The following is a 110,740-nucleotide window of genomic DNA, read 5'->3' as shown; positions in this document are numbered from 1 at the left end:
CGGAGGCCAGGAACTTCCCCCGCTCGTCCGGCAGCAGATTGCCGATCGTGCCGCCGAGGAACGCCAGCAGCCGGGGTCCCGGAGTGGCCGGCAGGGTGAGCGGGGCGGTGAAGTCGGCGATCAGTGCGTGGACTTCGAGGCCGGGGCGCTCCTCGACGAGCGCCTGCCCGGCCTGGGTGAGGGCGCTCTCGCTGACGTCGACCGGGACGTACGCCGCGGGCGTGAGCGCGTCGAGCAGATGGCGGGTCTTCTCCGAGGAGCCCGAGCCCAGCTCGACCAGGGTGCGGGCGCCGCTCGCCGCGGCGATCTCGCCGGACCGGGCGAGCAGGATCTCCCGCTCGGCCCGCGTCGGGTAGTACTCGGGCAACTCGGTGATCTGCTCGAACAGTTCACTGCCCCGGGCGTCGTAGAACCACTTCGGCGGCAGCCACTTGGGGTGATCGGTGAGGCCGTGCAGGACGTCGGCGCGCAGCGCGGCGTCCGTCGCGTCCTCGGGGAGGGTGCGGGTGACGTGCAGGGGGCTCACGTACAAGGCTCCTTCGATGATGGGGGTCCCCCCGCCCGAGCGGAGTCGAGAGTGGGGGAGGACGCCGGATCCGCCGGCGGGGCGAGCAGCACGCCGGCGCGGCTCGCGGTGAGCACGGTGCGGTCGGGGACCTCCTGCCAGAGCGGGTCGTCGTCGTAGGGCTCGGAGGCGACGACCGTGCTCCGGCCGGGCTCCGTGCGGTACCAGAGGCTGTCGCCCCAGGCGGTGGCGGCGATCGTGACGCCGTCGGTCAGCAGCAGATTGAGCCGGGAGGCGGGGGCCGCCCCGGCCAGCTGGCGAACCGTTTCGCCCAAGGCCTGGCCGGGGTCGTCGCCCGCGCGTAGCCGGTGCAGGACCAGCGCCCACACGAACGCCGAGTCGGTACGGGCCTCCAGCGTCAGCAGCTCGACCGGGGGCAGGGCGGACATCAGCGGGGCGGCCGAGTCCGGCCAGCCCGCGACGGCCCCGTTGTGACTGAACAGCCACCGCCCGGCGGTGAAGGGCGCCGCGGCGGCCTCGGCGTCCGCGCCCGCGAGCGTCGCGTCCCGTACGGCGGCGAGCACGGCGCCGGAGCGCACCACCCGGGCCAGATCGGCGAAGGACAGGTCCGCCCAGATGGGCCCGGCCCGCCGGTAGCGCGCCGGGACGGGATCCCCCGGGGCGTACCAACCCACCCCGAAACCATCGGCGTTGACCGTCCCGGACGCCTGCCGCTCGGGCGACCACGACTGGTGCACCAGGCTGTGCGCAGGCTCCATGAGGATCCGGCCCAGCGGTGTCTCCGGCCCCAGATAGGCGATGTGACGGCACATCAGACGGCCGCCGTGCGGGCCGTGCGGAATCCGGAGAAGATCTGCCGCCGGATCGGATAGTCCCAGTTGCGGAACGTGCCCCGGCAGGCCACCGGGTCCACCGCGAACGAACCGCCGCGCAGGACCTTGTACTCGGGGCCGAAGAACACCTCCGAGTACTCCTTGTACGGGAACGCCTGGAACCCGGGGTACGGCAGGAAGTCGCTCGCCGTCCACTCCCACACGTCCCCGATCAACTGCCGTACGCCAAGCGGGGATTCACCGGCCGGGTAGCTGCCGGCGGGTGCGGGACCGAGGTGCCGCTGGCCCAGGTTGGCGTGGTGCGGCGCCGGGTCCGCGTCGCCCCAGGGGTAGCGCCGGGAGCGGCCGGTGGCCGGGTCGTGGCGGGCGGCCTTCTCCCACTCCGTCTCGGTGGGCAGCCGCCGTCCGGCCCAGCGGGCGTAGGCGTCGGCCTCGTACCAGCACACGTGCAGCACCGGCTCGTCCGGTACGACCGGCTCGGTGACCCCGAACCGGCGGCGCAGCCACTGCCCGCCCTCCCGGTGCCAGAACAGCGGGGCCGTGAGGGAGTGCTGCCGGATGTGCGCCCAGCCCTCCGGCGTCCACCAGCGTTCGGTGTCGTACCCGCCGTCCTCGATGAACGCCAGGTACGCCGCGTTCGTCACCGGGGTGGTGTCGATCCAGAACGGTGCCACCTCTCGGACATGTGCGGGGCGTTCGTTGTCCAGCGCCCACGGCTCGCCGGAGGTGCCCATCGTGAACGGGCCGCCGGGCACCAGGACTTCGGCCGGACCGGTGTACGGTGGCGCCGGCTCGGGATCGGGGGCGGTCAGCGCCCGCGGTCCCTTTCTGAGCTGATGGGTGATCAGCATCGTCTCGTCGTGCTGCTGCTCGTGCTGGGCGATCATTCCGAAGGCGAAGGCGGCCTCGGTCAGCCGTGAGCCGTGGAAGTCGGCGCCCGCCAGCAGGTCCAGCACCCGGCCGCGCACCTCGGCCGCGTACTGCCGGGCCTTGGCGGGCGGCAGCAGCGGCAGCGAGGGACGCGCGGAGCGCGGGTGCTCGAAGGCGTCGTACAGGCCGTCGATCTCGGGCCGCATCGCCTCCCGGCCGCCGACCGCCCGCAGCAGCCACAGCTCCTCCTGGTTGCCGATGTGTGCGAGGTCCCACACGAGCGGCGACATCAGCGGGGAGTGCTGGGCGGTGAGGTCCGGGTCCTCGACGCAGCTGGTCAGCAGCGTGGTGCGGTCACGGGCGGTGAGCAGCGAGGTGAGCGCGCGCTCGCGCAGCGCCTCGGTGTCCCACTCGCTCACCGCGGTCTCGGTCTCGGGGGCGGTCATGTGCGGATGTCCTTCCTCCGACGGTCGGCGGGGGTGCCCCCGGTGCGGCCGGACCGGGACGCGCCCATGTCGCGCCGCAGGTCCAGCAGGTCGTCGGCCGGGCAGCGGCCCCGGGCGACGTAACGGTCGAGGTATGCGGCCACCGCGTCGGTGACCTCGGTGGTGGCCCCGAGCCGGGGCAGCGCCCCGAGCGCCGCCGCGAAACACACGGCGGCGGCCTCGCGCAGTTCCGGATCGGCGAGCCCGTGCCGCGCCGCGTCGGTCCAGAGGGGGTTGTGGGGGGCCGGCCGGTCCAGGGCGCGTTCCGCGAGCGGTTTCACGGTCCGGTACGCCGTCTCGGCGGCCTCCAGGTCGTCGAACAGCGCTGCCGTCACCGCGAGCGGCACGATCCAGCCGTCCTCGCCGGGCTGCGCGTCGATCATGCGCAGCTCCAGATGGCCGCGCGGCCGGACCGGCGGGAACAGCGTGGTCAGGTGATAGTCCAGGTCCGCCCGGGTGGGCGGCCGGGGCGACCCGGAGCGGGTCCACTCCCGGAAGGTGAGCCCTTCGGGCACCTCCCACGGCCCGCCGTCCTGGCGGACGCACATCACCGGTGAGTCCAGCACATGCCGGGCCCAGGCGGTCCGCGGACCGTCGTCCAGCGGGGGAGCGCCCGCCCGGTCGGCGCCGATCTCCGTCCACAGCAGTTGCCGGGTGGACAGCCAGCCCGTGGGCTCCTGGCCGATCAGCGGGGAGTTGGCGAACGCGGCCACCAGGACCGCGCCCAGGTGATGCGCCAGCCACCAGCGCCGCACATGCCCGAGCGGGCCGGGCTCCTCGTGCCCGGCGTCCACGCAGACCTGCACGGAGGCGGAGGCGCACATCATGCGGCGGCCGGCCGGACCGGTGCGGTCCAGGCAGATCTCCATGGCGTCGTAGCGCGGCTCGTGCAGGAACCGGCGCGGGGTGTGCCAGGGATCGTGGCCGATGCCGACGAGGGTGAGCCCGTCCTCGGCGAGGGCGCCGCGCACGGTGTCCAGGTCGGCCGAGACGGTGCGGATGCACTCCATCAGGGAGGCGGCGGGCGGCGAACTGAGCTCCAGCTGGCCGCCGGGCTCGACGGTGAGCGGCGAGCGCAGGGGTACGGCCCGCAGGGCGGCGTAGGCCGCTTCGAGCCGTTCGGGTGTCACGGGGACCTGGGGGGCGTCCACATCGTGGACCAGCCACTCCAGTTCGACACCGAGCGCGCGGGGCGGCCCGGTCTTGAAGCAGATGCCCTTGACCAGGGCCTCCACCTCGGCCTCGGTGACGGCGGTGCGGTGGTCGGTACAGTCGCCGCCGTCGCTCTTCGAGTCGGACATGTCGGGATCCTCCTGAGATTCCACCATGCCAGCGGCCCGGTTTGTCAGGGGGCCGGGTCGGCATCCGTTCCACCCAAGACCCTTGAGCCGGTTCGCACAAGGGCGCCCCACCGGACGTTCCGGTTCGGTCACCTCCGTTTCCGTACGCGTTCTCCGGGGCGTAGCGAGCCGGGAAACTCCGTTGCGGCGTAAGCCCAGCATCACCCACGATGCGTACATGAGCACGACGGGGGAGACCGCACGGGCGGTGACCAGGGCGTCCACGGGGGTGGCGCCGTGAGCGCACGCCTGCCGGCGAGTGAGCCGAAGGGGCGCGCCGGCGGTGAGAGACCGAACGCGCGGAGGCCCGAAGGGTCGAGCACGATCGGGCTCTCACCACCGGCTGAGGCGCCCCGTAGGCGAACGGAAAGATGCCGCATCGCCGCGGAGACCGAAAGGATCGTGGCCGCGGGCCGGTACCGGGCGCCGGGCGGCCGGGAAGTCTCGCTGGCGGCGCAGATCGAGGCCGCGCGAGCGGGGACGCGGATGTTCGGACCGGAACCGGTTCCCGTACCGGAACCGGTTTCCGTACGGCAATCGGGTGGGGTCGATGGTTCCGTCGCCGAGGGCACTGTTGTCGAGGTCACCGGCGAGAGCAGCCTGGAGGCCGCCCGCCGGCTGGCCGGCGCACCCGTCGCCGTACTGAACTTCGCCTCGGCCCGGAATCCGGGCGGCGGCTACCTCAACGGCGCGCAGGCCCAGGAGGAGGCCCTGTGCCGCGCCTCCGCGCTGTACACCTGCCTGCTCACGACCCGCGCCTTCTACGACCACCACCGCGCCGACCGCGACGCGTTCTACACGGACCGGGTCATCCACTCACCGGCCGTCCCGGTCTTCCGCGACGACCGCGGCCTGCTGCTGGCCGAGCCGTACGCGGCGGGCTTCCTGACCGCGGCCGCCCCCAACGCGGGCGTCGTGCGGCGTACGGCGCCGGAGCGCGCCGCCGGCCTGCCGGAAGCCCTGGCGCTCCGTGCCGAGCGGGTGCTGGAGACGGCCGCCGTGCACGGCTACCGCCACCTGGTGCTCGGCGCCTGGGGATGCGGGGTGTTCCAGAACGACCCGGCACAGGTCGCGGGCGCCTTCCGGGCACTGCTCGGCCCCGGCGGCCGGTTCGCCCGGACCTTCGACCACGTCGTGTTCGGGGTGCTGGACCGGACGCCGGGAGCGGTGGTGCGGGAGGCGTTCGCACGGGCGTTTCCCGAGGCGAGCGGGGCTCAGGTCCAGCCGTAGCGCTCGTGCAGGCGCCGGCGGACCAGGTCGAACCGCATCCGGTCCAGCGCGCAGGCCTCGCGGCGCATGCCCTCCTCGTGCAGGCGCAGCACGCGGTCCACGTCCACCCAGGAGTCCCGGTCGGAGCGGTCCCACGGCCCGCTGCCGATCGCCACGTAGTCCCGGTCGCCGTCGTGCCGCTTGCTGGTCAGCTGTACGGCGAGGAAGGTGCCGGCCGTCTCGCGGGCGACGACCAGCACCGGGCGGTCCTTGCCCCGGCCGTCGTTCTCCTCGAAGGGCACCCAGGTCCACACGATCTCGCCGGGGTCGGGGTCGCCGTCGTGGGCCGGGGAGTACTCGGTGCGCACCCGGCCGACCTCGCGCGGGTCGGCCTCGGTGGTGGCGTGGGGGCCGTACCGGCCGGGGACGTTCTCTTCGGTAAACGTGCTCACGGGGGCACCCTAGCGGCCGGGCGGCCTGGAGCAAGGGGCGCCCGCTGTGCGGGTGTTGTGCGCATGCGGCCGTAGCGGGGCGGAAGACCGGTTCAGGTGCTGGTTCAGGTGCTGGTGCTGGTCATGGTGCCGATCTGCATGCCCGGGCGGCGTTGATGCACGGTCAGGTAGGTGAGCCCGGCCGCACCGGCGCTGATGCTGCGCGTGGCGCCGCGCGGCAGCCAGACCAGGGCGCCCTCGGTGAGCGGCAGCGGTGTCCCGGCGGGGCCCGCGCCGAGCGCGCCGTCCCCGGCCATGACCAGGACCAGCACGTCCAGTTGTGTCTCGGTGTGCGTCGTGATCCGGTCGCCCGGAGCGATCCGGACCACGTTGGCGTCGAGCTGCCGGGCGCTCTCGGCGAGCTTCCACAGCACCCCGCCGGGCAGCGCCGGGGTCTCGGCCAGGGTCCGGGTGTCGCACAGGACACGCGGCTCGGCCGCCGTGGTGCCGGCCGGCCCGATGTTCCTCGCGGACGGCGACGTCATCTGCTGTTCCCCTCGACGCTCAAGTCTTCCGCTGCTCCTGCTGAACCTCGGTCAACAGGCATCCCTGCTCACTCTACAATTACTACATGTAGGATTCGTGAAAAATGGACGCAGGTGGAGAGGGGTGTCCAGCGGTGACCACACGGGAGAGCTCACGGCGCCTGGCGGTGCTGGACGCGCTGCGCGCCGCACCCTCGCCGCTCGGTGTCGCGGAGACGGCACGGCGGCTGGGCGTCCACCCCAACACGGTCCGGTTCCACCTGGATTCCCTGGTGGCCGAGGGTCTGGTCGAGCGCCGTACCGAGCGCTCCCCGGGACCCGGCCGGCCCCGTACCGTCTACACCGCGCGTCCCGGCATGGACCGCGGCGGCATCCGGGACTACCGGCTCCTCGCCCGCGTCCTGCTCAGCCGGTGGGCGGCCGCCGATCCGGCCGAGGCGCGCGCGGAGGCGATGGAGACCGGCCGCGCCTGGGGCGGATACCTGGTGGACCCGCCGCCCCCGTTCGAGCAGCCGACAGCCGAGCGCTCGGTGGCCGCGCTTCTCGCCCTGCTCGACGAGCTGGGCTTCGCGCCACGGGCGGAAGGGGAGCCGACACCCGGCGCGCCGCCGCGGCGGATCCGGCTGCGGCACTGTCCCTTCCTGGAACTCGCCGAGGAGCACGGCCGGTTGGTCTGCCCGCTCCATCTCGGCCTGATGCAGGGCGCGTTGGCCCGCCTGGACGCGCCCCTGACCGCCACCGGCCTGGAGCCCTTTGCCGAACCGGACTCCTGCGTCGCCCACTTGGCCGGCGCCACCGCTGCCTGACGGCAGCGACGAACTCCCCCTGGCCGCCGGCCCCGGCGGAGAAAGGCCTCCCGCACATGAACGCCACGTCCGCCGCCCTCGCCGGTGCCGTCACCTTCGTCTGGCTCGGGATGGTCCTGGCGATCTCCTTCCTGGAGGCCCCGCTGAAGTTCCGCGCGCCGGGCGTCACCATTCCCGTCGGACTGGGCATAGGCCGGATCGTCTTCCGGGCGCTGAACGCCGTCGAGGCCGTCCTGGCGGTCGTGGTGATCGCCGCGGCCGCCGCGGGCGGTGCCCCGGCCCGGATCATCGGGCTGACCGCGGCCGTAGCGGTGCTGCTGCTCGCACAACTGGCCGCCGTCCGGCCCGTCCTCAACCGCCGCTCCGACCGCGTCCTCGCCGGGGAGGACATGCCCCGCTCCCGCAGCCACCTGTGGTACGTGGCACTGGAACTCCTCAAGGTGGCCGCCCTGATCGGCCTGGGCATCGCACTGCTCACGGTGTGACGCGCCGCCCTTCGGGCGGCCGGATCCGGGAGGAGGCCGACCTGCTCGCGCGGCGGCTCGCGGGACTCGCCCCGAGCCGTTCCGCGCAGGTGAGAGACCGGAGCCGTGCCGGGCATGCGAAAGGGGCCGGAGCGGGGCTCCGGCCCCCTCACGGGGTGGCTGCGGCTCAGGCGGCCGCGGTCTCGCCCACGTTGCCGTGCAGACGGGCGACGACCTCGGTCAGCTGGGCGGCGACCTCGGCGTCGTCCACCGGGTGGGTCTCCGCGAAGCGGACCACGGAGCCCGGGATGGACAGCTTGATGTCCTCGATCACCTTGCCGCCGGCGATGCCCACGGCCTTGCGGGCCTCGTCCTGCGCCCACACGCCGCCGTACTGGCCGAAGGCGGTGCCGACCACGGCGACGGGCTTGCCGCCGAAGGCGCCGGCGCCGTACGGGCGGGACAGCCAGTCGATGGCGTTCTTCAGGACGGCCGGGATGGTGCCGTTGTACTCGGGCGAGAACAGCAGGAAGGCGTCGGAGGCCTGGGCGGCCTCACGCAGCTTCGCGGCGGTGGCCGGGACGCTGCCCTCGGTGTCGATGTCCTCGTTGTAGAACGGGATCTCGGCCAGGCCCTCGAAGAGCACGACCTCGGCGCCCTCGGGAGCGAGCTTGACGGCCGCCTCGGCGAGCTGGCGGTTGTGCGAACCGGCGCGGAGGCTGCCGACGAGCGCGAGGATGCGAACAGACATGGGGAACTCCAAGGGGCTGAAACATCGCTGTTACGATCCGGACCGGGGTCCGTTTAAGTGTGTACCACTCTAACCGGACCGCGGTCCAGTTTTCTTCCCGATGCTTTACGCTGGGTTCATGTCCGCCGCGCTGCCGCCCTTCCCGATGCCCGAGGAGCCCCTCGACACGCCTGAGCTGCTGCAGGTCGCACCCCCCTCCTTGGAGGAGCCGTGCCTGCGCGCCGACGCGGCCCGCAACCGGGCCGCGCTGCTGGAGGCCGCCGCCCGGCTGATCGCCGAGCACGGGGTGGCCGGCGTCACCATGGAGGCCGTGGCCGCGGCGGCCAAGGTGGGCAAGGGCACCGTGTTCCGCCGCTTCGGCGACCGTACGGGGCTGCTGATGGCCCTGCTCGACCACGCCGACCGGCGGCTCCAGGCCGACTTCATGGGCGGGCCCCCGCCGCTGGGCCCCGGCGCGCCGCCGGTGGACCGGCTCCGGGCCTTCGGCGTGGCGGTGCTGTACCGGTCGGCCGAGCAGCTCGACCTCCAGCTGGCCGCCCAGCCGGAGCCCACCCGCCGCTTCTCCCATCCGGCGATGGGGGCGCGGCGCATGCACGTCACGATGCTGCTGCGGCAGATCGTGCCGGACGCCGACTGCGAACTTCTGGCCCAGACACTGCTGGCCTCGCTCGACCCGGCCCTGATCCACTACCGGACCCGGCAGTGCGGAATGCCCATGGCGCGGCTGGAGGCCGGCTGGATCGACCTGGTCGCCCGGGTGACCGGCACGGAGCCGCTCCGCTGAGGACCGGCCGGCAGCGCCGGGTGCCGTGGCGAGCATCGCGCCTGCGGACCGGCCGGCCCGCAGGCGCGGCAGGCGGCATCCCTTCGTCGGCCACCGCCGCGCTCAGCGGAAACCGACGGTCCGCCCCCGTCGGGTCCGCTTCGGCGAACGGCACACCCGGGCAGGCGGGTTGGGCGGCGGAGAGCAGCGGGCGTGCCGAGCGGCTCGCCGGTGTCGCGGACGTACACGTGCAGCGATGCCGGGCCGGTGTCGAGCTCCTGTGCGAGGCGCCGCATGGTCACCTTGCGCGGCCTTCCGCGCGCAGGGTGACAGCGGCGGTGACGACGCCCTCCGCGCCCGCCCGCGCACCCGTTTTCGTCGAACGGTGAACCACCTTGCCCCGCCCGCTTCCCGCCCCCGCCCCTCTGCCAAGATGCGGTCTGTCATGGTGCAGATACCGAACACGCCCACGAGCGCCGACGTCGCCCGCCTGGCCGGAGTCTCGCGCGCGACCGTGTCCTATGTCCTCAATAACACCAGCGCCGTCCGGATCAGCGAACCGACGCGCCGGCGCGTCCACGAGGCCGCGCGGGAACTGGGGTACGTGCCCCACGCCGCCGCCCGCAGCCTGCGCGCCGGACACAGCCGTATGGTCCTCATGCCCGCCCCCGCGGTCCCGGTCGGCCCCCTGTACAGCCGATTCCTCGACGAACTCCAGCAGGCGCTCGGCCACCTGGACTACACCGTCGTGCAGTACGGCACGGTCGGCCTGCACGGCGACGAGGCCGCCCGCGCCTGGGCCGAACTGCGGCCCGTCGCCGTCCTGGTGCCCGGCGCCGAACTGGGGCCGCGGGGCGTGGCGGTGCTCAAGCGCTCCGGCGCCCGAGCCGTGGTCACCCTCGGCCCCGTGCGCGTCGACGGCGCACACGCCCTGCTGATGGACCACGACGCGGTCGGCCGCTGCGCGGGCGCCCACCTCCACGCCGCCGGCCGGCGCCGGATCGGTGTCGTGGTGCCCAAGGAGCCCGGCCTGGAGGCCTACTCCCGGCCCCGGCTCGCCGGCGTGCGCGAGGCCGTGCACGGCACGGACGCGGCCGTCACGGAGCTGCCGCTGGCCTACACCGAGCAGGCGGCCGCTCAACTCGCCGCCCGCTGCCGGGAGTTGAATCTCGACGCGGTCTTCGCCTACAACGACGAGTACGCGATGCTGCTGATGCGGGCCCTGCAGGACGAGGGCCTGCGCATCCCCGAGGACATGGCCGTGATCGGCGCCGACGATCTGATGCTGGGGCGGCTGCTGCGGCCCCGGCTCAGCACGGTCCACATCGAACTGCCCTCGGGCCATGACCTCGCCGAACTGGTCGACCGCGCGGTGCGCGACCCCGGCGGTGAGCCGGAGGTGCACGCAGTGCTGGGGGCCTCGGTGATCCGGCGCGAGTCCAGCTGACCCGTCCGGCCGAGGCCCCCGGCCCGTGGTGCCGCCGCCTCGTTACTGCGCCCCGCCCTGCTGGGCGGCGACGCTCTTGCGGACCTCGTCCATGTCCAGGTTCCGGGCCTGCCCGATGATGTCCGTCAGCGCGGCCTCGGGCAGGGCACCCGGCTGGGAGTACACGGCGATCTTGTCGCGGACGATCATCAGCGTCGGGATCGACCGGATCTCGAAGGCCGCCGCCAGCTCCGGCTGGGCCTCGGTGTCCACCTTGCCGAAGACCAGGTCGGGGTTGGCCTCGGCAGCCTTCTCGTAGACCGGCGCGAACTGCCGGCACGGCCCGCACCAGGACGCCCAGAAGTCGATGAGAACGAACTCGTTCTCGGTGACCGTCTGGTCGAAGTTCTCCTTGGTCAGCTCCACGGTGCTGCTCATGGTGTGAATCCCTACTTCCCGGTGTGGGGGTGTGCCGTCGGCGGAAACACGGCCGTCGGACCGCCTATTCCACCCGCGCACGCCTGTGTTCCGCGCACGTACCCGTGTGGCCGCCGCGCACACCACCCACCAGACTGACCCCATGACGGAAACGGAATCCATCGCGTACGACGTCGTGGTGCTCGGGGCCGGGCCCGTGGGGGAGAACGTCGCCGACCGCACGCGCGCGGCCGGCCTCACCACCGCGGTCGTGGAGAACGAGCTGGTCGGCGGCGAGTGTTCGTACTGGGCGTGCATGCCCAGCAAGGCCCTGCTGCGGCCGGTGATCGCCCAGGCGGACGCCCGCCGCCTGCCCGGCCTGGCCCCGGCGGTCCAGGGCCCGCTCGACACCCCGGCGGTCCTCGCCCGCCGAGACGAGTACACCTCCCACTGGAAGGACGACGGCCAGGTCGCCTGGGTGGAGGGCATCGGCGCCGACCTGTACCGCGGCCACGGCCGGCTCGCCGGCGCCCGTACGGTCACCGTGACCGCCCCCGACGGCACGGTCACCACCCTCACCGCCCGGCACGCCGTCGCCGTCGCGACCGGCACCCGTGCCCAGCTGCCCGATCTGCCGGGCCTGGCCGAGGTGAAGCCGTGGACCAGCCGCGAGGCGACCAGCGCCAAGGCGGCCCCTGCCCGGCTGATCGTCGTCGGCGGCGGTGTCGTCGCCACCGAGATGGCCACCGCCTGGCAGGCCTTCGGCTCCCAGGTCACCCTCCTGGTCCGGGGCAAGGGGCTGCTGAACCGGATGGAGCCGTTCGCCGGGGAACTCGTCGCCGAGGCACTCACCGAGGCGGGCGCGGACGTCCGCACCGGTACGTCGGTGGAGTCCGTCACCCGCCAGGACGGCACGGTCGTCGCCGTCACCGCCGCCGGCGACCGGCTGGAGGCCGACGAGATCCTCTTCGCCACCGGCCGCGTCCCGCACACCGACGACATCGGCCTGGACACCGTCGGCCTGGAACCCGGCTCCTGGCTGGACGTGGACGACAGCCTGCGCGTCACCGGCACCGACTGGCTGTACGCCGTCGGCGACGTCAACCACCGCGCCCTGCTCACCCACCAGGGCAAGTACCAGGCCCGTATCGCCGGCGCCGCCATCGCGGCCCGCGCCGCCGGCGGCACCCCGCCGGAGGAGCCCTGGGGCGCGCACGCCGCCACCGCCGACCATCACGCCGTGCCCCAGGTCGTCTTCACCGACCCGGAGGCCGCCGCCGTCGGTCTCTCCCTCGCCGAAGCGGAACAGGCCGGGCACCGCGTCCGCGCCGTGGACGTCGAGTTCTCCTCGGTCGCCGGCGCGGGCCTGTACGCCGACGGCTACAAGGGCCGCGCCCGGATGGTCGTGGACCTGGAGGACGAGATCCTGCGCGGCGTCACCTTCGTCGGCCCCGGCGTCGGCGAACTCATCCACTCCGCGACCGTCGCCGTCGCTGGCCGCGTCCCGGTCGGCCGGCTGTGGCACGCCGTCCCGTCGTACCCGACACTGAGCGAGGTATGGCTGCGGCTGCTGGAGGCGTACCGGGACAACTGACCGCGGATGTACGGCAGTCAGGGCGCTCGGGGCAGTTACGGCAGCTCGAAGCCGAGGGCCGCGGCCGCCGTCTCCGGCGTCGGCTGGGCCCACAGCGCCGCCACGGCCTCGTTGGTGGACAGCGACCTCAGTTCGGCGCGGTCCAGGTAGAGCATGCCGTCGAGGTGGTCCGTCTCGTGCTGGACGATACGGGCGGGCCACCCGGTGACCACCTCGTCCAGCTCGCGGCCCCGCTCGTCCTGGCCGCGCAGCCGTACCTCCGTGTGCCGGGCCACCACCGCCTGCCAGCCCGGCACGCTCAGGCAGCCCTCGAAGAACGCGGCACGCGCGCTGCCGACGGGCTCGTACACCGGGTTGACCAGGACCCGGAACGGCTGGGGCACCCGGCCCCGGGTCACGGCGATCTCCTCGGGCACCGGCGCCGGGTCCTCCATGACCGCGATCCGCAGGGGCACGCCGACCTGCGGCGCGGCGAGGCCCACGCCGGGCGCGGCGTGCATGGTGTCGCGCAGGGCCTCGATGAAGCGGGCCAGCAGGGCGGGGCCGAGCTGGCCGTCGTACGGCTCGGTGCCGCGCCGCAGCACGGGCTGTCCGGCGGCGACGATGGGCAAGGGGCCGCCGGCGGCGAGGAGTTCCTCGACCCGCTCGGCGAGCGGCGCGTGATCAGGGGAGGGTGCCATCGCGCCAGGATGCCATGCCCGCCCGCCGCCCCCGGCGCGGGCGGTCGTGCCGAGGGCCCGGTCCCCGTACGGGAACCGGGCCCGTCCTGTGCCGTTCAGTCCTGCGGGAAGTCGCCCGCGAGCGCCGAGGCGATCCGCAGGTGCGCTTGCGCCTCCTCGTGCCGGGCCTGCCGTTCGAGGGTGCGGCCCAGCAGCAGCCGGGCGTAGTGCTCCACCGGGTCGCGTTCCACGATGACCCGCAGTTCGGCTTCGGCGCGGCGCAGTTGGGCCGAGTGGTAGTAGGCGCGGGCCAGCAGCAGCCGGGGTCCGGTCTGCTCCGGCACCTCCTCGACCAGCCCGGTCAGCACCCGTGCCGCACCCGCGTAGTCCTTGGCGTCGAAGAACTGCTGCGCGCGCTCCCAGCGCTCGGCCGGCGTGCCGTGGTGGTAGTACGTCGTCTCCACTCGCGTCTCCACTGTCGACCTCCTTCGGAGGCCACAACGGAACGCAGTTGTTCAATATTCCACTAACTGTTCCGTGTGCTCAGAGCGGCCAGCTCCGCGTCGGCCCGCTCCGCGATCAAGGCCAGGACGCGCCCGGCCACGGCCCGGTCCTCCTCGGAGATGCCCGCGTAGATCCGGGCGGTGATCGGGGCGGTCGCGGCGGAGGTCGTGGCGTACAGCTCCCGTCCGGCGTCCGTGACGCGCACGTGGGACGGCTCCTCGGCCGACACCAGCCCGGCGGCCGTCAGCGCGTCGATCGCGCGGTGGGCGTCGGCCTCGGCGACCTTCACCGCGCCGACGACGTCGGCGACGAGGCCGGCCCGCTCGACCGGGCCGTCGGCCACGACCGTCAGCCGGAGCGTGACGGACTGCAGGAAGTCGATGCCGTGCCGGACGAGGACGCGCTCCAGGACGGCCCGGCCCGCGTAGTGGGCGAGGGCGATGACGCGGGGGTCGACGCGGGGTGCGGTGGTGGTGGTCATGGCTGCTCCGTCTCGTGATCGGTGGTGCCGAACGGGTCAAGCGGTGCGTCGAGCAGGGTTCTGAGCTCGCGGGTGAACTCCCGCGTGCGCGGGCTGCCGAGTCCGCCGAGTGGGGCCAGCAGCTGCCGCAGCAGCCCCTGGACGACGCCGATCGCCTTCGCGGTGACCTCGCGTCCCTGCTCGGTGAGCGCCAGCTGGACGGCGCGCGGGTCGGCCGGGTCCCGGGTGCGTTCGAGAAGGCCGGCCGACTCCAGGCCGCGGGCCAGCTTGGAGACGTAGAGCGCCTCCAGCCCGATCTGGTCGGCGAGCCGGCGCTGGCTGGGCCGCAGTCCGGTGCGGTGCATGCCGTACAGCGAGGCCAGCAGCGCGTACTGCGCGTGTGTCAGCCCCAGCGGGGCCACCGCGCGGTCCACCGCGACCCGCCACTTCATCGACAGCCGCCACACCAGGAAGCCGGGCGTGGCTCCTTCGGAACCGTTGCTCATGGCGAATACAGTACATGGCTACTATGTACATGGCTACTGTTTTGGCGACGGTCCGCTCCGACCGTGGTCCGCGATCCAGGGTGCCGTCTCCCGGGGCGAGCGCCGAGCCCGCCCCGGGAGACGGCCCGGCCTCAGGCCAGGTGCTCGTCCTCCGGCGCCAGCAGGACCGGCGTGCGGCTCGTGTGCGCGACGGCGTCGCTGACCCGCGGGGTGAACAGGGCCTCCACGACGCCCCGGTGATGGGGGCTCAGCACGATGAGGTCGGCGCCGAACTCCGCGGCCGACTCCGCGATCGTGGTGGCGACCTGGGTGGTCAGGCCGCGGACCAGCACGCCGTCGGCCTTGACGTCCAGGTCGCCCAGGGCCGCCACGGCCTCGTCGAGCACGGCCCTGCCCTCGGCGTCGTCCTCCAACGGGACGACCGTGGCGAGCGTGGCGGCGGACGCGATGACATGCAGGACCCGGACCTCGGAACCGGCCAGCTTGGCCAGCTCGCCCGCCAGCCGTACGGCGGAGTGATGGGCGGGACCGGAATCGACGGCGACCAGGATGCGCTGGAACATGGCTCTTCTTCCTCTTGCTCAGCGAGCTGACGAGCGACGCCGGTACCCGGCGCCACCGGCTCCAACACCGGTGAGGGCGGCGGACTTCCCGGTTTCCGCGCCGAGATCGCCCCGTTCACCGGCCGCCGCGGGACATACCGGATTACGGTGCTGCCATGCCCCACGCCCTCCCGGATCGCCCGCCGGACGCCCCGGACTCCGCACTGATCGAACGCCTCCACCGCGACCTGCCCGGGGGACGCGTCGTCACCGACCCGGCCGTGCTGGCGCGTTACGCGCACGACGAGGCGGAATGGGCGCCCCACGGACGGCCCACGGCACTGGTGCGGCCACGCGCCGCCGAGGAGGTGCGCGCGGTCGTCCTCGCCTGCCTCGACCACGCGGCCTCGGTGGTGCCGCGCGGGGCCGGCACCGGGCTGTCCGGCGGCGCGAACGCCGTCGACGGGGCGGTGGTGCTGTCCACCGAGGCCATGACGGCCGTCAAGCGCATCGACCCGCTGGAGCGGCTCGCGGTCGTCGAACCCGGCGTCGTCAACGAGGACCTGCGCACCGCCTGCGCCGCGCACGGCCTGTGGTACCCGCCGGATCCGGCCAGCGCCCGCTGGTCCACCATCGGCGGCAACGTGGCCACGAACGCGGGCGGAATCTGCTGTGTGAAGTACGGCGTCACCCGCGACTACGTGCTGGGCCTGCAGTTCGTCACCGGCACCGGGGAACTCGTCCGGGTCGGCCGCCGTACCGCCAAGGGCGTCGCGGGCTACGACCTCACCGGCCTGATGGTCGGGTCCGAGGGCACCCTCGGCGTGATCACCGAGGTGACGCTCCGGCTGCGGCCCGGCCGCCCGCCGGAGCACACGGTCGCCGGGTACTTCTCGTCCGTCGTGGACGCGGGCCGCGCGGTCGCCGCGGTGGCCGCCGCCGGAGTGACCCCCTCCGCGCTGGAACTCATCGACCGGTACTGCCTGGAGGCCGTCGACGCGTGGAAGCAGATGGGGCTGTCCGCCGACGCGGACGTCGTCCTGCTCGGCCGCACCGACGCGCCCGGGAAGGCGGGCGAGGAGGAGGCCGAGACCGTCCTGCGCTGTTTCGAGGCCGCGGGTGCCACCTGGGCGGCCCGCTCCACCGACCCGCAGGAGGCGGACGCGCTGTTCGAGGCGCGCCGGCTCGCCTACCCGGCCCTGGAACGGCTCGGCCCCGTGCTCACCGAGGACATCTGCGTACCGAAGTCCGCCGTCCCGGAGATGCTCGGCCGCATCCACGCCCTCGCCGAGCGGCACGACACGCTCATCGCCAACATCGCCCACGCCGGGGACGGCAATCTGCACCCGCTGCTGATCACCCCGCCCGGCGACGAGGCGGCGCGGGAGCGGGCGCAGGCCGCCTTCCGCGAGATCATCACCGAGGCCCTGGCGCTGGGCGGCACGGTCACCGGGGAGCACGGGGTCGGCCTGCTCAAGCGGGAGGGGCTGCACGCCGAGCTGGGCCCGGAGGTCATGGCCCTCAACCGGGCGGTCAAGGACGCCCTCGACCCTCACGGCCTGCTCAACCCGGGCAAAGTGCTCGGCCGGTGACGCGGCCCCTGCCGAGTTAGGGTCGCCGGTATGACCGACAACTCCCTGCGCACCGTCACCGTGGAGCGCACCAGCACCGGCCACTTCACCGCGACGAACGCCCGCGGCGGCACGATCTCCTTCGGCACCGGCGCCGCGGGTGACACCGAGTTCACCCCCGTCGAGCTGCTGCTGGCGGCACTCGGCGGCTGCACGGCGGTGGACGTGGACATCGCGACCGGCCGGCACGCGGAGCCCACCGCCTTCACCGTCGACGTGCGGGGTACGAAGGTCGACGACGACCTCGGCAACCGCCTCACGGACCTCGCCGTCACCTTCCACGTCACGTTCCCCGACGGCGAGGGCGCCGAACGGGCCCGCGCGATCCTGCCCCGGGCGGTGAAGACCTCCCACGACCGCCTCTGCACGGTCAGCCGTACGGTGGAGACGGGAACACCGGTGACGGCGACGGTGGAGCAGGCCTGACACCTGCGCCTGCTGCGATCCGGTCCCGAGGCACCCGGGATCCGGGTGGAACTCACCGGACTGCTCGACCGGCTGAAGACACGGACCGGGCCGCCGTTCCGGGCGCGCCGCCGCCCCCGCCCCCGCTAGGTTGTGCCGCATGAGCAACCTTGACCGCGCGCCCGTACCGAGCGTGTGCGGCGGCCGCGGATTCGTCGTCGCCGAACCCGTCCGCGAGCTGCTGAGCCCGCGACACGTACAGCTCGGGGAATCCACCGAAGTGCGCCGGCTGCTGCCGAACCTCGGCCGGCGCATGATCGGCGCCTGGGCATTCGTCGACCACTACGGCCCCGATGACATCGCCGACGAGCCCGGCATGCAGGTACCCCCGCACCCGCACATGGGCCTGCAGACCGTCAGCTGGCTGCACGAGGGCGAAGTGCTGCACCGCGACTCGACCGGCAGCCTCCGCACGATCCGGCCCCGCGAACTCGGGCTCATGACCTCGGGCCGTGCGATCAGCCACTCGGAGGAGAGCCCGAAGTCGCACGCGCGCTACCTCCACGGCGCGCAGCTGTGGGTCGCGCTGCCCGACGCGCACCGGTACACCGACCCGGCGTTCGAGTACCACGCGGAGCTGCCGACGGTCACGGCGCCCGGCCTCACGGCGACCGTGATACTCGGCGACCTCGACGGCTCGGCCTCCCCGGGTACGACGTACACCCCGATCGTCGGCGCCGACCTCGCCCTCGCCCGCGGCGCCGACGTACGGCTGCCGCTCGTACCGGACTTCGAGTACGGCGTGCTCGCGATGTCCGGCGAGGTGCACGTCGACGGCGTGCCGGTGCTGCCGGGCTCGATGCTCTACCTCGGCTGCGGCCGCCGCGAGCTGCCGCTGCGCGCGGAGTCCGACGCCGGCCTCATGCTGCTCGGCGGCGAGCCGTTCGAAGAGGAACTGGTCATGTGGTGGAACTTCATCGGCCGGACACAGGCGGAGATCGAACAGGCCCGCACCGACTGGCAGACCGGCAGCCGCTTCGGCGAGGTGAAGGGCTACGACGGCGCACCGCTGGCCGCCCCCGAGCTGCCGCGCACACCCCTGAAGGCGCGCGGCCGCGCGCGCTAGCCGGGCAGCCCGACGCCCCTGCCCGCGGCGCCGCGGGCAGGGGCGTGTATGCGGGGGGGATCGGCGATACCGATCAGCTCGCCGGAACACCGCCCGCTCGCGCTGCCCGTGGAGATCTCCGGCACCGGTGTCACCCGCGTCGCGGCCGACCTGCGGTCCGGCGCCCGGGTGCGGGGCACGGTACGCGGTGCGGGCGGGCCGCTCGGCGACGCCCGGGTGACCCTGGTCGACGCGGCGGGCGACGTCGTCGCCACGACCACCACCGGCGACGACGGGGCGTACGCCTTCTCGGACCTGGACGGCGGCCGGTACACGCTGATCGCCGCCGGTCACCCGCCCCGGGCCGCCGGGGTGACGCCGTCCGGCGCCGACGTCGAGGGTCATGACATGGAACTCGCCCATCCCGGGACGTAGTTCACGGCGCCGTTGCGCTGGGGGAGGGCTCGGCCGTGGTCGGGGCGAGCGGGCTCGGGACCGCGGACGGCGTGGCGGTGCCCGGCCGCGGCGCACGGGCCGGCTCGGCCGGGCGGGACGGCCCGCCGCGCACCGCGAGGAACACCAGCGCCGCCACCGCGGCCAGGACGAGCGCGCTCGCCACGGCCCGGCGCAGCAGCACCCGGCCGGACCGTACCTGCGCGGTCGGCGGGCGCAGCGGACGCAGGTCGGCCGGGCCGACGGAGTGCGCCCGCGCGGCCAGGGCGGCCCGCAGCCGCTCCTCGACGGCCGTGGGGGCCGTACCGGTACCGGAGTCGTTCATCGCAGCCCCTCCAGACGTCGGCCGAGGGCGTCCAGGGCCCAGCTGGCCGTGGACTTGACGGTGCCCCGGGACAGACCGAGGGTCGCGGCGATCTCGGCCTCGGTCAGGTGGGACCAGTAGCGCAGCACCAGTACCTCCCGCTGGCGCCGGGTCAGGGTGCGCAGCGCCGCCAGCACCTCCCGGTGGTCCTCGTGCAGCAGGATGTCCTCCTCGGGGGCGGGCGCGTGCTCCTCGGGGGCGGGGGTGTGCGCTCGTACGGTCCTGCGGCGGCGCAGCACCGAACGGGCCGTGTTGACGACACTGGTGCGCAGATAGGCCTCCGGATCGTCGAGCGAGGCCAGCCGGTGACCGTGCCGGCGGAGGAGTGCGGTGAAGGCGTCCTGGACGACGTCCTCGGCCGTGGGCAGATCGTCCACCAGCAGCACCGCCAGCCGGACCAGGGACAGCCGGCGGTGGTGGTACAACTCCTCGATGCCGGGAGGCTGTTCGCGGCCGACGGGGAACGCCGTCGTACCGGTGCCGGGTGCGGCCGGGCCGACGGGGGTCTCCGTCCGGGCGGCGCGGGCGAGGACACGGCCCCGCAGAGGAGACAGGAGCCGCATCCCCAACCGCCATGGGGAGGCGGGGCGGCGCGGGGCGCCGGTCCGGTCCCGGGGCAGTGTCGCCGCCGGTGGTGTGGCTGTCGTCATGGATCTCCCGGAGCCGGGCGGAGAAGCGGATCAGGCTTCCCCGCCCGGCCCTGCCTAGGTGGTGCGTGCGGGCTCAGTACCGCGGCGCGGCCGGCGCCGGCGAGGGGTGCCCGCGATGCGGACCGTGCCCCGGCACCGGAGTCGGCACCGGCACGGGCACGGGCGCCGGTGCGGCGGTGGACGGCACCGGGGTGGAGGTGGCGCGCGTGGGGGAGGGCACGGGGCTGGGGGTGGCGGTGCGGACCGGGGAGGGTACGGGTGATGGGGTGGCCGTGGGGACCGGGGAGGGTACGGGGGACGGGGTGGCCGTGGGGACCGGGGAGGGTACGGGGGACGGTGTCGCCTGGCCGCCCGCCGGTTCCGGGGTGGCGGTGACGCCGGTGTGGGCGGGGGAGTGGCTGCCGCTCTGGGCCGCCTGGGCGGTGATGGTGCCGGCCACGGCCAGGGCCGCGCCTACGGCGGAGACCCCCAGGGCGGCCCGCAGCCTGCGGACATGGCGGGGGCGGGGGACACGGTGTGCGGTCATGGGTTCCTTCGCTCGCTCGGGTCGGACAACTGGTCGAAGTGGAGGCCTCCACCTCGACAGACGTCCGGCCCCGGGCGAGGTTGCGGGTGACGACCGAAGAATTTTCACGGGCGTCGGCCACCGTATGGCGTTGCCAGGGCGCGGGGCCGACGATGGAGGCGTGGGGTACGGCCGCCGCCGCAGCTCCGGCGCCGTCCGAGGCCGCCGGGGGACGACAGGCCGGCCCCGGCCGCGGTCAGCGGCCGGAAGGAGGACGCCGTCATGCTGGAAGTGAAGACGGTCGAGAAGCCGGACGAACGGCGCGACTTCCCCCGCGGCCACCTCGAAGCCCTGCACCTGACCGGGCTCGACTTCGCGGTGGGCACCTTCGAACCGGGTTGGCGCTGGTCGGAGTCCGTGAAGCCGATCGCGGGCACCGAGAGCTGCATGGTCCACCACAACGGCTATGTGGTGCAGGGGCGCATGCACATCCGCATGGACGACGGCGGCGAGGGCGAGGTCGGCCCCGGCGACGTCTTCGTGTGCCCGCCCGGCCATGACGCCTGGGTCGTGGGGGACGAGCAGTTCGTGGTCTACGACTTCGCCGGGACCATGGCCAAGGAGTACGCGAAGGACTGAAGGAAGAGCCGCCCCGTCGTACCGGGCCGCTTCCGTCGTACCGGGTCGCACGGCGTGCGACCCGGTCGCAGGTGCGGGGCCGTACGGCCCGCCACCGTCATCCCTCGAAGACGGCCGCCCCCGCCTCCGCGAACGCCACCGCGTCCGCGTGCCCGAACAGGCCGGGCAGGCCGCCGGTGTGGACGAACACCGTCTTCTCGCCCGGCCGGACGTCACCGTCGGCGACGGCCGCGCGCAGGCCGGCCAGGGCCCGGGCGGTGTACACGGGGTCGAGGACGAGGCCCTCGGTACGGGCGGCGAGCCGGAGTGCCTCGGCCGCGGGTCCGGTCAGCGTCGCGTAGCCGGCGCCCACCTGGTCGCGGCGCACCCGCAGACCCTCGGCCGTGACCTCCTCCGTCGTCAGCGGCGCCGCGAACCGTGCCACCGCCGCGGCCGGGTCGGCCAGCGCGCCCACGTCGACACCGAGCACCGAGCCGGTGCCCAGGGCCGCGACCAGGCCGGCCATCGTGCCGCCCGAGCCGAGCGCGACCACCACGGTGCGCAGCTCGGGCAGTTGCTCGTCCAGCTCCTCGCCGCAGCGCACATAGCCGCGGGCACCCGGCACGGCCGACCCCCCGAACGGGATCAGCGCGGGCCGGGCACCGTCCGCCCGCAGCCGCGCGCACACCTCGGCCGCCGCGTCGTCCAGCCCCGCCTGGTCCACCTCGCCCGCCCAGGCGATGCGCGCCCCGAAGAGTCCGTCCAGGGCGAGGTTCCCGGACCGTGAGGCGCCCGGCGCGCCGCGCAGGACAAGGACGGCGGCCAGGCCCAGACGGGCGGCCGCGGCGGCGGTCAGCCGGGCGTGGTTGCTCTGCGGGGCCCCCGTGGTCACGAGCGTGTCCGCGCCCTCGGCGAGCGCCGCGCCGACCGTCCACTCCAGTTTGCGGATCTTGTTCCCGCCGCCGCCCAGACCGGTCAGGTCGTCCCGTTTGATCCACAGGTCCTCCGGGCCGAGCCCGAGCGCGGCGGCGAGCCGGGGCGCCGGTTCGACGGGCGTGGGGAAGGTGCCGAGCGAGACGGGGGAGTGGCCCATGGCGTACGTCCTTGTACAGATCAGTGCGGCTCGGTCCGGATCAGCTGCGGACCGCGGTCGTTCGGGACCAGTCGATCACACCGGAAGCAGCCGGGCGATCAGCGAGCTGAGCTGACGGGCCGTACGGCACTCGTGCATCTCGACCAGGTCCGCGTAGTCGGGCGCGGCCGAGTCGCCGGTGCCCCACTGACCGCGCGGCTCCGGGTTCAGCCAGTACACGCGCCGGGCCCGCCGGGCGACCTCGCGTACGGCGGCCAGGTTCGGGTCGCTCATGTTGGTCCGGGCGTCCCCGAGGACGAACACGGTCGTGCGCGGGCCGACCGCGTCGCCGTACCGCTCGGCGAACTCGCCCAGCGCCACGCCGTAGTCGCTGCTGCCGTGCCAGCCGGTCAGCGTGGCCTCGGCGCGGATGCGGGCGCTCAGCCCGTCGGGGTCGGCGCGGCCGTGCTCCAGCAGGCCGGTCACCTCGTCCAGCCGGTTGACGAAGGCGAACACCCGGATCTTGCTGAACTGGTCGTGCAGCGCCTGCACGAGCAGCATCGTGAAGTCGGAGAAGCCGGACACCGAGCCGGACACGTCGCACAGCAGGACCAGTTCGGGGCGGACCGGCCGGCGCCGGCGCAGCACCGGCCGCATCGGCACCCCGCCCGTGGACAGCGAGGAGCGCAGGGTGCGGCGCAGGTCGACCGTGCCGCGCGCGGCACGGCGCCGGCGCGCGGCCAGCCGGGTGGCCAGCTTGCGTGCGAGCGGCGATACGGCCCTGCGCAGTTCGGCCAGTTGGTCCCGGCCCGCGAACAGGAAGTCCACCCGGTCGGCGGTCGGTACGACACCGCGCCGGGCGATCTCGTCCCGCCCGCGCCGCTCGGCGACCCGGCGCCGCGCCTCCGCCCCTACCATCCGCCGGAACTGCTCGATCCGGCGCCGGATCTCGTCGTCCAGCAGCCGGTCCGCGAAGTCCGTACCGTCGCCGTTCCCGCTTCCGCCCCCGTCCCGTCCGCGCACGTCCGACCGCACCCGCGCCAACAGGGTCTGCGGGCGCAGCCGTTCGAGGGTCTGGTACGCGGAGAAGCCGTCCGACCCCGGTGAACTGCCGTATCCGCCCATGCCGTCCACCGCCTCGGCCGCCAACCGGGCCATCATGGCCTGGTCGCCCGCGGCCAGCGCCCGAGCCAGCCGGTCGCGCAGCTCGTCACGGCCCGCGCCCGCGCCGTCCGGTCCCCCCACCGTGCGCGGGAAGTACAGGTCGAAGACGGGGTCGAACACCGCCCGCTGTCCCGGGCCGTGCAGCAGCGTCGCGGCCAGCCCCTCACGCAGCAGCTCCCGGTCCGTGAGCCCGAGTGCCTCCACCGCGCGGGCCGCGTCCACCGTCTCACCCGTGCCGATCCGCACCCCGTGCGCGCGCAGCGCCCCGACCAGGCCGGTGATCCGCTCGGGGACCTCGGTCACAGCGCGTCCAGGTCGAGCTTCGCCGCCGCCTTCTGGATGTCGTCCTGGTGCTTGAGGATCACTCCGAGACTGTCCCGTACGACCGTCTCGTCCAGCGCGCCGGCGCCCAGGGCCAGCAGGGTGCGCGCCCAGTCGACGGTCTCGGCGACGGACGGAGCCTTGCGCAGGTCCATCGCGCGCAGCGCCCCGACCACCCGGACCACCGACTCGGTGAGCGCCTCGGTGAGGCCCGGCACCTTCAGCCGGACGATCCGCCGCTCCAGCTCCTCCTCGGGGAAGCCGATGTGCAGGAACAGGCAGCGGCGGCGCAGCGCCTCGGACAGCTCCCGGCCGGCGTTGGAGGTCAGGACGACGAACGGGCGGCGGGTCGCGGTGACCGTGCCCAGCTCCGGGACCGTGATCTGGAAGTCGCTGAGCACCTCCAGCAGCAGTCCCTCCATCTCGACGTCGGCCTTGTCGGTCTCGTCGATGAGCAGCACGGTCGGCTCGTCCCCGCGGATGGCGGTGAGCAGCGGGCGGGGGAGCAGGAACTCCTCGCTGAAGATGTCGGTGCGGGTCTCGTCCCAGCTCTCGTCGCGGCCCGCGGTGATGCGCAGCAGCTGTTTGGCGTGGTTCCACTCGTACAGCGCGCGGGACTCGTCCACGCCCTCGTAGCACTGGAGCCGGACCAGCCGCGCCCCGGCCACCTGGGCGACCGCCTTGGCCAGCTCGGTCTTGCCCACCCCGGCCGGACCCTCCACCAGCAACGGCTTGCCCAGCCGGTCGGCGAGGAACACGGTCGTCGCGACGGCGGGCGAGGCGAGGTAGCCGGTCTCGGCGAGGCGGGCGGAGACGTCGTCGACGGACGTGAACAACGGGGCCTCCGGCGGATCGGGAACGGGTGTCCGGGCTCCTATCTAAGCGCTTGTTCAGCATCCCTGTCACGTGTATACACCGATCGGTTTCCTCGTTGTCCGCGCCGCGGTAACCTCGCCGTATGGCCACCACCGACAAGGCGTCCTCCCGCGACCGGCTGCTCGACGCCACCGCCGAACTCTCCTACCGCGACGGCGTCGGCATCGGCATCGAGGCACTGTGCCGGCAGGCGGGCGTCTCCAAGCGGTCGATGTACCAGCTCTTCGACAGCAAGGACGCGATGCTGGCCGCGAGCCTGGAGCGGCGCGCCGCGTGGTACGAGGCCCAGCTCGCCCACCCCCACCCGGAGACCGCGACCCCGCGCGAGCGCATCCTGCACGTCTTCGAGCAGGTGACGAAGGCCGCCGCGGACCCCGACTACCACGGCTGCCCCTACCTGGCCGTCCTCGTCGAGCTGAAGGACCCCGGACACCCGGCGAGCGTCGTCGCCCGCGGCGTCAAGGACCGTCTGACGCGGACCTTCCGCACCGAGGCGGAGCGCGGCGGCGCCCGCGACCCCGAACTCCTGGCCCGCCAGCTCGTGCTCGTCTTCGACGGTGCGAGCGCGCGGGCCGGCGCGAAGGTGGAAAACCTGGCGGACGGACTGGCCGTGACGACGGTGACAGCGCTGATGGACGCGGCCGGGATGGCTTGACCGTGAGGGGCCGCCGGTCGTCTCCGGGTCCGTCGTGGCTGATCGCGCAGACGACCGCGCCCCTTCGGGGTGCTGCCCCCGTACGGCCCAACCCGACGCGGCCCCCTGATCTCCCTCCCGGTCCAATGAAACGGTGACCACCCCGCCGCACGACTGCCTCGCGCGCAACGACTGGATCTGCGGCGCCTACCTGACCACGCGCCGGCAGATCCTGCTCGACGCGGTCGTCCAGCACGTCCGGCTGACCGCCCTGTCGGTGCTCATCGGACTGGTCGTCGCCGTGCCGCTCGCGGTGCTGGCGCGCCGCTGGGGCTGGGCGGCCGGGCCCGTGCTCGCGGTGACGACGATCCTCTACACCATCCCGTCCCTGGCCATGTTCTCCCTGCTGCTGCCGGTCTACGGCCTGTCCGCCGGCCTCGTCGTCGCCGGACTGGTGCTGTATTCGCTCACCCTCCTGGTCCGGAACATCCTCGCGGGCCTGCGCGCGGTCCCGGAGGAGACCCGGCAGGCGGCGCGCGGCCTCGGCTACGGCCCGGTCCGGCTGCTGCTCACCGTGGAGCTGCCCCTCGCCCTGCCCGCCGCGATGGCCGGGCTGCGCATCGCCGCCGTCTCGGCGGTCTCCCTGGTCACGGTCGGCGCGATCGTCGGCTTCGGCGGCCTCGGGAACCTCATCTACGCGGGCATGAACACCTACTTCAAGGCGCAGGTGCTCACCGCGTCCGTGCTGTGCGTGCTGATCGCCGTCCTCGCCGACCTGCTGCTGCTCGGTGTGCAGCGGCTGATCACCCCCTGGACCCGGGCGGGCCGGTCATGAGCACGCTCGCCGCCGCCTGGCACTGGCTCACCGACCCCGCGCACTGGTCCGGCGACGACGGCATCCGGCACCGGCTGCTTCAGCACCTCGTCCTCACCGTGGTCTGTCTCGCCGTCAGCTGTGCGATCGCGCTGCCGGTCGCCCTGGTCCTCGGCCACCTCGGCAAGGGCGGCGCGCTCGCCGTGAACGTCTCCAACGCCGGCCGGGCCGTGCCCACCTTCGCCGTCCTGGTGCTGCTGCTCCTCACCCCGGTCGGCAGGTGGGGCGAGGGTCCGACGGTGGTGGCCCTGGTGCTGTTCGCCGTCCCCCCGCTGCTCACCAACGCCTACGTCGGCATGCGCGAGGTCGACCGCAGCGTCGTGCGGGCGGCGCGTGGCATGGGGATGACGGGGCGGCAGATGCTGCTGCGCGTGGAACTCCCGCTGGCGCTGCCGCTGGTCCTGACCGGGGTCAGGATCGCCGCCGTCCAGCTGGTCGCCACCGCCACCATCGCCGCGCTCGCGGGCGGCGGCGGCCTCGGCCGGATCATCACCGCCGGTTTCAACCTGGCCAGCACGCCCCAGGTGGTCGCCGGCGCGATCCTGGTGGCCGTGTTCGCGCTCGTCGTGGAAGGGGCGTTCGAGGTCGCCGAACGGCTGGCGCCGGCGCGTGTCCGGGGCGGCCGATGAGAAGAGCCCTGCCGGCCGTCGCCCTCCTCACCCTCACCGCCTGCACCACCGGCCCCGCCCTGGAGAACCGCGGCGAGGTCACCGCACCGCCCGGCGACAGCCACCACCTCACCATCGGCTCGGCCGGCTTCACCGAGAGCGACCTGCTCGCCCAGATGTACGCCCAGCTGCTGAACCGGGCCGGCTACCGGACCTCGATGATCACGGTCGCCAACCGGGAACTGTACGAACCGGCGCTGGAGTCCGGCCAGATCGACGTCGTGCCCGAGTACGCGGCCACCTTCGCCGACTGGCTGAACGCCAAGGCCCACGGCGCCGACGCCGAGCCCGTCGGCTCACCCGACCTCGGCAGGACGATGAAGGCGCTGCGCCGCCTGGCCGCACCCCGGGGTCTCACCGTCCTGCCGCCCGGCCGGGCCGTCGACCAGAACGCCTTCGCCGTACGCGCCGACTACGCCCGCGAACACCGCCTGCGGACCCTCGCCGACCTGGGCGCCTCGGGGCTGCGGGTGCGGCTCGCGGCGGGCGACGAGTGCGTCCGACGGCCGTACTGCGCACCGGGGTTGAAGAAGGTGTACGGCATCGACATCACCGGTGTCGATCCCAAGGGCGTCGGCACCACTCAGGCCAAGCGGGCCGTGCAGGAGGGCCGGGACCAGATGGTGCTGACCACCACCACGGACGCCACCCTGGACTCCTTCGGCCTGGTCCTGCTCGCCGACGACAGGCATCTGCAGAACGCCGACTACATCGTCCCGGTCGTCAACCGCGCGCGGGCGGGCAGCGAGAGCGTGGCGAAGGCGCTCGGCAAGCTCAACGACGTCCTCACCACGGCCGACCTGGCGGCAATGAACCAGCAGGTCGACAGCTGGCGCCGGCTGCCCGCCGACGTGGCCCGTACCTATCTGAAGGAGCAGGGCCTGCTGCGCTGACCGCGGGATCAGGCGTCCGACACCGAGTCGAACGGCACCTGTCCGCGCGCCACCCCCCGCGCGTCCGCGTCCACCGAGCGGCGCAGCGCCTCGTGCAGCTTCGCCGGGGTGAGCACGCCGAGGAAACGCGCGCCGTCCAGGACCGCGACCCACCCGGCGTCGTACTGGAGCATCACCCCGAACGCCTGCTTCAGCGGCGCGCCGACCGGCACCCACGCGGTCATCCGGTGGGTGTGGTCCCCGACCGTGCCGCCCTCCGCCAGAGCCTCGATGCCGACCCAGCCGTGCAGGTCGCCCTGGCGGTCGAGGACGACCGCCCAGCGTGCGTCCTCGGCCCGCAGCCGCTCCCGGGCCCGGTCGGCCGGCTCGTCCGGCCGGGCCACCGGTGGCTGTTCCAGATCGTCCGGCTCGACCGCGGTGACCGACAGCCGCTTCAGCCCCCGGTCGGCGCCCACGAAGGAGGCGACGTACGGCGTGGCGGGTGCCCCCAGCACCGCGCCGGGCGTGTCGAACTGCTCGATGCGCCCCTGCCCGTACACGGCGATCCGGTCGCCGAGCCGGACGGCCTCCTCGATGTCGTGGGTGACCAGCAGCACCGTCTTGCGCACCGCGGCCTGCATGCGCAGGAACTCGTCCTGCAACTGCTCGCGCACCACCGGGTCGACCGCGCCGAACGGCTCGTCCATCAGCAGCACCGGCGGATCCGCGGCGAGCGCCCGCGCCACCCCGACCCGCTGCCGCTGCCCGCCGGACAGCTGTTCGGGGTAGCGCGGGCCGTATGTCGTCGGGTCGAGCCCGACCAGTTCGAGCAGCTCGGCCGCCCGCGCCCGGGCTCTGGCCCGCTGCCAGCCGAGCAGCGCGGGCACCGTCGCGGTGTTGTCGAGGACGGTGCGGTGCGGGAAGAGGCCCACCTGCTGGATGACATAGCCGATCCGGCGGCGCAGCCGCACGGGGTCGACGCCGGCGATGTCCTCGCCGCCGACGAGGATCCGGCCGGAGGTCGGTTCGATGAGCCGGTTCACCATCATCATGGTCGTCGTCTTGCCGCAGCCGGACGGCCCGACGAGCGTGACCAGCTCGCCCTCGGCGACCTCGAAGGACAGGTCGTCCACGGCCGTCGTACCGTCCGGATACCGCTTGGTGACCTGCTCGAACCGGATCATTCCCCCACGCTAACGGCGCTGTCCGAGCCGTGCTCGCCGGTGCGGCGGAACGGGGCATGCCTCGTCAGACGGTCACGACGATCTTGCCGAACTGCTCGTTCGACTCCAGGTACCGGTGGGCCGCCACGATGTCCTGGAGCGGGAAGAGCCGGTCCACGACCGGCCGCAGCATGCCGGTGCGCAGCCCGGCGGTGATGAACGCCTTCGCGCGCCGCAGCCGCGCGGGATCGCGGGTGATCTCCAGCATGGTGAACGTCCGCATGTTCAGCGCCGGCATGTTCAGTTCGAACCCGGGATACGGCGTCGGCTGCCCGCTCTGTGCGCCCCACAGCAGCAGTGTCCCGTCGGCCGCCACCGCCCGGGCCAGCTCCGTCACGCCCGGTCCGGCCACGGCGTCGAGGACGAACTCGGCGCCCCGGCCGCCGGTCAGCTCGCGCACCCGGCCGGTCACGTCCTCCTCGTCGGAGACGATCACCTGCGCGGCGCCCGCTTCGAGCAGCCGTTCCCGCTTGGCCCGGGTCCGGGTGACGGCGATCGGCGTGGCGCCGAGCCGGTTCGCCGTCTGGATCGCGGCCAGCCCGAGGCTGCTGGAGGCCGCGTTCACGACCGCCACGTCCGCCGCCCGCATTCCGCCGGTCTCCGCCATCGCCCCGTACGCGGTGAGGTACGGCATCCACACGGCGGCCCCGGTGACCGCGTCCACCCCGTCCGGCCGGGGCACGAGCGCGGCGGCCGGCACCAGCGCCCGCTCGGCGTACACCCCGTAGTCGTTGGGGGAGAAGCTGGGCAGCACGCTCACGGCCTGGCCGACGTCGAGACCGGTCACGTCCGGTCCGAGCGCCTCCACCACTCCGGAGGCCTCGTTGCCCAGCCGCGCGGGAAACCGTTTCACCGGCTCGATGTAGACGTCCCGGCGGAACAGGGCCTCCGCCCGGTTGAGTCCGATCGCCTCGATGCGCAGGCGCACCTCCCCGGGACCCGGCTCACCCGGTTCCCGTTCCTCCAGCCGCAGCACCTCGGGCCCGCCGGCCTCGTGGAAGCGCACCGTCTTCGCCATCTCGACTCCCCCTGCTCGCTCGGTGATCACGGACCACTCTGCGAGAAAGTTCGATTGCTGTCAAATTTTGATGGCTGTCGTAATCAAGTCATGCGGCCCCACTGACCAGGATCACCTCCAGCGTGCGCGGACCGTGCACCCCCTCCACCCGGTCCAGCTCGATGTCACTGGTGGCCGACGGACCAGAGATCCACGTCAACGGGCGCGTCGGATCGAGCCGTTCGAGGGCCTGCGGCACGGAGGAGACGACCTGGTCGGGGACGCGTACGACACAGATGTGGTGGTCCGGGATCAGCGAGATGCGGCGCCGGCCCTGGTCGGGGGAGCCGTCCAGGACGATCGTGCCGGTCTCGGCGATCGCCACCGCACACCCCGTCACCACACTGCCCACCCGGTCCAGTTGCTGCGGCGTGCTCGCCGCCCGGTCGTGGATCCACACCGGGTCGGCGGCGGCCAGCCAGTCCGGCGGCAGCCCGGGCGGCACCAGCATCTCCTGCGAGCCACGCCGGGCGAGCAGCCGCATGACGAGCATCCGCACGTCGTCGGCGTCGGCGCGGTGCACGATCGCCCGGTAGTCCGCCAGGTTCTCGGCCAGCAGCTCCACCGTCTCCTCGGTCGTACGGTGTCCGTGCTCGCGCAGATAGCCCCGACCCACGGCCTCCTCGTACGGCCGCCCGTCCGGTGTCACATCGGCGAGCGCCCGCCGGATCCGGCCCAGCACCCGTTCCCTGCTGCTCACTTGGAAGTGTCCTTTCCGCCGTGGGTGCGCTGCCACCAGTCCCGGAAGGGCTCGGCCGGCACCGGCGGCAGATCCCGGGTGCCGGTCCAGGCCCGGCCCGGGCCCGGCAGGGTGCGGGGATGCAGCCTGCGGGTGCGGGAGGCGAGGCGCTGGCCGGTGCGCAGGGCGGCGGGGTGGGCCAGCGCCCAGCGGGCCGCCCGTACGGCCGCACGCTCGGCCGCATGCCCCTTGGCCGGTTTCAGCAGCACCCGGTTGCCCTGCCGTACCGCCGGACCGCCCTCGGCCACCCGCTCCCGCAGGTGTACCAGCACCTCCGGGATGTCGATGGCGACGGGACAGACCTCGTAGCAGGCCCCGCACAGACTCGACGCGTACGGCAGCGAGGCGTCGATCTCGCTTGCCGTGCCCCGCAGTTGAGGACTCAGGATGGCGCCGATCGGGCCCGGGTAGACCGAGCCGTAGGCGTGCCCGCCCGCGCGCTCGTAGACCGGGCAGACGTTCAGGCAGGCCGAGCAGCGGATGCAGCGCAGGGCCTGGCGGCCGACGGTGTCGGCGAGGGTGTCGGTGCGGCCGTTGTCGAGCAGCACCAGATGGAAGGTGCTCGGGCCGTCGCCGTCGGTCGTCCCGGTCCACATGCTGGTGTACGGGTTCATGCGCTCGGCGGTGGAGGAGCGGGGCAGCGTCTGCAGGAACACCTCCAGGTCCCGCCAGGACGGCACCACCTTCTCGATGCCCACGACCGAGATCAGCGTCTCGGGCAGGGTCAGGCACATCCGGCCGTTCCCCTCGGACTCCACGACCACGAGCGTGCCGGTCTCGGCGACCATGAAGTTGGCGCCGGAGATGCCGACCTTGGCCCGCAGGAACTTCTCCCGCAGATGCAGCCGCGCGGCCTCGGCGAGTTCGGCGGGCGTGTCGGTCAGCCCCTCGGGGGCCGGCCGGCCCCACGTGCCCATCTCCTCGGTGAAGATGTCCCGGATCTCGCCCCGGTTGCGGTGGATGGCCGGGACCAGGATGTGCGAGGGCCGGTCCTTGCCCAACTGCACGATCAGCTCGGCGAGATCGGTCTCGTAGGCCCGGATGCCCGCTGCCTCCAGGGCCTCGTTGAGCCCGATCTCCTGGGTGGCCATCGACTTGACCTTGACGACCTCCGACTCACCGGTCGCCCGGACCAGATCGGTCACGATCCGGTTGGCCTCCTCGGCGTCGGCCGCCCAGTGGACCGTACCGCCCGCCGCGGTGACCGACTCCTCCAACTGCTCCAGATACCGGTCGAGATGGCGCAGCGTGTGGTCCTTGATGCGCCGGCCCGCCTCCCGCAGCTCGGCCCAGTCCGACAGCTCGGCCACCGCCCTGGCCCGCTTGGCACGGATGGTGTGCGTGGCGTGCCGGAGATTACCGCGCAGGGTCGCGTTGCCGACGGCCTCCCGGGCCGCCTCGGGAAATGCCGGCATGCCGACGAACGTCCCGCTCATACGGCCGGTTCCTCCTCCGTGCTCGCCAGGATCTCCGCGATGTGCACCGGCCGCATGGCCGTGCGCAGCCGGCTCATCGTGCCGCCGATGTGCATCAGACACGAGTTGTCGGCCGCGCACAGCACCTGCGCGCCCGTCGACTCGGCGGCGCGCACCTTGTCCGCGCCCATGGCGGCCGAGACATCAGCGTTCTTCAGCGCGAAGGTGCCGCCGAACCCGCAGCACTCCTCGGCCCCCGGCAGCTCCACCAGCTCAAGGCCCTTGACCGCCTCCAGCAGCCGGCGCGGGCGGTCGCCCAGACCGAGACCGCGCAGCCCGTGACAGGTCGGATGGTAGGTGACCTTGTGCGGGAACCAGGCCCCCACATCCGTCACGCCGAGCACGTCCACCAGGAACTCCGTCAGCTCGTACGTCTTCGGCACCACCGGCGCCAGCGTCCGCGCCAGTGAGTCCCCGCGCCCCTCGGCGCGCGCCCGCTCGCCCATCCGGGGATACAGCTCCCGCACCATCGCCGCGCACGAACCGGACGGGGTCACGATCGCCTCGTACCCGCCGAAGACATCGGAGAAGTGCCGGGCCAGCGGCTCCGTCTCATGCCGGTACCCGGTGTTGTAGTGCGCCTGCCCGCAACACGTCTGGGCCATCGGGAAGTCGACGTCGACGCCCAGCCTGGTCAGCAGTTTCACCACGGCCCGGCCGGTGTCCGGATAGAGCGTGTCGTTGACACAGGTCAGGAACAGGGCGACACGCATCGCGGCTCCTCGGGGTCGGTCATCGGACGAGTGCAGGGTAGTCGGCGCATACCGCCGAGGGGAGGGGGCGACTCACCGCGCGGCGCTCTCACCGCGCGGCGAGCCGGGCCTCGGCCGCCCGCCAGCGGGCCTCGTCGCCGCGCGGCGCGTACCGGGTCAGCGGCTGGGTCCGGGTGAGCAGCCGGCGCATCGCGGCGAGATCCCCGGCCAGGCCGTGGGCGCGGGCCTGCACGAGGACATTGCCGAGGGCCGCCGCCTCCGTCGCCCCGGCCACCACGGGCAGCCCGCAGGCATCGGCCGTCAGCTGGCACAGCAGCGCGTTGCGGGTCCCGCCGCCGACGATGTACACCACGTCCACCGGGTGGTCGGCCAGCCGCTGCGCGTCCGCGACGGCCCGACGGTGGGCGAGCGCGAGGGAGTCGAGGATGCACCGGGTGATCTCACCGCGCGAGGAGGGCACCGGTTGTCCCGACGCCCGGCACGCCGCGGCGATCCGCTCCGGCATCCGGCCCGGCGCGAGGAACGCCTCGTCCCCGGCGTCCACCACCGAGCGCAGCGCCGGCGCCGTGCCCGCCTCGCGCAGCAGCAGCCCCAAGTCGGGCTCGTCCCAGGCGCGTTGGCACTCCTGGAGCAGCCACAGCCCCATGATGTTGCGCAGATACCGGACGGTGCCGTCCAGGCCCAGCTCATTGGTGAAGTTCGCGGCCCGGCTCTCCTCGGTGAGCACCGGAGCGGTCAGCTCCAGCCCTGCCAGGGACCAGGTGCCGGTGCAGATGTAGGCGAATCGCTCACCGGCCGCCGGCACGGCCGCCACCGCGGAGGCCGTGTCGTGCGAGCCGACGGCCGTCACCGGTACCGGCCCGGTCAGCCCCGTCTCCTCCAGCACCTCCGGCCGCAGCACCCCCGCCGGATCCCCTGGCTGCCGCAGCGGCGCGAACAGCCCGAGGTCGATGCCCAGCCGCTCGGCGACGCCGTGCGACCACGTCCGGGTCCGGGGATCGATCAGCTGTGTGGTGGAGGCGTTGGTCAGCTCCGTGCCCTGCTCACCGGTCAGCCAGTACGTCAGCAGATCGGGGATGAGCAACAGCCGCTCTGCGTAGGACAGTTGCTTCGACGCCCGGGCGGCGGTGAGCTGGTAGAGGGTGTTGAACGGCGCGTACTGGATGCCGGTCGCGGCGTACAGCTCCTCGGCCGGCACGGTGGCCCACACCTTCTCGGCGACCCCCTCGGTACGGGCGTCGCGATAGTGCACCGGGTTGCCCAGCAAGGCCCCGTCGGCATCCAGCAGACCGTAGTCGACGGCCCAGCTGTCGATGCCGACGGAATCCACCTGCCCGGCCGCCCGCAGCCCGTCCAGGACACCGCCGTACAGCGCGAGCACGTCCCAGCGCAGCCCCTCCGGGACGCGCACCGGCCGGTTCGGGAACCGGTGCGCCTCGGTCAGCTCCACCGAGTCCGGGCCCAGGGAGCCGACCATCACCCGCCCGCTGGAGGCGCCGAGATCGACGGCGGCGTACGACTTCACACCCGCGCTCATCGCAGGAAAGCGGCCGCCACACCCGCGTCGACCGGGATGTGCAGCCCGGTGGTGTGCGTGAGGTCTCCGCCCGTGAGCGCGAACACCGCGCCCGCGACATGCTCGGGCAGGACCTCCCGCTTGAGGATGGTCCGCTGCGCGTAGAACTCGCCCAGTTTCTCCTCCGGCACCCCGTACACCGCGGCCCGCTGCGCACCCCAGCCGCCGGCGAAGATCCCGGACCCGCGCACCACCCCGTCGGGGTTGACCCCGTTGACCCGGATCCCGTGCTCACCCAACTCGGCGGCCAGCAAGCGCACTTGATGCGCCTGATCGGCCTTGGTGGCGGAGTACGCGATGTTGTTGGGCCCGGCGAACACGGCGTTCTTGGACGCGATGTAGACGATGTCCCCGCCCAGCTCCTGCGCGATCATCACCCGCGCCGCCTCGCGCGACACGAGGAAGGACCCGCGGGCCATGATGTCGTGCTGGAGGTCCCAGTCCTTCACGGACGTCTCCAGCAGCGGCTTGGAGATGGAGACACCGGCGTTGTTCACGACGAGGTCGACCCCGCCGAACGCGAGCACGGCCGCCCGGAACGCGGCGGCGATCTGCTCCTCGTCGGTGACGTCCACGGTGACGGCGACGGCCTTGTCGGCCCCGCCCAGCTCCTGTGCGACGGCCGCCGCGGTCTCCCCGTTCAGATCGGCGACGACGACACACGCCCCCTCGTCGACGAGCCGCTGCGCGATCGCCTTGCCGATCCCGCTGCCGGCGCCGGTGACGAGCGCGACGCGGGTCGCCAGCGGCTTCGGCTTCGGCATCCGCTGAAGCTTGGCCTCCTCCAGCGCCCAGTACTCGATCCGGAACTTCTCCGACTCCTCGATGGGCGCGTACGTCGAAACGGCCTCGGCGCCCCGCATCACATTGATGGCGTTGACGTAGAACTCGCCGGCCACGCGGGCGGTCTGCTTGTCCTTGCCGAAGGAGAACATGCCCACGCCGGGGATCAGCACGATCGCCGGATCGGCACCGCGCATGGCGGGGGAGCCGGCGGTGGCGTGCCGCTGGTAGTAGGCGGCGTACTCCTCCCGGTACGCGGCGTGCAGCTCCTTCAGCCGGGCGACGGCGTCGTCGAGGGGAGCGGTCGCCGGCAGGTCGAGCACCAGCGGCCGTACCTTCGTCCGCAGGAAGTGATCGGGACAGGAGGTGCCGAGCGCGGCGAGCCGGGGGTGCTCGGCGCGGGCGAGGAAGTCGAGGACGACATCGGAGTCGTCGAAGTGACCGACCTGCGGCCGGTCCTGGGAGGCGAGGGCCCGCACATACGGCGCGAGTGCCGCCGCCCGCTCCCTCCGCTCGCCGTCGGCCGGCGCCTCGTACCCCGCCACGACGGGCCCGAAGGGCTCCGCCCTGCCACGCTCGGCGAGGAACTCCTCGGCCGTGCGGATGATGTGCAGCGAATTGCGCTCGCACTCCTCGGAGCTGTCGCCCCAGGCAGTGATCCCGTGCCCGCCGAGCACACACCCGATGGCCTGGGGATGCTCCTTCTTGATCGCGGCGATGTCGAGCCCCAGCTGGAACCCGGGCCGCCGCCACGGCACCCAGACCACGCTGTCCCCGAAACACTCGGCGGTCAGCTTCTCCCCGTCGGCCGCACAGGCGAGCGCGATACCGGAGTCCGGATGCAGATGATCGACGTGCGGGGCGTCCACCAGCCCGTGCATGGCGGTGTCGATGGACGGCGCCGCCCCGCCCTTGCCGTGCAGACAGTAGTCGAACGCGGCGACCATCTCGTCCTCACGCTCGACCCCCGGATACACATCGACGAGCGCCCGCAACCGGTCCACCCGCAACACCGCGAGCCCTGCTTCGGTGAGGGTGCCGAGATCACCGCCCGATCCCTTGACCCACATCAGCTCGACGTCACCACCGGTCACCGGATCGGTTTCGACGCCTTTCGCGGAGGCGTTGCCGCCGGCGTAGTTGGTGTTACGGGGATCGGAGCCGAGCCGATGGGAGCGGGCGAGGAGGGCGGCGACTTCGGGGTTGGTGGTCATGAGTACGGTTCCTTTTCAAAAGAGAGGGGGACAGGCAGAGGCGCGGGGCTGTATCGATGTGCGGCTCCGCAGCGATGGGGGTCCCCCTGTTCGAGCGAAGCCGAGAACTTGGGGGAGCGACCAGCCACATGCGGCCCGCACCCCGGGGACAACAGAAGACGGCAGACGCTTACGCGCCCCAGCCGGCCTGCTGCCCCCCGACTCGCTCAGCGACAATCCTCTCGGCCCACCCGGACCGGGCATACGCGGCGAGCGGATCCGGGTCCAGCCCCATCTCCTCCCGCACCTCACGCAGCAACGGCCGCACATCCGTGTTGTACGCGTCCATCAGCACGGCATTGGCGCCCAGCACATCCCCTGCGGCCTGGGCCTCGGCCAACGCCGTCCGGTCGACGAGCAGTGCCTTCGCCGTGGCCTCCTGCACGTTCATCACCGACCGGATGATCGCCGGAATCTTCGCCTCGATGTTGTGACACTGATCGAGCATGAACGCGACCCCGGCCCCGGCCGAGAACCCGCCCCCGCGCACCACCTCGTACATGATCCGGAACAGCTGGAACGGGTCGGCGGCCCCCACCATGAGGTCGTCGTCGGCGTAGAACCGCGAGTTGAAGTCGAACCCCCCGAGCTTCCCCTCCCGCAGCAGCGTGGCGACGATGAACTCGATGTTGGTCCCCGGCGCGTGATGCCCGGTGTCGACCACGACCTGCGCCTTCGGTCCCAGCTTCAGACAGTGCGCGTACGCCGTGCCCCAGTCCGGCACGTCGGTGGTGTAGAACGCCGGCTCGAAGAACTTGTACTCCAGCAGCATCCGCTGCCCCTCGCCCAGCCGCTCGTACACCTCGGCCAGCCCCTCGGCCAGCCGGTCCTGCCGGGCCCGGATGTCGTCCTGGCCGGGATAGTTCGTCCCGTCGGCGAACCACAGCTTGAGATCGGCGGAGCCGGTCGCGTCCATGATGTCGACGCACTCCAGCAGATGATCGACGGCCTTCCTGCGCACCGCCGCGTCGGGATGGCAGATGCTGCCCAGCTTGTAGGCGTCGTCCTGGAAGGTGTTGGAGTTGATCGCGCCCAGCCTCAGTCCGCGCTCCTCGGCGTACTTGGCCAGCGCCGCATAGTCCTCGACCTTGTCCCACGGGATGTGCAGGGCGACGGTCGGGGCCACGCCGGTGAACTCGTGCACCTTGGCCGCGTCCTGGAGTTTCTCCCAGGGATCGCGGGGCACGCCGGCCTGGGCGAACACCTTGAAACGGGTCCCCGAGTTTCCGTACGCCCACGACGGCGTCTCGACGGCCTGGGTCTTGAGCGCGGCCTTCACCGCGGCGAGGTCGGTCACTGCAGGGCTCCTGGGTGAGGTCGGTCGGAACGGCAACGCATGTGAAACGATTCAGAATCGCAAGCTAGGGGCCCCTCCAAAGGGTGTCAAGCGTTCCAGCCAACCCATCTTTCCGTGACCGCGCCGTGACCTTGGGCTATCGAAATTTTTTCGATACGGACCCATTGACGTGACATGGCTGTGGTGCCTACGGTCCCGGCAATCCAGTTGAAACCTTTCACGACGCCGATGAGGGCCTTGCGGCCGATCTGCCGGTGTCGTCGAGGAGCCTCACATGACCCACCCGCCTGACACGGGACCGGCGCCGCTGCTGGCGCTGAAGGGCGTCTCCAAGTCCTTCGGTGCCGTACGCGCCCTCAGGGACGTCTCCCTGGAGCTGCTGCCCGGCGAGGTGCACGCCCTTGCCGGAGAGAACGGCGCGGGCAAGTCGACGCTGATCAAGACCCTCGCCGGAGTGCACCGGCCGGACACCGGCCGGGTGCTGCTCGACGGCGAGCCCGTCGTCTTCCACGGCCCCGGCGACGCCCGCGACGCCGGCATCGCCGTCATCTACCAGGAGCCCACGCTCTTTCCCGACCTGTCGATCGCCGAGAACATCTTCATGGGCCGCCAGCCCCGCAGAGCCCTCGGCCGGATCGACCACAAGGCCACCCGCGCGGCCACGGCCGCCCTGATGAAACGGCTCGGCGTCGATCTCGACCCCGACCGCCCCGCCCGGGGACTGTCCATCGCCGACCAGCAGATCGTGGAGATCGCCAAGGCGCTCTCCTTCGACGCCCGGGTCCTGATCATGGACGAGCCGACCGCCGCCCTGACCGGCAGCGAGGTCGCCCGCCTCTTCGGTGTCGTCCGCACCCTGAGCGAACAGGGCGCCGCCGTCCTGTTCATCTCGCACCGCCTGGAGGAGATCTTCCGGATCTGCGACCGGGTGACCACCCTGCGGGACGGCGCCTGGATCGCCAGCGAGTCCCTCGACGGCATGACCGAGGACGACCTGGTCCGCCGGATGGTCGGCCGCGACCTGGACGAGCTGTACCCGAAGCAGGAGGTCACTCCCGGCGAGCCCGCGCTCACCGTGCGCCGGCTGACCCGCGAAGGCGTCTTCACCGATGTCTCCTTCGAGGTGCGGCGCGGCGAGATCGTCGGTCTCGCCGGACTCGTCGGCGCCGGCCGCACCGAGGTGGCCCGCGCGGTGTTCGGGGTCGACCGGTGGGACGCGGGCGAGGTCGAGGTCGACGGACGCCGGCTCACCAACGGCGCGCCGTCCACGGCGATGGCCGCCGGACTCGCCCTCGTCCCCGAGGACCGGCGCGCCCAGGGCCTGGTGATGGACATGTCCATCGAGCGGAACATCGGCCTGACCGGGCTGCGGTCGACCGTGAAGGCCGGCCTGATGGACCGGGGCGCCGAACGCAGCCGCTCGCTGGACTGGGCGGTGAAGCTCCAGGTGAAGTACGCCCGGATCGCGGACGCCGTCTCCACGCTCTCCGGCGGCAACCAGCAGAAGGTCGTCCTCGCCAAGTGGCTCGCCACCGGCCCGAAGGTGCTCATCGTCGACGAGCCGACGCGCGGGATCGACGTCGGTACGAAGGCCGAGGTGCACCGGCTGCTGTCCCAGCTCGCCGCCGACGGGGTGGCGGTGCTGATGATCTCCTCCGACCTGCCCGAGATCCTCGGCATGGCCGACCGCGTGCTGGTGATGCACGAGGGCCGGCTCACCGCCGAGATCCCCCGCTCCGAAGCCACCGAGGAAACCGTGATGGCCGCAGCCACCGGGAGGGCCGCGTGAGCGACGCACGTGCGGCCGCCGGGCCGCAGACAACGACGATGGCCGCACCTCTGCGCCGCGCGGGCGGAGAAGCGAACGAAAGGAGAGGGGCATGACGGCCACCACACCGGAGCAGACCCCTCTCTCCGAGGCCCACCGGGCCGACGGGACCCGGCTGGTCGACCGTGTGTTCAAGATGCGTGAACTCGCCATCCTCGTCGTCTTCCTGGTGATGATCGCGGTCACCCAGGCGGGCAACAGCGAGTTCCTGTCCGAGCAGGGCATCAAGGACCTGCTGCTGAACGCCACGATCCTGGTGCTGGTCGCCACCGGCCAGTCCCTCGTCGTCATCACCCGCAACGTCGATCTGTCCGTCGGCTCCACGCTCGGCATCAGCGCCTTCGCCGCCGGCACCTATCTGCACGGCGGCGGGAACCCTGTCGTCGCGATCCTCCTCGCCGTACTGCTCGGTATCGGCTTCGGGCTGCTCAACGGGCTGCTGGTCAGCCTCGGGCAGGTGCCCGCGCTGGTCGTCACGCTCGGCACCCTCTACATCATCCGGGGCGTCGACTCCATCTGGGTCGGCTCCCGGCAGATCACGGCGGCCGACCTGCCGGGCGGCTTCGTCGACTTCGGCTCCGGCGGAGTCTCCGCGATCCCCTGGCTCGCCATGATCGCGCTCGTCGTCCTCGTCGCCACCGCCTATTACCTCAAACACTTCGGCAGCGGACGGGAGTTGTACGCTCTCGGCTCCAACCCCGAGGCCGCCCGGCTGGCCGGCATCCCCGTGCGCAGGCGGATCCTGGCCGCGTACACCTTCTGCGGCGCGCTCGCCGGACTCGCCGGGGCGATGTACCTGGCCCGGTTCGGCAACGTCGACTCCGGTACCGGAAACGGCTACGAACTCACCGTCGTGAGCGCGGTCGTGGTCGGCGGTGTCGTCTTCACCGGCGGCTCGGGCAGCGTCTACGGGGCAGCCCTCGGCGCCCTGCTGCTCACCTCCGTCAACAGCGTGCTGCCCGCGCTCGGCGTCAGCTCGGTGTGGGTGCTCGCCATCAACGGCGTCCTGCTGCTCCTCGCGATCGCCGTCGACCGGATCGTCGCGCTGCGGGTGGCCGCCGCCCTGAAGAAGAAGTCGGACCGGCACAAGACCGCTCTGCCGAAGGAGAACGCCGGTGTCTGAGTCACTGACCCGCGCCGTCCGCTGGGACACGGTTGTCGGCGCACTCCTGGTCGTCCTGTTGCTGCTGTCGTTCGGATGCGTGGACGGCTTCGGCAACTCCCTCAACCTGTCCTTCCTGATCGGCAACACCCTGCCGATCGCGCTGGTCGCCCTGCCGATGACCCTGCTGGTCGTCTCCGGCGAGATCGACCTGTCGGTGGCGTCCACGGCCGGGCTGTCCGGCGCGGTGATGGGCAAGCTCTGGAACCAGGGCATGACCATCGAGACGATCATCCCGCTGTGCCTGCTGCTGGGCGTGGTGTGCGGGCTGGTCAACGGGCTGCTCGTCACCCGGCTCGGGCTGCCCTCCCTCGCCGTCACCATCGGCACCCTCGCCGCCTACCGGGGCATCGCACAGATCGTGCTCGGCTCCGACGCGGTCACCGACTTCCCCTCCCAGTACCTGAACTTCGCCTCCGGCCGGCTCGGGAACACCTTCCTGCCCCAGGCGTTCCTGCCCTTCGTGGTGCTGCTCGCCATCGCCGTGGTCGTCCTGCACGCCACCCCGTTCGGGCGGTCGCTGTTCGCGGTCGGGGCGAGCGAGGAGGCCGCGCGGTTCGCCGGTATCCGGGTCAAGCGGACCAAGCTGGTGCTGTTCGTGGCCACCGGCTTCATGTCGGCGCTCACCGGCGTGTTCTGGGCGCTGCACTACGCCAGTGCCCGGTACGACAACGCGACCGGGCTCGAACTCTCCGTCGTGGCCGCCGTGCTGCTGGGCGGCATCGACTTCGACGGCGGCAGGGGCACGCTCGGCGGGGCCGTCGCCGGGGTGTTCCTGCTCGGGGCGCTGCAGAACGTGATGAGCCTGCTGAACGTCTCCGCGCAGTCGCAGATCGTCGTCACCGGTGTGCTGCTCGTCGTCTCCGTGCTCGGCCCCCGGGTCGCGCGCCAGATCTCCGTCGCGAGGGCGGGCCGTAGAGCGGCCTCGAATCCGACCTCGTCACCCGTTCCCTCCTCCTGAAGGACCCCCTCCCATGCGCAAGCCGTCCCTCCGCCGCACCTGCGCCGCCCTCGCCGCGGGTACCTCCCTCGCCCTCGCCCTCACCGCCTGCGGCGGCACCACCAAGAACGACGTCAAGAACGACAACAACGCGGCCGCCTCCGCCGGCAAGGCCGACCCGAACGCCGCCACCAAGAAGGGGCTCACGGTCGGCTTCCTGCCCAAGCAGGTGAACAACCCGTACTTCACCACCGCCGACAAGGGCGGCGAGAAGGCGCTCACCGAACTCGGCTCGAAGTACAAGGAGGTCGGTCCCTCCAGTGCCACCGACACCGCCGGGCAGGTCAGTTACGTCAACACGCTCACCCAGCAGCAGGTGAACGGGATCGCCGTGTCCGCGCAGGACCCGGGAGCGCTGTGCACCGCGCTCAAGCAGGCCATGAGCAACGGCATCAAGGTCGTCACCTACGACTCCGACACCAGCCCCGGCTGCCGCAATGCCTTCGTCTCGCAGGCGTCCGCCGAGGACCTGGGCCGTACCGAGGTGCAGTTGCTCGCGCAGCAGATCGGGTACAAGGGCGAGATCGCGATCCTGTCGGCCGCGCAGACCGCGACCAACCAGAACACCTGGATCGGCTACATGAAGGAAGAGCTGAAGGACCCCAAGTACAAGAACGTCAAGCTCGTCAAGATCGCGTACGGCAACGACGACGCCCAGCAGTCCTTCCAGCAGACCCAGGGCCTGCTGCAGGAGTACCCGGACCTGAAGGGGATCATCTCCCCGACCACCGTCGGCATCAAGGCGGCGGCACAGTACCTGTCCGGCTCCAAGTACAAGGGCAAGGTCAAGCTGACCGGCCTCGGCACGCCGAACGACATGCGCACCTACGTCAAGAACGGCACCGTCGACGCCTTCGAGCTGTGGGACCCGGCCAAGCTCGGCGACCTGGCCGCCCGGACCGCCGTCGCCCTCGCCTCGGGGCAGATCACCGGCAAGGAGGGCGAGACCTTCCAGGCCGGCGGGGCGTCGTACACCATCGGCAAGGACGGCGTGATCTCCCTGGGCAAGCCGACCGTGTTCGACGCGAAGAACATCGACCAGTTCAACTTCTAGCAGAACGGGGGCTGTTGATGCAGCGCGTGTGTTTCCTGCTGAAGGTCCGGGCGGACCGCCTCGACGAGTACCGCGAGCGGCACGCCGCCGTCTGGCCGGACATGCTCGACGCCCTGAAGGCGACGGGCTGGCACAACTACTCGCTCTTCCTGCGCGAGGACGGCCTGCTCGTCGGCTATCTGGAGACCGAGGACTTCGCCGCCGCCCAGGCCGGCATGGAGGCCACCGACGTCAACGCCCGCTGGCAGGCCGAGATGGCGCCGTTCTTCGAGTCGTTGGACGGCGCCCGGCCCGACGAGGCCATGAAACCGCTCACCGAAGTCTTCCACCTCGCCTGACCTGGAGAGCACCCATGAGAAGACGCACTGTCCTGGCCACCGCGCTCGCGGCGGCGGTGGCCGCCCCGGGCACGGCACGGGCGGCCACCCCCGGCCCGTCGGTCACCGAGCGGGGCAGCACTCGACTCGACGCCCAGGCCGTCTACTTCGTCTCCTACGACGGCCTGGTCAACAACAACTCGTTCCAGAAGAACGGGCTGCTGACCTACAAGGGCTACCAGTACGCGGTCTGGTACACCGCCACCCGCAACGCCGTCGTCGCCCGCCGCGTCCTGGGCGGATCCACCTGGTCCACGGTCACCCTCTCCCATCAGCTCAAGAGCGACGATTCCCACAACGTCATCTCCATGGGCGTCTCCAAGGCCGACGGCCGGCTGCACCTGAACATGGACTCCCACAGCAACGGCTACTTCTACGTCAAATCGGTCGCGGGGCTCATGGACACCCCCGCGTCGACCGCCTGGACCTCGTCCGTCTTCGGCGCCGTACAGACCTCCCTCGACGGGCTGGCCCTCACCTCCCAGTTCACCTACCCGCAGTTCATCGCCACCCCCGAGGGCAGGCTTCAGCTCAGCTACCGGGCCGGCATCTCCGGCAACGGCCGCAACGCGCTGGCGGAGTACGACGGTTCGACCTGGGCGGCGCTGGGGGAGTGGACCAGCTCGACCGGCACCTACACCAGCGAGCACGGCTCCAGCACCGCCCGCAACATGTATCTGCACGGCATCGACTACGACGTGAACGGCCGGCTGCACGCCTTCTTCACCTGGCGGGAACAGAACGCCGCCGTGATGTGCAACAGCGGCGGCATCACCAACCACGACACGGGCTACGTCTACTCCACCGACCGCGGCCGCACCTGGCGCAACGACGCGGGCACCGTCGTGGGCACCACGGGCGGATCCGACACCGTGGCCGTCACGGACAGCGGGCTCGTGGTGGATCCCCTCAACCCCGACCACTCCCTGATGAACCAGGAGAGCCAGTTCACCGACTCGGCCGGCCTCCCGCACGCGATCATCAGCTACGTCCCCGGCCGCTTCGGCCAGTGCACCACGGACTACGTCGCCGACCGTACGGCGAGCGGCCGCGCCTTCCACGTCCGCAAGAACGCCGCGGGCACCTGGCAGAAGACCGAGATCCCCGTCCCGCTGAACTCCAGCCAGCGCACCAAGCTCGTCCTCGACCGCTACGACAACGCCTACGCGGTGTTCCCGTACGGACGCATCGCCGGTGCCTCGAAGGCCTCCGGCTACACGGACTGGGCACTGCTGTACGACGGCAGCGACCTGAACGCCTTCGGCGAGGTCGTGATCGACGAGACGCGGATCGCGCAGGACGGCGTGCTGTCGTTCATGTACCAGGAGAAGTCGACCGGGACGACCCCCTCGGCGCTCCACGTGGTCGACTTCGCTCTGCCCGTCTGACCGGTCGGGGCCGGGCAGGGCGATGACGGTAATGTGAAGCCCTGCCCGCCGCCCCTTGTTCACCTGGAGGTCCTCGCCCGATGACCCAGTCGGTGGGTATCAAGGACGTCGCCCGCGCCGCCGGAGTGTCGGTGGGCACGGTGTCGAACGTCATCAACCGCCCGGACACCGTCGCCAGTGAGACCCGGGCCCGGGTGCTGTCCGCGATCGACCGGCTCGGCTATGTCCGCAGCGAGTCCGCGCGTCAGCTGCGCGCCGGCCGCAGCCGGATCATGGGCCTGCTCGTCCTCGACATGGGCAACCCCTTCTTCGTGGACGTGGCGCGCGGCGCGGAGCGGGCGGCCCGGGAGGCGGGGGTCGGCGTGATGGTCTGCAACAGCGCACAGAACGCCGCCGAGGAGGCCGAGTACCTCTCCCTGTTCGCCGAGCAGCGGGTGCGGGGCGTGCTGCTCACCCCGGCCGACGCCACCGGCCGCAACATCGAGACCTTCCGCCGGCACGGCATCCCGTTCGTGCTGGTCGACCGGGTCGCCGAGGGCACCACCGAGTGCTCCGTCTCCGTGGACGACGTCGCCGGCGGCGCCCTCGCCGTGCGCCATCTGGTGGACGCCGGACACCGCTCGATCGCCTACGTCAGCGGGCCGCCCGGCCTGAACCAGGTCCGCGACCGCCGCACCGGCGCGCTGAACGCGCTCGCCGAGGCCGGCCTCGGCCCCGAGGCGCTGCGCGAGCTGCCCACCGAACGCCTCGACGTGGCCGCCGGCCGGGACGCGGGCGCCCGCCTGCTCGGCCTCGCCGACCGCCCCACCGCCGTGTTCTGCGCCAACGACCTGCTCGCCCTCGGCGTGCTCCAGGCCATGTACGCGGCGGGCGTGACCGTCCCGGACGACCTGGCGATCGTCGGCTACGACGACATCGAGTTCGCGGCGGCGGCGGCCGTACCACTGACCTCCGTACGGCAGCCTGCCGTCACCATGGGCGCGCTCGCCGCCGAGCTGCTGCTGGAGGAGACCGAGGAGGGCGAGGGCAAGCGGGCGCACGAGCACCGGCGCGTGGTGCTCCAGCCGGAGCTGGTCGTGCGCCGCTCCAGCCTCGCCGCGCGCTGACCCGAGGGTCAGTAAGAAACGGTGATCCCCGGACTCGGCTCGCGCCCCGGTCATGTGCTGAACTGGGTCGCGTCCGTACCGTCCGTCCCGGGAGCCCCGTTGAGCCTCAGCTACCGCCAGCCTGGTGTCGTCCTCACCGACCGCCGCTTCACCGTGCCCCTCGACCATGCCGACCCGGGCGGCGAGACCATCGAGCTGTACGCACGTGAGGCGGTCGCGAGCGACAAGGCCGGGCAGGACCTGCCCTGGCTCCTCTATCTCCAGGGCGGTCCCGGCTTCGGGGCGAATCGTTTCGTCGGACGTCAGGCCTGGCTCGACCGGGCCCTGAAGGACTACCGCGTCCTCCTCCTCGACCAGCGCGGCACCGGCAGCTCCACGCCCGCCACCCGGCAGACCCTCCCGCTGCGCGGCGGCCCCGCCGAGCAGGCCGCCTACCTCACCCACTTCCGCGCCGACTCCATCGTCCGGGACTGCGAGGCCATCCGCCCCGAGGTCACCGGCGGCGCCCCCTGGACCGTGCTCGGCCAGAGCTTCGGCGGCTTCTGCACGGTGTCGTATCTCTCCCTCGCCCCCGAGGGTCTCGCCGCCGCCGTCATCACCGGTGGCCTGCCCTCCCTGCACGCCCACGCCGACGACGTCTACCGCGCCGCCTACCCGCGCGTCGAGCGCAAGGTCACCGCGCACTACGCCCGCTACCCGCAGGACGTCGAGCGGGCCCGCCGGATCGCCGACCACCTCCTCACCCACGACGTGGTCCTCCCGAACGGCTACCGGTTCACGGCCGAGGCCTTCCAGTCCCTGGGCCTGATGCTCGGCACCAGCGACGGCAGCCACCGCCTGCACCACCTTCTGGAGGACGCCTTCGTGCGCACCCCGGCCGGCCTGGAGCTGTCCGACGCCTTCCAGGAGCAGGCCCAGTCCCTGCTGTCGTACGCGGGCCACCCCCTCTACGCCCTCGTCCACGAGTCGATCTACGCCCAGGGCGGCCGCCCCACCGCCTGGGCCGCCGAGCGGATCCGCGCCGAGTTCCCCCAGTTCGACGCGGCGAAGGCCCTCGCGGGCGACGCCCCGGTGTTCTTCACCGGCGAGACCGTCCACCCCTGGATGTTCGAGGCCGACCCCGCCCTGCGCCCCCTGCGTGACACGGCCGGCCTCCTCGCCGCCCGCACCGACTGGCACCCGCTGTACGACCCGGCCCGCCTCGCCGCCAACGAGGTACCGGTGGCGGCCGCGATCTACCACGACGACATGTACGTCGACACGGCGCACTCCCTGGAGACGGCGCGCGCGATCCGGGGTCTGCGGACGTGGGTCACCGATGAGTTCGAGCACGACGGGCTGCGGACGGGGGCGCCGAGGGTGCTGGATCGGTTGCTGGCCCTGACGAGAGACGAGGTGTGAGGCAGCCCCCGAAGGGGCGCGGGGCCGTGTCCGACGTGCGGCTACCGCCGCGCGGGCGCGAGAAACCACGAGGAACCCGCAGCCGCCGGACGGCAGACGAGGGCAGACGATTAGGGTGCAGCCCATGACCGAGCCGAAGATCACCCAACTTCAGCCCATGCCGACGGACTGGCACCGCGCCCTCTGCGTCGTGGCCCACCCCGACGACCTGGAGTACGGCTGCTCCGCCGCCATCGCGGGCTGGACCGACGGCGGCCGCGACGTCATCTATGTGCTGGCGACCCGCGGCGAGGCCGGTATCGACACCCTCGACCCCGCCGTCTGCGGCGCGCTGCGTGAGCGCGAGCAGCGGGCCGGCGCGGCGGCGGTCGGCGTCAGCACCGTGGAGTTCCTCGACCACCGCGACGGCGTCATAGAGTACGGCCCCGCGCTGCGCCGCGACATCGCCGCCGCGATCCGCCGCCACCGCCCCGAGCTCGTCATCACCCTCAACCACCGCGACACCTGGGGCGAGGTCGCCTGGAACACCCCGGATCACGTCGCCGTCGGCCGTGCCACCCTGGACGCGGCGGCGGACGCCGGAAACCGGTGGATCTTCCCGGAACTCACCGAGCAGGGCCTGGAGCCCTGGAACGGCGTGCGCTGGGTGGCGATCGCGGGCTCCGGCCGGCCCACGCACGCGGTCGACGCCGGCCCCGGCCTGGAGCGTGCGGTGCGCTCTCTGCTCGAACACCGCACCTACATCGAGGCGTTGACCCAGCAGGACCCGGAGACGTACGTCCGTGACTTCCTGACCACGCAGACCACCGCCAACGCCGCACGCTTCGGCGGCACACCCGCGGTGGCCTTCGAGGTCTTCAGCCGGTAGCCCGCTCGGAGTTGACCCTCCCCTTACGTCAGGCTCGATGCTGTGAGCGGACGAAAGGGCAGGCACATGGGGTACTCGGTGGGGCAGGTCGCCGCGTTCGCGGGGGTGACCGTGCGGACGCTGCACCACTACGACAAGGCGGGACTGCTCTCGCCGAGCGACCGCAGCCCCGCCGGTTACCGCTCCTACGGCGACGCCGACCTGGCCCGGCTCCAGCAGATCCTCTTCTACCGGGAACTGGGCTTCCCGCTCGACGAGATCGCCGTCATCCTGCGCGACCCGCAGGCGAACGCCCTGCACCATCTGCGGTCCCGGCAGCGGCGGTTGCGGGAGGAGATCGACCGGCTGGAGCGCCTGGCCGAGGTGGCCGAGCAGGCCATCGAGGTGCAGCGGACCGGCGTGACGCTCACGCCCGAGGAACGCTTCGAGGTCTTCGGCGAGATCTCCTTCGACCTCAGCTACGCCACCGAGGCGCAGCTGAAGTGGCGGGACTCGGCCGCCTACCGCGAGGCGATGGCACGGGCAGACGCCCACACCAAGGAGGACTGGCGGCGGATCATGAGCGAGGCCGCCGCCTGGCGGGACCGGCTGCTCGCCGTCTTCGACGCCGGTGAGCCGGCCGACGGGGAGCGGGCGACGGACCTCGCCGAGGAGCACCGCCGCCACCTCAGCCGCTGGTTCGCCCCCTGCCCGCCGGACATGCACCGGCGTATCGCCGACGACGTCGGCGCCGACCCGCGTGCCTTCGCCCTCCTCGTCCCGCCGTCACAGCAACGCCCCGGCCTCGCCGCCTATGTGAGCAAGGCGATCCACGCCAACGCCGCCCGCCGTGACGGCTCCCGCACCGACGACGAGGAGCACCCATGAGAATCCTGATCGCCGCGGCCGGATCACGCGGCGACGTCGCCCCCTACACCGGCCTGGGCGCCCGGCTGGCCGCCGCCGGACACGAGGTCACCCTGGCCGCCGGCGACACCTTCGCCGCCCTCGCCGACCGCGCCGGGCTGGACTTCCGGCGGCTGCCCGCCGACCCGCGCGCCCACGGGAGCGCCGCCGGCGGACGCGAACTGATGCGTACGGCGGCCTCGTTCGTCACGGAACTCGGCCGCGGCTTCGCCGACGCGGTCGCCGAGGGGACGGATCTGCTGGTGCTGTCGGCCACGACGGCCCCGCTCGGTTGGCAGCTCTCCGAGGCCACCGGCATCCCGAGCCTGGGCGCGTACCTCCAGCCGAACACGCCGACCGGTGACTTCCCGCCCGCGGTCATGGCCGCCCGCCCGCTGGGCCGCACCGGAAACCGGCTGGCCGGCCGGTTCGCCCTGCGCATGGTCGACCGGATCTACACACAGGCCGTCACCGAGCTGCGCCGCGACCTCGGACTGCCGCCCCGGTCCACGGGCGCGCTGCGCCGGCGCCTGGAGCGGGCGGACTGGCCCGTGCTGCACGGCTTCAGCACGGCCCTCGTGCCCCGCCCCGCCGACTGGCGGCCCGGTCTTGAGGTCGCCGGCACCTTCTGGCCGTACGTCGGCGCCGACGAGCACCTGCCCGCCGCTGTCGAGGACTTCCTGCGGGCCGGACCCCGGCCGGTGCTCGTCGGCTTCGGCAGCATGGCGAGCGGCCAGGGCGAACGGCTCACCGGGATCGCCGTACGCGCCCTGCGGCGGGCCGGGCTGCGCGGCATCCTGCAGTCCGGAGCCGCCGGGCTCGCCGCCGACGGGGACGACGTCCTGACCGTCGGCGACCTGCCGCACGCCCTGCTCCTCCCGCGCCTGGCCGCCGTCGTCCACCACGCCGGAGCGGGCACCACGGCCGCCGCGCTGCGGGCCGGGGTCCCGGCCGTCGCGGTGCCGGTCACGGCGGACCAGCCGTTCTGGGCCGCCCGGCTCGCCGCGCTCGGCGCCGCACCCGCCCCGATCCCCCTGCGTGACCTCACCGCCGACCGGCTCGCCGGCGCGCTCGGCCTGGTCACCCGGCAGCAGTCGTACACCCGGGCCGCCGCGCGGGCCGCCCGGCACATGGCCGGCGAGGACGGCGCGGGCCGCGTGCTGGCGGCGGTCGAACGAATGGCCCGGGGGAAGGCCGAGGAGGCGGTGTGAGCGGTCACGCCGCGTGGCGGACGGGCCGAGGTGCGGTGACAGTGGAGGCGTGAGTGCGAAAATTCTCCTCCCGAGGCTGACGAAGCTGCCGTGGCTGCCGTGGCTGTTGTGCGCCGGGCTCGCGCTGGCGGGCTGCGCCGGGGCGACCGCCGCCCCGACCGGCACCCCCTCGCCGTCCTCGGGCACGGAGTTCTCCGGCCGGGTCGACATCGGCGGCGGCCGTGGGCTCTACCTGCACTGCAAGGGCAGTGGCACCCCCACAGTGATCCTGGAGTCCGGGCTGCACGAGTCGTCGGACACCTGGAGCGTCACCGACACCAAGCCGCCCGTGCCGCCGCGGCCCTCCGTGTTCGACGGCGTCGCGTCCTTCACCCGGGTCTGCGCCTACGACCGGCCCGGCACCCTGCGCAACACGCGCAAGCCCACGCTGACGACCCGGAGCACCGACGTCACCGGCACCCGGTCCCTGGCCGGCATGTCCGGCGACCTGGACAAGCTGCTGAAGGCGGCGAAGGTCCCGGGGCCGTATGTGCTGGCCGGTCACTCCTTCGGCGGCATGGTGATCCGCCTGTACGCGCAACAGCATCCGGGCCAGGTGGCCGGACTGGTGTTCGTGGACGCCTTCGGGGCGGACCTGAAGAAGCTGATGGGCGGCGACTGGCAGGCCTATCTGAAGGTGCTGGCCCGTCCGGGCACGCCGTTCGACCATGATCCGAAGTTCGAGCAGGTGGACGTCGACGGGGCGGTCACGGCGGTGAACGGGGCGAAACCGCTGCCCCACGTGCCCGCGGCGGTGCTCAGCAAGTCCGAGCCGTTCGCGGCCCCCTCGGGCACACCGAAGAACGTCATGGACACAGTGGAGTCGGTCTGGCCCAAGGCCCAGGACACCCTGGTCGGTCTGGAACCGCAGACTCCGCACCTCATCGCCACCGGCAGCGGTCACTACATCATGATCCACGACCCGGATCTGACCACGAGCGCCATCGCACTGGTCCGCGACCGCGCGCTGCACGGCGGGGGAAAGAGCGCTCCCGCAGGTCAGTAGGCTTGCTGCCATGCCGGAACTGATAGCCGACCTCGCCGATCTGCGCGGTGACTGCGCCCAGTGCTTCGGGCTGTGCTGTGTCGCCCTGCCCTTCGCCAAGTCCGCCGACTTCGCCCTGAACAAGCCCGCGGGCACGCCGTGCCCGAACCTCCAGGGCGACCACCGCTGCGGCATCCACGCCGAGCTGCGGACGAAGGGATTCACCGGCTGCACGGTCTACGACTGTTTCGGCGCCGGCCAGAAGGTCTCGCAGGTCACCTTCGCCGGGCAGGACTGGCGTACCGGCTCCGCGGAACACACCCGCCGGATGTTCGACACCTTCCCGGTCGTACGGCAGCTGCACGAGCTGCTCTGGTACCTGACCGAGGCGCTCGGCCTGCCCGCCGCCCGGCCCGTCCACGCCGACCTGCGCAAGGCCCTGGAGGAGACCGAACGGCTGACCCGGCAGACCCCCGAGGAGCTGGCCGCGCTGGACGTGGCCGCGCACCGGCAGCGGGTCAATGTGCTCCTGCTGCGCACCAGCGAACTGGCCCGCGCGGGCGGCAAGAAGGGCAAGAGGAAGGACCGGCGGGGCGCGGACCTCATCGGGGCCCGGCTCCGCGGCGCCGACCTGCGCGGGGCGAGTCTGCGGGGCGCGTATCTCATCGCCGCGGACCTCACCGGTGCGGATCTGCGCGATACGGACATGATCGGCGCGGATCTGCGGGACGCGGACTTGACCGACGCGGACCTCACCGGTGCGTTCTTTCTCACCCAGCCGCAGGTGAATGCTGCGCGGGGCAGTGCCGGTACTCGGTTGCCGGGGTCAGTCACCTGTCCGGTGCACTGGGCAACCAGCGGGTGAGGCATCCGGCTGCGGCGCCGTTGTGGTGTCGCGCGCCCGCGTGGCGGCAGCCGCAGATTCAGCACAGCCGCGCGCCCCTTCGGGGCGCTGATCCAGACCCAGCCTCAATCCCTCCGGCATCACCGTCAGCCGCTCAGTGACCCTCAATCGGTAAGCGGGGTCGGCCCTCAGGTCGTAGCGGCGGAGCAGCAGGCCGAGGACCAGGGTCGCCTCGTGCAGGGCGAACTGGCGGCCGATGCAGGCGCGGGCGCCGGTGCCGAAGGGCTTGAACGTGTGCGGGGGGCGGGCTCGTACGGCGCCCGCGTCGAAGCGGTCCGGGTCGAAGCGCTCGGGGTCCTCGCCCCACACCTCCGGGTCGCGGTGCAGCATCGGGGTCAGGACGAGGGCCCAGGCGCCCCGGCGCATCGGGTGTTCGCCGGCGAGCACGGTGTCCTGCGTGGCCTCGCGGGCGAAGGCGGGCGCGGTCGGCCACAGGCGCAGCGATTCGTCCAGGACCCGGCGGACGTAACGCAGCTTGGCGACCTGGTCGTAGGCGGGGTGTGCGGTGTCGCCCCAGACGCGGTCGACCTCGGCACGGGCACGGGCGGCGATCTCCGGGTGCCGGGCGAGGTAGTACAGGGCGAAGGAGAGCGCGCCCGAGGTGGTCTCGTGACCCGCCACCAGGAACGTGATCACCTGCTTGCGGACGTTCTCCGCCGACAGCCGCTCGCCGGTCTCCGGGTGGGCCGTTTCCAGCATGCGGTCCAGCAGGTCGCCGTCACCCCGCCCGGACCGGCGCCGGGCCGCGACCAGATCGTCGACCGTGCGGTTGAGGTGGGCCATGTCGGCCGCGTTGTGCCGGGCGGCGGCGCGCAGCAGCAGCGGGGCGACCGGCGCGGGCACGCTGTTCAGGCGCTGGGCATAGGTGAGGGTGCCGACCATCGCGGTGACGAAGGGGTGCGGCCGGTCCCGCTCGAAGGAGCCGAAGTCGTGCCCGAACCCGGTGCGCGCGATCGTCTCCAGGGTCAGCTTGGTCATGTCCCCGGGCACGTCCACCGTGCGCCCGGCGGCCGCCTCCCGGTCCCAGTGCGCGGTCAGCCGGTCGGCGACCGCCAGCATCATCCCGTGGTAGCCCGCCATGGCCTCCCGGCTGAAGCCGGGTGCGAGGACGTCGTGGGCCAGCTGCCAGTTGGGCTCGTGGTTGTAGGCGGTGAACAGCCCGTCCCCGGCTACGGGCCGCAGATTGGCCACGCCAAGCCCGACGTGCTTGGCGAACCGGGACTCGTCGGCGATGTCGGCGGCGAGCCGGGCTCCCCACACGAACACGAACTCCTTGCCGAAGGCCCGCCGCCGGAAGATCGGGCCCAGCTCGCGCGCGAAGCGCATGGAGTCCTGCACGGGCGTGCGCCGGTTCACGCCGAGGACGTCGCCGAGCAGCGGCACCCGGCGCGGCGGATGCGGGATGCGGTCCAGCTCCGGCCAGCCCAGCTCGGCACCCCGGAAACCCCTTGGCAGACCGGCTTCCCCGGTGTCCGTCGTATCCGCCATGACGCCGATCTCCCTTGATCCAGCGAACCGCCGAGTCGTTGCCGCGCACGTGTTGTACGTGAGTTCAATAACCGGTTCCAGTCTGATCCGGTTGTTGAACCGACGTCAAGTAAAGTGACGGCATGTCCGCCAACCAGGGGGAGCGAGCCCGGCGCCGGCTCAGCACCGGGGAACGCCGTGAGCAGCTGCTGTCGGTCGGCGCGAAGCTGTTCTCGGAGAGCCCCTACGACGAGGTGTGGATCGAGCAGGTCGCCGAGATCGCCGGGGTCTCCCGCGGGCTGCTGTACCACTACTTCCCGACCAAACGGGACTTCTTCGCGGCGGTCGTGGAGCGCGAGAGCGAGCGGATGCTGCGCATGACGGCGGCCGTGCCGGGCGTCCCGGTGCGCGAGCAGCTCGCCGCCGGCCTCGACGTCTATCTCGGCTATGTCCAGGCCCACGCCCACGGCTTCCGCGCCTTCCACCGCGCCGACGCGGCCGGTGACCAGGCCGTGCGCCGGGTCTACCGGCGGGCCCTGGCCGCACAGGAGGAGCAGATCCTGGCCGCGTTGGCCGCCGACCCCGAGTTCGGGCCCGTCTTCGAGAGCGCTCCCCAGGCGCGGCTGGCGGTGCGCGGCTGGCTCGCCTTCACCACGGCCGTGTGCCTGGAGTGGCTGCGCGAGGGGGAGCTGAGCCAGGAGCAGGTGCGCGATCTGTGCGCACGGGCGCTGCTGGGGGTCATCGCCTGAGCCGTACCCGGCGGGGTGTGGTTGGCGCACACCCTGATCTCCGATAGGTTAGGCAAGGCTTACCTAAGGAGGTCTCGGGATGGGTGACGGGATGGGCGACACGCAGGACTGGACGGCCGCACCCGGCGCGGCGGAGCGGGCGCGGTCGGTGCTGGCCGCCGCCTGGTCGTGCGCGGTGACCGCGGACGGCGCCCGCGAGGAGTACGTCGGCGCGCACACCGTGACCGACGAGGGCGCGGTGCGGCTCGCGGTGCCCGACGACAGCGCCCTGCTCACCGCCGCCGTCTGCGCCCCGCGCCAGGAGCCGTCCGCCGTGCTGGAGTTCGCCGACGTGGCCCCCGTCCCGGTGCGGGGCCGGATCCGGGCCCGGCTCCACCTCGCCGGCTGGTTCGCCGCGGACGCAGGCGAGCTGCTGCTGAGGCCCACCCGGGTGGTGCTGCGGCAGTCCTCCGGGGCCGTGGTCGTCGGCCTCGACGAGTTCGCCGCCGCCCGGCCCGACCCCCTCGTCGCCGCCGAGGCCCGGCTGCTGACCCACCTCGCCGACGCCCACCCGGACGCCGTCGAACGGCTCACCCGCCTGGTGCGCCCCGAGAGCCTGCACGCCGCGACCCGGGTGCTGCCCCTCGCCGTCGACCGGCACGGGCTGACCCTGCGCATCGAGCGCCCCCGCGCCCACGGCGACGTACGCCTGCCCTTCCACGCGCCCGCCGACGATGTCGCCCAGCTCACCGAGCGCATGCACGCCCTGCTCGCCCGGGCGAGCGCCGCCGGCTGCCCTCGCGCGCTACAGCGGCAGCGCGCAGACGGCGACCGGTGAGGCGAACGGCTCGCCGGCCGGACCGAGTTCGCCGGTCGAGGAGTCGACGTGGAAGACGGTGACCGTGCCCGAGCGCTGGTTCGCCGCGAACAGCAGGGCGCCGTCCGGCGAGAGGGCGATCTGCCGCGGGAAGTCGCCGCCGACCGGCACCGTGCCGAGCAGCCGCAGCCGGGCCCCGCCGGCCTCGACCGCGTACCGCGCGAGAGAGTCGTGGCCCCGGTTGGCCAGGAACGCGTACCGGCCGTTCGCCGTCACCACGAACTGCGCCGGGTAATTGGCGGTGCCGCCGTCCGACCCCGTGGACTGCGGCGCGCCGATCGTCAGCCGCCCGGAGCCGGGATCGTAGGCGCAGACGGCGGCCGTGTCGTCCACCTCGTTGGCCAGATACGCGTACCGCCCGCCTGGATGGAAGGCCAGATGGCGCGGCCCCGCCCCGGGCCGGGTGTGCGCCTGGGCCACCTCCGTGAGCGTGCCCTGCGCCGGATCCAGACGATAGGTGTAGACGGTGTCGGTGCCGAGATCGACCGCGAGGACATGGCCGCCGTCCGGGCTCGTGACGAACTGATGGGCGTGCGGCCCCTGCTGACCCGGTCCTGGGGCCGGCGAGCTGTGCGTGACCAGGTCGGAGCGCTCGCCGAGGGCACCCGAGGCGTCGATCGGGTGCACGGCCACGCTGCCCGACCCGTAGTTCGCGCTCAGCAGCCAGCGCCCGGACGGATGCACCGACAGATGGCAGGGGCCCGCGCCGCCCGTACTCCGGGCGCCGAGGATCCGCCGGTCCGCGAGGCGTACGGCCGTCACCCCGCCGTCGTCCCGCTCGTCCACCGCGTACAGCGTGCGCCGGTCCGGATGTACGGCGAGATACGACGGGTCGGGGACCCCGGTGAGCGTGCCGGACCCGGAGATCCGGCCGGTCACCGGGTCGTACGCGGCCAGACCGAGGCCGGCGCCGCCGCCGTCGACGGAGGTGTAGGTGCCCACGTACAGCGGGCGGGTCCGGGTCGGCGGGTCGTCAGGGGCGGGTTCCCCAGGGGCCGGCGCCGGAGCGGGCACCGCCACCACGGCCGCCGTGCCCGCCACCGCCCCGACGAACCGGCGCCTGCTCCAGCGCCCGCTGCCCGCCGCTGCCTCCGCGTCCATCCCGCACCTCAGGTCGTCGCTCGCCCCGGTCGTGACAGCCACCTTGACCCGGCCGACCGCCAACGGCAAGCATCGCAACGGGAGTTGCGCACGGTGCCACGCCGATGTGTCACCATTCGCCGTCCTCGACCGGCTTGCCCGGGGCGTCCTTCAGCGGCTTCACCTGACCGGCGGACGGCGCCTGCCACGGGTCCAGGTCGTCGCCGAGCCAGTCGCCGACCGGCTTGACCTCCTGGAGGGTCTCGGCCGGGGCCAGATCCGCGGCACCGTCGTCGTAGTAGTCGTACCAGGGCAGGCCCGCCCTCGTGTACGCGGCTCGGTCCACCGGTGACGGCGGGGGCGCCTCGCCGGTGATGCGCCGCCAGTCGGGCGGCGTGACCAGATGCACGAACACGCGCCCGGCGGGCCGCTCGGACCAGTCGGTGAGCGGCCGGTCGTCCCGGTACACCTCCTGGCGCATCGAACCGCCCACCCCGAGACCCAGGGCGGCGGGCAGGGGCCCGGCCCCGCCGGGTGCGGGCGCCCCCGGCGCGGACATCATCATCGGCGCGCCGTACCCGCCCGACGGGCCGACCGCCAGGGCCCTGCGCCGGGCCTCCTGCTTCGCCTGCTCACGGCGCCGCCACTCGGCGAGCAGGTCGTCGCGCAGCTGGAACGACTGGAGCTGCACTCCGCCCCACACCTCCTCGCCGCTGACCTGCCCCTCCACCGTCGCGCCGAGCCCCAGCGGCACAGCGACGAACTGCCGGACGGTGCCCTTCCCGGAGTTGATGCCGTCCAGCCAGGGCTGGCGGGGCAGCACGACGTAATTCTGCGGATCCCGGCCGAGACGGTCGCTCCACGGCTTGCCGGAGACCGCGCACACCTTGCCGACGCCGACCTGGAGCGCGGCCGGCTCGGTCGTCCCGGAGAAGCTCAGCCACATCGCCTCGCGCAGATACATCGGCAGCATCACACCGCCGCGCGCCCGCCACTGCTCGGGCACCCGGTCGGCGTAGTCGGCGATCCGCCGGACGGGGAACTCGCCCAGCCCCGGCGGCAGCGGATGCGTGCCCGTTTCGGGCAGCCGCAGGGTGCGGATGAACCGCACCGCCGCCCCGCCCGGCAGGCGCAGCGTGTTCCCGTCGATCCGTACTCCGGAACCGGTCATCCGGTCGTCCCCCTCGCCGTGTTCTTCGTGCTCTTTCAGCGAGAACGCTCGCCGAACCCCGCACGGTTCCGCCACAGCTCCTCCTGGACGCCGAGGCGCTCGCGCAGCCGGGTCATGCGCGGCAGCTTGGCCCGATGCTCCCGGGAGACCCGGTCCAGCTCCTCCAGCAGGCGGCGGGTGCGGTGCTCGGTGTTCAGCTCGTCGATGATCCGGTTCGCCTCGGTCAGCACGGCGCCCAGCAGCTGCCAGTTCGCCCAGTCCCGGTGGACCTCCTCGCGCAGCAGCTCGGCCAGCCGGTCCCGGGTGCCGGCCGCCGTGTGCAGCTCGGCCGACAGGCGCGCCTCGGCCGACTCGGCGTTCTCGCTCAGATGCGTGGTGACCAGCACCGCGAAGCTGACGACGGCGTCGCCGATCTCGGACAGCAGCTGCCCCACGGTCGGCCCGATGCCGGACGGGAACAGTTCCTCCGACCCGCGGGCCTTCGCCAGATCCGTGAAGGACCGGGCCAGCACCCGCAGGACCACCGTGCAGATCTCCAGTGTGTCGAGTCCGGTGCGCAGCACCACCCGGTGCAGCAGCCCCTCCTTGACGCGGGGGTTGAGCCGCAGGCTGTCCTCGGCCTGGCGCAGCGAGGCGTCCACCTGGGCGATGTGCGCATCCAGCCGCCGCGCCTCGTGCAGCCGCTCGGCCGCCCGCTGCCAGGGGGTGCCGCCCGCGGCCTCCTCACCCATCCGCAGCATCAGCTGCCGCAGCCGGCGGGCCAGGTCCTCGATCGAGCGGCCCGCCTCGTCCACCCACACCGGGGGTGACAGCAGCAGATTGCAGGCCGTGCCGACGACCGCGCCGATCAGCGTCTCCACGATCCGCGCCCAGGCGGTGAAGCCGACGGTGGTGACCCCGAGCACCAGCATGGCGCTGATCGCCACCTCGGCCACGTACTCGTCGACCCGCACCAGGTGCCCGACGGCCAGCGAGGCCACGATCAGCAGCGCGAGGCTCCACCAGGTCAGCCCCACCAGCACGCTGAAGGCGATGGCGACCAGCACCCCGGCCACCACCGAGTTCACCCGCCGGATGCCGTTGGTGAGGGTGGCGTAGAAGGTCACCTGGACGACCAGCAGCGCCGTCAGCGGCGCGGTCAGCGGCGCCGGCTCCGGGCTCAGCCGCAGGGCGATGACATAGGCGATCGTCGCAGCCGTGGCCGACCGCAGCGTCTGGACGACCACCGGCTCCCGGCGACGCTCCAGCAGACGCAGCAGCCCCGCGGACCACTTCCGTACGACGTGCATCCCTTGGCCTCTTCCCGTTCCCCGGACCCGTCGAACGCGCCCGGTCGGGGTGACGCGAGGCCGCCGCTCGTCCGGGGCCTAGGGCCCGGTCGTCGCCCGGTTGCGTGAGCGGTAGCCGGCGATCTTCGCCAGGTTGCCGCAGCGCTCCATGGAGCACCAGCGGCGCCGGCGGGCCTGGGAGTCGTCGAGGAAGAGCAGGGAGCAGTCCGGGTTGCCGCACTCCTTGACCCGCTCCAGCAGCGGGCCGCCGATCAGCAGGACGGCATCGCGGGCCACGGTGGCCAGAGCGGCTCGGGCCGGCCGGCGGGCCGTCCAGCGCCGGCGGCCCAGCTGGGGCGCGAGGTCGGGCCGGGCCGCGACCTCGTTGACCAGTGCCACGTCGGCCGTCTCCGGCTCCCGCCCGGCCATGGCCGCCCGCAGCACGCGGTACACCGCCTCGCGCAGGGCCCGGGCCTCGGCGAGGTCCCGTACGGCGACCGGGGCCGGCTCGTCCGCGACCGCCAGGCCTGCCTCGGTGATCCAGCGGGCCAGGGCGGCGGGGTCGGGGATCCGCTCCACGGGGGTGGCGTGCCGCTTGCCGAGCGTGGCGACGAAGTCGAGGCAGGGGCGGCCGCCGACGAAGGGAAAGGCGAGTGCGGGATCCGCTGGCTGGGTCATGCGGGCAAGCCTAGCGCGTGACACCGTTTCACACGGTGTCTTGACACTGGTTGAACCAGTGTCGCAGAGTGACACCACTTCAACCGGTGTCAGCGCCGGGTGCCGAAGGCCTCGCCCGCCGGTGCCCGTGGTGTGCGCCGGAGTCCTCCGAGCAGGGTGGGTGTGTCATGCGTGCGGTGCGGATCGAGGAGTTCGGCGGGCCCGAGGTGCTGGTGCCGGTGGAGGTGCCGGACCCGGTGCCCGGTCCGGGACAGGTGCTGGTGCGGATCGCGGCGGCCGGCGTGAACCGCGCGGACGCGCTGCTGCGCGCAGGTTCCTATCACCGGGCGGGCCGGCCCCCGCTGATCCCGGGCGCGGAGGCGGCCGGCACGGTGGCCGCGCTGGGCGAGGGTGTGACCGGATTCCGTGTCGGGCAGCCGGTGATCGCGTTCGGCGGCGCCGAATCACCCGGTTACTACGCCGAGTCGGCCGCGGTCTCCGCCCGGCAGGTGGCCGCACGGCCCGACGGGCTCGACCCGGTCGAGGCGGCGACCCTGCCCATCGCCTGGCTCTCCGCCTGGTACTGCCTGCGCAGCCTGGCCAAGGTCACCGCGGGGGAGACCGTCGTGGTCAAGGCCGCGGCGAGCGGGGTCGGCACCGCGGCCGTGCAGATCGCCGCCGAGGCCGGTGCCCGGGTCGTCGCCCTCGCGGGCTCGGCCGAACGGTCCGCGTGGGCAGGGGAGTTCGGGGCCGACGTCGTCGTCGACACCTCCCGGCACACCGACGACGGGGAGGTCGAGGAGGTGCTGCGGCTGACCGGCGGGCGCGGCGCCGACGTCGTCCTCGACACCGTGGGCGGCCCGTCCCTGCGGCGGAGCCTGTGCGAGACCGCGCACGGCGGCCGGGTCGTCTCCCTCGCCAACGTGGCCCTGGCGCCGACCACCCTGGACACCCGCGACTTCTACCCCAAGAACATCGCGATCCTCGGCTTCCAGCTCACCAACCTGCAGATCCACGGCTACGATCCCCGCCCCGACCTGCGCGAACTCGCCGAGCGAGTGGCCGCGGGCCGCTACCGGGTGCCGGTCGAGACGGTACTGCCGCTGGAGCGGGCGCGGGAGGCGCACGAGCGGCTGGAGAGCCGGGGCAACCGGGGCAAGATCGTGCTCAGCGTGGCCTGAACGGCGGTGTCACGCGTCCAGCTTGTCGAGGAACGCGTGCACGTTGGCCGTAGCGCGGGCGATCTGCTCATCGACCGTCAGGCTCTCCTCGATCCGGATCCCTGACTCCGGGATCTTCCGCCCCCGCACATACAGGGAACACGCCAGGTCGGTGCACATGTACAGGCCAGCCGAGTTGCCCTCGCGGCCCGCCGGTCCCGCCTTCCGCGCGGTCATCAGCGTCACCCCGCCGCGCGGATGCGTGGTCAGGCACACCGAGCACATGCTGCGGTGCAGAAAACCGCGCTGCGCGGCCTGGAAGCGCAGGGCGACGCCCACGAGCCGGTCGCCCCGTTCGGTGACCAGATAGCTGCGGTCGGGCGCGCCCGGATCCCGCCAGCCGAGGAAGTCCAGGTCGTCCCACGGGCGTTCACCGAGATCGCGCGGGACCGCCAGCCGCTTGGCCTCACCCTTCGAGCAGTTGACGAAGGAATTGCGGATGTCCTGCTCGGTGAGCGGTCTCATGGGGGAGTCCTTCTGGATGCGTCGGGGAAATAATGGAATGTCGTCGAGCGTGCCTAGGGGGTCTAGGTTCACGGCTAGCGTACGTAGCCAAGGGGAGGGTGGGCCAATGGATTTCCGGTGCGGGCTGCCGCCGCGCGCCCGGCGGGCGCTGGACCATGTCGCGGCCGGGGTGTCCGGCCCACCGCTCGACCCCGCACTGCGCATCACCCTGAACTTCCACCCCGACCGGATCTCCGCCGGACTGCCCGTCCTGGAGGCGCTCGCCCAGGACGGCGCGTACCACTCGCAGTACGTCACGGGCACCAGCAACGGCGGCCTCACCGCGCACCCGGGCGGCGACCGCACACGCTGGGAGAGCCGGATCTTCGGGGGCGCGTACGACGACGCGCCCCCGGCCGAGCGGCCGGTGTACGGCGCACTGGACTTCCGCCACCAGGTCGTCGGCGCCGCCCCGCGCTTCGGCTCCTCGCACCTCCGGCTCACCGGGGCGGTCCTGGCGCGGGCCACCTTCTGCTATCCGGACAGCGCGGCCGAGCCCGCCGACTTCGGGGTGGCCGCGGCGATGCCGCTGATCACGCTCGCCGAGGCCGACGAGCAGGACCCGCTCAACGACTACATCGAGGGCCATGTCCACGCCGGTGTCCTGCTGGCCAGGGACGTCGAGGCACTCGTCCTCGACGCGAGCTACCGGGGCACCCCGGTCGAGACGGCGGCCCGGCGCCTGCCCCTCCCGCTCGACTGGCACCCCGGCTACCGGCTCACCGTCACCGCACTGCGCCGCCACGCCGGCTACCGGGGTCCGCAGTACGCCGACCTCGGCGCGGCCGTCGCCGAGCGCGGACTGCTCACCCCTCGCGTCCTCGGCGACGCGGCCCGCAGCGGACGCTACGCACTCCAGGACCTGAAGATGGTCTGGCACATCCTGGCTCGCTTCGGGGCACCGGAGGGCGCGGGCACGGCGCACGCGGCGACGGCGGGAACGGCGGCGGGTGACGCGACGGTGGCCGGCTCCGGGGCGGCCGGCTGACAACGTGGGCGCGCCCCCCGCGCCCCCCGCCCACCCGCAGTCAACAACGGTGGCCCGCTCCGCCCCGGCCCTGTTCCCCCTCCGGCACCCTCGCCTCCGGCGGCCACACCCCCGGCACAAGTACCCCCGACGCATAGGCGCGGGCCACCAGTTCGGTGCGGTTCGCCGCGCCCCAGCGGGCCGACAGGCGGCGCAGGTGATAGGTGACACCGTCCTTGCTGAGGCCCAGTTCGCGGGCGGCGGCGGCCGTGTCGGCGCCGCCCGCCAGCAGTGCCAGGACCTGGCCCTCGACCGGAGTGACGGGGGCCGGATCCGGCGTGGGCGGCGGCCCGCACTCGCCCCGCACCCGCAGCATCACCAGCAGGGACGGTGTCTCGTCCACGCTGTCGCTCACCGGGTCCGCCGTCAGCTCCCCGAACCGCTCCACCCCGCCGGGCGCCTGCCAGCGCACCGACACCTGGTAGCGCGAGCGGTGCCGCAGCCGCAGCGCCTCGGCGATCCGCTCCACCTGGCCGGTCTCCTGCGGGCGGAACAGCTCCAGCACGTCCCGCCCGCGCAGCCGCCCCGGCGTCGTACCGCACTCCGCGGCCATCGCGGGATTCGCCAGCACCACCTTGCCGTACACATCGCACACCGCGACCGGCACCGACACCCGGTCGAAGACCAGCAGGGCCCGGTTGCGCCAGACGACCGCGTCGGCCCGCCGCAGGTCCATGCCCACCTCCCGAGGTGTCGAGCCGCCCCCTCATCCTTGTTCATCGTTCATCCAAGACGAAGATCCAGGTCAGCGGCAAACCGCCCACACCCCGGGCCGCGACCGCGAGCCCCGGACGCGCGGCCGGCGCAAGACCCGCAACCAAGTTTTGACTGCGGAAACGTGTAGTGCCGGGGCACGGGCCCGCGCCGCAGCTCACCCACCCTGGAACGCAGTACTCCGTTACCCCGAGTACTCCGTTACCGCGAAAGGCAGTTGGCGCGCCATGCCCCCCACCGCTCCGCACTCCGACCCGGCCGGAACCCTGCCCGGCGTCCCCGTCGTCGACATCACCGCCACCGGTCCCGGCCGCACCCCGATCCAGCAGGTCATGGAGCTGATGCGCACGCACGGGCCGGTGCTGGTGCGCCGGCTGCACGGGCGGGACGTGACGTTCGTCGCCGACGCCGATCTGGTCGCGGACCTCGCCGACGAGGAGCGGTTCGCCAAGCACATCGGGCCCGCCCTGGAGAACGTGCGCGCATTCGCCGCCGACGGCCTGTTCACGGCGTACAACGACGAACCCAACTGGGCCAAGGCGCACGACATCCTGATGCCCGCCTTCGCGCTCGGCTCGATGCGCACCTACCACCCGGTCATGCTCAAGGTGGCCCGCCGGCTCATCGATGCCTGGGACCGCGCGGCCCGGGACGGGCAGGCCGTGAACGTGCCCGACGACATGACCCGCATGACCCTCGACACCATCGGACTGGCCGGGTTCGACTACGACTTCGGGTCGTTCGAGCGGGCCGAGCCGCACCCCTTCGTGGAGTCGATGGTCCGCTGCCTGGAGTGGAGCATGACCCGTCTGGCCCGCACCCCGGGCCAGGACCACTCCGCCGCCGACGCGGCCTTCCGGCAGGACGCGGACCACCTCGCCCAGGTCGTGGACGACGTCATCGCCTCCCGCGCCGGCACCGACCAGAGCGGCGCCGAGGACCTGCTCGGACTGATGCTCAGCGCCCCGCACCCCGCCGACGGCACCACCCTGGACGCGGCCAACATCCGCAACCAGGTCATCACCTTCCTGATCGCCGGCCACGAGACGACCTCCGGCGCGATGTCCTTCGCCCTGTACTACCTCGCCAAGCATCCGGCCGTGCTCCGGCTGGTGCAGCGCGAGGCCGACGCCCTGTGGGGCGACGACCCCGACCCGGAGCCGACGTACGACGAGATCGGCCGGCTCACCTACACCCGCCAGGTCCTCAACGAGGCCCTCAGGCTGTGGCCGACGGCCGCCGCCTTCACCCGCAAGGCCCGCCGGGACACCCTGCTCGGCGGCCGGATCCCGCTGCGCGCCGGACAGGCCGTGACCGTCATGGCCCCGATGCTGCACCGCCAGCCCGTGTGGGGCGACAACCCGGAGCACTTCGACCCCGAGCGGTTCACCGCCGAGGCGGAGGCAGCCCGCCCGGTGCACGCCTTCAAACCTTTCGGCACCGGTGAACGCGCCTGCATCGGACGGCAGTTCGCGCTGCACGAGGCCACCATGCTGCTCGCCATGCTGGTCCACCGCTACCGGCTGCACGACCACGCCGACTACCGGCTCCACATCAAGGAGACCCTCACCCTCAAGCCCGAGGGCTTCACCCTCACGCTCACCCCGCGCACCCCCGCCGACCGCGTCCATGCCCCGCTGCCCGGCGCCCTCCCGTCGCGGACCGAGCGGACCACGGACCCGGACACCCTGCCGGCCCGCGTCCGCCCCGGCACCGGCGCCCTGTTCCTGCACGGCAGCAACTACGGCACCTGCCGCGCCTTCGCCGCCCAGCTCGCCGACGAGGCCGCCGCCGTCGGCTGCGCCACCGAGGTCGCCGCCCTGGACGCGTACGCGGACGGACTGCCCACCGACCGCCCCGTCGTCATCACCGCCGCCTCCTACAACGGCCGCCCCACCGACGACGCCGGCGCCTTCACCGCCTGGCTGGACAGCACCCCCGACCTGACCGGCGTCACCTACGCGGTCCTCGGTGTCGGCGACCGCAACTGGGCCGCCACCTACCAGCAGGTCCCCACCCAGGTCGACGCCCGCCTCGCCGAACTCGGCGCCGTCCGGCTGACCGAGCGGGCCGCCGCCGACGGCTCCGGCGATCTCACCGGCACCGTACGGGAGTTCACCGCCCGGCTGCGCACCGCCCTGCTCACCGAGTACGGCGACCCCGACGCCACGCGGCCGACAGGGGACGAGCCCGCCCACGCCTACGAGGTCCGCATCCTCACCGGCGGCCCGCTGGACGCCCTCGCCGAACGCCACGAGCTGGTCCCGATGACGGTCACCGAGGCCTACGACCTCACCGCGCCGGACCACCCCTGCACCAAGCGGTTCCTGCGCGTCGCCCTGCCCGAGGGCGTCACCTACCGCACCGCCGACCACCTGACCGTGCTCCCCGCCCACGCCCCCGAGCTGGTGGACCGCGCGCTCGCCGCGTTCGGCCTCGACCCCGACGCCGTGCTGGACATCCGGGCCACCCGTCCGCGCCGCGACAGCCTCGCCGTGGACCGGCCGCTGACGGTACGTCAACTACTCACGCATCACGCCGAGTTGCAGGAGCGGCCGACCGCCCGACAGCTGGCCCTGCTGGCCGAGGCCAACCCCTGCCCGCCCGAGCGCGCCGCCCTCGCCGCCGTCACCGCGGACGACCCGCGCACCCTCCTGGACCTCGTCGAGGACAACCCGGCCCTGCGCGGCGCCCTCGGCTGGCCGCTCCTGCTCGACCTGCTCACGCCGCTGCGGCCCCGCCACTACTCCGTCTCCTCCTCGCCGGCCGTGGCCCCGGGCCAGGTGGACCTCATGGTCTCCGTGCTCGACGCCCCCGCCCGCTCCGGCCGGGGCCGCTACCGTGGCACCGGTTCCGGCCACCTGGCCGCCCTGAAGCCAGGCGACACCGTGTACGCCCGCGTCCAGCCCTGCCGCGAGGCCTTCCGGATCGACGGCTCGGCACCGGTCGTGATGATCGCCGCCGGCACCGGACTCGCCCCGTTCCGCGGCGCCGTGGCCGACCGGGTCACGGCCCGTGCCACGGGGGCCGAACTCCCGCCCGCGCTCCTGTACTTCGGCTGTGACGCCCCCGACGCCGACTTCCTGCACGCGGACGAACTGCGGGCCGCCGAGACCGCCGGCGCCGTCTCGCTGCGCCCCGCCTTCAGCGCCGCTCCCGAGAACGGCGCGCTGTTCGTTCAGCACCGCATCGCCGCCGAGGCCGACGAAGTCTGGGAGCTGTTGAACTCCGGCGCCCGGGTGTACGTCTGCGGCGACGGCTCCCGGATGGCTCCCGGCGTGCGCCAGGCGTTCCGTACCCTGTACCGGGAACGCTCCCACGCCGACGGGGCGGCGGCCGAGAAGTGGCTGAACTCGCTGGTGGCGGACGGGCGTTACGTCGAGGACGTGTACGCGGCCGGCTGAGCCGCGGGGGAGGGGCCCGGTGGGTGACTCAGAGGTCGCGGACGTGCAGGCCGGGGACGCGCAGGTCAGAGACTCGCAGGTCAGGGACGCGCAGGTCGAGGTCTCCGAGGAGCGGGCCCGGCGGGTCCTGGCCGCGGCGGGCCTGCCGCCGGACCAGCTGGCCGGGGTGCGCCCGCTCGGCGGCGGCACCTACAACACCGTCGAGGAGCTGCGGCTCACCGACGGCGGCCGCTACGTCCTGAAGACCGCGCCGACCGGGCCGGGGCTCCGCTACGAGTTCCGGCTCCTCGCCGCCGAGACGGAGTTCTGCCGCGCCGCCGCCGAGGCCGGCGTCCCCGCCCCGCGCGCCCTCCACACCGACGACGGTCCCGCCGTATGGCACACCCTCCAGACCCGCTGCCCCGGCACCCCCTGGGACGACTCCCTGTCGGGTGCCGAACGGGCCGCGCTGCGCCGGGAATTGGGCGCCCAGGTGGCCCGGTTGCACGAGATCACCGGACCCGCCTTCGGGTACCCGTCCGGCGCGCTCGGCCCGCTCGCCCCCGACTGGCGTACGGCGTTCACCGCGATGCTCGACGCCGTCCTGGACGACGCCCGCCGCTATGCCGCCGAACTGCCGCTCCCCGCCGACGAGGTGGCGAAGGCGCTCGCGGCCGGGTACGGCGCACTGGACGAGGTCACCGTCCCGCGCCCGGTCCACTTCGACCTGTGGCAGGGCAACATCCTGGTCCACCGCACCCCCGGCGGACCCCGCATCGGCGGACTCATCGACGGCGAGCGCATGTTCTGGGGCGACCCGGTCGCCGACTTCGTCTCCCTGGCCCTGCTGGACGACATCGAGAAGGACCGGGACTTCCTCGCCGGCTACCGGGAGGGCGGCGGCCGGGCCGTCTTCGGCCCCGCGGAGCGGATCCGATACGCCCTGTACCGCGCCTATCTGTACCTGATCATGCTGATCGAGACGGTGCCGCGGCAGGCCGGGGAGGGGCATGTCCGGTGGGTCCGGGAGACGGTCGCGCCGCAACTCGTCGCCGCGCTGGACGACATCGCCCGGCTCGCACGTGACGCATAGCGGGCGGAAGCGCTTAGCTCATAGCATGAACTAAGACGGCTGGAAAGTCGTGTTCCGGTTGCCCGAAGGCGTATGTTGCGGGTCGGGCCGGGTTCGTGAAGGGAGCGGCATGGCGGGGCGGAGCGGGCGCACGGTACGCGACCTCAGACGGGGCAACCGCACGGCCGTGCTCCAGAAGCTGTACTTCGAGGGCCCGCTGAGCCGGTTCGAGCTGGGACCCGCGACGGGCCTGAGCTCCGGCTCGGTCAGCAACGTGGTCGCCGATCTGGTCGCCGACGGCCTGGTCGAGGAGGCCGGCAGCGTCGACTCCGACGGTGGCCGGCCGCGCACCCTGCTGCGCATCGCCCCGCACAGCGGACAGATGATCGGCGTCGACGTCGGCGAGACCCGGATCCGCGTCGAGCTGTTCGACCTGACCCTGACCGAACTCGCCCGCGCAGAACGGCCGTTGACCCCGAAGGGCTACGACGTCGAGGTGATCGCCGGCCACATCCGCGACGGCATCGCCGAGGTCCTCGGCGACGAACGGGCCGCGCCCAAGCGGCTGCTCGGCGTCGGTGTCGGCGTCCCCGGCATCGTCGAGCACACCCCGGACCGGGGTGCCGTCGTCCACGGCCAGACCATCGGCTGGGACGCCGTACCGCTGGAACAGCTGCTCCGCTCGGCCTCCCGGCTCCCCGACGAGATCCCGTACTTCATCGACAACGGTGCCAAGACCCTGGGCCAGGCCGAGATGTGGTTCGGCGCGGGACGCGGCGCCCGCAACGCCGTGGTCGTGCTCTTCGGCTCCGGCGTCGGCGCCTGCCTGGTCACCCCGGAGGTGGAGCACGGGCGGGCCGTGGAGTGGGGGCATCTGACGGTACGGGTGCGCGGGCGCCGCTGCCGGTGCGGGGCGCCCGGCTGCCTGGAGGCCTACGCGGGTGCCGAGTCGCTGCTCGCCCGGTGGCGCGAGGAGGGCGGCAGGCCGCCGGAGGGCACCGACGAGGAGACCCGGCTCACCGCGATGCTCGCCGCCGCCCACCCGCCCGAGGGCACCGCGCCCGACCCGGTGGCCCTCGCCGTCCTGGAGGAGACCGCCGAGTACGTCGGCGCGGGCCTGTCCGACCTGATCAACCTCTTCCGGCCCGAGCGGATCATCGTCGGCGGCTGGGCCGGCCTCCAGCTCGGCAGCCGCTTCCTGCCCGCCGTACGCCGGCACGCGGCGACGTACGCCCTGCGCCACCCGGCCGACCGGGTCACCATCGACCTGGGCCGGCTCGGCCCCGACGCGGTGACCGTCGGCGCCGCGATCCTGCCGCTGGCCGACTTCTTCGCCGCCGGCGGCCGCCGCCCCGAACCGGTCCCCGAGGACCCCGTGCCGGCCTGGCGCGCCGCCCTGCGGGAGCGCACGCCCTGACAGCGCGGGTGCGTGCGGCCCTGACCTCGCCGGTACCCGCCGCCATGACCTCATGAGTAATCGACCCGTGCGCGGGATCCCGGGAGTATCGGTGACGTCAGCGCGACCGAGCAGCGTCGCACCTGGTCCGGACAGCCGAGGAGGCACCCATGCCGTACTTCGAGAGCCCCGTCGACGGTACCCGCCTGCACTACATCGACCACGGCCCCGCGACGGGCCCCGTCGCCGTCTTCGTCGCCAGCGCCTATCTCGGCCACGACATGTGGGAGTACCAGACCCTGCCGCTCGCGGAGGCCGGCTTCCGCTGCGTGGCGCTGGACCGGCGGGGCCACGGTCGCTCCGACGACACCTGGTCCGGCTACGACCTCGACACCCTCGCCGACGACCTGTACGGCCTGCTCGACCACCTCGACCTCAGCGGGGTCACCCTCGTCGGGCACTCCGTCGGCACCGCCGAGGTGATCCGCTGCGTGACCCGGCACGGCACCGTACGCGTGGACCGCGTCGCCCTGGTCGCCGGGGTCAGCCCGGGGATCGTCCGCTCGCCGAACGTCCCGGAGGGCATCGACCCGGCCCTCGTGCGCGCCGACGAGGAGTCCTTCCGGAGTGACCGTGCCGCCTGGTTCGCCCGTTTCGCGGACGACTTCTTCGCGGTCCAGTTCCCCGAGAACCAGGTCTCCCCGGACTACGTCCGCTACCTCATCGACCTGTGCCTGTCCGCCGGGCCCCGCGCCGCCACCGGGATCCGGGCCGCCGTCGCCGAGCTGGACATCGCCGACGAGCTGCCCGGCCTGGACCTCCCGGTGCTGGTCCTGCACGGCACCCACGACACCTCGGCGCCGCTGGCCCTCACCGGGGAGCGGGTGGCCCGGCTGGTGCCGGACGGCACCCTGAAGGTGTACGAGCACGGCGGCCACGGCATGTTCGTCACGCATGCCGCCCGGCTCACCGCCGACCTGCGGGACTTCATCGAGGCCGGCGCCGTACGGACCGCCGAGCTCGCCGGATCGGACACGGCCGGACGGTGACGCAGGTCACGTACCCTCTCGGAACACCCATGGGTGGTTGCCCGTTGAACAAACCGTGGGTGTGGAGGGGACAGTGTCCCCGGGCCTCACCATCCGCCCACAGGGACGATCGTTCGGCTGAAGCCCTGTGGAGCCTTTCGCCGAGAGGCGACCGCCCTCCGCCCGACCGCCCCGGTCGTGATTCCCCCGTCACGGCCGGGGCTTTCCCCTGCCTCACGCACTCGCCGCGCGGGCCGGGACCCGGCCCGCCCGGGTCCAGTCCAGCAGCTCCTCGGCCGACCAGGTGGTCACCACCCGCTCGGCGGGCACCCCGCACTCCTCGGCCCGGGCGCAGCCGAGGATCTGCCAGTCCAGCTGGCCCGGCGCGTGCGCGTCGGTGTCCACCGAGAACAGCACCCCCGCGGCCACGGCCCGGCGCAGCAGCCGCCGGGGCGGGTCCAGCCGCTCGGGCCTGCTGTTGATCTCCACGGCCGTACCGGACTCGGCGCACGCGGCGAACACCGCGTCCGCGTCGAACTCCGACTCCGGCCGCCCCCGCCCCGTGACCAGGCGCCCCGTACAGTGCCCGAGCACATCCGCGTGCGGATCGCGTACGGCGGCGACCAGCCGCCGGGTCATCGAGCGGGCGTCCATCCGCAGCTTGGAGTGCACGGACACCACGACCACGTCCAGCCGGTCCAGCAGCTCGGGCTCCTGGTCCAGCGAGCCGTCCTCCAGGATGTCGCACTCGATGCCGGTGAGCAGCCGGAACGGTGCCCAGCGCGCGTTCAGCCCCGCCACCACCTCCAGCTGCTCGCGCAGCCGCTGCGGCGACAGGCCACGGGCCACGGTCAGCCGCGGTGAGTGATCGGTCAGGGCGGTCCACTCGTGCCCGAGCGCGGCCGCCGCCCGCCCCATCTCCTCGATGGGGCTGCCCCCGTCGGACCAGTCCGAGTGGGTGTGGCAGTCCCCACGGATGAGGGCCCGCAGCCCGGCCCCGGCGCCCTCGGCGGGCCCGCCCCCGCTCTCCTCCTCCAGCTTGCGCAGATAACCGGGCACCTCCCCGGCCAGCGCCTCCCGCACCACCTGCGCGGTCTTCGGCCCGACCCCCTTCAGCGCCTCCAGCGTTCCCGCCGCGGCCCGCTCGGCGACCTCGCCCGCAGGCAGCGCGGCCAGCGTGCGGGCGGCCGTACGGAAGGCTTTCACCCGGTAGGAGGGCGCGAGCGACCGCTCCAGCAGGAAGGCGATCCGGTCGAGGGCGGCGACGGGTTCCATGCACCCAGGGTGGACCAGGGGGCCGAAAGGAGCGCGAGGAACGGCACGGTTCTAGGCTCTATTCCATGACCGAACAAGGAGTGCCCCACATCTCCCATCCACGGGTCCTGGTGCTCGGCGTATGTCCGGGCAAACCGGGCGAGCCCCCCTTCCGGATCATGGAGATCGACGGTCAGGTGATCGGTGAGGCCAGGAACGTCACCGACGTACTGGAGACCGCCGCCTCGTACGGCATCACCATCCACGACCTGGACGACCCGGACATGGTCCGCTGGGTGGGCGGGGGCAAGTACACCTGGAAGCTGCACTGAGCCACCGAGCGTCAATACCCTGCCCCGGGTAAGGAATTCACTTGATCGGCGTCAGCGCGCTCCCATGCGGTTAAAGAATCGGCCTGGGGGCGGTGAGAGTTTCCTTGAAAGGGAGCTTCACCGGCGGTGCGGACGTCTTCGGTGACGAAGACTGCTGCGCATGGCCACGAACGTCCTCGACGCAGCCGCCCCCACCGGTGCCGTCCGCCGCCCGCCCTGGCGATCACCCCACGGCGAGCCCGCATACGCCCGCCCTGTGCTGCTGGTCCTCGTCGTGCTCGCCGCTGTGCTCTTCACCTGGGGCATCGACCGCAGCACGTACCACACGTTCTACGCGAGCGCGGTCCGCAGCATGACGCAGAGCTGGAAGGCCTTCTTCTACGGCTCTTTCGACCCCGGGAATTCCATCACGCTCGACAAATTGCCGGGATTCCTGTGGCCGCAAGCGCTCTCTGCGCGGATCTTCGGATTCCATCCGTGGTCGGTGACCCTTCCCCAGGTCCTGGAAGGGGTGGCGAGCCTGCTGGTGCTGTACCGCCTGGTGCGCCGCTGGGCCGGGGTGCACGCGGCGCTCATCGCCGGCGCGGCCTTCCTGGTGACGCCCGTCGCGATCGGGCTGTTCCGCACCTCGGTCGAGGACCCCATGTTCACGCTGTGCCTGCTGCTGGCGGCCGAGGCCACCCAGCGGGCCGCCCGGGACGGCCGGCTGCGCCCGCTGGTCATGGCCGGTGTGTGGATCGGCGTCGGCTTCCAGGCCAAGATGCTGGAGGCGTGGGTCGTCCTGCCCGCGCTCGCGCTGGTCCATCTGCTCTCCGCACCGCTCCCGCTGCGCCGCCGGCTGGCGCACCTCGGCGTCTCCGCCCTGGTGATGACCGCCGTGTCGGCGTCCTGGATGGTCGCCGTCACCCTCACTCCGGCCCAGAACCGGCCCTATGTGGATGGCACCACCAACAACTCGGCGTTCAGCATGGTGGTCGGCTACAACTTCCTGACCCGTTTCTCCTCGCTCGGCATCGACGCGGCTTCCACGGGCAGCGTCAGCAGCCAGTTCGGCGGAGGCGGTCACGGCGGCGCCGGTACGTACGACGGTCACCGCGCCCTCGGCACGGGCGGTGCGCAGGGCGCCGGGGCGGCCCGGGACCCGCGCGGCTCGACGAGCGCGGGGGCAGCGGCTGCTGAGCCCACGGCCGCCGGGGCGAGTGCCAGGTCCCAGGCGGCCGGCGGGCCCGGCGACGGCCAGGACGGCTGGGGGAAGATGTTCGACACGCCGCTCGCCTCCCAGACCGGCTGGTTCTACCCGATAGCCGCGATCGCCGCGGTGTGCGGACTGCTGTGGTCCCGGGGCCGGCCGCGCACCGACCGGCTGCGCGCCGGGTACGTGCTGTGGAGCAGCTGGCTCGCCCTGTACTTCCTGGTATTCAGCGCGGGCAGTGTCGCCGGGCACACGTACTACATGGGTGTGATCGCGGTGCCGCTCGCCGCGCTCACCGGCGCCGGGACCGTGTTGATGTGGCGCGCCCACCGGGCCGGCGGGCCGCGCGCCTGGGCCCTGCCGGGCGCGGTGGCGGCGACGGCGGTCTGGGCCGCGTACCTGGCCGGCCAGTTCCCGTCGTTCGTGCCGTGGCTGCCGCCCACCGTGGCCGTGCTCGGCCTCGCCGGGCCGGCGCTGCTGTTCGTGGCCCGGCCCGGGCGGCCGCGCGCCGGCGGCCGGCTCGCGCTCGCCGGTCTCGCCGCCTGTCTGGCCGCCCTGCTCATCGCGCCGAGCGCCTGGGCGGTGCAGGTCTTCGCTCCGTCGTACCGCACCAACGTCATGGGCTCGGTCGGCCCGAACGGCGTGCCCCGCAGCCATGGCACGACGGGCCCCGGGGTTGCACGGCCCGGGCGGACGGCATGGGCCGGCGAAGCGGGGTTCGGGCGGGGGATCAGCGGCGGCACACGCGGCATGAGCCGGGGCGGCTCCGCCCGGGGCGGATTCGGGGGCGGTTTCGGCAGCACCGCGACGGGCGGCGGACTGAGCGTGGCCCAGAACCGGCTGCTCGCCTACACCCGCGCGCACCAGGGCTCCGCCGCCTATGTGTTCGCCACCACCGGCTGGAGCTCGGCGGCGCCGTACATCCTGGCGGCCGGCGCTCACGTCCTGCCGATCGGCGGCTTCAGCGGCCGGGTGCCGTTCCCGACCGAGGACCGGTTCCAGCAGCTGGTCGCCACCGGCAAGGTGCGCTACGTGCTGCTGAGCGGTGGCCGGGGCACGAGCCTCACGGCCGGCGGCACCAGGAGGGCGGCCGACGGCACGCGGACGCCGGGCGGCGCCACCGGGACGGCACCGGCCGGCACCGGGCAGACCGCCGCCGCGCAGATCACCGGCTGGGTGCGGGCCACCTGTGCCAGGGTGCCGGCCTCGGCCTACGGCGGCACGGACTTCGCCGCCGGGGGCTCGTCCCTGCCGGGGCTCGCCGGGGCCATGGCCGGCACGGAGGTCCTCTACCGGTGCGGACCGGCCCAGTAGCATGAACGCGGCAGCCGGTGCCGGTCATGCGAGGAGCGGATCGTGCGAGACATCGCCGTCTTCAGCGGCAGTGCCCATCCCGAACTGGCCCAGGAGGTCTGCGCCCACCTCGGCGTGCCGCTGAGCCCGACCCGGGTCAGCCGGTTCGCCAACGACTGCCTGGAGGTGCAGCTTCAGGCCAACTGCCGGGAACGGGACGTGTTCCTGCTCCAGCCACTGGTCCGGCCGGTGCAGGAACACCTGGTGGAGCTGCTGCTGATGTGCGACGCCGCCCGGGGTGCCTCGGCGGCCCGGATCACGGTCGTGATGCCGCACTACTCCTACGCCCGCTCGGACAAGAAGGACGCGCCGCGCATCTCCCTCGGCGGGCGCCTGGTCGCCGATCTGCTGGTGGCGGCCGGCGCCCGCCGGGTCCTCGCGATGACCCTGCACGCCCCGCAGGTGCACGGCTTCTTCTCGGTGCCGGTGGACCATCTGCACGCGCTGCGCGAACTGGCCGCGCACTTCCGGCAGTACGACCTGACGCGCACCACGGTGGTCTCGCCCGACCTCGGCAACGCCAAGCAGGCCGCCGCCTTCGCCCGGCTGATCGGGGCCCAGGTGGCGGCCGGCGCCAAACAGCGGTACGCGGACGACCGGGTGACCATCAGCTCCGTCATCGGCGACGTCGCCGGCCGGGACGTCATCGTGCTGGACGACGAGATCGCCAAGGGCAGCACGGTGCTCGAACTCCTCGACAGACTCCGGGAGTCGTCGCCCCGCTCGATCCGGGTGGCGTGCACGCACGGTGTGTTCGCGGCCGGTGCCGTCAAGCGGCTGAGCGAGCAGCCGGACGTGCTGGAGATCGTCTGCACCAACACCGTGCCGGTGCCGGCGGACGAACACACGGACAAACTCCGGGTGCTGTCCATCGCCCCCGCCCTGGCCGAAGCGGTACGGCGCATTCACGACGGCGAGTCGGTGAGCGCCCTGTTCGAGCAGTCGTAGCGGCCCCGGAGGGGACCGGGAGCCTACAGCGAGCCGGACGCGGCCTCGGAGCGGGCCAGGGCCGCGTCCAGACTGGGGTGGGCGGGCAGCAGCCGGGACAGCCCGGTGACCTTCAGGACGCGCAGGGTCAGCGGATGCGTGCACACCAGGAACACCCGTCCGCCGCCGTCCTGCACCCGGACGCGGGCCCGCTGCAGCAGCCGCAGCCCCGAGCAGTCGAAGAACTCCACCGGGCGCAGGTCGATCACCACCCGGGCGCCGGGCCGGCCGGTGAACCGGTCGAGCAGCGGGCCGATCTCCGTGGCCGAGACCAGGTCGATCTCGCCGCGCAGCTCCAGCACCGTGTGCGCCCGGTGTTCGTAGACGCGCAGATGGCGGTGGAAGGGTGCACGCTCGTCCCGCACGGCCGCTTCACCTCCCACCCACGCCCGGCCACGGGGTCAGTCCCCGATCGCCAAGTTACCCTCGATGAAAGGAATTTGAGCATGTTCGATTGACATATGTCGTCGAGTTTCGCGCGTGTCGGTCAACTGCCCGGCGACCATTGCTCAGTCGACCAGCAGCACCAGCTTCCCCGCCGTCCGGCCGGTCTCGCCCAGCGCGTGCGCCTTCGCCGCGTCGGCCAGCGGAAACGTCCCGGCGATCGCCGCCGTCAGCTTTCCCGACTCCGCCAGCCCCGCGATCGCCTCCATGCCGGCCCGGTCGGCGTCCACCAGCATGCGCACGGCCCGTACCCCGCGCCGCTCGGCCTCGTCGGGGAACTCCGAGGAGCCGACGGGCAGGATCGACACGACGACCCCGCCGGGCCGCAGCACCTTCAACGACTGTACGGACGTGTCCCCGCCGAGCGTGTCCAGGACGACGTCCACGTCCCGCACCGCCTCGGTGACGTCGGTCGTCCGGTAGTCGACCGGCTCGTCCACGCCGATCTCGCGCAGGAAGCCGTGCTTGCCCGCGCTCGCCGTGCCGATCACATACGCGCCACGCGCCTTGGCGATCTGCACGGCCACATGCCCGACCCCGCCCGCCGCCGCATGGATCAGCACCCGCTGCCCCGGCCGGACGTCCGCGTGCTCGGTCAGCGCCTGCCAGGCGGTCAGCGACACCAGCGGCAGTGCGCCCGCCTGGGTGTGGTCGAGGGAGGCCGGCTTGTGCGTGAGGGCACGCACCGGGGCGATCACGTACTCCGCGTGCGAGCCGGCCCCGTACGGGTAGGGCAGCATGCCGAAGACCTCGTCGCCGGGCCGGAAGGCGGCCACGCCGATCCCGGTCTCGGCGACCTCCCCGGAGACGTCCCAGCCGAGGACGAACGGCGGCTCGCCCAGGAAGACCCCCAGGGCCCGGTGCTTCCAGTCCGTGGGGTTGACCCCGGCGGCCCGCACCCGGACCAGCACCTGGTTCGGCCCCGGCTTCGGCCGCTCCACCCGTACTTCCTTCAGCACCTCGGGACCGCCGAGGACGTCCTGGCTGATGGCTCGCATCGTGTTCACATCGTTCATGGTCAACCAGCCTGCCCGGGTTCGCGCGACAGGAAAATGGCATGATGGCCACCTTTCGATAAGATCCTGCCATGCCTGATCTGCTCCCGCGCACCCGCCGCCCCGAGCGGGTCGTCGTCCTCGCGCTGGACGGCGTCTACCCCTTCGAACTGGGCATCCCCAGCCGGATCCTCGGCGCCGCCGACGGCCACTACGAGGTGCTCACCTGCTCGGTCGACGGCCTGCCCGTGCGCAGCAGCGCCGACTTCACCATCGGCGTCGAGCACGGCCCGGAGATCCTGGACACGGCGGACACGGTGGTCGTCACCTCGATGCCGCCGGCGTACATCCCCGACGAACTGCCCGACGAGGTCGCCGCGGCGCTCGCCCGCATCCGCCCGGACGCCCGGATCGTCTCCATCTGCACGGCCGCGTTCGTCCTCGCCCAGGCCGGCCTGCTCGACGGCCGCAAGGCCACCACCCACTGGCACTGTGCCGAGCCGTTCCGGCGCCGCTTCCCGCAGGTGGACCTCGACCCGGACGTGCTCTTCGTCGCCGACGGCCGCATCCTCACCTCGGCCGGAGCCGCCGCCGGCGTCGACGTCTGCCTGCACATCGTGCGCACCGACCACGGCAGCGAGCTGGCCAACTTCGTCGCCCGCTGCTGTGTCGTCCCGCCGTTCCGGGACGGCGGCCAGGCCCAGTACATCGAGCAGCCCGTCCCGGAGAGCGGCGCGGCGAGCACGGCCGGGACCCGGCTGTGGGCCCTGGAGCGCCTGGGCGAGCCGCTCACCCTGGCCGACCTCGCCGGCCACGCCCGGATGAGCCTGCGCACCTTCGCCCGCCGCTTCAGTGACGAGGTCGGCCTCAGCCCCGGCCGCTGGCTGATCCAGCAGCGCGTCGCCCGGGCCCGGCATCTGCTGGAGTCCAGCGACCTTCCGGTGGACCGGATCGCCGCCGAGGTCGGCTTCGCCACCGGCGCCTCGCTGCGCCAGCACCTCCACGCGGCCATCGGGGTGTCCCCGCAGGCCTACCGCAGAACGTTCCAGCAGGCCCGCTGAGCCGCCCCGAGGTCACCCGGCCGCGTACACCCGCTCCCCGCCCACATAGGTGAGCGCCACGCCCGTCTGCGTGATCTCCTCCGGCGGACCGGCGAACGGATCCCGGTCCAGCACCACCAGGTCGGCCAGCGCCCCGACGGCCACCCGGCCGGTGTCGTCCAGATGGTTCACGTACGCCGACCCAGCCGTGTACGCCGTCAGCGCGTCCGCGAGGCCGAGCCGTTCCCCGGGCAGGAACACCGGTCCACCGCCGCCCGGTTCCACCCGGTTGACCGCGACATGGATGCCCTGGAGCGGATCGGGGCTGCTCACCGGCCAGTCGCTGCCCGCCGCGAGCCGTGCCCCGGATCGCAGCAGTGCCCCGAAGGGGTACTGCCAGGAAGCCCGTTCGGCCCCGAGGAAGGGGATCGTCAGCTCGTCCATCTGCGGTTCGTGCGCGGCCCACAGCGGCTGGATGTTGGCGGTCGCGCCGAGCCGTGCGAACCGGGGCACGTCGTCCGGGTGTACGACCTGGAGGTGTGCGAGATGCGGCCGGGTGTCACTCGGCCCGTTCGCGGCGCGCGCCGCCTCGACGGCGTCCAGTGCGTCGCGTACGGCCCGGTCGCCGAGGGCGTGGAAGTGGCACTGGAAGCCGAGTGCGTCCAGCTCCGTGACGTACTTCGGCAGTCGGCCGGGGTCGATGAAGCTCTTGCCGCGGTTGGCGGTGGCGCAGCCGCACGTGTCCAGATAGGGGTCGAGCAGGGCGGCCGTACCGTTCTCGGCGACCCCGTCCAGCATCAGCTTCACCGAGCCCGCCCGGAACCGGCCGTGGCTGAACTCCCGCCGTTTCTCCACTAGTTCGGGGATCTGCTCGGCGCCACGCTCCCGGTCCCACCACAGCGCGCCCACCACCCGCGCGGTGAGCGTCCCTGCCCGGGCGGCCGTGCGGTACGCCTCGGCCGGGTCGTCCATACCGAGGAAGTCCCCGACCAGCGCGTCCTGCCACGCGGTGATGCCGAGCGCGTGCAGATGCCGCTGGGCGTGCAGCAGCGCCCCCAGCCGGTCGGCCGCGGTCGCGGGCGGGGCCAGCCGGCCGACCAGCTGCATCGCGCCCTCCTGGAGAGTGCCGCCCGGCTCCCCGGAGGCGTCCCGCTCGATCCGCCCGTCGGCCGGGTCGGGCGTGTCCCGGCCGATGCCCGCCAGCTCAAGCGCCCGGCTGTTCACCCAGGCGCCGTGATGGTCCCGGTTGGGCAGATACACCGGCCGGTCCGGTACGGCCGCGTCGAGCAGCTCCTTGGTCGGTGTACCGCCCGCGAACGCCTCCATCGACCAGCCGCCGCCGAGGATCCACGCACGGTCCGGATGGGCGTCGGCATAGGCGCGTACGGCGGCCACGGACTCCTCTGCCGTCCGCGCGCCCGTCAGATCGCACTGGCTCAGCTCCAGCCCGGCCGGCACGGGATGGACGTGCGCGTCCTGGAAGCCGGGCAGCAGCAGCCGCCCGGCGAGGTCCACCACCTCGGTGCGGGGCCCGGCGAGTTCGCGCACCTCGTCGTGCCCGACGGCGGTGATCCGGTCACCGGTGACGGCCACGGCACTCGCCGTACGGCCCTCGGGGGTGAGGACGGGACCGCCGGTGAAGAGGAGATCAGCGTGCATGATGCCTTTCCTGAAGTGGTCTGTGCATACAGGTCAGTTGGAGCTCGGGAGCAGCTCGGGCGCGTCGGCGTCGGTGCCGTGCCCGGTGCGGAAGTACGGCGATCTGCGCCCCCACTTCGCCCACGCGGCCACGACGAACCCGGAGGCGATCATCGCGACCGGCATGAGCAGCAGGAACCAGCCGTTGTCCGCGCGGAGTTCCAGATGGTCGGTGGAGCGGTAGAAGGACCACCCCAGATACCCGCCGAGCCCCAGCAGCGCCAGAGCGCTCAGCGCGGGCAGCACCACCGCCCTCAGCCCCTCGCGCAGCCCCTCGCGCAGCGCGGCGCGGAAGCGCACCGCGGCGGCGAGCGCGGTCAGCGCGTACGACAGCGAGACGACGATCCCGACCGCGTTCACCGTGGCGTTGATCATGTCGGCGAGACGCGGGATCACCAGCGCGAGCAACGCCACCGCCGCGGACACCGCCCCGATCAGCAGCGTCCCGGCCGCCGGAGTCCCGTACCGGGAGCTGACCTTGGACCACACCGGCCCGAGGGTACGGTCCCGGCTCATCGCGAACATCCCGCGGGCCGTCGGGATGACCCCGGCCTGGAGCGAGGCCACCGCCGAGAACATCAGCGCCACCAACGGCAGCGCGGCCAGCGGCTGCTGGGCCAGCCGGTCCCCGAAGTACGCCAGGCCCTCAGCACCGTGTCCGGCCAACTCCGGCCCGGACAGCACCCGTTGGAAGGCGACCGAGCCGAGCAGGAACAGCCCGAGCATGGTCACCAGGGTGATCGTCCCGGCCCGAGAGGCGTCGCGCGGCTCGCGCACCTCCTCGTTGACGGTGAACGCGGCCTCGAAACCCCAGTAGCAGAACACCGACAGCAGCAGCCCCTGCGCCAGGGCGGACGCCGAGGGGATCGCGAAGGGGTCGAACCAGGAGAGCCGGAACGGGTGCGGGCCCACGGCGATGCCGTAGCCGCAGAAGCCCAGCAGGACGGCGTACTCGAAGAGCAGCAGCCCGGTCTGCAGCCGGGCCGCCGTACGCACCCCGGTCACGGCGGTCAGGGTGACCGCGACCAGCACGACGATGCCGAGGGCCGTCGTCTGCGCCGTGGAGCCCGGGTCGAGCGCGAGCGAGCCGATCCGGTGCACCCCCGCCTCCCCGGCCAGCTGCAGCAGGGCGGAACCGGTGACCGCGGTGGTATAGGCGAGGAAGGCCACGCTCGCCACGCAGTTGACCCAGCCGACCAGGAAACCGAGCCAGGGGCTGAGCGAACGGCCCACCCACACATAGCCGTTGCCCGCGTTCGGCTCCACCCGGTTGAGCCGGGAGTAGGCCCCGGCGATGCCGAGGATCGGCAGGAACGCCAGCAGCATGATCGCCGGCAGATGCAGGCCGACGACCCCGGCCGTCACGCCGAGGCCGATGCCGATGCTCGTGGTCGCGGCCGTACTGGACGCGGCCACGGCGACACCGTCCAGCACGCTCAGGGACTTGCGCAGCTCGGGCTGCGCGGGGGGATCCACACCGAAGGGGGTCTGGTTCATCGCCGGCTCTCCGCTCGCACCGGGGGGCCTGGTCGGCCCCGGTGACCGGAGATGAAACCGCCCGCGCACTTCACAGGTCAACGGTGTTGTCATAAGGTGCCGGGCAATCCGAGGAGGCCCCATGAGCGAACGCGTCGTACCGGCCGCCGGCCGGCAGCGCCGACGCCCCACCAAACAGGGCGTCGTCCTGTCCGAGGAGCTGATCGTCGCCACCGCGCTGCGGCTGATCGAGGAGCACGGCGCCGACGCCCTGTCCGTGCGCCGCCTCGGCCGGGCCCTCGGCGCCGATCCCAGCTCCCTGTACCGGTACTTCCGGCACACCGACGATCTGATGCTGGCCATCGCCGACGAGCTGATCGGCCACACCATGCGCACCTGGCGGCCCACCGGCGACTGGCAGGCCGACCTGCGCGATCTGGGCCTGCGGATGCACGCCGGCGCCCTCGCGCACCCCCGGGCGGCGGTGCTCAGCGCCCACCGGGTCACCGGCCGGGCGCACGAGATCCACGCCGTGGAGACCATCCTCGGGGTGCTGCGGCGGGCCGGGTTCCCGGATGCGGAGGCTGCGCGGCTCTACCACGCCTTCGTCGACCAGGCCCTCGCCTTCGGCGCGCTGGACTCCGCGGGCACCGCCCTGCCCCGGGCCGCGCGCGAGGCCGAGGCGGAGGTGTGGCGCACCACCTACGGCCGCCTGCCCGCCGCCACGCACCCGCACATCGCGGCCACGTCCCGCCACCTCGTCGCCACCATGCGGGCCAGTTCCTACCCGGCCGCCCTCGACCTGCTGCTGACGGCGGCACGGACACGCCTCGATCAATACCGTGCGCAAGGGGCGGGCTGACGGTCACACTGGCGGGGATGGCTATCCCGAGGAGGCCGTACGCCATGACCCCACCGCCCGCCCGCACCCTGGCAGAGCGCAAGAAGGACACCCTCCACCGGCTGGAGAACGACGTCGACGTCTGGGTCGCCACGGCCGGCCCCGACGGCGGTGCTCCCTTTCTCGTACCGCTGTCCTTCGTGTGGGACGGCGCCACCCTGCTGATCGCCACCCCGGCCGAGAGCCCCACCGGCCGCAACCTCGCGACCACGGGCCGCGCCCGCCTGGGCCTCGGCCCCACCCGGGACGTCGTCATGATCGACGCCACGGTCCAGATGGTTCCCCCGGAAGACCTCCCCGAGGAGGACGCCGAGGTCTTCGCAGGCAAGACCGGCTTCGACCCCCGCCTTCTGGCCACCCGTTACCTGTACTTCAAGGTCCTCCCACAGCGCGTCCAGGCCTGGCGCGAGGCGAACGAACTGAGGGGCCGGGAGCTGATGAGCGAGGGGAAGTGGCTCAGCGCCCCGTAAGGGCGCGGGGCTGTATCGATGTGCGGCTCCGCCGCGTTGGGGGTCCCCCTGTTCGAGCGAAGCCGAGAACTCGGGGGAGCGATCGACCACGACGGCGCCGCAGCCGCATACGGCCGATACCCCTATGGCGAGCCGGCGGCTCAACCCGGCCCACCCTCCTCCGAGGCCACAGGCCAAACACCGGTGGACCGCGCAATAGCCTTCGCTCCCGCACGATCCACCGCGCTGCGCACCACGGCGAAGATCGCCCCCTGCACCGCCGCGGCCAGCAGGATCTCGCCCCAGCCGCGGTCCGGGTCCAGCGCGTCGGGCGCGTCCTCCTCGTGCCGGAGCGCCTTCCAGGTCTGCCGGAAGGCGAGCCCGGCCACCGCGCCGCTCACCCAGCCGAGCACGAAACCGATCGGCTGGTAGACGAAGGGGAGCTTCTTCTTCTTTTTCTTGGCCATGGGTGACTTCTTCCGCGCCGGACCACCCTCCTAGCGGGCCGCCCTTCGGGGGCCACCCGTTCGCCGGGACGCCCGCGGACGAGGGCACGAAAGGGCCCCGCCGCGACGGGGGAACGCGGCGGGGCCTGTGGCACGAATGCCCGCGCCGAGAAGGGTTCACACCTGCCCGGCGCAGATTTATCTGAATTCCGCCGCTGCCCGGCGCGGTTCAGCTCCCGTCGAAGGGCTCCAGCACGAACACCGGGATCTCCCGCGAGGTCTTCTTCTGGTAGTCGGCGTACGGCGGGTACGCGGCCACGGCCCGCTCCCACCACAGCGCCTTCTCCTCGCCGGTGACCTCACGGGCCCGCAGGTCCTGCTTGGCCGGCCCGTCCTGGAGCTCGACGTGCGGATCGGAGGTGATGTTGAAGTACCACACCGGGTGCTTGGGCGCGCCGCCCTGCGAGGCGACCACCGCGTACGTTCCGTCGTGCTCCACCCGCATCAGCGGTGTCTTGCGGATCTTCCCGCTCTTCGCGCCCCGCGTCGTCAGGACGATCACCGGCAGCCCGGTGTCCATGAGCGTCGTCCCCTTCGTCCCGCCGGAGCTCTCGTACAACTCGACCTGCTCGCGCACCCACTGCGTCGGGCTGGGTTCGTACTCACCCTCAAGAGGCATGGGATCCGTCCCCTTCATCGGTCCAACGGCTGTCTGCCACCGGCTCCAACACCGGTGGCCGCACGGATCATCCGCACCGCGGATCCCTTCCCCCGAACGGCCGTTACCTCACAGGTAATCGACCCCTGGCACCGGCCGGCGGCACAGTGGCCCCGTCCCACCGCCCAGGCCCCCGCCCTGCGAGGAGAACACCCATGGCCGCCATCCCCACGACCCGCACCGTCGTACAGGAACTGCTCAGCCGGATCGGCGCCGGCGACGCGCGTCGGATCGCCGAGCTGTACGCGGACGGCTGCGACTGGCGGCTGGACTGGCCGGAGGAGGAGCACGGCCGCGCCGACACCCCGTGGATCCGGCACCGCTCCACCCGTGCCGACGCCGCCGGCCACTTCCGGGAACTGGCCGCCCACCATGTGCCGGAGAAGGCGGACACGAGCGTCGAGCGGATCCTCGTCGAGGGTGAGGACGCGGTGGTCCTCGGTGTCATCCGGCAGACGGCGGCACCCACAGGCCGCGCGTACACGGCCCGGTTCGCCCTGCACCTCACCGTCCGGGACGGCCTCGTCGTACGGCACCACGTGTACGAGGACAGCCTCGCCGTGGCCCGCGCCTTCGCGCCGGACGCAAGCCGTACCCTGGAGTCATGACCGGCCAACCGGGCGGACCTCCGTCGGCCGGTGCACGGCTTCAGGCCGCCGGATCCGGCCGGTTCCCTTCCCTCGCACCCCCTTCTTCGGCCAGATCCCGCGGATCACCGAAGTGGCCGAACTTGACGTGGACCCATAGGTGCCTCGGGCATCTAATGAAGATCGGTACCACGCACTTCTTCGTCTGCGAGGTCTTTCCATGACGGAACTGACGGACATGACCACCCCGGGGACTCCGGCCGAACCCGTCGCCTTCCCGCAGGACCGCACCTGCCCCTACCACCCGCCCACCGGATACGAGTCACTGCGCGACGGGCGAGCCCTGTCCCGCGTCACCCTCTACGACGGCCGCGAGGTCTGGGCGGTCACCGGACACGCCGCCGCCCGGGCCCTGCTCTCCGACCCCCGGCTGTCCTCCGACCGCCGCCACCCCGACTTTCCCGTGCCCACCGAGCGCTTCCAGGGCGTCCGGGACCGCCGGGTGGCCCTGCTCGGGCTGGACGACCCCGAACACAACCAGCAGCGGCGGATGATGATCCCGGAGTTCACCGTCCGGCGCGCCACCGAGCTGCGGCCCTGGATCCAGCGGGTCGTGGACGAGCTGCTGGACCGGATGACCGCCCAGGGACCGCCGGCCGAACTGGTCTCCGCCTTCGCGCTGCCCGTGCCGTCGACGGTGATCTGCGGCCTGCTCGGCGTGCCGTACGCCGACCACGAGTTCTTCGAGGAGCAGTCCCGCACCCTGCTGCGCGGCCCGACGGCGGCCGACAGCATGGCCGCCCGTGAGCGCCTGGAGGAGTACCTCGGCGGGCTGATCGACGAGAAGGACAGGGCGACCGAGCCCGGCGAGGGCATCCTCGACGACCTCGTCCGCCATCAGCTGCGCGACGGCGCCCTGGACCGTGCCGAAGTCGTGTCGCTGGCCCTGATCCTGCTGGTCGCGGGTCACGAGACCACCGCCAACATGATCTCCCTGGGCACCTTCACCCTGCTCCAGCACCCCGACCGGCTGGCCGAGCTGCGCGCCGACCCGGCCCTGCTGCCCGCCGCCGTGGAGGAGCTGATGCGGATGCTCTCCATCGCGGAGGGGCTGATGCGGGTGGCGCTGGAGGACATCGAGATCGCCGGCGCCACGATCCGGGCCGGGGAGGGCGTGGTCTTCTCGACCTCGGTCATCAACCGGGACCCGGGGCAGTACGCGGACCCCGACACCCTGGACTTCCACCGCTCCACCCGCCACCACGTGGCGTTCGGCTTCGGCATCCACCAGTGTCTGGGCCAGAACCTGGCCCGCGCGGAGCTGGAGATCGCCCTCGGCAGTCTGCTGTCCCGGCTGCCCGGCCTGCGCCTCGCCGTCCCGGCCGAGGAGATCCCCTTCAAACGCGGCGACACGATCCAGGGGATGCTGGAACTCCCCGTGACCTGGTAAGAGGCTCAGCTCATGAACATCAGGATCGACATCGACACGGACGTCTGCATCGGCGCGGGGCAGTGCGCGCTGACCGCCCCGAAGGTCTTCACCCAGGACGACGACGGCTTCAGCACCGTGCTCCCCGGCCGCGAGGTCGGCGCGGGGGACCCGATGGTCAGGGAGGCGGCGCGCGCCTGCCCGGTCGGCGCGATCAGGGTGTCGGAGCCGGCCGGCTGACCCCCTCCGGGCGGCCGGCGGCCGCCACCAGCGCCCGCGCCGCCGCACGGGCCTCGGCCGCCGGCCGGGTGCCGCCGGTGATGCCCGCCGTGACCATGGCTCCCTCGGCCAGCAGGAACAGGGGGCCGGTGAGCGCGGCGGGCAGTGCGGCGGCGTCGACCAGTGAGGCCAGGTAGCTGCGGAACGCCTCCTTGTGTGCGCGCACCTGCTCCGTCACCGGGGCGGAGGTGGCGCCCAGTTCGCCGTAGGCGTTGATCCAGGCGCAGCCGCGGAAGCCGTCCTCGGCGAACCACTCCTCCAGCCAGTCGAACACGGCCGGGATCCGCTCGCGCGGGTCCCGCTGCCGTGCGACGTGCTCGGCCAGCCGCCGCCGCCAGCGCTCGTCCCGCCGGGCCAGATACTCCGTGACGAACTGCTCCTTGGTGGGGAACAGCTGGTAGAGCCGCTTGAGCGAGAGCCCGGAGGCGCCGCGGAGCTCGTCCATGCCCACCGCCTGGATGCCGCGGGCGTAGAACAGCCGCTCCGCGGCGTCGAGCGCCTTGTCCCGGGCGGCCTGGGTGTCCATCGGCGGCATCGGCACTCCTTGACGATCCTTGACGTGAGAACGGGCGTTCTCCTACGGTAGCAGCCACACGGAGAACGCTCGTTCTCTCGTGTGTCCGAGTCAAGGAGGAGACCATGGCCGACCGCCCGCCCCTGCCGCCGTTCACCCGCGAGACCGCCGTGCAGAAGGTCCAGGCCGCCGAGGACGCCTGGAACACCCGCGACCCGCACAAGGTGGCCCTCGCCTATTCCGAGGACTCCGTCTGGCGCAACCGCGGCACCTTCGTCACCGGACGCGCCGAGATCGTCGCGTTCCTCACCGCCAAGTGGCAGCGCGAGCTGGACTACGCCCTGCGCAAGGACCTGTGGGCCTTCGACGGCAACCGCATCGCCGTCCGCTTCCAGTACGAGTCCCATGACGCCGACGGCCAGTGGTGGCGTTCGTACGGCAACGAGCTGTGGGAGTTCGACGAGCACGGCCTGATGACGCGCCGCGAGGCCAGCATCAACGACGTCGCCATCGAGGAGCACGAGCGCCGGATCTTCGGCCCCCGCCCCGAGGCCGAACGAGGGGCGACCTTCCCGCTTCAGTAGGGTTCCCGGATGACCGAACAGGCCGAGAAACCCTTCCTCTACGTCGTCGTCTGCGCGGCCGGCATCGCCTCCGGCGTCGGCGGGCTGATCACCGGCGCGCAGGCACGGAACTGGGAGGTCGGTGTCATCGCGACACCGGTCGCCGCGGGCGGCTTCTTCGACACCGAGGCGGTGGCGGCGCAGACCGGCCGTCCCGTCCGCTCGGCCTGGCGCACCCCCGCCGACCCGCGTCCGTTCCCGCCGCCGGACGCCGTCGCGGTGGCCCCCGCCACCTTCAACACCGTCAACAAATGGGCGGCCGGCATCGCCGACACGCTCGCCCTCGGCACCCTGTGCGAGGCCGCCGGCCTCGGCATACCCGTGGCGGCTCTGCCCTGTGTGGCCGGCGCCCTGGCCGCCCACCCCGCCTACCGGGACAGTGTGGCCCGGCTGCGCGGGATGGGCGTCCGCTTCGGCGAGCCGTACAACGGCGAAGCCCGGCCGGACGGCAGCCGGCCGGACTTCGGGTGGGAGCGGGCACTGGACCTGATCGAGCCGCTCTAGCGGCAGGTCAGCTTCGGACCCTCCAGCATGGCCCCGGTGAACATGCTCTGGCCCTGCGGCACCCAGTAGCCGAGCTTCGAGACCACCGTGGAGCACTTCGCGCCGACGGTGACCCGGACCTTGATCTGCTCCGGGTGGCCGGGCTGGAGCTCGGTCACGGTGCAGTCCAGCGAGTGCGCCAGCCGGGTCTTCGACGGGTAGCGGCCCACCAGCGGGTTCACACAGCGGCGGTCGGCGCTGCGGACCTGCAGGCCGGTGCCCTCCTCACCGATCATGCCCAGCCGCGCGTTGCCGTCGCCCTGGTCGCTGTTCCGGTGGATCGTGTACGTCACCGTCGTCGTGGCGTTGCGGCGCAGTACCGCCTTGTCGACGGTGACGACGTGCGTGGCCTTCGCCGCCGGAGCGGTCAGCGACAGCGTGGCCCGCACCGAGCCCTTCAGGTCGACTCCGGCGGGCACCGACCTCACCCGCACGGTGGCGGAGAGGTCGTACGCGCCCGGCCCCGCGTACAGCCGCGAGCCGGGCAGCGATCCGGTGCCCAGCGACTTGCCGGCCCGGCGCACCTCCCACATGCCCTCGGTACGGCAGGCGTACCGGACCTTGGTGTCGGCGCCCTGACAGACGGCCGGTGCCGTGATGTTCAGCCGCGGGGAGCCGGTGTCCGCACACAGGCTGACCTGAGCCTGCTCACCGTGCGGGCCGTGCAGAGTGCCGGCGGCCGCGCACAGCGTGCCCGGCGTCTCGGGCGCGGCCGCGGAGTGCCCCCAGGCGGGGGTGACGAGGGTCAGCGGCAGCAGCGTTGCCCCGGCCAGGGCTCTGAGCGTGGTGGAACGTTTCGGCACCAAGTTTCCTCCAAGACGGCCATGACCGACCGAACGCCGGTCGTCTGCCGCCGAGAATGAGCCGACAGTACGACGATCCATCCTGTCCCACGCCGGCTGGTCACCTGACGGCAGCAACGACAGCGCCCCGTTCAAGGGCGCGGGGCCGTGTCGATATGCGGCTTCGCCGCGTGGGCCCGAGAAACCACGATGCCGCCGCACACGCACGACGGCATTTCGTGGCACCCCGGACGGCGCAGCGCTACCTCGTCTTTCGGACGTATTCAGAGCTGCCCGGCATGGACACATCCCGGTCTCGCCGCACGATGCTGATCCGCTCACCCCACCGGTCGAGCGCCTTGCGCAGACCGCTGTCGGTGTACTCGATGTCCACGACCCGGTCGTCGAACGCCTTCGCGTACACCCCGCACTCGTCGTACTGCCCGCACTCCTCCGTCACCGCGAAGTCCAGCCCGGCCCGCCCCCGCTCACCGGCCAGTTCGGCGGTGTTCTTCTGCCCGACGGCCAGGTGCCGGGCGTGGGCGTGCCGGGACAGCAGGGACATGAAGGCGGTCGCGTCGGACGCGGTGAGCAGGTGGTGGGAGCGGGTGTAGCTGTCGTAGTTGTCCGGCTCGACGGCGTCGTAGCCCTTCTGCGCGCACCCGTCGATCCACTGGTTCACCCGCTCGGCGACCCGGGTGCGCTTGGCCGGGGTGCCGATGTCGAGCAGCGCCTCGTTCCAGTCCTCGTCGATGACGACCTGGCCGTGCGCGTCGCGCAGCAGCAGGTCGGCCGGCCACGAGGCACGTTCCTGGGGCTGGGCCTGGAAGGCGTTGACGTAGCAGATGTTGTACAGGCCCGGCGCGGGGGAGTCGGAGCGGTCGCGGCTGACGATCCGTACGTCCTTCGGCGGGGGATAGGCTCCGCCGATCTGGTAGTCGAATCCGGCGTGACGCGGCGGCAGCCGCACGGCGGCCGGCGGTGCCGAGCTGCTCGTGTCCTTGTCGGCGGAGCCGCCGGAGCCCCCCGCGGCACAGCCTGCCAGGGCCGACACGGTGACGATCAGGGCTGCTGCCAGGGCGCCCGCGGTCCTCCGGGAACCCGCGGCGCGAAGAACACCCGTGGGGGGCAAGTCCGCTCCATCCTGCCCACGCCGGGCGGCGCGGCACGTGTCAGGATCAAATCGCCCGCGCGTTCTCATAGTCAAGTCGGCGCCCCGTCCCGTCGTACGCTCGGTCACGTCCATCGTTTTCCGACGGCGGGAGCAGCAACGATGCAGTACGTGAAGCTCGGTTCCACGGGCCTGGACGTGTCGCGGATCTGTCTGGGCTGCATGACCTACGGTCTGCCCGACCGCGGCGTCCACGAGTGGACCCTCGACGAGGAGGCGTCCCGCCCGCTGATCCGGCAGGCGCTGGAGGCGGGCATCAACTTCTTCGACACCGCCAACGTCTACTCCGACGGCACCAGCGAGGAGATCGTCGGCAAGGCCCTGCGCGACTTCGCGAACCGCGACGAGATCGTGCTGGCCACCAAGGTCAACGGCCGGATGCGGCCGGGCCCCAACGCGGCCGGACTGTCCCGCAAGGCCGTCATGACCGAGATCGACCACAGCTTGCGCCGCCTCGGCACCGACTACGTCGACCTCTACCAGATCCACCGCTACGACCACGCCACCCCGGTCGAGGAGACGATGGAGGCGCTGCACGACCTGGTCAAGGCGGGCAAGGTCCGCTACATCGGGGCGAGTTCGATGTACGCGTGGGAGTTCTCCAAGGCGCAGTACACGGCCGAGCGGCACGGCTGGACGAAATTCGTGTCCATGCAGAACCACTACAACCTGCTGTACCGCGAGGAGGAGCGGGAGATGCTGCCGCTCTGCGCCGACCAGGGTGTCAGTGCGCTGCCGTGGAGCCCGCTCGCCCGGGGCCGGCTCACCCGCGACTGGGGCACGGTCACCGAGCGCAGCGCGGGCGACAACTTCGGCGGGCGGCTGTATCTGGAGAGCGACCGCTCGATCGTCGAGGCCGTCACCCGCGTCGCGGAGGCCCGCGGCGTCCCCCGCGCCCAGGTGGCCCTCGCCTGGCTGCTCCACCAGGACACGGTGGCGGCCCCGATCGTCGGCGCCGGCAAACCCCGGCACATCGAGGATGCCGTGGCCGCGGTGGAGCTGGAGCTGACGGAGAAGGAGCTGGCGGAGCTGGAGCAGCCGTACACGCCGCGGGCGATCAGCGGTCACTGACCCGTCAGTGGGGTCCGTGCGGTACGAACTCCGTGCCGCACGGACCGGCCCCCTCGCTCTCCGCCAGCGGCACCCGCTCCCCGCTCATCGCCAGCGTCCGGTAGTACGCCCCGATCCGCTCGGCCGACCGCCCCACGTAGTGTCCGATGAACGAGCGCCGGAAGCGGTCGGCGGAGCGGTTGGGCCCGGAACCGTGCACCAGGCTGCCGTTGAAGAACAGCACGTCCCCCGGCGCCAGATCGACGGCCACCGGCACGAGTCCGGGCGGCGGCGGGACGTACTCGCGGGCGAACGACTGCTCCTCGTCGGCGAGTTCGGGACAGAACAGGTCCATCCGGTGGGTGCCCGGGACGACTTCGAGGCCGCCGTTCTCCCGGTCGATCGGCTCGCAGGCCACCCATGCCGCGATGCACGTGCCCGGCTCGACCCGCAGATAGAAGTTGTCCTGGTGCAGCGCCTGCCCGCGTGCCCCCGGCGGCTTGAAGTAGAACATGCTCTGCGCGGCCAGCACCTCCTCGCCGAACAGCACCTCCAGGACGGTCCGCAGTCGGGCGTCCAGCAGCAACTCCCGTGCCGGGGCGCTGAATTCGTGCGGCTGCATCACCCGGGGATGGCGGCGCAGCGGGTCGGGGTCGGCCGGGCGGGGCTCGAAGTGCCCCGGCACCGGACCGGCCGCGTGCAGTGCCGCGAAGACGTCGCACAGCCGCTCGGCCTCGGCCCGGTCGAACAGTGCGCGTACGACGGTGAATCCGTCCTCCTCGAACCGCTGCCGGAGTGTCTCGGGCAGGATGGCGTTGTTGTCCGTGGCTGTCATGAGTGCGCTCCTGAAGTCCGGTGCTTCTGTGTCCGTCACGCTAGGCGGGCACAGCCGAAGGGAGGATGTCCGTGCGTGCTGAGGAACTGCCCGTGACGGCTGCCGCCGGCGATCCGTCCCCGCCGCCCGGACTGGTGGTGACCGGCCGCTACGACCAGGGTCCGGGCTACGGCGTCAACCGGCCCGGGGGATCCGCCAGCTGGCTGTTCACCTTCACCACGGGCGGGCGCGGCCTGCTCCGCCAGGGCACCGCCGGCACCGAGGCCGGCGCCGGGGACCTGGTGGTGCTCGCACCCGGCACCGGACACCGCTACACCGTCGCGCCCGGCGCCGCGCACTGGCGGTTCTGGTGGACCCATTGCGGAACCCGCCCGTCCTGGACCCCGTGGCTCGCCCCGTACGCCGTGGCCGACGGCCTGTACGCCGTACCGTCCGTCCCCGCCGCCCTGCACGACCGGATCGGGGCGGCCTTCGCCCGCATGCTCGCCGACGGCCGGGGGCCGGGCCTCGACGCCCCGCGCGAGCCGGAGCCGGTCGCCGTGGCCGAGGGCTTCCTGGAGAGGGAGCTGGCCCTGTGCGCGCTGGAGGAGGTCGTCCTGCTCGCCGCGCGCGGTGCCCGCGAGTCGGTCGCCGTGCCGGCGGGTGATGACCGGGTGCGCCGTGCCGAGGAGTTGATCGCCGCCGACCCCGGTGCCCCGCACACCGTCCGCTCGCTCGCCGAGAGCGTCGCGCTGTCGCCGTCCCGCTTCGCGCACCTCTTCACCCGGCGTACCGGCCGCTCCCCGATGCGGGCCCTGCGCGAGGCCCGGCTGCGGCACGCGGCCCGGCTCCTGGAGGCCACCGACCTGACGGTGGAGCGGGTGGCGGCGGCCTCCGGATTCCCGAGCCCGTACCACTTCAGCCGGGTCTTCCGGGAACACCACGGGGTGCCGCCCGGCGCCTACCGGGCGGGTGAACGGCGGTAAGGGGGAGCGGTAAGGGGGAATCGCGTTTGCCTCGACCGGGCGCTTTTGACAAATCGTCAACGGAAGGTCTTGCGTTCGGAATAGTCGAGAAACGTGAGATCCCTTGTTCCTCTGTGCCGCGCTGTGCAAAAGTGTGCGCTGTCGGCGTGCAGACAAATTACATTCCCCGCTGCATGCGTCAGGCCGCTCCCCGTACACCCCTCACGCTTCAAAAGAGCCGCCTCAGGTGGACGTCAGAGCTGCCCATCACCTCCCCATACCCGTTGGTATGGACTAATTCCCGTATCGCGTCTGGAGGAATGCGGCCGTGAATGAGGCAGGCCTGTCGGACGAGCAACTCAGTGCCGAACTGAAGAAGTGGACGGGCGCGACTCCCGCGCTCCATCCCGTCGGTGAACTGCTCGACCGGCACTGGGAAGCGGCCTTCGCCTACGCCCGCCTGTGCACGGCGAGCCCGCGCGCCGCCGGCATGCTCACCACCGCCGCCTTCACCCGGCTCTTCGGCGCCTCGCTCCGGCAGAACGGCCCGTCCGCCGCATGGCGGCCCCACCTGCTGGTCACCGTCCGCCGGATCGCGGCCGAATGGGACGCGGACGGCCGGCAGGAACTCCTGCACCCGGCGCTGCGGTCCGCCGAGACCGGTGAGCGCGCGTCCGCCCGGCTGCTGCCCCCGCCCGGCCGGCGGCTGCTGTCCCGTGCCTTCCAGCGGGTGCCCCAGATCTCACGCGCCGTGCTGTGGCACACCGAGGTCGAGGCCGAGCCGCTCGCCGTGCCCGCGGCCCTGCTGGGGCTGGACGAGGAAGAGGCCGGCATCGAGCTCCGGCGGGCCCGCGAACGGCTGCGCGAGGAGTGCCTCCAGGTCCACCGGGAGCTCGCCCCCGAGGAGGAGTGCCAGCGCTATCTGCGCATGCTCGACGTGACGTTCCGGCGCGGCGGCGTCGACCTGGACCCGGACCTGAGCCGGCACCTGGCCCGCTGCACCCACTGCCGCCGGACCGCCGACCAGCTCGCCGCGTTCAACACGGGCCTGGGTCTCGCCCTCGCCGAGGCGGTCCTCGGCTGGGGCGCCCGCGCCTACGTCGAGTCCCGCACAGCCCACCCCGAGGAGCCCCCCGCCCCCGCCCCGGACCCCGCCTCCGTGGCACCCCCGTCCGGCGAGTCCTTCACCTCCCCCGAGCCCACCGGCCAGGGGCACGAGGGCCGGGGGCATGGCCGTGCTGCCGAGCGCGGGGGATACGGCGGTTCCGCTGGGCCTTCCGGACGCGGCGGTTCTGCCGGGCCTGCGGGGTACGGCGGTTCTGACGACCCCATGGGATACGGCAGCTCCGCCGCGTCCGCCGGATACGGTCGTTCCGCCGAGCCTTCGGGGCGTGGTCGTTCTGCCGAGTCCGAGGGCTACGGCCGTGCTGCCGGGTCCGCGGGGCGCGGACGTTCCGCTGAGCCTTCGGGCCGCGGCGGTTCTGCCGGGCCTGCGGGGTACGGCGGTTCTGGGGAGCGCGGTGGGTACGGCGGTCCTGCCGCGTCCGCCGGATACGGTCGTTCCGCCGAGCCTTCAGGGCACGACCGATCCGCCGAGTCCGGTGGGCACGCCCGGCCCGCCGAGCCCGCCGGGCGCGAGCACGTCGCCGGACCGGCGGGGCACGACGACGTCGTGCCGCCGAGCCGACGGCGCCCCGCGCCGGCCGTCCGCCGCCGCGGCCCCGCCGGCCCCGCACGACGGTCCGGCTCCGCCGAGTCGACGAGACCGCTCGGTGCCGTCGCGGCACCGCGCCGGCACCGCGGCACCGCCTCCGCCGAAGCCGCTGCCGCCGACGGGCCCGCGGGTCCCGACGAGCCCGCCGCCCCTTCCCGCCGCTCGGCCCACCGCGCCGCCCGGCGCGTCCGGCGCCGTAACCTCGCCCTGGCCGTGGGGACCGTCAGCGGGCTGGTCGTGCTGCCCCTGGTGCTGTGGTCGGTGCTGGGCTCCGGCGACGGCCCGGCCCCGGCCGGTGACGGCGCCTCCTCGCGGGCGCCGGGCAAGGGCGCGTCGAGCCCCGGTGCGTCCTGGGCCGGTGCGGGCGCCGCAGGGCAGGGCACGCTGCAGGGCCGGCTGCGCAATCTCGCCTCCGGGCTCTGTGTCGGTGTCGTCGGCGGCAAGGCCGTCGAGGGCGCCGAGACCGAACTGGCCACGTGCGGCGCGACGCCGAGCCAGCAGTGGACGTACGAGACCGACGGACGCTTGCGCAACTCCGCCGCGCCCGACCTGTGTCTGGACTCCAGCCTCGGCTACTCGGTCCGCCTCGCCCCGTGTTCGGTCACTGGCGCGGCCGCCCGGAACATCCGCTACGACTTCACGCTCCAGGGCGTCCTCGTGCCGCGCTGGAACCAGGAGCTGGCACTCACCCCGGCCGCCACCGACGGATCGGGCGCCCTGGTCACCAAGAACCGGGCCCCCGGCACGGACCAGCGCTGGTCCGTCGACACCGCCAAGCCGGAGCTGCAGATGCAGAACGTCAACTGGGACAGCACCGTGGCCCCTTCGCCGCCCGCCACCCCGCGCCCGACGCCCCCGGCACCCACTCCCGAGCCGTCCAGGACCGCCCCGTCACCCACGCCGGCCCCCACGCACCCCACGGCCGCCCCGACACCGAGGCCCTCCGCCACGCAGGACCCCTGCTCGGCGTACCCGTACTACTGCGGTTGGGGTGGGGGATACGGAGGGGGGTATGGCGGGGGCTATGGCGGAGGAGGCGGGTGGCGCCGCTGATCCGGTGGCGCCGTCGCGTCACGGACGGTGCGGAGGCGGAGGCGGGATCGTGCCCAGGGGCGGGGGTGGTTCCGGCCATACCAGAAGGACCGGGCAGGGTGCGTGGTCGACGGCGAAGCGGACCGCCGGGCCCAGGCTGTGCGGGCCGAGCCGGGAGCGGTCGCCGTCGCGGGCCAGCACCAGGAGATCGGCGCCCTCGCAGGCGGCCACCACCTCCCGCTCGACCCGGCCCGACCGCTCCTCGCGCACACACGGCCGGCCCAGCCGCTCGGCCGCCGCCCCCAGCAGCTCGGCCGCCGACGTCCCGCCGAGCGCCTCCAGCCGGTCGCCCGGATCCCGCTCCGGATGCCCGCGGCCGAGCAGCCCGGCGAACGCCCCGTGCGCCAGCCCCGGCATCTCGGCCCCGCTGACATGCAGCAGCACCACCTCCGCGCCCGGTGACACATGGGCGCGCACGGCGTCCACGCAGGCGGGCCAGGTGCCCTCGACGAGCCAGGCGATCACACGCATCCGGTCGGCCTCCCCAGACCTGGGACGGACTTTCAGAGGATCTGCAGCGACCCCCAGAGTGCCACCACCGCGACCGCGAGTGAGGACGGCACGGCGATCAGGCCCAGCCGGGTGAACTCCCCGAGGTCCACCTCGTGTTCGTGCTGGTGCACGATCCGCCGCCACAGCAGCGTCGCCAGCGATCCGGCGTAGGTCAGGTTCGGGCCGATGTTCACGCCGAGCAGCACCGCCAGCACCGCCCCCGGCCCGCCCGGCACGGCCAGCGGGAGCAGCACCAGCACCGCCGGCAGGTTGTTGATCAGGTTCGCCAGGACGGCGGCCAGCGCGGCGATGCCCAGGAGGGCGAGCAGGCCCGTGCCGCCCGGCATCGCATGTCCGAGGACGTCGGCGAGCCCGTTGTCGACGACCGCCCGCACCACGATGCCCAGCGCCAGCACGAACGCGAGGAAGGCGGGGGCCGCCGCCCGTACGACGGTCAGCGGGCCGGCCTTGCGGCGCACCAGCGCCCGGCCCGCCAGCACCAGCGCACCTGCCGCCGCCACCCAGGCCGGGTCCACCCCGAACGCCGATGCCACCACGAACCCCGCCAGCGTGCAGCCGACCGTGACCAGGGCGAACAGCGGCAGCCGGGGTGCCGCACCGAAGTCCGTGCCCACCGGGGCGGCCGCCGCGAGGTCACGGGCGAAGAACCGCCGGAACACGAGGTACTCGGCGCCGATCGCCACCAGCCACGGCAGCGCCATCAGCGCCGCGAACCGGGTGAAGCTCAGCCCGCTCGCCGCGAACGCCAGCAGGTTCGTCAGGTTGGAGACCGGGAGCAGCAACGATGCCGTGTTCGACAGGTGCGTACAGGCGTAGACATGCGGTTTGGGTCGTACGCCGGTCCGCGCGGCCGTGGCGAAGACCACCGGGGTCAGCAGCACGATCGTGGCGTCCAGGCTGAGCACGGCGGTGATGGCGGACGCCAGCACGAAGACCGCCGTCAGCAGCCGCACCGGACGGCCCGCCGCCCACCGCGCCATCCACGCCCCGCACGCCTGGAACAGGCCCTCCACATCGCAGAAGTGGGCGAGCACCAGCACCGCCGCCAGGAACCCGACCACCGGCCCGAGCCGCTCCGCCTCCGCCCGGGCGTGGTCGAGGGAGATCGCACCGGTGGCGACCGCGATCCCGGCGGCCGGTACGGCCATGACGGCCTCCGGCCAGCCGAAGGGCCGTACGACGGCCCAGGCGAGCACCGCGACGAGCAGCACGGCGGACAGGGCTTCGGCGAGCGGGGTGTTCAGGGCGGGTCCTTCCGGAAACGGCCATCGATCACATGGTGCCCGCCCATGAAAACAGACGATCGTGAACGTCTCAGGACGACTGACTGCCCGCCCCGCCCAGGAACTCCGCCCAGCCGCCCGTCGGAGCCTGTCCGGGCACCAGGGTGCGCAGCTTGCGCAGCACCGCCTGGTCCTGCGCCTCCAGCCAGTGCACGAGCTGTTTGAACGACACGAACCGCACGTCGTCGCCGTACGCGGCCATCTTCCCGATCGCCTCCTCGACGGCGTCCATGTAGATGCCGCCGTTCCAGCGCTCGAAGTGGTTGCCGATGAAGAAGGGGGCGCGGTTGGTCGTGTACGCCCGCTGGAAGCCGGCGACATAGGCGTCCCGGGCCTGGGTGCGCCAGGCGTCGAACTGGGTCCGGTCGCCGAGGGGGTTGCCGCCGGACTGGTTGTACATCATGTTGTAGTCCATCGACAGGACCTGGAAGCTGTGCCCGGGGAAGGGTATGGACTGCAGCGGGAAGTCCCAGATCTTGCCGCCCTGCACCTTGCCCGGCCAGATCTGCAGACCGCCGGGGGAGCTGGCGTCGTACTTCCAGCCGAGCGCGGCCGCGGTGGGCAGCAGGTTGGACTGGCCCTCCAGGCAGGGGGTGCGGCCGCCGATCAGCTCCTTGCGGTAGTCGAAGGGCAGCGGTTCGAGGTCCGTGAAGCCGGTGTTGGTCTTCCACTGCGTCACGAAGCTCATGGCCTGGTCGATCTCGCTGCGCCACTCGGCCGGGGACCAGTTGCGCACCCCGTTCGCCCCGCAGAAGTGCCCGTTGAAGTGGGTGCCTATCTCATGGCCCTCCAGCCAGGCGGAGCGGACCTCCTGGAGGGTGGCGTGGATGTGCCGGTCGGCGAGGTAGCCGATGTCGGAGGCGCCCACCGGGTGCTGCGGCGGGCTGTACAGGTGCTTCTTGGACTCGGGCAGGGTGTAGATGCCGCTGAGGAAGAACGTCATCTTGGCGCCGTGGTCGGCGGCCACCTTGCGGAACCGGGAGAACAGCTGGTTGCTCAGCTCGCCCGCCCCGTCCCAGGAGAACACCACGAACTGCGGCGGCTTCTGGCCCGCCTTCAGCCGCTCCGGCGTCGGCTGGTGCGGCTGGGCGCCGGTGTCGGCGGTGGAGCCGTCACCGATCGGCTTCACCGGCCGGGCCTGGGCGGTGTCCTTGCCGCCCGAGGCCGGACCGCTGACCGACAGGCCGGTGCCGTCGGAGCAGGCGGCCAGCGTGCCCAGGGCGCCCGCGGCCGCGCCCGCCATCAGCATCCGCCTGCGTGAGATCCCGCTCATGTCGTCCCCGATTTCCTTCGTCTCTCGGCCCTCTGCGGGGCCTGCTCACCGTGCGGTCGACGGGTTCGATCGCGGGAGCCGGAAGAAAGATCGCGGCCGGCGGCGCCTGTTGCCGTTCTGTGACAGTCGTGGCGCGCTCATGACGAACCCCGCCGGCCCGGCGGGGCACAGCGGGGTTCTCGGGGCGGATTCTGCGCAGGTCAGGGGGCCGTTCCGGGGGCGAGCACGGACAGGAAGACGGACGAGGAGTTCCCGCTCACGGGCACCGCGCCGCCCGTCCATGAGACCTTCAGGGAGTCGCGTTCGTCCGGCGGCGTGACCAGCAGCGCGGCCGGGGTGGCCGTCTTCGCGCCGCTGATTCCCGGGTTGGAGAACGTCAGCCCCGCCCAGGCGCTCTGCCCCGGCCGGAGCGTGACGGTCACCGGCGAGCCCGACTCGCGCTTGGGGTTCGGGCCGAGCTGTCCGCCGGAGGCGCTGACGAAGGCCGCGCCCGGATAGCCGTGCAGGGTGCAGGCCTTCCCGGAGGTGTTGGTGAGGACGACCGGGAAGTTCTCCTGTCCGGCGCCCGGGTCGTCGCGGCCCACGGAGGCCCTCAGCTGCGCGGTGTGGCAGCGGGAGCTCGCGGCCGTCGTGGTGGTCGTACCGCCGCCCTGCGACGCCGTGGCCTGCGGGACGGACGACGGGGCGGCGCCGGTGCCGGCGGAGGCGGACCCGGGCGCGGATGTGCCGGGTGCCGCGCTCTCGGCGCCGCCCGTCGCGGGCGCGGCGGTACCGGACGATGTGAGAGGCGGGTTGCTGTGGACGTCGTGACTGCTGCTGCCACAGGCGGTCAGGAGGCCCAGCACGGCGAACGTACCGACGAGCAGGGCCCCGTGTCGCGTGGACCGGGGTGCGTACACCATGTCGCTCACCACTCCTGGATGATCACGGCACACGGGGAAACGCGTGCCTGCGGCGCCGAGTGCGCCGTCATCACGTTCCGATGCGCGCAGCGCCCGAGAAGTTCGGCACACGCAGGGTTCCTTCCCCGCGCCGGCCTCCGGCAGGCGTGGCGTCACCCGACCCGCAGCGAACGGAGGATGCCGTCCGTGGCATCACCGGTTCCCCGCTCGCGCACCTGTACGTACACCTGCGGCTGACCGGTGCCGTCGTTCGCCGGAACCAGCGCGGACTCCGTGACCGAGCCGCCGTCCGGGCAGCCGCTCCAGGCCCGCACCAGGCCGCGGAAGTCCGCGTCGGAGAAGGTACGGCTGCCGGAGTAGCGGCAGCCGGAGTGGGCGAGGGCCGACACCTTCGCCGTGAGGTCGCCGTGCTCGCTCACCCCGACGAAGACACCGTCCACCGGCTTGCCCAGATCGGCCCACCGGGTCAGGTCGTCGGCGACCACCAGCCCCGGCTCGTGCCCCTTGGCCAGCCCCAGCACCCCCGGGTCCCAGCCGGAGTCGCGCAGCTCGCGGGCCCAGCCCGCGGGCACCTGTGCGACCACCCGCCCGGTCGCGTCCTTCACCTGCGTCTCGTCCGAGGAGCCGCCGCGGTGGTGGAGGACGACGGTCACCACGGCCGCGGCAGCGGCGGCGGCGAGGACGGCGGCCAGCGACATCGTCACGATGTTCAGCCGTCCGCGCACCCCGTCCAGCCGCCGGGCGGTGTGCGGTGTCGCCGAGGCCGCCGCGAGCCGGTCCAGCTCGTGCGCGAACGCCTGCGCACCGGGCCAGCGCCGCGCCCGGTCCGGCTCCAGCGCCCGCAGCACCGCCCGCTCCACGTCCTGGCCGAGGTCCGGCCGCAGCCGGCGGGGCGGTACGACCCGGCCCGGGGAGCCCGGCACGGTCCCGGTGAGCAGCTCGTAGCCGACCGCGCCCAGGCTGTAGACGTCGGCCCGCTCGTCGATGCCCTCACCGGGCTCGGCCTGCTCCGGCGGCTGATAGCCCGCCGAACCCGCGGCCAGCGTCAGCACCGAGGCCTGCGCGAGGCTCTTGGCCAGACCCAGGTCGGCCAGCAGAATCCGGCGGGTGCCGTCCGGGGCGGTGTGCAGCAGCACGTTGGTCGGCTTGATGTCACGGTGCACGATGCCCGCCTCGTGCAGCGCGGCGGCACTGCGCGCGGCCTCCGCGGTCAGCGCCAGCGCGTCCCGCACCGGTAGCGGGCCGCCGGCCAGCAGATCGGCGAGGGTGCCGCCGTCGGCGTACTCCATCACGAAGTACGGCCTGCCGTCCGGGAGTTGACCGATGTCGTAGACCTGCACCACCCGGTTGGAGCCGGCCCGGCGCAGCAGCCGGGCCTCGGACAGGAAGCGCTCCCTGATGTCGAGCCGGTGGGTCCAGTTCTCGGCGAGGACCTTCACCGCGACCGGGGCCTGGAGCTCTTCGTCGTGCGCGAGCCACACCGTGGCGAAGGCGCCGCTGCCCAGCGGCTGTTCGAGGCGGTAGCGGCCGATCCGCCCTTGGGAGTGCATACGACTATCATGCCTGGCCTGAGATCGACTCGAAGGGGGGCCCGTCCGTGCAGGACCAGGCGCCGATGGAAGACCTCGCCCGGTGGGCCGCCGCGGGCGACAGCGCCGCGCTGGACCGTCTGCTGGCCGAGATCCGGCCGGAGGTCGTGCGGCGCTGCGGGCGCTTCCTGCCCTGCCGGGAGGACGCCGAGGAGGCCGCCCAGGACGTGCTGCTCCAGGTGGCCCGGTACATCACGGCCTTCCAGGGCCGCAGCCGCTTCGGCACCTGGCTGTACACCGTGGTCGCCAACTGCTGCCGGCAGAAGTACCGCGAGCTGAAGCGGCGCGCCGCCGAGCAGCCGGCCACCATCGAGCCCGCGTACGCCGTCGACCCGCGCACCACCAGCGTCATCGCCGGCTCCCGGGTGGATCTGCTGGAGGCCCTGGACCGCCTGGAGCGCACCCACCCGCACCTGGTCGCGCCGCTGGTCTACCGTGACATCTGCCAGCTGGACTACGCCGAGGTCGCCGAGCGCGTCGGCATCCCGCTGGGCACCCTCAAGTCCCGTCTGCACGAGGCCCGCAAGCAGGTACGGCCCTGGCTGGCCGGATCCTGACCCCTACCGGTCCTCCTCGTACACCGGCAGCTCCGCCCAGATCGTCTTGCCCTCCGGGGTGTGGCGGCTGCCCCAGCGCTGGGTGAGCTGGGCGACCAGCAGCAGACCCCGGCCGCCCTCGTCGAAGATCTTGGCGCGGCGCAGATGCGGGGCGGTGGGGCTGGTGTCGGACACCTCGCAGATCAGCGTGCCCGCGTCCTGGATCAGCCGGAGGCGGATGGGGTGGGAGCCGTACCGGATGGCGTTGGTGACCAGTTCGCTGACCACCAGCTCCGCCGTGAACGACGCCTCGCTCAGCCGCCAGGTGTCCAGCTGCTCCACGACCTGCTTGCGGACGGGCGCGACGAGCGCCGGGTCGGCCGGGATGTCCCAGGTCGCCACCTGCGCGGCGGGCAGGCCCCGGGTGCGGGCGAGCAGCAGTGCCACGTCGTCCGCGGAGCCGCCCGGGGGCAGCAGGGTGTGCAGGACGCGGTCGCAGGTCTCGTCCAGCGGACCGGAGTGCGCTCCGAGCGCCTCGTGGAGCATCGCCCGGCTCGTCTCCGGGTCCCGCTCCCGAGACCCCACGAGCCCGTCCGTGTACAGCGCGAGGACGGTGCCCTCGGGCAGGTCCACCTCGATGGCCTCGAAGGGCAGCCCGCCCACCCCGAGCGGGGGACCGCCCGGCAGGTCCAGCGCCCGCGGCGCGCCGCCCGGCCGGATCAGCACCGGCGGCGGATGCCCGGCGCGGGCCGCGGTGCAGCGCCGCGACACCGGGTCGTAGACGGCGTACAGGCAGGTCGCGCCGACCTCGCCGGGGCTGTCGGCGCCGGATTCCTCCGACAGCCGGACCACCAGGTCGTCCAGGTGGGTGAGCAGTTCGTCCGGGGCCAGGTCGATGTCGGCGAGGGTGCGTACGGCCGTCCGCAGCCGGCCCATCGTGGCCGAGGCCTCGACACCGTGCCCGACGACGTCCCCGACGACCATCGCGACCCGCAACCCGGACAGCGGGATGACGTCGAACCAGTCGCCGCCCACCCCGGCCCGCGCGGCCGGCAGATAGCGCGAGGACACCTCCAGCGCGGCCGTGCGCGGCAGGGAGCGGGGCAGCAGACTGCGCTGGAGGGCGAGCGCGGTCTCCCGCTCGCGGGAGTAGCGGCGGGCGTTGTCGATACAGACGGCGGCGCGGGCGGTGATCTCCTCGGCCAGCAGCACGTCGTCCGCGGTGAACGGGTCCGGGCGCCGGTAGCGGGTGAGGACCGCGACCCCGAGGGTCAGCCCGCGCGCCTGGATCGGCACCGACATCGAGGAGTGCATGCCGAACTCCCGCACCCGCTGGGCGCGCGCGGTGTGCCAGGTCAGCCAGTCGTCGATGTCACCCTCGGTCACCGAGGCGACGATGGTGTGCCCCGCGGTCAGCGAGTCGGCCTGCGGGGAGCCCGCCGGGTACTCCTCGGTCTGCCCGGGGCTGATCACCGCCTCCGGCACCTCGGGGTGCACCGAGCAGTGGGCGATCCGGCGCAGCGGCACCGGTGCCGTGATGCGGGCCGGGGGCTCGCCGCCGTGCTCATGCGGGTCGAGCAGGTCGACGGTGACGAAGTCGGCGAGGACGGGCACGCACACGTCCGCCAGCTCCTGGGCCGTACGGGTGACGTCGAGGGTGCTGCCGATGCGCACACTCGCCTCGTTCACCAGCTGCAGCCGCTGCCGAGCCCGGTAGTTGTCGGTGATGTCGTGCGCCGCCAGACACACCCCGCGCACCCGGCCCGCGTCGTCCCGGACCGGGGCCATCCGGGCGAGCCAGGCGTGGGCGCGCTGCTCGCCGCCCGTGCGCATATAGGTCTGTACGTCCAGCGGCTCACCGCTGGTCAGCACCTGGAGCATGGCCTGCTCCAGGTCCTCGCTCTCCTGCTTGCCGCCGATCTCCGCGAGCCTGAGACCCCGGAGCCGCTCCTCCGGCAGGCCGGCGACCTCGGCCATGGCGTCGTTCATCCGGCGCAGCCGGAGCGTGTCGTCGTACACGGCCAGCGCGCACGGCGACTGGATCAGGCCCGCGTCGACGAGCGGGTCGTCCGCGGTGGGCGGCTCCGCGCCGGTCAGCGGGGTGACCACCAGCCAGTCGCCGCGGTGTCCGTCGCGGGGCGGGCGGCGGTGGGCGAGCAGCCAGACCGGGATCGTACGGCCGTCTCGGTGGCGCAATCCGACCGTTCCGTCCCAGCGAGGGCCCGCGGGGACGGCCGGGCCGGTGTCCCCGGCGAGCAGCCGGGCGGCGGGGCGGCCCAGGACCGCCTCGGCGGGGTGGCCGAGCAGGCGCCGGGCGCCCTCGTTCCACTCCACCAGCGTTCCGTCGTCGTCGATGACGGCCCGGGCCGTCATCGCATCGTCGAACGGATAGACCCGGCTCATCGTCGCCGCTCCCAGCGCACACTCACAGTGAACAGGTGGCACCACTTCTGTACCCAGCCTAGTGCGTCACGCCCGCCCGCGAACCCGCGCCTCCGGTCGGCCGACCGGTCCGTCGAACACGGTCAAGGGGGAAATCCGGCCGATGTGTCATCGGGGTGCGGGCACCACGTGCCGCACCCTTGACGATCGTGCGTGGCAGGCCGTCAGAATCTGTTTGTTCACGATCAGTTGTGATTATTTCTGGGCCCTGATGAGGGAGAGCCGCCATGACGGTCACGCGCCGATCGGTACTGGTCGCAGCCACGGCAACGCCCGCGGCCGGAGCACTGCTGAACGCCACGGCGGCTCCGGCCGCCCTCGCCGCCGACGCGTCCCCGGGCGCCGGCGGCCGCCACACCGTGCCGCTGCGGGACGGCTGGCGCTTCGCGCTGGTCAACCCGGGCGGCATCACCGATCCGACCGGCGCCTACGGCCGAGCCGCCGATCCCGGGTACGACGACTCGGCCTGGCGCGAGGTCGCCGTCCCGCACGACTGGAGCATCGAGCAGACCCCGAGCACCGACAACGGCACCACCAGCGGCACCGGCTTCCTGCCCGGCGGCCTCGGCTGGTACCGGCTCGCCTTCACCCTGCCGCCCGGGTACGCCGGCAAGCGGATCTCGGTGGAGTTCGACGGCGTCTACATGGACTCCTACGTCTACTGCAACGGCACGGAAGCCGGCCACCATCCCTACGGCTACACCGGCTTCGCCCTCGATCTCACCGACCTCGTGCACACCGACGGCAGCACGCCGAACGTCCTCGCGGTCAAGGTGCAGAACCGGCTGCCGAGCAGCCGCTGGTACTCCGGCAGCGGCATCTACCGCGAGGCCCGCCTCGTGATCACCGAGCCGGTGCACGTGGCCCGCTGGGGCACCTGTGTGACCACCCCGCGGATCTCGGCCGACAGCGCCCTGGTCCGGGTGGCGACGACCGTGGTGAACGAGTCCGGCACCGGCACCGGCGTCCAGGTCCTGTCCCGGATCGTCGGCCCCGACGGCCGTACCGTCGCCCGCGCCGTCACCACGGTCGCCGTGTCCGAGCAGGCCACCGAGACCCACGAACTGACCGTCCCCGAGCCGCGGCTGTGGGACTTCGACACCCCCGGCAACCGGTACACCCTGCACACCGAACTGCGGGCCGGCGGCCGCACCACCGACACCTTCCGCACGCCCTTCGGCATCCGCGACTACCGCTTCGACCCCGACGAGGGCTTCTCTCTCAACGGCACCTACACCAAGATCAAGGGCGTCGACCTCCACCACGACCAGGGCGCCCTCGGCGCGGCGATCAGCCTCGACGCGGTCCGCAGACAGATGCGGATCATGAAGTCGATGGGCGTCAACGCCTTCCGCACCTCGCACAACCCGCCCTCGCCGCAGATGATCCAGGTCTGCGAGGAACTGGGCATCGTGATGATGGTCGAGGCCTTCGACTGCTGGCGGACCGGGAAGACGACGTACGACTACGGCCGGTTCTTCGACGAGTGGTGCGAGAAGGACGCCACCGAGATGGTGCTCGCCGCCCGCAACTCACCGGCCGTCGTCCTGTGGTCCATCGGCAACGAGATCCCCGACTCCACCTCCACGGCCGGGCTCGCCATGGCCGACCGGATCATCGGCGCGATCAAGGCCGCCGACGGCACCCGCCCGGTGGTGATCGGGTCCAACAAGTACCACGGCGTGCCCGCCACCGGCTCCCCGGCCGACCTGATGCTCGCCAAGCTCGACGGCCTCGGCCTCAACTACAACACCGCGAAGTCGGTCGACGCCCTGCACGCGAAGTACCCGCACCTGTTCCTCTTCGAGTCCGAGTCCTCCTCGGAGACCTCGACCCGCGGCGCCTACCAGGAGCCCGAGCACCTCAACACCGGCGAGAACCACACCCCGGGCCGGCGGGAGACCTCCTCCTACGACAACAACCTCGCCTCCTGGACGATGAGCGGCGAGTACGGCCACAAGAAGGACCGGGACCGCAGGTGGTTCGCGGGCCAGTTCCTGTGGTCCGGCATCGACTACATCGGCGAGCCCACCCCGTACGACGTCTTCCCGGTCAAGGCGTCCTTCTTCGGCGCGGTGGACACCGCCGGCTTCCCGAAGGACATGTACCACCTCTTCCGGAGCCAGTGGACGGCCGAGCCGATGGTCCATCTGCTGCCGATGACCTGGAACCACGAGGAGGGCGACACGGTCGAGGTCTGGGCGTACGCCAACGTGCCCTCCGTCGAGCTGTTCCTCAACGGAACGTCCCTCGGGGTACGGGAGTTCGACGTCAAGCAGACCACCGACGGCCGCGCCTATCTGGAGACCACCGAGGCCACCGGCGACGACAAGACCTTCACCGACGGCCCCTACCCGGGCAGTTACACCAGCCCCAACGGCAGCGCGGGCAAACTCCACCTGGCCTGGAAAGTGCCGTACCAGCCGGGCGAGTTGCGGGCGGTGGCCCGCCGGGACGGCAGGATCGTCGCCACCGATGTACTGCGCACCGCCGGGGATCCGCGGGCCGTACGCCTCACCGCCGACCGCGACTCCCTTGCCGCCGACGGCCGTTCGCTGGTCTTTGTCACCGCCGACATCGTCGACGCGCGCGGAGTGGTGGTGCCGGACGCCGAGCACCTCATCACCTTCGACGTCAGCGGCGGTTCGCTCGCCGGGGTCGACAACGGCCGCGAGGAGAGCGCCGAGCGCTATCAGGCGAGCACCCGCACCGCGTTCCACGGCAAGGCCCTCGCCATCGTCCGCTCCGGCACCGACCCCGGCGAGCTGAAGGTCACCGCGCGCGTGGACGGCCTGCGCACGGGCACGGTGAGCGTGCACGCGACAGCGGCGCGCGAGGCGTCCCGCACCCCGGCGGCCCGTTTCCGGCCGGACCACCCCGAGCCGCTCGACCACCCGTACGCGGACGCCAGTTACTCCGGACGCGAGGACACCCTCCCCGCCGCCATGCTCGACGGCGATCCGGCCACCGGCTGGTCCAACGCCTTCACCAAGTCGGCCACCGCGCTGCTGCCCGCCTTCGGCGGAGCCCGTGCGACGGACTGGGTGTCCGTCGACGCCGGGCGGATGCGGACCTTCGACCGGGTGGCGGTCTCCTTCACGGTGGACGCAGGCCACACGCTGCCCGCACGGGCCGAGGTGGCGGTGTGGGACGGCCGCGCCTATGTGCCGGTGACCGGCGCGAAGACGGAGTGGGCCACCGGCTCGGACAGCCCGACCGTGATCACCTTCGACGCGGTGCGGGGCTCGCGGCTGCGGCTGACGCTCACGAGCGCCTACCCGGGCGAGGCGAAGGGGGCGGTGCGCATCAGCCGCCTCGACGTGTAGCGGGGGTACGCCGGTCCGGGCGGGGTTCTCGTATCACTCCCCGTCAGTCCTGCCCGGACCGGCCGGTCGTACAGGGCGGCCGGCTGGGCGCACTCCGCGGGCGTCAGCAGCGGGCCGGTGGGCGCGCCGCCGTGCTCGTCCAGCTCGGCCGTGAGCGCGGCCCGGTCCGTGCCGGCCACCCGGCGCCGGGCCTCCGCCAGGGTGAAGCGCATGCCCGCCTCCCTCACACCAGCGTCGGCTGCAGCGCGCCCTCGTGCGTCAGCAGCCACACCTTGTTCCCGACACCGCCCGCGTACCCGCGCATCGAGCCGTCCGCGCCGATCACCCGGTGGCAGGGGCGGACGAGGAGCACCGGGTTGGCGCCGAGGGCCCGGCCGACCGCGCGCAGTTCGCTGCGCGGCACGCCCAGCCGGGCGGCCAGCTCGCCGTACGTGGTCGTCGTGCCGTAGGGGATGTCGTCCAGGGCCTGCCACACCGCCCGCTGGAATGCCGTACCCGCGGGCGCGAGCGGCAGGTCGAAGCGGATTCGGCGGCCCGCGAAGTAGGCGTCCAGTTGCCGGTGCGCCTCGGCGAACGGCGCGTCGTCGCGGTCCTCGGCGCGGACCGTGGGTGCGCCGCGCTGTCCGGGCAGGGTCAGCGAGGTGAGCGTGACGCCGTCGGCCGACACCGTGGCGGTCAGCAGCAGGTCGCCCAGCGGGCTCGGGTGGACGGTGTGGACGGTGCGCGTGTTCATCGCCGCTCCTTGCGTTTCCTTCGGTCGCTTTCGTTCTCTGCCTTCCACTGCCGAGTCTGCTGTGCCGGGCGCCCGGGGACCGGCGGGAATCGGACATCGCCCTCGGGCCTCGAAGGTACCGTGCCGTATAGCGTCTGACCTGGTGGTATTTACGGGTAAGTACCCTCGCGGTACCGTGAGGGGCATGCCAGCTCTCAATGTGGAGTTCAGCGACCGGGAACTAGAGGACCTGCGGCAGATCGCCAAGGAGCGCGGTACGTCGATGAAGGCCCTCGTGCGCGAGGCCGCCGCCGCCGACATCGCCCGGCACCGGGCGCTGCAGGAGGGCGCCCAGGCCTTCCGGCAGTTCTTCGCCGCGCACGCCGAGGAGTTCGCGGCCGCCTTTCCCGACGACGAGCCCCCGGCGAAGGACGAGGCCGCCTGAGCGATGCCCTCCGTCATCCATATCGACGTCCCCTGGCTGCTCCAGCGCCATGAGGAGGTCCTGCCCGACCAGCCCTCGGTCGACGACTTCTCCGCACTGGTCGCCGCCGTCGCCCGGCACCGCGTGGACCCACCCCGGCTCGGCGTGGACTCCGACCCCGCCTGGCGGGCCGCCGCCCTGCTGCACACCCTCGCCGTGCTCAAGCCGCTGCCCGCAGCCAACGCCCGTTTCGCCTGCGCGACCGCCGTGGCCTACATGTTCGTCAGCGGCGTCGGCATCGACCCGCCCTACGGCGCCCTCGTCGACCTCGCCCGCGACCTGATCTCCGGCAAGGCGGACGTGTACGGCGCGGCCGACCGGCTGCGTTCCTGGCAGATCTGAGCCGAGGCGGGCGGCGCCGGTCCGCACCCGCCCCGGCCGGCAGGGGGAAGCCCGCCGGCCGAGGGCAGGAGGAACGGGGCCGGCGGCCCATCTCGCACAGGAGACCTTCCACCGGTTCTCGACTTCGCTCGAACCGGGGGGACCCCCACCCCGTGCGGGGCCTTCCGAGAGGGCCGGCCCCAGTCCACCACGGGGCGGCACGGGCCGGGAACGCGCGCGGCGGGCTGGTGAGTGCGCACGGTTCACACGGGGTGCTCGGGCCGTCGAATACCGATGGCCGGCCAACGGCGGGGACGGCGCAATTCCTGACTTTCCTTCAAACCGGTCGAGTTGTGCGGGCGCCTTGTTGCTCGTGTGGAAGTTGTGCAAGGGTTGACGCGCCCGTGCGGGGGGTAAAGTCCGGGGTTCTTCCGGCAGTTGCGGATCGTTCACCGGCCGAGGACCGGAGAGTTCCCCTCCCCGTGCGCGCCCCTGAGATACGCAACGACGCATCACGCACCAAAGGAACCCGCTCAGTGCCCACCCCCCACCCTCCTCGTCCCCCCTATCCGCCGCCCGGCGGAGATCCCGGGGAACCGGACGAGTTGCTCGCCGGTCCGCTGCGGGCCGGCTCCGACGCGGAAGGCTCGCGGTCCACCGCCCTGCTGATGGCCCGGCACTGGCAGCCGGCGCACGAGTACGCGGTCATCTGCCTGGCCATGCCCGGGCCCCTCGCCCACATGGTCACCGCCACCGCCTTCCACCAGGTCCTCGGCCGTCTCGCGCTCGGCGAACCCGCCGAGGCACTGCGGCCCCGCCTGCTGGTCACCGTCCGCGACACGGTCGTCAACTGGTCCGGCACCGACCGGATCACCGCCGTACTGCCCGGACTCGGCAAGCCCGCCGGGGGCCGCGGTATGCGCGCCGCCAAGACGCTCATACCGGAGAACCGCGCCCTGTCCGACCGCTCCTTCCACGCCCTTCCCCGGCTGGAGCAGGCGCTGCTGTGGCACACCGAGGTCGAGGCCGAGCCGGTCACCGTGCCCGCCGCCCTGCTCGGCCTGGACGCCGACAGCGCGACGGCCGCGCTGGAGCAGGCGCGGGACAAGTTCCGCGAAGGCCTGGTCCGCGCCCACCGGGAACTCGCCCCCGGCAAGGACTGCCGCTACTACAACCGCCTGCTCGACGTCCCGATCCGCCGCGGCGGTGCCCTGCTGCCCGATGTCCAGGAACATCTGGCCGCCTGTGCCTACTGCCGGCACGCCGCCGAGCAACTCGGCCACGCCGACGCGGCCTTGGGCGTGCTGCTCGCCGAGGCCGTGCTCGGCTGGGGTGCCCGTCGCTACCTCGACTCCCGCCCCGGCCGCCGCCCCGGTCCCGCCCGCGGCGGCTCCCGGCGCTCCGGCGGACGGCGGCGCGGCGGGGACAAGCCCGGGCTGTTCGCCCGCGCCACCGGGAGCGGCTCCGCGGGGCGCGGCGACGGGCACGGCCGGGTGTCCCGCGGCCGGCGGCGCGGCGGCGACGAGCCCGGACCGCTCGCCCGGATCCCGGCGGCCGTACTGCGCGCACCCGTCACCGCGTTGTCGTCCCGGACGCTGCTCACCGGTGTCGGCGTGGCCTCGGCCGGGCTGCTCGCGACGGTGCTGGCGATCAGCATGTGGCCGGACGGCGGCGACGGCACCGACCCGGTCGCCTCCACCAGCGCCGTTCCCGGCGGCCCGTCCGCGCCCACCTCCGCCACCGCCCCCGGTACCGCCGGTCTGCCCACGTCCGGCCGGCCCGCCCGGTTGCGCAACGCCGACGCCGACCTGTGCCTGGACGTCAAGGGCACCCCGCGCGCCGGGGCGGGTGCGGTGCTGGCCGTGTGCTCCTCGGCGGCCACCCAGCAGTGGACGTACGACGCCGACGGCCTGCTGCGCAGCGCGGCCGGTCCGGACCTGTGCCTGGACTCGCACGCCGACGCCGGGGTGGTGATCCTCGGCAGCTGCGCCGGTGCGGGCTCCGCGCGGGCGAACGACGTGCGCTACGACCGCAGCGCCGAGGGCGAGTTGCTGACCCGCTGGGACCGCACCCTCGCCCTCGCCGCCGCGGGCGCCACCCCGGGCGCCGACCTCGTCGTCAAGGTCCGGGACCACTCGGCCGGCCAGCGCTGGGTCACCGACGCGCCGGCGGCGAGCCCCGGCTCCCTGTCCATCGCGGGCACGGGCGGGCCGTCCCCGCAGCCGGCCGGGCTGCCGGAGAAGGACACCTGAGACACCGCCGGTGGCGGGCCGCCCGCCACCGGCCAGGGCAGGCTCAGCCAGGCTCCTCGACGAGGTCGGCCGCCGACACCGTCCCCGGGGCGCGGTGCCCGGACAGCGCGAGCGTGAGGTCGAACTCGGCGAGCAGACACCGGATGACGTGCTCCACGCCCGCCTGCCCGTCCAGTCCGAGCCCGTAGACGTACGGCCGGCCGACCAGCACCGCCCGCGCGCCCAGGGCCAGCGCCTTGAACACGTCGTCGCCGGTGCGCACCCCGCTGTCGAACAGCACCGTCAGCCGGTCGCCGACCGCGTCCGCGACCCGGGGCAGCGCGTCGGCCGCGGCGACCGAGCCGGCCACCTGCCGGCCGCCGTGGTTGGAGACCACCACGCCGTCCATCCCGGCGTCGGCGGCCTGCCGGGCGTCGTCCGGGTGCAGCACACCCTTGAGGACGATCGGACCGTCCCAGTGCGCGCGTAGGAAGGCCAGGTCCGGCCAGGTCTTGCCCGGATCCCCGAACAGGCCGAGGAAGCGCAGCACCGCCGCGTTCGGATCCTCCTCCACGGACCGCTCCAGCCCCGCCCGGAAGGCCGGGTCGGTGAAGTAGTTGGCGGTGCCCGCCCCGTGCAGGAACGGCAGATACGCCTGGTCCAGGTCGCGGGGCCGCCACGCCAGCAGCTGGGTGTCCAGGGTGACGACCAGCACCGAGAACCCGGCCGCCTTCGCCCGGTCGAGGAAACTCCGGGTCACCTCGCGGTCCTTGCCCCAGTACAGCTGGAACCACCGCTCGGCGTCCCCCATCGCGTCGGCCACCCGCTCCATCGGCGTGCTCGACGCCGACGACAGGATGTACGGCACGCCCTGCGCGGCGGCGGCCCGGGCGGCGGCCAGTTCGGCGTCCGGATGCATGATGCTCAGCACGCCGACGGGGGCCAGCGCCAGTGGCGCCGGCAGGGACCGCCCGAGCACCTCGACGGACAGCTCCCGCTCGCCGACGTCCCGCAGCATGCG

The 110,740-nt window shown here is 73.1% G+C and carries 108 protein-coding genes and 1 pseudogene (2 of these 109 only partly in view); 55 read left to right on the top strand and 54 right to left on the bottom strand.

The window, feature by feature from the left end; translation table 11 throughout:
* The 4 genes in view from egtD to egtA are tightly spaced (each overlapping or abutting the next) and all read right to left on the bottom strand, a layout consistent with a single transcriptional unit that may run on beyond the window.
* On the bottom strand, window positions 1-526 hold the 5' portion of the coding sequence (egtD, locus tag O1G22_RS05935) for an L-histidine N(alpha)-methyltransferase (RefSeq protein WP_270080329.1). 434 nt of this gene lie to the left of the window's left edge; 526 of the gene's 960 nt are visible here — the first part of the coding sequence; it begins with the start codon at window positions 524-526; its stop codon lies beyond the left edge, outside the window.
* Window positions 523-1,338: an ergothioneine biosynthesis protein EgtC gene (egtC, locus tag O1G22_RS05930; RefSeq protein WP_270080328.1), complete on the bottom strand. Its 816-nt coding sequence runs from the start codon at window positions 1,336-1,338 to the stop codon at window positions 523-525. The genes egtD and egtC overlap by 4 nt, the downstream gene beginning before the upstream one ends.
* Window positions 1,338-2,675, bottom strand: coding sequence for an ergothioneine biosynthesis protein EgtB (egtB, locus tag O1G22_RS05925; RefSeq protein WP_270080327.1), 1,338 nt, complete (start codon window positions 2,673-2,675; stop codon window positions 1,338-1,340). The genes egtC and egtB overlap by 1 nt, the downstream gene beginning before the upstream one ends.
* Window positions 2,672-4,015, bottom strand: a complete 1,344-nt coding sequence (gene egtA / locus O1G22_RS05920) for an ergothioneine biosynthesis glutamate--cysteine ligase EgtA (protein ID WP_270080326.1) — start codon at window positions 4,013-4,015, stop codon at window positions 2,672-2,674. The genes egtB and egtA overlap by 4 nt, the downstream gene beginning before the upstream one ends.
* 363 nt (window positions 4,016-4,378) lie before the next feature.
* On the opposite strand from egtA, the gene O1G22_RS05915 reads away from it, so the two are divergent.
* Window positions 4,379-5,284: a TIGR02452 family protein gene (locus tag O1G22_RS05915; RefSeq protein ID WP_270086345.1), complete on the top strand. Its 906-nt coding sequence runs from the start codon at window positions 4,379-4,381 to the stop codon at window positions 5,282-5,284.
* Here the strand turns inward: O1G22_RS05915 and O1G22_RS05910 are convergent.
* The gene (locus O1G22_RS05910; RefSeq protein WP_270080325.1) at window positions 5,269-5,715 is read right to left on the bottom strand and encodes a type II toxin-antitoxin system PemK/MazF family toxin; all 447 of its coding nucleotides are present in this window, start codon (window positions 5,713-5,715) and stop codon (window positions 5,269-5,271) included. The two genes, O1G22_RS05915 and O1G22_RS05910, sit on opposite strands and share 16 nt — an antisense overlap.
* A gap of 104 nt (window positions 5,716-5,819) precedes the next feature.
* Window positions 5,820-6,239 carry a hypothetical protein gene (locus O1G22_RS05905; protein ID WP_270080324.1) on the bottom strand — a complete coding sequence of 140 codons (420 nt, stop codon included), beginning with the start codon at window positions 6,237-6,239 and terminating at the stop codon, window positions 5,820-5,822.
* A gap of 134 nt (window positions 6,240-6,373) precedes the next feature.
* Here O1G22_RS05905 and O1G22_RS05900 point away from each other — a divergent pair, with 134 nt between their 5' ends.
* Window positions 6,374-7,045 carry a helix-turn-helix transcriptional regulator gene (locus O1G22_RS05900; protein ID WP_270080323.1) on the top strand — a complete coding sequence of 224 codons (672 nt, stop codon included), beginning with the start codon at window positions 6,374-6,376 and terminating at the stop codon, window positions 7,043-7,045.
* A gap of 56 nt (window positions 7,046-7,101) precedes the next feature.
* Complete coding sequence (locus O1G22_RS05895) at window positions 7,102-7,530, top strand: hypothetical protein (RefSeq protein WP_270080322.1); 429 nt, start codon at window positions 7,102-7,104, stop codon at window positions 7,528-7,530.
* 166 nt (window positions 7,531-7,696) lie between these two features.
* Here the strand turns inward: O1G22_RS05895 and O1G22_RS05890 are convergent, their stop codons facing one another.
* Entirely contained in the window at window positions 7,697-8,260 is a 564-nt protein-coding gene (locus tag O1G22_RS05890; protein WP_270080321.1) for an NADPH-dependent FMN reductase, read from the bottom strand.
* 100 nt (window positions 8,261-8,360) lie between these two features.
* Between O1G22_RS05890 and O1G22_RS05885 the strand changes: the two genes are divergently transcribed.
* Together O1G22_RS05885 and O1G22_RS05880 are read left to right on the top strand one after the other, a co-directional pair.
* A complete protein-coding gene (locus tag O1G22_RS05885) occupies window positions 8,361-9,044 on the top strand; it encodes a TetR family transcriptional regulator (RefSeq protein WP_270080320.1) in 684 nt (227 codons plus the stop codon).
* A 412-nt stretch (window positions 9,045-9,456) separates the two neighbouring features.
* Entirely contained in the window at window positions 9,457-10,470 is a 1,014-nt protein-coding gene (locus O1G22_RS05880; RefSeq protein WP_270080319.1) for a LacI family DNA-binding transcriptional regulator, read from the top strand.
* 42 nt (window positions 10,471-10,512) lie between these two features.
* Here the strand turns inward: O1G22_RS05880 and trxA are convergent, their stop codons facing one another.
* Window positions 10,513-10,887 (bottom strand): thioredoxin, encoded by a 375-nt coding sequence (trxA, locus tag O1G22_RS05875; protein ID WP_225094990.1) that lies wholly within the window; start codon window positions 10,885-10,887, stop codon window positions 10,513-10,515.
* 142 nt (window positions 10,888-11,029) lie between these two features.
* On the opposite strand from trxA, the gene O1G22_RS05870 reads away from it, so the two are divergent.
* On the top strand, window positions 11,030-12,460 hold the full coding sequence (locus O1G22_RS05870; RefSeq protein WP_270080318.1) for a dihydrolipoyl dehydrogenase family protein: 1,431 nt from the start codon (window positions 11,030-11,032) through the stop codon (window positions 12,458-12,460).
* A 35-nt stretch (window positions 12,461-12,495) separates the two neighbouring features.
* Here the strand turns inward: O1G22_RS05870 and O1G22_RS05865 are convergent, their stop codons facing one another.
* The 5 genes from O1G22_RS05865 to O1G22_RS05845 form a co-directional block, all read right to left on the bottom strand.
* Complete coding sequence (locus O1G22_RS05865) at window positions 12,496-13,140, bottom strand: peptide deformylase (protein ID WP_270080317.1); 645 nt, start codon at window positions 13,138-13,140, stop codon at window positions 12,496-12,498.
* Between the two features lie 95 nt (window positions 13,141-13,235).
* Entirely contained in the window at window positions 13,236-13,583 is a 348-nt protein-coding gene (locus O1G22_RS05860) for a tetratricopeptide repeat protein (protein WP_270086344.1), read from the bottom strand.
* Between the two features lie 62 nt (window positions 13,584-13,645).
* Window positions 13,646-14,104, bottom strand: coding sequence for a MarR family transcriptional regulator (locus O1G22_RS05855; protein WP_270080316.1), 459 nt, complete (start codon window positions 14,102-14,104; stop codon window positions 13,646-13,648).
* On the bottom strand, window positions 14,101-14,589 hold the full coding sequence (locus O1G22_RS05850) for a MarR family winged helix-turn-helix transcriptional regulator (RefSeq protein ID WP_270080315.1): 489 nt from the start codon (window positions 14,587-14,589) through the stop codon (window positions 14,101-14,103). Before O1G22_RS05850 ends, O1G22_RS05855 begins: the two co-directional genes overlap by 4 nt.
* Before the next feature lie 131 nt (window positions 14,590-14,720).
* Complete coding sequence (locus O1G22_RS05845; protein WP_270080314.1) at window positions 14,721-15,152, bottom strand: universal stress protein; 432 nt, start codon at window positions 15,150-15,152, stop codon at window positions 14,721-14,723.
* A 155-nt stretch (window positions 15,153-15,307) separates the two neighbouring features.
* Between O1G22_RS05845 and O1G22_RS05840 the strand changes: the two genes are divergently transcribed.
* The 4 genes and pseudogenes from O1G22_RS05840 to O1G22_RS05825 all read left to right on the top strand — a co-directional run.
* Complete coding sequence (locus tag O1G22_RS05840; RefSeq protein ID WP_270080313.1) at window positions 15,308-16,723, top strand: FAD-binding oxidoreductase; 1,416 nt, start codon at window positions 15,308-15,310, stop codon at window positions 16,721-16,723.
* A gap of 30 nt (window positions 16,724-16,753) precedes the next feature.
* Complete coding sequence (locus O1G22_RS05835; protein ID WP_270080312.1) at window positions 16,754-17,188, top strand: OsmC family protein; 435 nt, start codon at window positions 16,754-16,756, stop codon at window positions 17,186-17,188.
* A gap of 139 nt (window positions 17,189-17,327) precedes the next feature.
* Entirely contained in the window at window positions 17,328-18,293 is a 966-nt protein-coding gene (locus tag O1G22_RS05830; RefSeq protein ID WP_270080311.1) for a pirin family protein, read from the top strand.
* Window positions 18,294-18,377: 84 nt separating this feature from the next.
* Window positions 18,378-18,707: pseudogene (locus O1G22_RS05825) on the top strand (carboxypeptidase-like regulatory domain-containing protein); the annotation flags it as partial.
* A 1-nt stretch (window position 18,708) separates the two neighbouring features.
* Here the strand turns inward: O1G22_RS05825 and O1G22_RS05820 are convergent.
* The 3 genes from O1G22_RS05820 to O1G22_RS05810 all read right to left on the bottom strand — a co-directional run bounded on the left by O1G22_RS05820 (window position 18,709) and on the right by O1G22_RS05810 (window position 20,265).
* Window positions 18,709-19,050 carry a hypothetical protein gene (locus O1G22_RS05820; protein ID WP_270080309.1) on the bottom strand — a complete coding sequence of 114 codons (342 nt, stop codon included), beginning with the start codon at window positions 19,048-19,050 and terminating at the stop codon, window positions 18,709-18,711.
* Window positions 19,047-19,739, bottom strand: coding sequence for an RNA polymerase sigma factor (locus tag O1G22_RS05815; protein ID WP_270080308.1), 693 nt, complete (start codon window positions 19,737-19,739; stop codon window positions 19,047-19,049). The genes O1G22_RS05820 and O1G22_RS05815 overlap by 4 nt, the downstream gene beginning before the upstream one ends.
* A 73-nt stretch (window positions 19,740-19,812) precedes the next feature.
* A complete protein-coding gene (locus tag O1G22_RS05810) occupies window positions 19,813-20,265 on the bottom strand; it encodes a hypothetical protein (protein ID WP_270080307.1) in 453 nt (150 codons plus the stop codon).
* 261 nt (window positions 20,266-20,526) lie between these two features.
* On the opposite strand from O1G22_RS05810, the gene O1G22_RS05805 reads away from it, so the two are divergent.
* The gene (locus tag O1G22_RS05805) at window positions 20,527-20,883 is read left to right on the top strand and encodes a cupin domain-containing protein (protein ID WP_270080306.1); all 357 of its coding nucleotides are present in this window, start codon (window positions 20,527-20,529) and stop codon (window positions 20,881-20,883) included.
* A 97-nt stretch (window positions 20,884-20,980) separates the two neighbouring features.
* Here O1G22_RS05805 and O1G22_RS05800 read toward each other — a convergent pair whose 3' ends face one another.
* From O1G22_RS05800 to O1G22_RS05790, 3 genes are all read right to left on the bottom strand, one after another.
* Window positions 20,981-21,955, bottom strand: a complete 975-nt coding sequence (locus O1G22_RS05800; RefSeq protein ID WP_270080305.1) for a pyridoxal-phosphate dependent enzyme — start codon at window positions 21,953-21,955, stop codon at window positions 20,981-20,983.
* A gap of 75 nt (window positions 21,956-22,030) precedes the next feature.
* Complete coding sequence (locus O1G22_RS05795) at window positions 22,031-23,401, bottom strand: VWA domain-containing protein (protein ID WP_270080304.1); 1,371 nt, start codon at window positions 23,399-23,401, stop codon at window positions 22,031-22,033.
* On the bottom strand, window positions 23,398-24,255 hold the full coding sequence (locus O1G22_RS05790; protein ID WP_270080303.1) for an AAA family ATPase: 858 nt from the start codon (window positions 24,253-24,255) through the stop codon (window positions 23,398-23,400). The genes O1G22_RS05795 and O1G22_RS05790 overlap by 4 nt, the downstream gene beginning before the upstream one ends.
* A 122-nt stretch (window positions 24,256-24,377) precedes the next feature.
* Here O1G22_RS05790 and O1G22_RS05785 point away from each other — a divergent pair, with 122 nt between their 5' ends.
* The 4 genes from O1G22_RS05785 to O1G22_RS05770 all read left to right on the top strand — a co-directional run bounded on the left by O1G22_RS05785 (window position 24,378) and on the right by O1G22_RS05770 (window position 27,364).
* The gene (locus O1G22_RS05785) at window positions 24,378-24,950 is read left to right on the top strand and encodes a TetR/AcrR family transcriptional regulator (RefSeq protein WP_270080302.1); all 573 of its coding nucleotides are present in this window, start codon (window positions 24,378-24,380) and stop codon (window positions 24,948-24,950) included.
* A 133-nt stretch (window positions 24,951-25,083) separates the two neighbouring features.
* Window positions 25,084-25,764, top strand: coding sequence for an ABC transporter permease (locus tag O1G22_RS05780; RefSeq protein WP_270080301.1), 681 nt, complete (start codon window positions 25,084-25,086; stop codon window positions 25,762-25,764).
* Entirely contained in the window at window positions 25,761-26,432 is a 672-nt protein-coding gene (locus O1G22_RS05775; protein WP_270080300.1) for an ABC transporter permease, read from the top strand. The genes O1G22_RS05780 and O1G22_RS05775 overlap by 4 nt, the downstream gene beginning before the upstream one ends.
* Window positions 26,429-27,364, top strand: a complete 936-nt coding sequence (locus O1G22_RS05770) for an ABC transporter substrate-binding protein (RefSeq protein WP_270080299.1) — start codon at window positions 26,429-26,431, stop codon at window positions 27,362-27,364. Before O1G22_RS05775 ends, O1G22_RS05770 begins: the two co-directional genes overlap by 4 nt.
* 8 nt (window positions 27,365-27,372) lie before the next feature.
* On the opposite strand, the gene O1G22_RS05765 is transcribed toward O1G22_RS05770, so the two are convergent.
* From O1G22_RS05765 to rhaI, 8 genes are all read right to left on the bottom strand, one after another.
* Entirely contained in the window at window positions 27,373-28,527 is a 1,155-nt protein-coding gene (locus O1G22_RS05765; protein ID WP_270080298.1) for an ABC transporter ATP-binding protein, read from the bottom strand.
* A gap of 64 nt (window positions 28,528-28,591) precedes the next feature.
* Entirely contained in the window at window positions 28,592-29,584 is a 993-nt protein-coding gene (locus O1G22_RS05760; protein ID WP_270080297.1) for a zinc-dependent alcohol dehydrogenase family protein, read from the bottom strand.
* 88 nt (window positions 29,585-29,672) lie between these two features.
* Entirely contained in the window at window positions 29,673-30,323 is a 651-nt protein-coding gene (locus tag O1G22_RS05755) for a LutC/YkgG family protein (protein WP_270080296.1), read from the bottom strand.
* On the bottom strand, window positions 30,320-31,798 hold the full coding sequence (locus tag O1G22_RS05750) for a LutB/LldF family L-lactate oxidation iron-sulfur protein (RefSeq protein ID WP_270080295.1): 1,479 nt from the start codon (window positions 31,796-31,798) through the stop codon (window positions 30,320-30,322). Before O1G22_RS05750 ends, O1G22_RS05755 begins: the two co-directional genes overlap by 4 nt.
* Window positions 31,795-32,550, bottom strand: a complete 756-nt coding sequence (locus tag O1G22_RS05745; protein WP_270080294.1) for a (Fe-S)-binding protein — start codon at window positions 32,548-32,550, stop codon at window positions 31,795-31,797. The genes O1G22_RS05750 and O1G22_RS05745 overlap by 4 nt, the downstream gene beginning before the upstream one ends.
* Window positions 32,551-32,638: 88 nt before the next feature.
* On the bottom strand, window positions 32,639-34,087 hold the full coding sequence (locus tag O1G22_RS05740) for a rhamnulokinase (RefSeq protein WP_270080293.1): 1,449 nt from the start codon (window positions 34,085-34,087) through the stop codon (window positions 32,639-32,641).
* Window positions 34,084-36,123, bottom strand: a complete 2,040-nt coding sequence (locus O1G22_RS05735; RefSeq protein ID WP_270080292.1) for a bifunctional aldolase/short-chain dehydrogenase — start codon at window positions 36,121-36,123, stop codon at window positions 34,084-34,086. The genes O1G22_RS05740 and O1G22_RS05735 overlap by 4 nt, the downstream gene beginning before the upstream one ends.
* A 169-nt stretch (window positions 36,124-36,292) precedes the next feature.
* Window positions 36,293-37,459: an L-rhamnose isomerase gene (gene rhaI, locus O1G22_RS05730; RefSeq protein WP_270080291.1), complete on the bottom strand. Its 1,167-nt coding sequence runs from the start codon at window positions 37,457-37,459 to the stop codon at window positions 36,293-36,295.
* Window positions 37,460-37,733: 274 nt separating this feature from the next.
* Between rhaI and O1G22_RS05725 the strand changes: the two genes are divergently transcribed.
* The 13 genes from O1G22_RS05725 (at window position 37,734) to O1G22_RS05665 (ending at window position 51,628) form a co-directional block, all read left to right on the top strand.
* Window positions 37,734-39,248: a sugar ABC transporter ATP-binding protein gene (locus tag O1G22_RS05725; protein WP_270080290.1), complete on the top strand. Its 1,515-nt coding sequence runs from the start codon at window positions 37,734-37,736 to the stop codon at window positions 39,246-39,248.
* A 91-nt stretch (window positions 39,249-39,339) separates the two neighbouring features.
* On the top strand, window positions 39,340-40,410 hold the full coding sequence (locus O1G22_RS05720; RefSeq protein WP_270080289.1) for an ABC transporter permease: 1,071 nt from the start codon (window positions 39,340-39,342) through the stop codon (window positions 40,408-40,410).
* Window positions 40,403-41,410, top strand: a complete 1,008-nt coding sequence (locus O1G22_RS05715; protein WP_270080288.1) for an ABC transporter permease — start codon at window positions 40,403-40,405, stop codon at window positions 41,408-41,410. Before O1G22_RS05720 ends, O1G22_RS05715 begins: the two co-directional genes overlap by 8 nt.
* 13 nt (window positions 41,411-41,423) lie before the next feature.
* Window positions 41,424-42,503 carry a rhamnose ABC transporter substrate-binding protein gene (gene rhaS / locus O1G22_RS05710; protein ID WP_270080287.1) on the top strand — a complete coding sequence of 360 codons (1,080 nt, stop codon included), beginning with the start codon at window positions 41,424-41,426 and terminating at the stop codon, window positions 42,501-42,503.
* A gap of 17 nt (window positions 42,504-42,520) precedes the next feature.
* Window positions 42,521-42,841: an L-rhamnose mutarotase gene (locus O1G22_RS05705; RefSeq protein ID WP_270080286.1), complete on the top strand. Its 321-nt coding sequence runs from the start codon at window positions 42,521-42,523 to the stop codon at window positions 42,839-42,841.
* 14 nt (window positions 42,842-42,855) lie between these two features.
* On the top strand, window positions 42,856-44,268 hold the full coding sequence (locus O1G22_RS05700) for a BNR repeat-containing protein (protein ID WP_270080285.1): 1,413 nt from the start codon (window positions 42,856-42,858) through the stop codon (window positions 44,266-44,268).
* An 80-nt stretch (window positions 44,269-44,348) separates the two neighbouring features.
* On the top strand, window positions 44,349-45,374 hold the full coding sequence (locus O1G22_RS05695; RefSeq protein WP_270080284.1) for a LacI family DNA-binding transcriptional regulator: 1,026 nt from the start codon (window positions 44,349-44,351) through the stop codon (window positions 45,372-45,374).
* Window positions 45,375-45,473: 99 nt separating this feature from the next.
* Window positions 45,474-46,775 (top strand): alpha/beta fold hydrolase, encoded by a 1,302-nt coding sequence (locus O1G22_RS05690; RefSeq protein ID WP_270080283.1) that lies wholly within the window; start codon window positions 45,474-45,476, stop codon window positions 46,773-46,775.
* A gap of 124 nt (window positions 46,776-46,899) precedes the next feature.
* Window positions 46,900-47,643 carry a PIG-L deacetylase family protein gene (locus tag O1G22_RS05685; protein WP_270080282.1) on the top strand — a complete coding sequence of 248 codons (744 nt, stop codon included), beginning with the start codon at window positions 46,900-46,902 and terminating at the stop codon, window positions 47,641-47,643.
* A 66-nt stretch (window positions 47,644-47,709) separates the two neighbouring features.
* Window positions 47,710-48,510: a MerR family transcriptional regulator gene (locus O1G22_RS05680; protein ID WP_270086343.1), complete on the top strand. Its 801-nt coding sequence runs from the start codon at window positions 47,710-47,712 to the stop codon at window positions 48,508-48,510.
* Window positions 48,507-49,739: a glycosyltransferase gene (locus tag O1G22_RS05675; RefSeq protein ID WP_270080281.1), complete on the top strand. Its 1,233-nt coding sequence runs from the start codon at window positions 48,507-48,509 to the stop codon at window positions 49,737-49,739. Before O1G22_RS05680 ends, O1G22_RS05675 begins: the two co-directional genes overlap by 4 nt.
* A gap of 49 nt (window positions 49,740-49,788) precedes the next feature.
* Window positions 49,789-50,784: an alpha/beta fold hydrolase gene (locus tag O1G22_RS05670; RefSeq protein WP_270080280.1), complete on the top strand. Its 996-nt coding sequence runs from the start codon at window positions 49,789-49,791 to the stop codon at window positions 50,782-50,784.
* Between the two features lie 10 nt (window positions 50,785-50,794).
* The gene (locus O1G22_RS05665; RefSeq protein WP_270080279.1) at window positions 50,795-51,628 is read left to right on the top strand and encodes a pentapeptide repeat-containing protein; all 834 of its coding nucleotides are present in this window, start codon (window positions 50,795-50,797) and stop codon (window positions 51,626-51,628) included.
* Here O1G22_RS05665 and O1G22_RS05660 read toward each other — a convergent pair.
* The gene (locus O1G22_RS05660; protein ID WP_270080278.1) at window positions 51,590-53,155 is read right to left on the bottom strand and encodes a cytochrome P450; all 1,566 of its coding nucleotides are present in this window, start codon (window positions 53,153-53,155) and stop codon (window positions 51,590-51,592) included. The two genes, O1G22_RS05665 and O1G22_RS05660, sit on opposite strands and share 39 nt — an antisense overlap.
* Window positions 53,156-53,277: 122 nt before the next feature.
* Between O1G22_RS05660 and O1G22_RS05655 the strand changes: the two genes are divergently transcribed.
* Entirely contained in the window at window positions 53,278-53,883 is a 606-nt protein-coding gene (locus tag O1G22_RS05655) for a TetR/AcrR family transcriptional regulator (protein WP_270080277.1), read from the top strand.
* Between the two features lie 91 nt (window positions 53,884-53,974).
* Complete coding sequence (locus tag O1G22_RS05650) at window positions 53,975-54,700, top strand: DUF2470 domain-containing protein (RefSeq protein ID WP_270086342.1); 726 nt, start codon at window positions 53,975-53,977, stop codon at window positions 54,698-54,700.
* On the opposite strand, the gene O1G22_RS05645 is transcribed toward O1G22_RS05650, so the two are convergent.
* The 4 genes from O1G22_RS05645 to O1G22_RS05630 all read right to left on the bottom strand — a co-directional run bounded on the left by O1G22_RS05645 (window position 54,668) and on the right by O1G22_RS05630 (window position 58,936).
* Window positions 54,668-55,840 (bottom strand): lactonase family protein, encoded by a 1,173-nt coding sequence (locus O1G22_RS05645; RefSeq protein WP_270080276.1) that lies wholly within the window; start codon window positions 55,838-55,840, stop codon window positions 54,668-54,670. The two genes, O1G22_RS05650 and O1G22_RS05645, sit on opposite strands and share 33 nt — an antisense overlap.
* 109 nt (window positions 55,841-55,949) lie before the next feature.
* Complete coding sequence (locus tag O1G22_RS05640) at window positions 55,950-56,990, bottom strand: hypothetical protein (RefSeq protein WP_270080275.1); 1,041 nt, start codon at window positions 56,988-56,990, stop codon at window positions 55,950-55,952.
* Between the two features lie 35 nt (window positions 56,991-57,025).
* Entirely contained in the window at window positions 57,026-58,279 is a 1,254-nt protein-coding gene (locus O1G22_RS05635) for an FUSC family protein (protein ID WP_270080274.1), read from the bottom strand.
* A gap of 78 nt (window positions 58,280-58,357) precedes the next feature.
* Complete coding sequence (locus O1G22_RS05630) at window positions 58,358-58,936, bottom strand: CGNR zinc finger domain-containing protein (RefSeq protein WP_270080273.1); 579 nt, start codon at window positions 58,934-58,936, stop codon at window positions 58,358-58,360.
* A 167-nt stretch (window positions 58,937-59,103) separates the two neighbouring features.
* Here O1G22_RS05630 and O1G22_RS05625 point away from each other — a divergent pair, with 167 nt between their 5' ends.
* A complete protein-coding gene (locus O1G22_RS05625) occupies window positions 59,104-60,096 on the top strand; it encodes a quinone oxidoreductase family protein (protein WP_270080272.1) in 993 nt (330 codons plus the stop codon).
* A gap of 9 nt (window positions 60,097-60,105) precedes the next feature.
* On the opposite strand, the gene O1G22_RS05620 is transcribed toward O1G22_RS05625, so the two are convergent.
* Entirely contained in the window at window positions 60,106-60,600 is a 495-nt protein-coding gene (locus tag O1G22_RS05620; protein ID WP_270080271.1) for an FBP domain-containing protein, read from the bottom strand.
* A gap of 106 nt (window positions 60,601-60,706) precedes the next feature.
* Here O1G22_RS05620 and O1G22_RS05615 point away from each other — a divergent pair, with 106 nt between their 5' ends.
* The gene (locus O1G22_RS05615; protein WP_270080270.1) at window positions 60,707-61,627 is read left to right on the top strand and encodes a DUF3626 domain-containing protein; all 921 of its coding nucleotides are present in this window, start codon (window positions 60,707-60,709) and stop codon (window positions 61,625-61,627) included.
* A 40-nt stretch (window positions 61,628-61,667) separates the two neighbouring features.
* Here the strand turns inward: O1G22_RS05615 and O1G22_RS05610 are convergent, their stop codons facing one another.
* Window positions 61,668-62,342 (bottom strand): PAS domain-containing protein, encoded by a 675-nt coding sequence (locus O1G22_RS05610; protein WP_270080269.1) that lies wholly within the window; start codon window positions 62,340-62,342, stop codon window positions 61,668-61,670.
* 265 nt (window positions 62,343-62,607) lie between these two features.
* Here O1G22_RS05610 and O1G22_RS05605 point away from each other — a divergent pair, with 265 nt between their 5' ends.
* From O1G22_RS05605 to O1G22_RS05590, 4 genes are all read left to right on the top strand, one after another.
* A complete protein-coding gene (locus O1G22_RS05605; RefSeq protein WP_270080268.1) occupies window positions 62,608-65,784 on the top strand; it encodes a cytochrome P450 in 3,177 nt (1,058 codons plus the stop codon).
* 127 nt (window positions 65,785-65,911) lie between these two features.
* Window positions 65,912-66,856 (top strand): phosphotransferase family protein, encoded by a 945-nt coding sequence (locus tag O1G22_RS05600; protein WP_270086341.1) that lies wholly within the window; start codon window positions 65,912-65,914, stop codon window positions 66,854-66,856.
* A gap of 109 nt (window positions 66,857-66,965) precedes the next feature.
* Window positions 66,966-68,252, top strand: coding sequence for an ROK family transcriptional regulator (locus O1G22_RS05595; protein WP_270080267.1), 1,287 nt, complete (start codon window positions 66,966-66,968; stop codon window positions 68,250-68,252).
* Between the two features lie 149 nt (window positions 68,253-68,401).
* Window positions 68,402-69,280, top strand: coding sequence for an alpha/beta fold hydrolase (locus tag O1G22_RS05590; protein WP_270080266.1), 879 nt, complete (start codon window positions 68,402-68,404; stop codon window positions 69,278-69,280).
* A gap of 213 nt (window positions 69,281-69,493) precedes the next feature.
* On the opposite strand, the gene O1G22_RS05585 is transcribed toward O1G22_RS05590, so the two are convergent.
* The gene (locus tag O1G22_RS05585; RefSeq protein WP_270080265.1) at window positions 69,494-70,534 is read right to left on the bottom strand and encodes a PHP domain-containing protein; all 1,041 of its coding nucleotides are present in this window, start codon (window positions 70,532-70,534) and stop codon (window positions 69,494-69,496) included.
* A 65-nt stretch (window positions 70,535-70,599) separates the two neighbouring features.
* Between O1G22_RS05585 and O1G22_RS05580 the strand changes: the two genes are divergently transcribed.
* The 3 genes from O1G22_RS05580 to O1G22_RS05570 all read left to right on the top strand — a co-directional run bounded on the left by O1G22_RS05580 (window position 70,600) and on the right by O1G22_RS05570 (window position 74,338).
* On the top strand, window positions 70,600-70,845 hold the full coding sequence (locus tag O1G22_RS05580; protein WP_270080264.1) for a hypothetical protein: 246 nt from the start codon (window positions 70,600-70,602) through the stop codon (window positions 70,843-70,845).
* 160 nt (window positions 70,846-71,005) lie between these two features.
* Complete coding sequence (locus tag O1G22_RS05575) at window positions 71,006-73,351, top strand: ArnT family glycosyltransferase (protein WP_270080263.1); 2,346 nt, start codon at window positions 71,006-71,008, stop codon at window positions 73,349-73,351.
* 42 nt (window positions 73,352-73,393) lie between these two features.
* Window positions 73,394-74,338, top strand: a complete 945-nt coding sequence (locus O1G22_RS05570) for a ribose-phosphate diphosphokinase (protein ID WP_270080262.1) — start codon at window positions 73,394-73,396, stop codon at window positions 74,336-74,338.
* A 23-nt stretch (window positions 74,339-74,361) separates the two neighbouring features.
* Here the strand turns inward: O1G22_RS05570 and O1G22_RS05565 are convergent, their stop codons facing one another.
* Window positions 74,362-74,742 carry an anti-sigma factor antagonist gene (locus O1G22_RS05565; RefSeq protein WP_270080261.1) on the bottom strand — a complete coding sequence of 127 codons (381 nt, stop codon included), beginning with the start codon at window positions 74,740-74,742 and terminating at the stop codon, window positions 74,362-74,364.
* 144 nt (window positions 74,743-74,886) lie between these two features.
* Window positions 74,887-75,837: an NADP-dependent oxidoreductase gene (locus O1G22_RS05560; protein ID WP_270080260.1), complete on the bottom strand. Its 951-nt coding sequence runs from the start codon at window positions 75,835-75,837 to the stop codon at window positions 74,887-74,889.
* 71 nt (window positions 75,838-75,908) lie between these two features.
* Between O1G22_RS05560 and O1G22_RS05555 the strand changes: the two genes are divergently transcribed.
* A complete protein-coding gene (locus O1G22_RS05555) occupies window positions 75,909-76,877 on the top strand; it encodes a GlxA family transcriptional regulator (protein WP_270080259.1) in 969 nt (322 codons plus the stop codon).
* 12 nt (window positions 76,878-76,889) lie between these two features.
* On the opposite strand, the gene O1G22_RS05550 is transcribed toward O1G22_RS05555, so the two are convergent.
* Window positions 76,890-78,515, bottom strand: coding sequence for an amidohydrolase (locus O1G22_RS05550; RefSeq protein ID WP_270080258.1), 1,626 nt, complete (start codon window positions 78,513-78,515; stop codon window positions 76,890-76,892).
* A 33-nt stretch (window positions 78,516-78,548) separates the two neighbouring features.
* A complete protein-coding gene (locus O1G22_RS05545) occupies window positions 78,549-80,051 on the bottom strand; it encodes an APC family permease (protein WP_270080257.1) in 1,503 nt (500 codons plus the stop codon).
* Window positions 80,052-80,172: 121 nt separating this feature from the next.
* Here O1G22_RS05545 and O1G22_RS05540 point away from each other — a divergent pair, with 121 nt between their 5' ends.
* Both O1G22_RS05540 and O1G22_RS05535 read left to right on the top strand, forming a co-directional pair.
* Window positions 80,173-80,892: a TetR/AcrR family transcriptional regulator gene (locus O1G22_RS05540; RefSeq protein WP_270080256.1), complete on the top strand. Its 720-nt coding sequence runs from the start codon at window positions 80,173-80,175 to the stop codon at window positions 80,890-80,892.
* Window positions 80,893-80,936: 44 nt separating this feature from the next.
* A complete protein-coding gene (locus tag O1G22_RS05535; RefSeq protein WP_270080255.1) occupies window positions 80,937-81,401 on the top strand; it encodes a pyridoxamine 5'-phosphate oxidase family protein in 465 nt (154 codons plus the stop codon).
* A gap of 140 nt (window positions 81,402-81,541) precedes the next feature.
* Here the strand turns inward: O1G22_RS05535 and O1G22_RS05530 are convergent, their stop codons facing one another.
* Both O1G22_RS05530 and O1G22_RS05525 read right to left on the bottom strand, forming a co-directional pair.
* Window positions 81,542-81,847 carry a DUF4235 domain-containing protein gene (locus O1G22_RS05530; protein WP_270080254.1) on the bottom strand — a complete coding sequence of 102 codons (306 nt, stop codon included), beginning with the start codon at window positions 81,845-81,847 and terminating at the stop codon, window positions 81,542-81,544.
* Window positions 81,848-82,055: 208 nt separating this feature from the next.
* Window positions 82,056-82,505, bottom strand: a complete 450-nt coding sequence (locus tag O1G22_RS05525; RefSeq protein ID WP_270080253.1) for a nitroreductase family deazaflavin-dependent oxidoreductase — start codon at window positions 82,503-82,505, stop codon at window positions 82,056-82,058.
* A 194-nt stretch (window positions 82,506-82,699) separates the two neighbouring features.
* On the opposite strand from O1G22_RS05525, the gene O1G22_RS05520 reads away from it, so the two are divergent.
* The 3 genes from O1G22_RS05520 to O1G22_RS05510 all read left to right on the top strand — a co-directional run bounded on the left by O1G22_RS05520 (window position 82,700) and on the right by O1G22_RS05510 (window position 84,800).
* Complete coding sequence (locus tag O1G22_RS05520) at window positions 82,700-83,152, top strand: nuclear transport factor 2 family protein (protein WP_270080252.1); 453 nt, start codon at window positions 82,700-82,702, stop codon at window positions 83,150-83,152.
* A gap of 199 nt (window positions 83,153-83,351) precedes the next feature.
* Window positions 83,352-84,581 (top strand): cytochrome P450, encoded by a 1,230-nt coding sequence (locus O1G22_RS05515; protein ID WP_270080251.1) that lies wholly within the window; start codon window positions 83,352-83,354, stop codon window positions 84,579-84,581.
* A gap of 18 nt (window positions 84,582-84,599) precedes the next feature.
* Window positions 84,600-84,800: a ferredoxin gene (locus O1G22_RS05510; protein WP_270086340.1), complete on the top strand. Its 201-nt coding sequence runs from the start codon at window positions 84,600-84,602 to the stop codon at window positions 84,798-84,800.
* Here the strand turns inward: O1G22_RS05510 and O1G22_RS05505 are convergent.
* Window positions 84,775-85,365, bottom strand: a complete 591-nt coding sequence (locus O1G22_RS05505) for a TetR/AcrR family transcriptional regulator (RefSeq protein ID WP_270086339.1) — start codon at window positions 85,363-85,365, stop codon at window positions 84,775-84,777. The two genes, O1G22_RS05510 and O1G22_RS05505, sit on opposite strands and share 26 nt — an antisense overlap.
* 113 nt (window positions 85,366-85,478) lie before the next feature.
* On the opposite strand from O1G22_RS05505, the gene O1G22_RS05500 reads away from it, so the two are divergent.
* Together O1G22_RS05500 and O1G22_RS05495 are read left to right on the top strand one after the other, a co-directional pair.
* A complete protein-coding gene (locus O1G22_RS05500; protein ID WP_270080250.1) occupies window positions 85,479-85,937 on the top strand; it encodes a nuclear transport factor 2 family protein in 459 nt (152 codons plus the stop codon).
* Between the two features lie 9 nt (window positions 85,938-85,946).
* Window positions 85,947-86,480 carry a flavoprotein gene (locus O1G22_RS05495; protein WP_270080249.1) on the top strand — a complete coding sequence of 178 codons (534 nt, stop codon included), beginning with the start codon at window positions 85,947-85,949 and terminating at the stop codon, window positions 86,478-86,480.
* On the opposite strand, the gene O1G22_RS05490 is transcribed toward O1G22_RS05495, so the two are convergent.
* The gene (locus O1G22_RS05490; RefSeq protein ID WP_270080248.1) at window positions 86,477-87,322 is read right to left on the bottom strand and encodes a hypothetical protein; all 846 of its coding nucleotides are present in this window, start codon (window positions 87,320-87,322) and stop codon (window positions 86,477-86,479) included. The two genes, O1G22_RS05495 and O1G22_RS05490, sit on opposite strands and share 4 nt — an antisense overlap.
* Before the next feature lie 241 nt (window positions 87,323-87,563).
* Complete coding sequence (locus tag O1G22_RS05485) at window positions 87,564-88,433, bottom strand: endo alpha-1,4 polygalactosaminidase (RefSeq protein ID WP_270080247.1); 870 nt, start codon at window positions 88,431-88,433, stop codon at window positions 87,564-87,566.
* A 141-nt stretch (window positions 88,434-88,574) separates the two neighbouring features.
* Here O1G22_RS05485 and O1G22_RS05480 point away from each other — a divergent pair, with 141 nt between their 5' ends.
* Complete coding sequence (locus O1G22_RS05480) at window positions 88,575-89,543, top strand: aldo/keto reductase (RefSeq protein ID WP_270080246.1); 969 nt, start codon at window positions 88,575-88,577, stop codon at window positions 89,541-89,543.
* Window positions 89,544-89,547: 4 nt separating this feature from the next.
* On the opposite strand, the gene O1G22_RS05475 is transcribed toward O1G22_RS05480, so the two are convergent.
* The gene (locus O1G22_RS05475; RefSeq protein WP_270080245.1) at window positions 89,548-90,357 is read right to left on the bottom strand and encodes a phytanoyl-CoA dioxygenase family protein; all 810 of its coding nucleotides are present in this window, start codon (window positions 90,355-90,357) and stop codon (window positions 89,548-89,550) included.
* A gap of 65 nt (window positions 90,358-90,422) precedes the next feature.
* Here O1G22_RS05475 and O1G22_RS05470 point away from each other — a divergent pair, with 65 nt between their 5' ends.
* Together O1G22_RS05470 and O1G22_RS05465 are read left to right on the top strand one after the other, a co-directional pair.
* The gene (locus O1G22_RS05470) at window positions 90,423-91,322 is read left to right on the top strand and encodes a helix-turn-helix domain-containing protein (RefSeq protein WP_270080244.1); all 900 of its coding nucleotides are present in this window, start codon (window positions 90,423-90,425) and stop codon (window positions 91,320-91,322) included.
* Between the two features lie 307 nt (window positions 91,323-91,629).
* The gene (locus tag O1G22_RS05465; RefSeq protein ID WP_270080243.1) at window positions 91,630-94,068 is read left to right on the top strand and encodes an RICIN domain-containing protein; all 2,439 of its coding nucleotides are present in this window, start codon (window positions 91,630-91,632) and stop codon (window positions 94,066-94,068) included.
* 18 nt (window positions 94,069-94,086) lie between these two features.
* Here the strand turns inward: O1G22_RS05465 and O1G22_RS05460 are convergent, their stop codons facing one another.
* From O1G22_RS05460 to O1G22_RS05440, 5 genes are all read right to left on the bottom strand, one after another.
* Window positions 94,087-94,578, bottom strand: a complete 492-nt coding sequence (locus tag O1G22_RS05460; protein WP_270080242.1) for a universal stress protein — start codon at window positions 94,576-94,578, stop codon at window positions 94,087-94,089.
* Window positions 94,579-94,610: 32 nt separating this feature from the next.
* Window positions 94,611-95,864, bottom strand: coding sequence for an arsenic transporter (locus tag O1G22_RS05455; protein ID WP_270086338.1), 1,254 nt, complete (start codon window positions 95,862-95,864; stop codon window positions 94,611-94,613).
* Window positions 95,865-95,934: 70 nt separating this feature from the next.
* Window positions 95,935-97,176, bottom strand: coding sequence for a polysaccharide deacetylase family protein (locus O1G22_RS05450; protein WP_270080241.1), 1,242 nt, complete (start codon window positions 97,174-97,176; stop codon window positions 95,935-95,937).
* A gap of 200 nt (window positions 97,177-97,376) precedes the next feature.
* The gene (locus tag O1G22_RS05445; RefSeq protein ID WP_270080240.1) at window positions 97,377-98,078 is read right to left on the bottom strand and encodes a DUF4232 domain-containing protein; all 702 of its coding nucleotides are present in this window, start codon (window positions 98,076-98,078) and stop codon (window positions 97,377-97,379) included.
* Between the two features lie 152 nt (window positions 98,079-98,230).
* Window positions 98,231-99,628, bottom strand: a complete 1,398-nt coding sequence (locus O1G22_RS05440) for a serine/threonine-protein kinase (RefSeq protein WP_270080239.1) — start codon at window positions 99,626-99,628, stop codon at window positions 98,231-98,233.
* 47 nt (window positions 99,629-99,675) lie between these two features.
* Between O1G22_RS05440 and O1G22_RS05435 the strand changes: the two genes are divergently transcribed.
* A complete protein-coding gene (locus tag O1G22_RS05435; RefSeq protein WP_270080238.1) occupies window positions 99,676-100,224 on the top strand; it encodes an RNA polymerase sigma factor in 549 nt (182 codons plus the stop codon).
* 3 nt (window positions 100,225-100,227) lie between these two features.
* Here the strand turns inward: O1G22_RS05435 and O1G22_RS05430 are convergent, their stop codons facing one another.
* Window positions 100,228-102,606 (bottom strand): SpoIIE family protein phosphatase, encoded by a 2,379-nt coding sequence (locus O1G22_RS05430; protein ID WP_270080237.1) that lies wholly within the window; start codon window positions 102,604-102,606, stop codon window positions 100,228-100,230.
* Between the two features lie 266 nt (window positions 102,607-102,872).
* Here O1G22_RS05430 and O1G22_RS05425 point away from each other — a divergent pair, with 266 nt between their 5' ends.
* Window positions 102,873-105,971 (top strand): glycoside hydrolase family 2 TIM barrel-domain containing protein, encoded by a 3,099-nt coding sequence (locus O1G22_RS05425; RefSeq protein ID WP_270080236.1) that lies wholly within the window; start codon window positions 102,873-102,875, stop codon window positions 105,969-105,971.
* On the opposite strand, the gene O1G22_RS44510 is transcribed toward O1G22_RS05425, so the two are convergent.
* Together O1G22_RS44510 and O1G22_RS05415 are read right to left on the bottom strand one after the other, a co-directional pair.
* Entirely contained in the window at window positions 105,920-106,183 is a 264-nt protein-coding gene (locus O1G22_RS44510) for a hypothetical protein (RefSeq protein ID WP_333492220.1), read from the bottom strand. The two genes, O1G22_RS05425 and O1G22_RS44510, sit on opposite strands and share 52 nt — an antisense overlap.
* 11 nt (window positions 106,184-106,194) lie before the next feature.
* Entirely contained in the window at window positions 106,195-106,704 is a 510-nt protein-coding gene (locus tag O1G22_RS05415) for a methylated-DNA--[protein]-cysteine S-methyltransferase (protein ID WP_270080235.1), read from the bottom strand.
* Window positions 106,705-106,888: 184 nt separating this feature from the next.
* Between O1G22_RS05415 and O1G22_RS05410 the strand changes: the two genes are divergently transcribed.
* The 3 genes from O1G22_RS05410 to O1G22_RS05400 all read left to right on the top strand — a co-directional run bounded on the left by O1G22_RS05410 (window position 106,889) and on the right by O1G22_RS05400 (window position 109,740).
* The gene (locus tag O1G22_RS05410; RefSeq protein ID WP_225097586.1) at window positions 106,889-107,128 is read left to right on the top strand and encodes a hypothetical protein; all 240 of its coding nucleotides are present in this window, start codon (window positions 106,889-106,891) and stop codon (window positions 107,126-107,128) included.
* Window positions 107,129-107,131: 3 nt separating this feature from the next.
* Window positions 107,132-107,509, top strand: a complete 378-nt coding sequence (locus O1G22_RS05405) for a toxin Doc (RefSeq protein ID WP_067044164.1) — start codon at window positions 107,132-107,134, stop codon at window positions 107,507-107,509.
* 515 nt (window positions 107,510-108,024) lie between these two features.
* Window positions 108,025-109,740: an RICIN domain-containing protein gene (locus O1G22_RS05400; RefSeq protein WP_270080234.1), complete on the top strand. Its 1,716-nt coding sequence runs from the start codon at window positions 108,025-108,027 to the stop codon at window positions 109,738-109,740.
* A gap of 43 nt (window positions 109,741-109,783) precedes the next feature.
* On the opposite strand, the gene O1G22_RS05395 is transcribed toward O1G22_RS05400, so the two are convergent.
* Window positions 109,784-110,740: the 3' portion of a lactate 2-monooxygenase gene (locus O1G22_RS05395; protein ID WP_270080233.1), read on the bottom strand. Its footprint extends 213 nt past the window's final position; 957 of the gene's 1,170 nt are visible here — the last part of the coding sequence; its start codon lies off the right edge, out of view; the stop codon is at window positions 109,784-109,786.

Source organism: Streptomyces camelliae (genome assembly GCF_027625935.1).
GTDB lineage: Bacteria > Actinomycetota > Actinomycetes > Streptomycetales > Streptomycetaceae > Streptomyces > Streptomyces camelliae.
Note: the sequence above shows the minus strand (reverse complement) of the source record. Positions and strands in the feature narration are given on the sequence as shown.

What these genes read in the sequence shown, in the direction of transcription:
- egtC (WP_270080328.1), bottom strand. Translation starts at nt 1,338, where the DNA reads ATGTGCCGTCACATCGCCTATCTGGGGCCGGAGACACCGCTGGGCCGG.
- egtB (WP_270080327.1), bottom strand. Translation starts at nt 2,675, where the DNA reads ATGACCGCCCCCGAGACCGAGACCGCGGTGAGCGAGTGGGACACCGAG.
- egtA (WP_270080326.1), bottom strand. Translation starts at nt 4,015, where the DNA reads ATGTCCGACTCGAAGAGCGACGGCGGCGACTGTACCGACCACCGCACC.
- O1G22_RS05905 (WP_270080324.1), bottom strand. Translation starts at nt 6,239, where the DNA reads ATGACGTCGCCGTCCGCGAGGAACATCGGGCCGGCCGGCACCACGGCG.
- O1G22_RS05895 (WP_270080322.1), top strand. Translation starts at nt 7,102, where the DNA reads ATGAACGCCACGTCCGCCGCCCTCGCCGGTGCCGTCACCTTCGTCTGG.
- O1G22_RS05890 (WP_270080321.1), bottom strand. Translation starts at nt 8,260, where the DNA reads ATGTCTGTTCGCATCCTCGCGCTCGTCGGCAGCCTCCGCGCCGGTTCG.
- O1G22_RS05885 (WP_270080320.1), top strand. Translation starts at nt 8,361, where the DNA reads ATGCTTTACGCTGGGTTCATGTCCGCCGCGCTGCCGCCCTTCCCGATG.
- O1G22_RS05880 (WP_270080319.1), top strand. Translation starts at nt 9,457, where the DNA reads ATGCGGTCTGTCATGGTGCAGATACCGAACACGCCCACGAGCGCCGAC.
- trxA (WP_225094990.1), bottom strand. Translation starts at nt 10,887, where the DNA reads ATGAGCAGCACCGTGGAGCTGACCAAGGAGAACTTCGACCAGACGGTC.
- O1G22_RS05870 (WP_270080318.1), top strand. Translation starts at nt 11,030, where the DNA reads ATGACGGAAACGGAATCCATCGCGTACGACGTCGTGGTGCTCGGGGCC.
- O1G22_RS05865 (WP_270080317.1), bottom strand. Translation starts at nt 13,140, where the DNA reads ATGGCACCCTCCCCTGATCACGCGCCGCTCGCCGAGCGGGTCGAGGAA.
- O1G22_RS05855 (WP_270080316.1), bottom strand. Translation starts at nt 14,104, where the DNA reads ATGACCACCACCACCGCACCCCGCGTCGACCCCCGCGTCATCGCCCTC.
- O1G22_RS05850 (WP_270080315.1), bottom strand. Translation starts at nt 14,589, where the DNA reads ATGAGCAACGGTTCCGAAGGAGCCACGCCCGGCTTCCTGGTGTGGCGG.
- O1G22_RS05845 (WP_270080314.1), bottom strand. Translation starts at nt 15,152, where the DNA reads ATGTTCCAGCGCATCCTGGTCGCCGTCGATTCCGGTCCCGCCCATCAC.
- O1G22_RS05840 (WP_270080313.1), top strand. Translation starts at nt 15,308, where the DNA reads ATGCCCCACGCCCTCCCGGATCGCCCGCCGGACGCCCCGGACTCCGCA.
- O1G22_RS05835 (WP_270080312.1), top strand. Translation starts at nt 16,754, where the DNA reads ATGACCGACAACTCCCTGCGCACCGTCACCGTGGAGCGCACCAGCACC.
- O1G22_RS05830 (WP_270080311.1), top strand. Translation starts at nt 17,328, where the DNA reads ATGAGCAACCTTGACCGCGCGCCCGTACCGAGCGTGTGCGGCGGCCGC.
- O1G22_RS05820 (WP_270080309.1), bottom strand. Translation starts at nt 19,050, where the DNA reads ATGAACGACTCCGGTACCGGTACGGCCCCCACGGCCGTCGAGGAGCGG.
- O1G22_RS05815 (WP_270080308.1), bottom strand. Translation starts at nt 19,739, where the DNA reads ATGACGACAGCCACACCACCGGCGGCGACACTGCCCCGGGACCGGACC.
- O1G22_RS05810 (WP_270080307.1), bottom strand. Translation starts at nt 20,265, where the DNA reads ATGACCGCACACCGTGTCCCCCGCCCCCGCCATGTCCGCAGGCTGCGG.
- O1G22_RS05805 (WP_270080306.1), top strand. Translation starts at nt 20,527, where the DNA reads ATGCTGGAAGTGAAGACGGTCGAGAAGCCGGACGAACGGCGCGACTTC.
- O1G22_RS05800 (WP_270080305.1), bottom strand. Translation starts at nt 21,955, where the DNA reads ATGGGCCACTCCCCCGTCTCGCTCGGCACCTTCCCCACGCCCGTCGAA.
- O1G22_RS05785 (WP_270080302.1), top strand. Translation starts at nt 24,378, where the DNA reads ATGGCCACCACCGACAAGGCGTCCTCCCGCGACCGGCTGCTCGACGCC.
- O1G22_RS05775 (WP_270080300.1), top strand. Translation starts at nt 25,761, where the DNA reads ATGAGCACGCTCGCCGCCGCCTGGCACTGGCTCACCGACCCCGCGCAC.
- O1G22_RS05770 (WP_270080299.1), top strand. Translation starts at nt 26,429, where the DNA reads ATGAGAAGAGCCCTGCCGGCCGTCGCCCTCCTCACCCTCACCGCCTGC.
- O1G22_RS05765 (WP_270080298.1), bottom strand. Translation starts at nt 28,527, where the DNA reads ATGATCCGGTTCGAGCAGGTCACCAAGCGGTATCCGGACGGTACGACG.
- O1G22_RS05760 (WP_270080297.1), bottom strand. Translation starts at nt 29,584, where the DNA reads ATGGCGAAGACGGTGCGCTTCCACGAGGCCGGCGGGCCCGAGGTGCTG.
- O1G22_RS05750 (WP_270080295.1), bottom strand. Translation starts at nt 31,798, where the DNA reads ATGAGCGGGACGTTCGTCGGCATGCCGGCATTTCCCGAGGCGGCCCGG.
- O1G22_RS05745 (WP_270080294.1), bottom strand. Translation starts at nt 32,550, where the DNA reads ATGCGTGTCGCCCTGTTCCTGACCTGTGTCAACGACACGCTCTATCCG.
- O1G22_RS05740 (WP_270080293.1), bottom strand. Translation starts at nt 34,087, where the DNA reads ATGAGCGCGGGTGTGAAGTCGTACGCCGCCGTCGATCTCGGCGCCTCC.
- O1G22_RS05735 (WP_270080292.1), bottom strand. Translation starts at nt 36,123, where the DNA reads ATGACCACCAACCCCGAAGTCGCCGCCCTCCTCGCCCGCTCCCATCGG.
- O1G22_RS05725 (WP_270080290.1), top strand. Translation starts at nt 37,734, where the DNA reads ATGACCCACCCGCCTGACACGGGACCGGCGCCGCTGCTGGCGCTGAAG.
- O1G22_RS05720 (WP_270080289.1), top strand. Translation starts at nt 39,340, where the DNA reads ATGACGGCCACCACACCGGAGCAGACCCCTCTCTCCGAGGCCCACCGG.
- rhaS (WP_270080287.1), top strand. Translation starts at nt 41,424, where the DNA reads ATGCGCAAGCCGTCCCTCCGCCGCACCTGCGCCGCCCTCGCCGCGGGT.
- O1G22_RS05705 (WP_270080286.1), top strand. Translation starts at nt 42,521, where the DNA reads ATGCAGCGCGTGTGTTTCCTGCTGAAGGTCCGGGCGGACCGCCTCGAC.
- O1G22_RS05700 (WP_270080285.1), top strand. Translation starts at nt 42,856, where the DNA reads ATGAGAAGACGCACTGTCCTGGCCACCGCGCTCGCGGCGGCGGTGGCC.
- O1G22_RS05695 (WP_270080284.1), top strand. Translation starts at nt 44,349, where the DNA reads ATGACCCAGTCGGTGGGTATCAAGGACGTCGCCCGCGCCGCCGGAGTG.
- O1G22_RS05685 (WP_270080282.1), top strand. Translation starts at nt 46,900, where the DNA reads ATGACCGAGCCGAAGATCACCCAACTTCAGCCCATGCCGACGGACTGG.
- O1G22_RS05680 (WP_270086343.1), top strand. Translation starts at nt 47,710, where the DNA reads ATGGGGTACTCGGTGGGGCAGGTCGCCGCGTTCGCGGGGGTGACCGTG.
- O1G22_RS05675 (WP_270080281.1), top strand. Translation starts at nt 48,507, where the DNA reads ATGAGAATCCTGATCGCCGCGGCCGGATCACGCGGCGACGTCGCCCCC.
- O1G22_RS05665 (WP_270080279.1), top strand. Translation starts at nt 50,795, where the DNA reads ATGCCGGAACTGATAGCCGACCTCGCCGATCTGCGCGGTGACTGCGCC.
- O1G22_RS05660 (WP_270080278.1), bottom strand. Translation starts at nt 53,155, where the DNA reads ATGGCGGATACGACGGACACCGGGGAAGCCGGTCTGCCAAGGGGTTTC.
- O1G22_RS05655 (WP_270080277.1), top strand. Translation starts at nt 53,278, where the DNA reads ATGTCCGCCAACCAGGGGGAGCGAGCCCGGCGCCGGCTCAGCACCGGG.
- O1G22_RS05650 (WP_270086342.1), top strand. Translation starts at nt 53,975, where the DNA reads ATGGGCGACACGCAGGACTGGACGGCCGCACCCGGCGCGGCGGAGCGG.
- O1G22_RS05645 (WP_270080276.1), bottom strand. Translation starts at nt 55,840, where the DNA reads ATGGACGCGGAGGCAGCGGCGGGCAGCGGGCGCTGGAGCAGGCGCCGG.
- O1G22_RS05640 (WP_270080275.1), bottom strand. Translation starts at nt 56,990, where the DNA reads ATGACCGGTTCCGGAGTACGGATCGACGGGAACACGCTGCGCCTGCCG.
- O1G22_RS05635 (WP_270080274.1), bottom strand. Translation starts at nt 58,279, where the DNA reads ATGCACGTCGTACGGAAGTGGTCCGCGGGGCTGCTGCGTCTGCTGGAG.
- O1G22_RS05630 (WP_270080273.1), bottom strand. Translation starts at nt 58,936, where the DNA reads ATGACCCAGCCAGCGGATCCCGCACTCGCCTTTCCCTTCGTCGGCGGC.
- O1G22_RS05625 (WP_270080272.1), top strand. Translation starts at nt 59,104, where the DNA reads ATGCGTGCGGTGCGGATCGAGGAGTTCGGCGGGCCCGAGGTGCTGGTG.
- O1G22_RS05620 (WP_270080271.1), bottom strand. Translation starts at nt 60,600, where the DNA reads ATGAGACCGCTCACCGAGCAGGACATCCGCAATTCCTTCGTCAACTGC.
- O1G22_RS05615 (WP_270080270.1), top strand. Translation starts at nt 60,707, where the DNA reads ATGGATTTCCGGTGCGGGCTGCCGCCGCGCGCCCGGCGGGCGCTGGAC.
- O1G22_RS05610 (WP_270080269.1), bottom strand. Translation starts at nt 62,342, where the DNA reads ATGGACCTGCGGCGGGCCGACGCGGTCGTCTGGCGCAACCGGGCCCTG.
- O1G22_RS05605 (WP_270080268.1), top strand. Translation starts at nt 62,608, where the DNA reads ATGCCCCCCACCGCTCCGCACTCCGACCCGGCCGGAACCCTGCCCGGC.
- O1G22_RS05595 (WP_270080267.1), top strand. Translation starts at nt 66,966, where the DNA reads ATGGCGGGGCGGAGCGGGCGCACGGTACGCGACCTCAGACGGGGCAAC.
- O1G22_RS05590 (WP_270080266.1), top strand. Translation starts at nt 68,402, where the DNA reads ATGCCGTACTTCGAGAGCCCCGTCGACGGTACCCGCCTGCACTACATC.
- O1G22_RS05585 (WP_270080265.1), bottom strand. Translation starts at nt 70,534, where the DNA reads ATGGAACCCGTCGCCGCCCTCGACCGGATCGCCTTCCTGCTGGAGCGG.
- O1G22_RS05580 (WP_270080264.1), top strand. Translation starts at nt 70,600, where the DNA reads ATGACCGAACAAGGAGTGCCCCACATCTCCCATCCACGGGTCCTGGTG.
- O1G22_RS05575 (WP_270080263.1), top strand. Translation starts at nt 71,006, where the DNA reads ATGGCCACGAACGTCCTCGACGCAGCCGCCCCCACCGGTGCCGTCCGC.
- O1G22_RS05560 (WP_270080260.1), bottom strand. Translation starts at nt 75,837, where the DNA reads ATGAACGATGTGAACACGATGCGAGCCATCAGCCAGGACGTCCTCGGC.
- O1G22_RS05555 (WP_270080259.1), top strand. Translation starts at nt 75,909, where the DNA reads ATGCCTGATCTGCTCCCGCGCACCCGCCGCCCCGAGCGGGTCGTCGTC.
- O1G22_RS05550 (WP_270080258.1), bottom strand. Translation starts at nt 78,515, where the DNA reads ATGCACGCTGATCTCCTCTTCACCGGCGGTCCCGTCCTCACCCCCGAG.
- O1G22_RS05545 (WP_270080257.1), bottom strand. Translation starts at nt 80,051, where the DNA reads ATGAACCAGACCCCCTTCGGTGTGGATCCCCCCGCGCAGCCCGAGCTG.
- O1G22_RS05540 (WP_270080256.1), top strand. Translation starts at nt 80,173, where the DNA reads ATGAGCGAACGCGTCGTACCGGCCGCCGGCCGGCAGCGCCGACGCCCC.
- O1G22_RS05535 (WP_270080255.1), top strand. Translation starts at nt 80,937, where the DNA reads ATGACCCCACCGCCCGCCCGCACCCTGGCAGAGCGCAAGAAGGACACC.
- O1G22_RS05530 (WP_270080254.1), bottom strand. Translation starts at nt 81,847, where the DNA reads ATGGCCAAGAAAAAGAAGAAGAAGCTCCCCTTCGTCTACCAGCCGATC.
- O1G22_RS05525 (WP_270080253.1), bottom strand. Translation starts at nt 82,505, where the DNA reads ATGCCTCTTGAGGGTGAGTACGAACCCAGCCCGACGCAGTGGGTGCGC.
- O1G22_RS05520 (WP_270080252.1), top strand. Translation starts at nt 82,700, where the DNA reads ATGGCCGCCATCCCCACGACCCGCACCGTCGTACAGGAACTGCTCAGC.
- O1G22_RS05515 (WP_270080251.1), top strand. Translation starts at nt 83,352, where the DNA reads ATGACGGAACTGACGGACATGACCACCCCGGGGACTCCGGCCGAACCC.
- O1G22_RS05505 (WP_270086339.1), bottom strand. Translation starts at nt 85,365, where the DNA reads ATGGACACCCAGGCCGCCCGGGACAAGGCGCTCGACGCCGCGGAGCGG.
- O1G22_RS05500 (WP_270080250.1), top strand. Translation starts at nt 85,479, where the DNA reads ATGGCCGACCGCCCGCCCCTGCCGCCGTTCACCCGCGAGACCGCCGTG.
- O1G22_RS05495 (WP_270080249.1), top strand. Translation starts at nt 85,947, where the DNA reads ATGACCGAACAGGCCGAGAAACCCTTCCTCTACGTCGTCGTCTGCGCG.
- O1G22_RS05480 (WP_270080246.1), top strand. Translation starts at nt 88,575, where the DNA reads ATGCAGTACGTGAAGCTCGGTTCCACGGGCCTGGACGTGTCGCGGATC.
- O1G22_RS05475 (WP_270080245.1), bottom strand. Translation starts at nt 90,357, where the DNA reads ATGACAGCCACGGACAACAACGCCATCCTGCCCGAGACACTCCGGCAG.
- O1G22_RS05470 (WP_270080244.1), top strand. Translation starts at nt 90,423, where the DNA reads ATGTCCGTGCGTGCTGAGGAACTGCCCGTGACGGCTGCCGCCGGCGAT.
- O1G22_RS05460 (WP_270080242.1), bottom strand. Translation starts at nt 94,578, where the DNA reads ATGCGTGTGATCGCCTGGCTCGTCGAGGGCACCTGGCCCGCCTGCGTG.
- O1G22_RS05450 (WP_270080241.1), bottom strand. Translation starts at nt 97,176, where the DNA reads ATGAGCGGGATCTCACGCAGGCGGATGCTGATGGCGGGCGCGGCCGCG.
- O1G22_RS05445 (WP_270080240.1), bottom strand. Translation starts at nt 98,078, where the DNA reads ATGGTGTACGCACCCCGGTCCACGCGACACGGGGCCCTGCTCGTCGGT.
- O1G22_RS05440 (WP_270080239.1), bottom strand. Translation starts at nt 99,628, where the DNA reads ATGCACTCCCAAGGGCGGATCGGCCGCTACCGCCTCGAACAGCCGCTG.
- O1G22_RS05430 (WP_270080237.1), bottom strand. Translation starts at nt 102,606, where the DNA reads ATGAGCCGGGTCTATCCGTTCGACGATGCGATGACGGCCCGGGCCGTC.
- O1G22_RS05425 (WP_270080236.1), top strand. Translation starts at nt 102,873, where the DNA reads ATGACGGTCACGCGCCGATCGGTACTGGTCGCAGCCACGGCAACGCCC.
- O1G22_RS44510 (WP_333492220.1), bottom strand. Translation starts at nt 106,183, where the DNA reads ATGCGCTTCACCCTGGCGGAGGCCCGGCGCCGGGTGGCCGGCACGGAC.
- O1G22_RS05415 (WP_270080235.1), bottom strand. Translation starts at nt 106,704, where the DNA reads ATGAACACGCGCACCGTCCACACCGTCCACCCGAGCCCGCTGGGCGAC.
- O1G22_RS05410 (WP_225097586.1), top strand. Translation starts at nt 106,889, where the DNA reads ATGCCAGCTCTCAATGTGGAGTTCAGCGACCGGGAACTAGAGGACCTG.
- O1G22_RS05405 (WP_067044164.1), top strand. Translation starts at nt 107,132, where the DNA reads ATGCCCTCCGTCATCCATATCGACGTCCCCTGGCTGCTCCAGCGCCAT.